This window comes from Reyranella sp. (assembly GCF_030651995.1).
In the GTDB taxonomy this organism is placed as follows: domain Bacteria; phylum Pseudomonadota; class Alphaproteobacteria; order Reyranellales; family Reyranellaceae; genus Reyranella.
The window spans coordinates 1-107653 of sequence record NZ_JAUSBN010000073.1 but is presented as its reverse complement, the minus strand read 5'-3'; the positions used below and the strand labels follow the sequence as shown (position 1 = coordinate 107653).

The window sequence follows — 107653 nt, the reverse complement described above, 5'->3', positions numbered from 1 at the left end:
GCCAACGTCACCAGCATGCGCCCGAACCCCGAGTTCTATTCGATGGGGCGCGGTTGAGAGCCAAGCCCGCCCTCACCTCGCCATGAGCCGCAGGCCGGCAACGGCCATGATGGCCGCCAAGACGAAGCGTACCATGCGCTCGGAGATGCGAAGGATCGCGGCGGTTCCGACGGCCGCGCCGAGGAGGGCGACACAGGCGAAGAGCGGAAGCTCCGGCGCGAATTGCTGGCCCGCGAGGAGAGTGCCTGCGAGGCCCGTCAACGAATTGCCGAGGATGAACGGCGCCGACAGACCGGCGGCTTCCCTGGGCCGGGCCCAGCCGAGCACGATCAGAGCGGGCGAGATGAAGACGCCGCCACCGATGCCGGAGAGCCCCGAGAGAAAGCCCGCCACCGCCCCGATGCCCCCCAGGCCCGCCCTCGAGGCCGCGACACCCGGCAGGAGGGCGGTTGCTGGCCGCGCGACCATGAGCACGGCCGCCGCCAGCAGCAGACCGCCGGTCATCGACGCGTACAGTCCCGACGGCAGCGCGATCAAGCCGCCGACAAACGCGGCGGGGAGCGCCGGAACGGCCAGCGACATCAACCTTCGCCAGTCGATCAGGCCGGCCGCATGGAGCCGCCAGCTCGTATAGGACGCGGCAACGACGTTCATGGCGAGCGCCGTCGGTCGAAGCTGGTCGACCGGTACACCGGCCACGGCCATGACCGCAAGGAAGCCGGTCCCGCCGGCCTGCCCGACGGTGGCGTAGACGACCGAAATGGCGAACAAGGCCAGCGCGACGAGCATGATGTTCGCCCTCAGTCGAATCCGACGTACCTCACGAACTCCTCGGCCGGCGTGCGCTCCGAGCGGACGGCGTTGGCTGGAAACGAGTCGTCGGGGTAGCCCAGAGCGACGCAGGTCATGATCGCCTCGTCGTCGGGGATGTTCGCGACCTCGCGGACGATGTCGGAGCGGGCGATACCCTGGCCGTTCACAACCGCGCCGATGCCGCGATCCCAGGCCGCCAGCACGATGCCGTAGCACAGGGCGCCGAGGTCGAAGTGGCAGGTGGCGCCGGGATCGAGCACGCGATCGTAGGTCAGCACCAGCGACACCGGCGCATCGAACTGGCGGAAGCCGCGCATCACCCAGTCCTGGCGCATCGCCTTGTCGTCGCGCGCGATGCCCATGGCGGCGAACAGCTGCTTGGCGATGTCGACCTGGCGCTGGCGGTGGGCGCCTTCGTAGGGGCCGTGGGTAAAGATGTCCCGCTTGGAGGGTTTGCCCGCCGTCATCTCCGCCATGTTGCGCCGGCGCACCTCGTCGAGCGGCGCGCCGGTCAGGACATGGACGTGCCAGGGCTGGCTGTTCATCGACGATGGCGCGCGCTTGGCGTCCTCGATGATTGCGGCGATCACCGACTTCGGTACGGGCCTCCTCGCAAAACCGCGGGTGCTGCGGCGGCTGTGCACCAGTTCCTGGAAATCCATTCCGTCTCCATGCTCCTTGTCGTGGGGAAGAGGATAGCAGGCGCGACGGGGCCGGGAACCGCAGGCACCCCGCCGGTTTCGCGCGGCGGCTGTTTCGGAGGGCCCTTGCCGTCAGGGAGCCACAAAGACCGCTGTCGTTGACGCATCATTGTACCCCTGGGTAGTTTGTATGGGGTTCCTGCAACCGACGGCCCTGTGGGGGGAGCGAATGAAGAGGCGATCGTTTCTGGCGCTCGGGAGCGCCTGTGCGCTGTGCGGCTGCGCCGGCGCCGTGCACCAGCTTCCGCAGATCAGCGACAGCCATCTCAGCCTCGCTCAAAGCGAAGTTCAGGGTGCCGGAGGCCCACCGCAGCGCCGAGTGCTGACGGATGAACAGGTGGACGAGATCATGCGCTCCGCCCTCGTCCGCATCCGGCCACCGGCCGACCGGATCTGCCGCGAGATGAATGTCGGCGTCTGCGACTGGCGCTTCGTGGGAACGGCGAACCGCTCGATGAATGCCGGCGCGGGCGCCAATGGCCTGATCTTCGTGAATCGCGGCGTGGTCGAATATGCCTCGAACGAGGAGGAGGTCTGCCTCGTATTCGCGCACGAGATCGGCCACCAGGCAGCGAATCACATCGCCACGAGCCAGCGCAACCAGATGACGGGCGCGCTAATCGGCGCAATCCTGCTGGGCGCGGCCGGCGCGGCGACGTCCTATCGCAGCCCCTATGGCAGCCAGCTGATGCGTTCGGCGATGGATACCGGCGCCAACCTCGGCGGCGCGGTCGGACGCATCTCCTTCTCCAAGGAGCAGGAGCGCGAAGCCGATTATCTCGCTGCGGTGATCCTCTATCGCTCGAACGTCGACCTCGACAAGGCGCGCGGCATGCTGGTCACCCTGGCCCGCTCGTCGGGCCGCCGGGACACCGGCATGCTCGACACCCATCCGGCCGGCCCCGACCGCCTCGCGAGCTGGGACCGCGCCGTTGCCGAGATACGTGCGTCGAACGGCGCCTTGCCGGCGCGGGCATAGCAGAACTCCCGTCTGGACCGTCCCGGCAGGAAACCGTCTGCCGAGACGCAAGCTGGCACCGGGATTGCAATCCCGATCCCGGCGTGGTTTACGCAACGCCTCAATCGCCTGGAGCCCGGTGAAAACCCGGGTGGCTACTCCGGCCGCCGATCCGCCGGGCAACTCTCATATGGAACGCGCTGAAAGAACGCGCCGCTCGCCGTCTTCGCCGGAACGCGAAGCCATGGGTTCCAAGTGTCCGTGCAATCGACAGGTCAATGTTCAACAGCGTCAAGTCCCAGTGGTTCGGCAGCGCGGCCGAAGTGCGTCGTGATTTTCTGGCCGGGCTGGTGGTCGCCCTCGCCCTCATCCCCGAAGCGATCGGCTTCTCGATCATCGCCGGCGTCGATCCACGGGTCGGCCTGTGGGCCTCGGTGGCGATCGCCATCGTGATTTCGCTGCTGGGCGGACGGCCGGGCATGATCTCGGCGGCAACCGCCGCGGTCGCGGTCCTCGTGACGCCGCTGGTGCGCGACCATGGCGTCGACTACCTGTTCGCTGCCACCATTCTGATGGGCCTGATCCAGATCGTGGCGGGATTCCTGCGCCTCGACCTGCTGATGCAGTTCGTCTCGCGCTCGGTGATCACCGGCTTCGTCAATGCGCTGGCGATCCTGATCTTCATGGCGCAGATCCCGCAGCTGGTTGGCGTGTCGTGGCACACCTATGCGATGATCGCGGCGGGCCTCGCCATCATCTATCTGCTGCCGCGCATTACCACTGCGGTCCCCTCGCCGCTCGTGGCTATCGTCGTGCTGGCCGCGGTCAGCATCGGCTTCGGCCTGCCGGTCCATACGGTGGGCGACATGGGCAAGCTGCCGGACGCGCTGCCGAGCCTCACCCTGCCGCAGGTGCCGCTCACCTGGGAGACGCTGAAGATCATCCTGCCCTACTCGGCGACCATGGCGGCCGTCGGTCTGCTCGAATCGATGCTGACGGCGCAGATCGTCGACGACATGACCGACACCGACAGCGATAAACGCCGGGAGTGCCTGGGCCAGGGTGGCGCCAACATCGCCGCCGCTCTCGTGGGCGGCATGGGCGGCTGCGCCATGATCGGCCAGTCGGTGATCAACGTGACCTCGGGCGGCCGCAAGCGCCTTTCGACCTTCGTAGCGGGCACGGCGCTGCTCTTCCTACTGGCCGTCCTGGGGCCGCTGGTCGGCCGCATTCCGATGCCGGCCCTGGTCGCGGTGATGATCATGGTGTCGATCGGCACCTTCAGCTGGAACTCGATCCCCAACCTGCGCCGCCATCCGCCGACCTCGAGCATCGTGATGGTGGTGACGGTGTGCGTCGTCGTGTTTACCCACGACCTGGCCCAGGGCGTGCTGGCCGGCGTACTGCTCTCGGGCATTTTCTTCGCCGGCAAGGTCCGCCGCATGTTCTCGGTGAAGCGTACGGAGAGCGACGGAGAGGTGACCTACACGATCAGCGGCGAGATCTTCTTTGCCTCGGTCGACCGCTTCACGCGCGCCTTCAGACCGGAGGAAGGGCGACCCGTGACCATCGACGTGTCACCGGCGCACTTCTGGGACATCTCTGGCGTCGGCGCTCTCGACAAGATCGTCGCCCGCCTGCGCCGCGACGGCTCGGAGGTGAAGGTCATTGGCTACAACAAGGCCAGCGCCGATCTGGTCGACCGTTTTGCCCTGCATGACAAGACCGGCTTCGAACTCGGCGCTGTGCCGCACTAGGACCGGCGCGCAGCGCCCTAGAAGCGTTCCTCCTCCTCGTCGCCTTCCACGTCCCTGATGGAAATCGCGTCGGCGAAGCGCTTGGCCACGGCGGGAAGGCCGGCTTCCTCGGCGGCACGCAGGCCCTCGCGGTTGGCGTCGAGGCGCGCGAAGTCCTCCGCCGGCGCAGCCGCCAAGGCCCGCTGGATCAGGTCGATGGCCTCAATGTACTTCTTCTGGCCCCGCAGGGCGGCCGACACCTTGATGGCATCCTCCAGGCTGCTCATGATCGTTTCCTCCGATGCGAGGGTCTCAACGGCGCCGGCAAAGGGAAGTTGCCGGACTCGCGTCGTCCACCGAACCAAGCATGGACGATTGCCCTACACAAACCTACGGTCCCTCACCGAAACGACGCAATCGCCCGCCATAGCGCACAACATTCGATATTTGCGGGAGAGGCTCTTGTCCTTGAAGCGACACATGCTGTGCGCCTTGCTGGTGATGGCCTCGTCCACTGCCGCTTTTGCCGCGAACGACGGCGTTCCGACCGCGTCCCCGGGCGCCACACCGGACGGCACACAAAGCGCACCCCCCGCTCCGCCGCAGGCCGGCGCGAAGGCCTCGGCCGACGCGCCCGGCACTCGCACGTGTCGCCAGGCCAAGGCCAAGTCCCGTCCCCAACTCACCCCTGAACAGAAGGCGCAACGCAAGGCCGCCCGTCAGGCCATGCGCGCCGAGCATGCCGCGGAGGGCATGCCCCAAGGGATCCCGCACGCCCACAAGCCGCGTCCGACGAAGTTGCCACTCTGCTGAGGCGCCTGAGGCCCGCCTAGAGCTGCGGGAACAGCCGCGGGCCCCGCGTGTAGGGAATCACCATCGCCCCCGGGCTGCCGTTGACCATCTGGTCGACCGTCTCCACCAGGGCGCGCGGCGACAAGGGCTTCGTGATCAGCGGGCGCAGCGCCAGCTCGTGCGGCAGGGTGCTCACGTCGTCGGCGATCACCGCGAATGGCACCTGCTCCGCAGCCAGCCAGTCGGCAACGGCCAAGGGCGCACTGCGGCGGGAGTCGGCGTCGATGACGGCCGCATCGAGGCGGCCGCTTCTCACGAGTCGCTCGACCTCGCTCTGGCTTCCGGCGGGACCGACGATGCGGTAGCCGGCGTCGCGCAGGTGCCTCTGCATTTCGAGCGCCAGCGGGAGCTGGTCCTCGACGATCAGGATGCGGCCGCGCGGGGGCCGGTCGATCGTTCCGGCATATCCATGAGGCGGGAAGAGTTCAGCGGCGCCGGCCTGGGCATCCGGATCTGAAGGCCATTCAGGCCGGTAGGCTGCCGACCTTGCGATCATGACGAACCTCCTAAATGTAACGGATGGGAGGGACGGGAAGCGCCCGCCGCGCGGGCGGCGAACGCTCCTCTCCCCCTGTCGGACTCCGTGCCTACTGCTTCGAAAGGCGCGGCGTGGAGCCCGCTTCGATGCGGATGGCGCGGGCCTTCTTCTCCTCCGGGATCTCGCGCCGCAGCTCGATCGTCAGAAGGCCGTTCGCCAGGCCCGCCCCGACCACCTTCACGTGGTCGGCGAGCTGGAAGCGGCGCTCGAACTCGCGCGCGGCGATGCCGCGATAGAGGTACTCCTTCTCATCGGCGCCGGGCTGGGACTTTCCGGTCACGAGGAGCTCCTCCTCCTTCTGGGTGATGCTGAGCTCGGCCTCGGAGAAGCCCGCCACCGCCATGACGATGTGGTAGGTATCGTCGCCGGCCTTCTCGATATTGTATGGCGGGTAGCCCTGCGAGCCCTGGCTGACCACGGAATCGAGCATGTGGAACACCCGGTCGAAGCCGACCGTGTCACGATAGAACGGCGAAAAATCGAAAGCGGTACGCATGTTCATCCTCCACTCCTGAGCGATGGGTTTGCGAAACGGTCCCCCGAAGGGCGACCGGCAGACGATCTAGGCGCGGCTCGGCATCCTTCAAGCTGCCGGCTCCGGATTTTTTTAGTGTCGGTCCTGAACGAGAAACCGGCGATCAGGGGGCCGAGACGATGATCAGCACCGAGATCGGGCGCACCTGGGCGCCGAACGGCCCGACCACTGCGCGCAGCGACGCCACCGGATCGCGCAGGTCGTAGAAGCCGGAGAGGCGCTGGCGCAGGAGAGTGCCGTCGGTCACGACGATCCAGCCGCCATGGTAGCGGCGCAGATGGGCGATCGCCTCGCCGACGGTCGCCCCATCGACGTGCAGGCTGTGACGTCGCCACGCCCCCGCCTCGGCAGCGGGAACAGGGCCCTGTTCGATCGTTCCGTCGGCCCGGGCCACGAGCTGCTCGCCGGCCTGCACCTGCCTCAGCACCGGTTCCATCTCTCCCGGCGCGGTTTCCACCGGTGGCATCCGGACCTCGACCGATCCCTTCTCGACTGCGACGGTGACCGTCTCGTCGGCGAGCCGGACGTTGAAGGCCGTTCCGGTGACGACGACCGACACGCCACCGGCCTTCACCGTGAAGGGTCGCGCGTCGCCGGACTTCACGTTGAAGAAGGCTTCTCCCGAGCGGAGCTTCACCAGCCGGTCGGAATCGCTGAATTGCACATCGAGGCCGCTGGCGGCGCCCAGTTCGACGAGCGACCCGTCCGGCAGATCGACGTTCCGGTGCTCGGCCGTCGTCGTCACGTGATCCACGCCCAGGCTCAGAACCCGCGAGGGCAGGTAGACGGAAAGCGCCAGCACCACCAGCAGCGAGACGGCCACCATCATCCAGCGCGGCCCGCCCGCCTGCCGCGACGGGTCGTGCGACGGACGTCTGCTCGCCCGTGCCCGCCGAAAATATTCCCTGTCCGGCTTGCCTGCCGTCATATTCCACTCACCCAAGCCGGCATCGACTTCGTGCCATGTCCCACCATGGACGATCCGCCGGCGAATTTTCTGGCCCCGTTCTATGCCAGGATCAGGCATCGGTCGACGCCGGCGCGAAGGCGGAGCGCGCGCACCGTCGGACCGGGCATTGTTGTGCTGACGCGGAATGCACTAGTCTGCAGACCACGCGCAGGCGATCGGGGAAAGCAATGCCGAACGATCACGACCACGACCACGACCATGATCATCACCATGACCACGAGCACGGGTCCGAGCTGTCGGAGATGCAGCTCCGGGTGCGGGCGCTCGAAACCATCCTGACGGAGAAGGGCTACGTCGATCCGGCGGCGCTCGACTCGATCATCGAGACCTACGAGACGAAGATCGGCCCGCATATCGGCGCGCAGGTGGTGGCGCGGGCCTGGGTCGACTCCGGGTTCCGCGAGGCGCTGCTCGCCGACGCCAGCAAGGCGATCGCGAAGCTTGGGCTTGAGCAGAAGGTCGGCGACCACCTGATTGCCGTCGAGAACACGCCTTCCACGCACAACATGATCGTCTGCACCCTGTGCTCCTGCTACCCGTGGGACCTGCTGGGCCTGCCGCCGGCCTGGTACAAGTCCGCCCCCTACCGCGCCCGCACCGTCAAGGAGCCGCGCAGGGTGCTGGCCGATTTCGGCGTGACATTGCCTGACGAGACGAAGGTGCGCGTGTGGGACTCCACGGCCGAGACGAGGTTCATCGTGCTGCCGATGCGGCCCGCCGCGACCGAAGGCTGGTCCGAGGAGAAGCTCGCGGCGCTCGTCACCCGCGATTCGATGATCGGCACCGGCTTTGCGAAGGCTGCGAACGAGGCGACGGCATGAACGGCGTGCACGACATGGGCGGCATGGACGGCTTCGGCAAGGTCGCGCCCGATCCACATGAGGTGCCCTTTCATGCCGAATGGCAGGCACGCTCCTTCGCGCTCAACCGGGTCATGGGCTCGGCCGGCGAATGGAACATCGACGTCGGCCGCCACTGGATCGAGACCCTGCCGCCCGCCGTCTATCTCTCCTCCTCCTATTACAAAAAGTGGTTCCTGCGTCTCGAACGCCTCTGCCTGCACCGCGGCCTCGTCTCAGAGGCCGAGCTGTCGAGCGGCCGTTCGAGCGGACCGGGCCGGCCGCTGAAGCGCAAGCCGCTGTCGGGCAGCCAGGCCGGCGCTGCCGTGAGTCGCCCGAACCACGACCGGCCGCCCCGTGCGCCGGCCGTTTTCACGGTCGGCCAGAAGGTGCGGGCCCGGAAGATCCATCCCCGCTCCCACACGCGACTGCCGCGCTTCGCCCGCGGCCATGTCGGCACGATCGAGCGCATCCAGGGCTGCCACACCTTTCCCGACGCGATGGTCGACAAGGGTATCGAGCAGGGCGAATGGCTGTACACGGTGGTGTTCGACGGGCGGGAATTGTGGGGCCCCGACGCCGAGGACGGGACCAGTGTTTCCATCGAGGCGTTCGAGCCCTATCTGGAGCCTGCGTAGTGGCGTCGGAGATCGAGGCGGTTCGCGCGGCCCTGGAAACGGTACCGGGCATCCCCTGCGCCGGCGAGGCGCCGATCTTCGCCGAGCCGTGGCAGGCGCAGGCTTTCGCCATGGCGCTGACGCTGCAGCAGCGCGGCGTGTTCTCGTGGAACGAATGGGCCGACGAACTCGGCGCCCAGATCAAGGCCGCCATCGCCCAGGGCGACCCCGACGACGGCACGACCTACTACCGCCACTGGCTCGCGACGCTCGAACGGCTGGTGGCACGGAAGGGCATCGCCTCGCCGGAGACGCTCGACCGCTACTATCAAGCCTGGGACCATGCCGCGGATCGCACGCCCCACGGCCGGACGATCGAGCTCACGCCGGACGACTTTGCCTGAACCTTACGCCGGGGACGGGCTCACGGCGTAGATGGCGACAGGCCGGGTCTTGCCCTTCACGACGACGACGTCGACCGGCCGGATGGCGCTGGCCTCGGGGTTGGAGAGCTCCCGGTAGGTGAATTCGGAAATCAGCATCGGCGCGGCATAGTCCTTGGTGAGACCCTCGATCCGCGCCGCCAGGTTCACGGCGTCGGATATGACGGTCCCGTCCATGCGATGCTTCTCGCCGATCGTGCCCAGCATGAGCGAGCCGGTATTGATGCCGATGCCGATCTCGATCGGCGGCAGGCCGGTGGCCCGCCGTTCGGCATTGAAGCCTTCGAGGGCGGCCAGCATCGCGAGCCCGGCCTGCAATGCATCGTCGGCATTGGCGAACAACGCCATGATGGCGTCACCGATATACTTGTCGATGAAACCGTGGTGGTCACGGATCACCGGACCCATGCGCTCGAGATAGGTGTTGATGAACGCGAAGGTCTCGTCCGGGCTCATCTGTTCCGACAGGGTGGTGAAACCACGAATGTCGGAGAACAGGATGCTCATGGTCCGGCGCTTGTTGTCCCCCAACTCGACATCTGCGACCGACGGCTTGCCGACGATCGACAGGAAGGCCTGCGGCACGAAGCGCTCGATCGACACATTCGTATGTTTGAGGTCGAGGATCGTCCGGCGCACTGCATCGCGCATGGAGGCGAAGCTCTTGGCGAGCTGGCCGATCTCGTCGATGCGGTTGGTGTTGGCGATGGCCTGATCTAGATCGCCCTCGGCAATGGCGCCCGCCTCGCCGCGCAGGCTGAACAGGGGATCGAGAAGCTGCCTCTGCAGGAGGCGCGAGGCGATCCAGAACACGATCGGCAGCATGACGGCCAGCACGATGATCGAACTCAGCAGCACATGCAGGACCGCCTCGCGTGCCAGGCCCGTGTCGTAGGTGATCTTGCGGATGACGAACTTCGAGGTGACCGGGTGACCGGCCTGCGTCCCCGCCCGGGTCTCCTCGCCGCTGTAGACCGTGAGATAGCGGCCGTCGCCGGCGGGGACTTCCTCGCGGCGTACCTTCATCAGGCGCTCGACCAGCGCGGGCTCGAGCTTCTTGCCGATGTGCAGCAGCGACCAGGCGCCGGCGGGCGTGACCAGGTAGAGGTCGACCTCCTTCAGGTAGGGATTGGAGCGCAGCGCATCGGCGAACAGGTCCTGGAAGAAGTAGGCGCCCATCCAGCCGAAGTTTCCCTCCGCCAGGCTGGCGCGCACCTCGGTCGAGGTCTCGATGATGTAGTCCTTCCCCTCGGGCCCGAAGTAACTGTAGGTGCGCAGCGTGCCGGTCAGGCTGGACAGGTCGATGCCGTCGCTCATCACTCTGTTCGAGCTATAGACCGTATCGAGGAAGCGCGTGAAGCTGCTCTCGGGGAAGGTCAGGTTCATGTCGCTGGCGAGATTGGTCTGAAAGACCCTGTGCGCGCGATCGACGAAATAGATGTGCTGCACGCCATACTTGCGGGTGAGCGCATCGAGGTCGGCCACGGTGAGGTCCCCGGGGGCGCGGCCGGTCCTGTCGAGCTCCGCCGCGATCTGCGGCAGGACCTTCTCCATGTGCGCGACGATTTCCACGTGCTGCGAGCGCAGCAGCGTCTCGAAGACGGCGAAACGATCGGACAGGCTGCTCTCCAGCCTGTGGATCTCGGCATCCTGCTTCTCCGAGACCAGCCGGTACATGGCCAACGAGGCCACGACCGTCGCGCCCAGGCTCACGGCCAGCATGACCGCGAACAGGAAGACGCTGACCTTGCGCTTCAATCCCATCGACTTCCCTCCCCTGGTCCCGAAGGGCGGGTACGCAGACTGCTACTTCGACACGCCGAAGAACAGGTTGGGAAAGTACAGCGCGATGTCGGGGAAGGCGATGAGGATCAGCACGCCGACGAAGGTCACCAGCACGTAGGGGATGACCGACCAGTAGATGTCGCTCATCGTCACGCTCGGCGGCACCACGGCCTTCAGGTAGAACAGGTTGAAGCCGAAGGGCGGCGTCATGTAGCCGATCTCCATCATGATGATGAAGATGACGCCGAACCAGATCGGATCCCACCCGTACGCTTCCACCGCGGGCAGGAAGACCGGCAGCGTGATCGGCATGATCCCCACCGGATCGTCATCCGCGGCATCAGGACAGTGACCCCGCGATCCGGCGACAAGGCGAGTTCCGGACCGTAGCCATCGCAGCGTGAAACACGCGGTCGAGACTAGCCGCGCGGGTCGAGCCGGCCGCGCCGCCCGGAATCAGAAGTTGGCAATGCTCAGTCCATCTGGCCTGCAACGTCGGCGCCTCCGCCGGGTTAACGGGTTCTCACCATCCCAACGAGGAGGAGCGAACCATGGACCACAGCAAGCATGTCCGCCTGACCGCCGCCGAACTCACCGCGGAGATCCTCGAGGACGCCACGATCTATGGTCCTGGCGATCAAACGATCGGCTCGGTGGCCCATCTCCATGGCTCGGGCCCTGCGGTACAGATCGTGATCGATGTCGGCGGCTTCCTCGGCATCGGGGCCAAGCCGGTGGGCGTCCCGGTGGGCGACCTCGACTTCATGCGCGACGAGGATGGCAACGTCCATGCCGTGACGGGCTGGACCAAGGACCAGCTCAAGGCGATGCCCGAGCACCGCTAGGCGCGCATCCGCAGCTCGCTAACGAGCCGTTCTGGTCCGCCCCCGAAATCGACCGCCGTCGGCCGCGCCGGTACTACCGATCGTCCGGGTCATGTCGGCCCAGGTGCCGAGGCGCACGAGTTGCGGTCGAAGGTAAGGCTTCCTCGCCTCGCCAATCTCGGCCTCAGCAAGTGCCGCTTCTTGTTCCGAGTCGGCAATTCGCTGGTCCATCCTGGCTTTTCCCCGTCAGCACGGACAATCTACAGTGTCTTCACGGAAAGTGCTACAAGTCAGCGTGGGCCCGCAGGCCTTTCGGAATCGTCCCAGGAGATGAGTACGGCGGTTACGGCCTCACCGAAGCCGACCTGTTGAGACGCCACCGCCAGGCGCACCCGCGGCGCGCTACCACGCCGTCCTGAATCCAAAGGGGAAACGCCCTCCGTCGGCCGAACCGCGATAGCCGACCTTGCGCGTCATGTCGGCCAGCGCGCCGAGGCGGACCAGCTGCGGCCGCAGGTATGGCTTCTTCATCTCGCCGATCCCGGTCGTGGCGATCAGCTCTGCCTCATCGGAGTCGGTCATTCGCTGGTCCATCTCGCTCCCCATCACCGCCAGGTGCACCCGCGGTACGCTAGAAAGTCCCCGTCCTGAATCGCTGCGGGAAGCGGCCACCGTCGGCCGAACCGCGATATCCGACCGTCCGGGTCATGTCGGCCAAGGTCCCGAGGCGCACGAGCTGCGGTTGCAGATAGGGCTTCCTCGCCTCGCCGATCCCGGTCGCGGCGATCGCCTCTTCATCGTCCGAGTCGGCCGTTCGCTGGTTCATCGTGCTTGTTCCCCGTCAGCGACCTCATTTTACGGTGTCTTGATGGGAAGCGCTACAAGCCGCCCCGCGAGCACGCGCGCCCCAACTGGACGCCGCTGGTGCAGAGGCCGGGCGCCTTTCGGGATCATGCCGTGAAGCGGGCGACAATGTCGCGCTTTTCCTCGCCGGCCGAAGCCCCTAGAACGGCCTGCCCGGGGAGCATCACCAGCAGAGGACAAGCCCTTGAACGGTCGAACGATGGCGAATGCCATCATGATGTCCGTCTCCATCCTGATCGGATTGATCTTCGCCGAAGGCGCCGCGCGCGTGCTGGCGGGATTGCCCCTCACCCAGCTCGAGCTGCCCGTCCGCCGGGTGAACATCGGCAACGACACGACGGCCGATCGCCTCGACGACGTGCCGCGCGCGGCCTCGGTGGAGCGCGCGTGGTTCTTCAGCGATCCGCCGCCGCTGCCCAACCGCAAGCCGGTGCCGCCCGAGGCAATGGAGCTCGACCGTGCGCTGCAGAAGGCGGGCACGCCGTTCCAATCCCCGGAAGCCTTCAAGATCTGGAACTCCGTGCTCGTGGGCGATCCCTGCAAGAGTCCGTTCTTCGCCAACGCGCCGGGATCACTCGAACTCTTTGATCCCGAGGACGGCAAGCCCAACCCGCCCTTCCGCTTCAGGCCGAACACCACCTCGCCGATCGGACTGGTGACCAACCAGCTGGGCTGGCGCGGGGCGCCGATCGATTTCGCGCGCGCGCCGAAGACGATCCGCATCGTCTTCGCCGGCGCCTCGACGACGGCGGACACGCACCAGATGCCCTACTCCTATCCGGAGTTCATCGCGCACTGGCTCAACCTGTGGGCCGCGAAGAACCGGCCCGACCTCAGGATCGAAGTCGCCAGCGCGGCGCGGGAATCCATCAACTCGGAGGGAATAGAGTCGATCGTCCGCACCGAGATCGTGCCGGCGCGACCCGACCTGGTGATCTATCACGAGGGCGGCAACCAGTTCAGGCTGGAGAGCCTGGTCGCGTCGATGCCCCAGGGCGAGAAGCCGCAGCCGCTCAAGCCTCGCGAACCGCCGGGGCCCGCCTGGCTCAACGTGCTCGCGCGCTACTCCGACATCGTGCGCCGCATCCAGACGCTGCGCGCCTCCGACGAGCTGCCGTCCACGGGGCTGGAGGCGCCGAAGCCCGACTACCGGCTCACCTGGCCAAAGGACCTCTCCGAGACCGATCCCGACATCGCCCGCAAGGACCTGCCGGTATCGCTCACCCAGATCCTGGGCGACCTCGACCGGATCCAGGCCGACCTGAAGCCCATCGACGCCGAGCTCGCGGTCACTTCGTTCCTGTGGATGGTGAAGGATGGGTTGAAGCTCGACCCCGTCCGCAACCGCATGACCTGGGACTATCTGAATCTCTACATGTACCCGTGGCGCTATCGCGACCTCGAGCGGCTGGCGAACTTCCAGAACCGGGTGCTGAAGAAGTACACGCAGGAACGCGGCATCGATTTCATCGATGTCGCCGGCACGATGCCCTTTGATCCCGACCTCTATGCCGACGGAGTCCACACGACCTACCCCGGCACGCGCATGAAGGGCTGGGTGATCCTGCAGCAGCTCGTGCCCCTGATCGAGGCGCGCCTGAAGTCGGGCGCCTGGCCGAAGCCGCAGCCCGCGATGGACAGCTCTCCGCCCTGGTTCAGGACGCCGCCCCGCCGCATCGAGGTCAACTGCCGGTAGCGAGGCGCGACCGAGGCGCGGCCCCGCAGGCGGCCGTGTGACCGTCATGATGCTGACACGGCCGGCCTGGAAGCTGGTGGATTCAATCAGGCCGTGAGACACCATTCGTATCGTCGAGCGGGCGCAGGTGCGCAGCGGTACGCTGCTTTGACTCCCTCCGCCGCGATGTTAGCGTCCGCCGCGTCAATGGTGACGATCTTGGGGTTACCGGTGGGGAGACTCTCTCCCCCCGGTGCATTCGGGGGAAGATGGATGACGAATAGGATGACGGACCTGAGCATCGCTCTGGTCATGTTCGACGGCGCCGAGGAACAGGATGTGGTGGGCCCGTATGAGATGTTCTGGTGGGGCACCACTTTCGACAATCATCCTGAAGCCCAGGACATGACCGAGGCGGATTTCAGCTACACCTTCAACACCAACGCCACTTCCCGGCGACTGCCGAACGTGTTCACGGTGGCCCCGACGACGGCGCCGATCACGATGTCGTCGGGCATGCGGTTCCTGGCCGATTACAGTTTCGACAACGTGCCGGCGGCCAATGTCGTCGTCGTGCCCGGCGGCGAAGGCGCCCGGGCCACCGAGGCGCTGCGGGCCAACGGAACGCTCGACTATATCCGCAAAGTGGCGACGCAAGCGGACTGCAAGTACGTCATGTCGGTGTGCACGGGCTCGTTCGTGCTGGGACATGCCGGCCTGCTCGACGGCGTGCACTGCACGACCTACATGAACCAGTACAACAGGTTCGAACACGAGCTTCCGGCCGCAAAGCTGGTGCGCAACACCAGCATCAATTTCGTGCAGGACGGCAAGCATCTCACCAGCAACGGCCCCTGCTCCGGCCTCGCCACGTCGCTGCGGCTGGTCGAGGATCACGTCGGCACGCGCAAGAAGGACAAGCTGAGGGAACTGCTCTCCTTCGTCTATCCGACGGCCGAGGGGCTGATCCTGAAGGACGGCACGCTGGTCGAGCACAACGTCTGAATCGGAGGCGACCAGGCCGCGACCTTCACGGGTCGCGGCCGGTTTCAGAAAGCCCTCGCCTCGGCACCGCCCGGCTTCGGGCTCAGCATCAGGACCAGGGCCCCGAGCGCCGCCGCGACGAGCGAGCCCAGCAGAATGCCGATCTTGACGCCGTCCTGCAGAGCCGGATTGTCGGGGAAGGCGAGCAGGCCGATGAACAGGCTCATCGTGAAGCCGATGCCGCAGAGCAGCGCCACGCCCAGCACGTGCAGCGGCGCCGCGCCGACCGGTGCGTCGGCCCAACCGAGCTTCACGGTCGCGAGCGCGGTGCCGTAGACGCCGATCACCTTGCCGACGACCAGCCCGCCCGCGACGCCGAGCGTCAGCGGATCGATCAAGGCACCCGCATCGAAACCAGCGAGGGACACGCCTGCATTGGCGAAGCCGAATATGGGAATGATGACGAACGGCACGACCTTGATCAGCGCATGCTCGAGCCGGTGCAGCGGCGAGCCGGCCGCCGGCTCGCGCCGGCCGGCCACCGGGCGTCCGATCGGGATGGTGAGCGCGAGGGCGACGCCCGCGACCGTCGCATGGACGCCCGACAGCAGCACCAGCACCCACAAGCCGACACCCAGCAGCAGGTAGGGCCACAGCACCCGCACCCTCAGCCGGTTGAGCGTCAGCAGCGCCACCAGCACGGCGGCCGCGCCCCCCAGGGCCGCGAGGTCGAGATTGCCGGTGTAGAAGACCGCGATGATCAGCACGGCGCCAAGATCGTCGATGATCGCCAGCGCCGTCAGGAACACCTTCATCGAGGCCGGCACCCGGTTGCCGAACAGCGAGAGCACGCCCAGCGCGAAGGCGATGTCGGTCGCGGTGGGAATCGCCCAGCCGCGAATCACCTCGCCGTTGTTCCAGTTGAGCGACGCGAAGATCAGCGCCGGGACGGCCATGCCGCCGGCGGCGCAGAGGCCGGGCAGGATGCGCCGCGACCAGGTCGAGAGCTGGCCATCGACGATCTCGCGCTTGATCTCCAGCCCGACCAGCAGGAAGAATACCGCCATGAGCGCATCGTTGATCCAGTGCGACACACTTAGCGGACCGGCATAGGTCTTGAGCACCGTGAAATAAACGGCCGCCAGCGGTGAATTGGCGACGATCAGCGCCAGCGCAGCGGCCACCATGAGCACGATACCGCCTGACGCTTCGCTGTCGATGAAGCGGCGCAACAGGCTGGGACGCACGTGGGGATTGCGGGTCATGGGTCTCGCACGGAACAGGGACCGCTGGCGGCCCGACCAGCGCTAGTCCCTGCCCGCGCCGAAGTGCGAACACCCGCGTTTCTTCTGGCCCATCATGCGCGGGAGGGCAATAGGGTCCGTCCCCCTGCGTGCGCGTGCAAAATCCTGCAATATAGTAGCGTTAGAAAATGAGGTTAGTTCCTCGCGGTCGAGGGATCGTGCTTGCGCTTGCGGGAGTTCGCGATGGTCGGGCGTAGATGGGGCCTTCTGGTCGCAGGATCGATGATGGCCGTGTTGGGACCAGGAGCGCCCGCGGTGGCGCAGACGAAGAAGATCGGCACCTTCGGCGGCTGGGAGATCAGCATCGTCCACGACAAGGGCAAGTTCGCACGCTGCGTGGCCGACACGACGGGGCCGAACAATGAAGGGCTGCGGATGAGCTTCGGCGACGACGGACGGCGCCACTTCATCCTGCCGGGCCCCGGCACGAGCGGCGCCACGGACGAGGCCGTGATCGTTTTCAGGCCCAGCGGCAAGCGCTTCACCTTCAGGATGGCCCAGCGATCGCCCGACCGGCTGTGGAGCCCGGTCCTGGAAAACAGTTTCACCGACATGTTCTTCGAATCGAAGCGGATGGAGGTGCAGCTCCCCGCACGCAACGTGAAGCGCAGCTTCGACCTCGGCGATCCCGAAACGATGAGCGCGCGGATCGACGGCTGCATGACGTCCCACCAGTAAACGACGACGGAACCGAACGACGATGCGCAAAGACCTGCTTTCCCTGGCGGCGATGCTCGCCCTGCTCGCTGCTCCCGCTGTGGCCCAGGCCGAACCGGGCGACGCCACCTTTTGCCAGCAATATGCGGCGACGGCGGCGACGGCAGCCAAGGACGCGATAGCGATCAATCCGGCCTGCCAGGATTTCAGCAAGGGCGTGCATGCCGTCACCAAGATGCATGTCGACTGGTGCCTGAAGACCGACCGCACGGACGTCGAGGGCGCCTCGGCGCACATCCGCCGGCTTGCCAGCCGCTGCACCAACGGCCAGCTGGCGGCCCCCAACGGCTATGGCGGCTACGACATCGTCGGCAACGACAGGTTCGAACGGCCGTACGGCGAGGCCGGCCCCTGGCTGATCCGCGCCGCGCGCAGCGGCCAGACCTTCATGTACTGCGTGGCCCTATCCAAGGCCGGCGGCCGCCGGGTTCGTATCGGCGTCGACCTCGTGCAGCCGGGCGACTCGCGGCAGTGGCAGGTGGCGGTGCCGATGAAGGGCCCGAAGGACTGGGACGGTTCCTTCCAGATCGACGGCAAGGGCTTCGGCAACGGCGGCGGCAACCAGTTGAGCGGAGTCGGGGTCGGCGGCTGGAGCATCGCCTGGTTGGGCGAGGCCGAACTCTCGGGGCTCCGCAAGGGTGGACGCGAAGGCCTGGTGGGCGTCGAGACGCAGGATTACGAGTTCCCGCTCGAGGGCGTCGCCGCGGCAATCCACCAGCTCGACGAATACCGCAAGAAGCGCGGCCTCGGCGGCTGATCCGCGCCGCCCCTTCGGAGAGAGAGGGGCTATGCCGCCTCAGGCGTGGCGCAAGGTGCCGCGCAACTGCTCGACGGTGGACTGTGCCGCCACGATGCGGCCCATCAGGTTGACCCTCCGGATCACCAGGCTGGTGTTGCGCGGATTGACGTTCAGCGCCTTCGACAGATCGTTGAGATCGTCGCGGAGTCGATTGAGGTTGGTCTCGAGCTCGGCAAGCTTCCTGTCGTCCCTGCGCACCGGTACCCTCGCAAAAACAGCTGTCTGCAGGATATCACGAGGCAGCGGGGCGCCGGCGTGGCGACGGGCCGCTCCTTTTGTATCAATGGTACGCGGTGCAGGATGCGAGCCAGTGCAGCCTGGCTTCGAAGCCCCCCCTCCGGAGCAGGGCAATCGCGCTCGGCCTCAAAGACCGTGGTAGTTGGCGATTCGAATGAGACGAAAGGTCCCGCATTCGTTCGGGACGACAATTTTATTGAGGTTTGCGCAGTGCGCCGATCAAACAGACGATGTCAGCGCCAGCGAAGTGAGGGACCTTTTCCTCATATGCGAGAGCCCTACTCTCGCGAGTGACGGGAGTTTGTTGTAATCCCTGACGCCGCCCCTCGCCCTATTCGACGGGGCGAACCTTCCGGGGCGGCATGGACTGCGCGATTTTGAACTCCTTCCGGAGTTCGGGGATCGTCAGCATTCCCGGGCGCAGCAGCAGGCGGGCGACGCCGGAGTTGCGGCGGTTTTCCTCGGGCCAGATCGCACGGCGCGCCAGCGCCCGGGAGTCATCGTACTTTCCCGCACGCAGCGCGATGATCGACGCGGCGAGGCAGCGCTGCTCCCATTCGCCGAACGCGCCGACGCCGAGCTCCAGCGCGTCGAGGATCTTGGAGATGGCGTCGATGGCCATCGCCTTCTTGTCTTCGGAAGCCAGCCCTTCGGACGAGAGGGCGAGCGATTTGCGGAGGGTTTCGATATCGGACATCGGCGTTTCCTAACCCATATGGCGCGGCTGCGCATGAGGTGTGATGTCTCGTCCGTCACCGGCCGTCTCGCGCCGGCCTGCAAAAAAGACGAGAGCCGCCGTTCACGATCTCGCCGTCCGGCCGAGTTCACGGGCCAGACCGACGAATTCCTTGAGGGCGGCGGAGGGATTGCGCCGGCCGGGATAATAGAGGCAGAGGTCGGCGATCGGCGGTGTCCAGTCGTCGAGCACGCGCACGAGGCGGCCGGCGGCGATGTCGTTGCGCACATCCTGCTCCAGAAAGAAGCCTATGCCCACCCCTTGCAGCACCGCCATGCGGGCAAGGCTGGCCTCGTCCAGGGTGATCGGCCCGTTTACGTCGACCAGAAGCGTTTCCCCTCGCTTCTCGAAATGCCACCGCAACAGCGCGCCGTCGGGCAGGCGGGTGCGGAGGCAGCGATGCCGGCCGAGATCCATCGGCGCGCGCGGCGTGCCGTGCTGGCTGAAATAGGCCGGGGACGCCACGACGGCATGTCGCTGCGGCCGGCCGAGCGGGACGGCGATCATGTCGGCGGGCACCAGATCCGCGCGGCGCACGCCGAGGTCGAAGCCGTCGGCCACGATGTCGACCAGCCGTCCCTCGGTCACGAGGTCGACATGCACCGCGGGGTGCCGGCGCAGGAATTCCAGGACCAGCGGCGCCATGATTTCGCGCGCGCCCGACGCGAAGGCGTTGATGCGCAGCGTTCCGGAGGGCGTCGCCTGCTGGGCGCGGACCGCCTCCATCGCGCCGTGCAGGTCGCGCAGGGCCGGCCCCGCCTGTTCGACGAAGGCGCGGCCGGCGTCGGTGAGCGAGACGCTACGCGTCGTCCGGTTGAACAGACGCACGCCCACCCTCGTTTCGAGCTTCGCCACGGCATTGCTCAGCGCCGTCGTCGACAGGCCGAGCGCCCGGGCGGCGCCGCGGAACGAGCCCTCACGCGCGACGGCGAGGGCGGCGTCGAACTCGCCCAGCCCAACCCCGTTCACTCCTGTTTGTCCCGACTTTCGTAACGCCTCATCCCTCTTTGTCCCACTTATCGGGATTGCCGTACAGGCCTACTTCGAGCGGGACAGCACACGCGGAAGGAAGCGATCATGAACCTGCCAGCCCCCGTCAAAGCCTTCTTCGACGCCGACAAGGGCCCGCCCGATACGGCTCCCCTCGATGCCTTCGCGTCAGACGCCGTCGTCGAGGACGAAGGCCGCACGCATGCTGGCCCCGAAGCCATCGGGGCGTGGTGGCGCGCGGCCAAGGCACAGTACCGCCACAGGGCCGAGCCGTGCGAGATCCGCGAAGCGCAGGATCGCACCCTCATCCGCGCCAGGGTCACCGGACAGTTTCCCGGCAGCCCGGCCCTGCTCACCTTCGCCTTCCGGCTCGTGGACGGGCGCATCGCAGCCCTGAGGATCGGCGCATGAGCGGCTTCCTCCAGCTCGAGGGCAAGCGGGTGCTGATCACCTCGGGCACGCGCGGCGCCGGCGCGGCGACCGTCGCGCTCTTCTCCGACCTCGGCGCGCGCGTGCTGACGACGGCGCGCTCGCGACCAGCCGAGATGCCGGAGTCGATGTTCGTCGCCGCCGATCTCACGACCGCGCAGGGCTGCGCCGACCTTGCCGCCGTCGCGCGCGAGCGCCTGGGCGAGATCGACATCCTCGTCCACATGCTGGGAGGCTCGCGCGCGCCGGCCGGCGGCTTCGCGGCGCTGGGCGATGCCGACTGGGTCCGGGAGATCGACCTCAACCTGATACCCGCCGTGCGGCTCGACCGCGCGCTGCTGCCCGCCATGGTCGAACGGAGACGCGGCGTGGTCATCCATGTCACCTCGATCCAGCGCGCCCTGCCGCTGCCCGACGCGACGACCGCCTACGCCGCCGCCAAGGCCGCGCTCTCCACCTACAGCAAGAGCCTCTCGAAGGAGGTCTCGCCCAAAGGCGTACGCGTTGTGCGCGTGTCGCCGGGCTGGATCGAGACCGAAGCCGCCGTGCGGCTGACCGACCGGATCGCCCGCGACGCCGGCGTGGACCGCGACGGCGGCAAGGCGATCGTCATGAAGGCGCTGGGCGGCATCCCCCTCGGCCGGCCCTCGACGCCGGCAGAGGTCGCGAACCTCATCGCCTTCCTCGCCTCCGACCGCGCCGCCAGCATCACCGGCACGGAATACGTCATCGACGGCGGCACGATCCCGACGGTTTGACTATCCGGCCAGCGGATCCTCGACCGGGTCGAGCGGCCAGATCGGGCGGCGCAGCTTGGCGTAGGTGAAGCGCGAGGCGTCGGTCGAGCAGAGGCCGCCGGCATCGACCAGCATCACCTCGCGCGCGACCGGCCCGAAGGCGGCGCGGAAATGCTGCGAGCTCTTCACCACCAGCACGTTGCGGGCGAGCGGATCGATGCCCTGGCTGAGGAAGACCTGCAGGTCGATCGTGTGCATGCGCGTCGAGGTCGTCACGACGTCGAGGCTGTCGCCGAGCCGCAGCACGGCGGTCGCGCCCAGCGCCACCTGGACGCCGGCGTTCATCGGCCCGTCGTTGCGGAAGTTGCCGTCGGAGAGATGCCGCACCTCGGCCGTCGTCCGCACCGGCGCGCCGAGCGACGGATCGGTATGGCCGCCCAGCGCCACCTCGATGCGCGCGCCGACGCCCGCCTTCAGCGCCTGCCGCACCGTGCCGGGATCGTAGATCGTGCCGACCGCCACGTTGGGGACGCCGGCCTCGAGCAGCGCACGCAGGAGATTGGGTGCATCGTTATAGCCGCCGCCGCCGGGATTGTCGGTGCCCTCGGCCAGCACCAGCGGTCGGTCGCCGCCGCGGCGCACGGCCGCCACCGCCTCTTCGATCGAGCGGTAGGACGAGGAGAACTCGTTGCGGCGCGCCCACATCTCGGCGATCAGCGCCTCGGCCGCCTGCTGGGCGGCAGCTTCCGCGCCCGGCTCATGGCTGACGGCGATCGACGGGCCGGCCCATGGGATGTCCGACCAGGTGAAACCCACCTGGATCGACACCACGTGCAGCCCCGGCTGCTTCTCGAAGGCTTCGGCGCGGGCCAGCAGGTCACGCATGATGCCGGGCTGCGTCGTGCGGCCGTGATCGGCGCCCTTCAGCATCGCCGGCTGCACCAGCAGGCAGCGCGGCCGCTTCCATCCCTGCAGCGCGTCCTCGACCAGTTGCGCGGCCTGGACCGCGCGCTCGTAGCCGTCGACATGCGGATAGGTGCGGTAGCTCACCAGCGCATTGGCATGCCGCGCCATCCGCCCGGTGGCGTTGGCGTGCAGGTCAAGGGTCGCGACCACCGGCACGTCGGGACCGACCACACCGCGCACCGACTCGAGCAGCGCGCCCTCTGCATCGTCCTCGGTCTCGCTCACCATGGCGCCGTGCAGCGACAGGCAGACCGCATCGACCGGGCCCTTGCCGTCACGGCCGCCGCGCGCCGCGTCGAGGATAAGGTCGCGGATATGCTCCCAGGCTTCGCGCGTGAGCGGCCCCGAGGGAATGGTGTTGGCGGCCACGCCCCACACCGGCTCCCAGCCGTGAGTCTGCGCGGCGTCGATGAAGCCACCCAGCTCGTTCCGCGTGCCGGTGAAGTTGGGCACGATCGCCGGGCCCTCGACCAGGCGCTGGCGGCGATAATCCTCCAGCGTGGTCGCCAACTTCGAGAAGGTGTTGGTCTCGTGCATGAACTGCGCGATCAGGACCCGGCTCGCCATGTCGGAACGCTCCCGCCCTACCGCTTCTCGACGTTCCAGAAGACCGTCACCGGCGAGATGACGTTGCCGGTCACGTTCTTGCGGCGCGCCATCGCGCTCGTGTACTGGCCGAGGAAGGCATGTGTCGGCACCTCGGCGGCGCGCAGCTGGATCTTCTCCACGATCTCCTTGCGCCTGGCCTCGTCGGGCTCGTCGGCGAAGGCGCTGCGCAGCCGCACCAGCTCCTCGTCGCACGGCCAGCCGAACGGGGCCTTGTCGCAGGTCGCCACGATGAAGCCCAGCGCCAGCGGATCGAGCGCATCCGGCGCCGAGGTCGAGGTGATCAGCACGTTCCAGCCGCCCTTGTCCGGCGGGTCCTTCTTGGCACGGCGGGCGACCAGCGTCTGCCAGTCCATCGACTGCATGTCGACCTTCATGCCGGCCTTCTCCATCAGCGATTTGGCGATCGGCGCCATGTTGGCGAGCGCATAGAGGTCGGTCGAATGCAGCAGCACGACCGGCGTGTTGTCGTAGCCGCCCTCGGCCAGCAGCTGCTTCGCCTTGGCGAAGTCGCTCTCGTACTTGTCCTCGAAGCCCACCGTCGTCTCGTAGGGGCCGCCGCAGATGAACATGGCCTTGCAGACCTGGTAGAACTGCGGGTCGCCAACCACGCCGTCGAGGAAGTCCTTCTGGTTCAGGGCGTAGAGCATCGCCTGCCGGTTCTTCGCGTTGTCGAACGGCTTGTGCAGTTGGTTGAAGCGATAGATGTACTGGCTGCCCCACTTGCTGGGATTGATCAGCTCGGCGTTGCGGTCCTTCTTCAGCAGCGGATAGAGGTCGTGCTGCGGCGCCTCGATGATGTCGATCTCGCCGGCCTGCAGCGCGCTCACCGCGGTCTGCTGGTCGGGCATGGCGATCCACTCGACCCGGTCGACCTTCGCCAGCTTGCCGCCGGCGAGGCCGGAGGCGGGCTCGGGCCGCGGCTTGTATTTGGGGTTCTTCACATAGACCGTCTTGTCGCCGGGCTTCCACTCGTCGGCCTTGAAGATGAACGGGCCCGAACCCACGAACTCCTTGATCTGGTCGTTGGGCGAGGTCTCGGCGACCCGCTTCGGCATGATGAAGGGATTGCCCGAGGGCTTGGACAGCGCCTGCAGCACCACGCCGGTCGGCGACTTGAGCACGAGCTGGAAGGTCTTCGCGTCGATCGCCCTGGCCTCGGAAAGCTTGCCCCAGAGGATCTGGCCCACCGAATCGCGCACCGCCCAGCGCTTGAGCGAGGCCAGCACGTCCTCGGTCGTGACCGGCTGGCCGTCGTGGAACTCGAGCCCGTCGCGCAGGGTGAAGGTCCATGTGAGATTGTCGGGCGTGACGCTCCAGGTCTCGACCATCTGCGGCTTGACCTTGAGGTCGCCGTCGAGCGCGAACAGCGTGTCGTAGACCATGTAGCCGTGGTTGCGCACGATGAAGGCCGAGGTCCAGATCGGATCGAGGATCTTGAGGTCGGAATGCATCACCACGCGCAGCGTCTTCGGCTGCTGCGCCTCCCGCCGCCGGCAGCATCAGCGCCACCGCGGCCGCCGCCAGCCATCCCATCGTCCGACGTTTCGCCATCCCCGCCTCCGTTGCGTTACAGGTGAAGGAGGCTAGGTCGCCGTCGCGGCGGCTGGAAATTCATTCGTCCTGAAGGTTCATTCCTTCACCTCATGGACGCGGACGACCGGGCGGCGATTGCCACGCGCCCGGCGGGCGAGGCATGTTGGCACCGCGCCGCGCAGCGCCGCGGTCGGCGGAGGGGGAGAGAGTCGATGCGGACCTTGGGCAACATTCTGTGGCACATCCCATTCCTCGGGTTCCTGACAGCGGCCTTCTACTGGCTGCTCGGCCTGCTGCTCACGCTGCTGGTCGTCACTGCGCCGCTCGGGCTCGGGCTGATGGAGTTTGGCAGGTTCCTGCTGGCGCCGTTCGGCAACGAGATGGTGAGCAAGTCGGACCTCGACATGCCGCAGAACCCGCTGTGGCGCGCCTACTCGACCCTGGTGATGATCCTCTACCTGCCGTTCGGCGTGGTGTTCGTGGTCCTCAACGCGATCCAGGTGTTCGCGCTGTGCCTGTCGATCGTCGGCATCCCCGTCGCCCTGGTAATCGCCAAGTCGTTGGGCACCGTGCTCAATCCGGTGAACAAGGTGTGCGTGCCCTCGGAAGTCGCCGAGGAGATGGCGCGCCGGCACGCCCGCGCCGAGATCGACCGGCGCGCCGGCTGAAGCGACGTCGCGATCAGCAGCGAGCGGCGTCCGGCACGGGCGCGTGAGCCCGCGCGCTCGTGAGCTCGTCGGCCCTCTCGCTGGAAATTTCGTCGGACAGCCGCTGCTCGGCAAAGGTGCGTTGCGCCTCGTCGAGCCGGCCTCCGGCCAGTTGCCTCGTCAGGTTCTCGATGTTCTTGCGGCGGATGAAGGCCTGCATGTCATGCGCCTCCCTAGGCTGCACTACCGTTTTCATAGGGCGCTCATATCCAGTTATGCGGCGGCGCGGTGGTCAGGCTGCGGGATCGAGCCAGACCGGCCGCTCAAGTCCCGAAAATTTGATGAATGCGACACCTGCTCCCGTGCGATGAAACGGCGCGCAGGAGTTCGGGTTGCCCGGAAATCGCAACGACGGGAGAGAAAATGCTCAAGACACTGGTTTCTGCCCTCGGGCTGCTGCTCTTTTTCGGCAGCGTCGCCCAAGCGGACTGCTGCGACGAGGCGATGCCCTGCTGCGAGGAGGCGGCGCCCTGCTGCGACGAGTGAATACCTGCCCTTGAATTGCCGCGCCGCACCGTTAGGTTTGCTCTGACATGCCTTTTCGCCGCCTCCTCGCGCCGCTGCTCTGCACCGTGATCCTTGCGTTCACGGCGATTTTTGGCGCGGGCGTGGCAAGCGCGCATCCGGGACATGCCCACGGGGTCGCCAAGGGTGCGGCGCCTGTCTTACAGATCTCGCCTGTCGTCGAGGAGGGCACCGTTCCGGCACCATCCGCGGCAATGAGCATCGAGGCGGTCCCTGAGGCTCTCGCGGCAACGCCCATGAGGTTCGACGTCGCGGTGAACGACAGGCCGGGGCGCGATCTGCCCGGCACCGGCTGCGTTGGCACGTGCTGCGACAATACTCACTGCGGCGGGTGCCTGAAGATTGCATTCGGCAAGGCCTCGCTCCCGGCGCCCCTGCTTGGCGCCTGGCTGCCGGCCTCCGCCCAGGCACGCAGGCTGACCGGCCGGCTCGCCGAAGGTCCGAAAAAGCCCCCCAGAACCTTCATCTGATCTGCCTGCGCGCGCTCCTGCGCGCCGGATCACGATGAAGGATTGCTTTCATGTTTGCCCGTTCTGCGGCCGCGCTCGCGGTGGCCCTGTCGTTCAGCATCTCACCTGCTGGCGCGCATGAGGGACACGACCATGGCGCCGCCCCGCCCGCCGCTTCCGTCGCCGCTGCCCCCGCGGGCGCGCGCGCCGAAGTCGTCGGCACGGCGTTCGAGCTCGTGGCTGTCGCCGAGGGCGCCAGCCTCACGCTCTATCTCGACGCGTTCGCCACCAACGAACCGCTGGGCGGCGCTGACATCACGGTGGAAACGCCCACCGGCCCGGTGAAGGCCACGGAAGACGGCGACCGCTACCGGCTGGATGCGCCTTTCCTGGCCGAGCCCGGCCGGTTCGACCTGATCGCCACGGTCGCCGTCGGTTCCGAACTCGAGATCCTGCCGCTGACGCTGGTGACGACGTCTGCCGCCGCGCCGGCGCGGGCGGCGGGCGCGACCGCTTCGGCCTGGCTCGCCTCGTGGTGGCCGTCCTTGCCGGGCTGGGCGCTCTGGAGCGTCATCCTGCTGGCCGGGGTGGGCGCAGGACTCCTGATCGGCATTGCCGCGGGTCGGCGCGGCGGGCGGGCTGCCGCACTCCTGCTGGCGCTGCCGCTGGCGGTCGCGTGGAGCGAGCGCGCCGAGGCGCACACCGGCCACGATCACGGCGACGGCAAGACCGCGGCGATACCGGTCGCGGGCGAACGGGCGCAGCGGCTGGCGGACGGCACGCTCCATGTGCCCAAGGCGGTTCAGCGGATCTTCGGCGTGCGCACCGTGCTCACCAGCCAGGCCACGTTCCACCGGACGATGGAACTGCCCGGCCGGGTGATCCCCGATCCCAACGCCAGCGGCGTCGTGCAGGCGTCGGTGGGAGGACGGCTGTCGGCGCCGCCGGGAGGCTTCCCGCGCCTCGGCGCTGCGGTGACGAAAGGCGACGTGCTGGCCTATGTCGCGCCGCCGATCCAGCAGATCGACGTCTCCGACATGCGCCAGCGCCAGGGCGAACTCGACCAGCAGATCAGCATCGTCGAGACGCGCCTGGCGCGGTATGCGCGGCTGGTGTCCAGCGGCGCGGTGGCGCGGCAGATGTACGAGGAGACGCAACTCGAGCTGCAGGGCCTCAAGGATCGCCGCACCGCCCTCGACTTCAGCCGCCGCCAGCCCGAGGCGCTGGTCGCACCGGTCGACGGCATCGTGGCCGATGCCAGCCCGGTCGCCGGCCAGATGGCGCAGCCCAACGCCGTCATCTTCCACATCGTCGACCCGACGCGACTGTGGGTGGAGGCGCTGAGCTTCGCCGCGATCACCCCCGTCAGTGCCAGCGCCACGACGGCTGCCGGGCTGAACATCAAACTGGCCTTCCGCGGCTCGGGGTTCGCCGACCGCAGCCAGTCGATCCCGTCCCACTTCGCCATCGAGGGCGACACGAACGGGCTGCGGGCCGGCCAGTTCGTGACGGTGCAGGTCGCGACCGACGAACGGCGCGACGGCGTCGCGGTACCGCGCAGCGCCGTCGCGCGCACCGCCAACGGGCAGGACTTCGTGTTCGAGCACACGGCGCCGGAGCGTTTCGTGCCGCGCCCGGTGCGCGTCGAGCCGCTCGACGGCGGACGCGTGCTGATCGTCTCAGGCGCCGGTGCGGGACAGCGGATCGTGACGCAGGGCGCCGACCTGCTGGACCACGTGCGCTAGGGGCCGGGCATGTTCACGTTCCTCGTCAGCCGCTCGGTCGGCAACCGGCTCCTGGTGCTGGCGCTCGCCGGCGCGCTGATGGTGCTCGGGCTCTACATGGTGCCGCGCCTGCCGGTCGACGTGTTCCCCGACCTCAACCGTCCCACGGTGACGATCATGACCGAGGCCGAGGGGCTCGCGCCGCCCGAGGTCGAGGTGCTGGTGAGCTTCCCGATCGAGACGCAGATGAACGGCGTGCCCGGCGTCACGCGTGTGCGGTCGGTTTCGGGTGTCGGCCTGTCGATCGTCTATGTCGAGTTCGACTGGAAGACCGACATCTTCCGCAACCGCCAGCTGGTGGCCGAGCGGCTGGCCTCGGTGCGCGACCAGCTGCCGGCCGGGACCGCACCGCAGATGGGACCGGTCAGCTCGATCATGGGGCAGATCGTCATGCTGGCGATGACCAGCGATACGCTGTCGCCGATGGAGTTGCGCGAGGTCGCGGACTTCACGGTGCGGCCGCGGCTGCTGTCCATTCCCGGCGTGGCGCAGGTGATCCCGATGGGCGGCGAGGTGCGGCAGTTCCGCGTCGCGCCGCAGCCCTCGGCGCTGCGCGCGCTCGGCGTGACCTACGAACAGGTCGAGAAGGCGGTGGCGCAGTTCGGCACCAACAGTGGCGGCGGCTTCACCGACCTGCATGCCCGCGAATACCTGATCCGCAACATCGGCCGCACCACCAGCCTCGACGACCTGCGCAACATCGCCGTCACCAACGTGAACGGCAGGCCGGTGCTGCTGCACCAGGTCGCCGCCGTGAGCTTCGCGCCGCGGGTCAAGCGCGGCGACGCCGGGCACATGGGCAAGCCGGCAGTCATCGTCTCGGTCGAGAAGCAGCCGAACGTCGACACGATCGCGCTGACCCGCGAGATCGAGGCGGCGCTGGCGGAGCTGGAGCGCGGGCTTCCCGCCGGAACGAAGATCGACCAGGTCGTGTTCCGGCAGGCCAACTTCATCCAGACCTCGGTCGACAACGTGCGGCGTGTGCTGATCGAGGCCGGCCTGGCGGTCGCGGTGGTGCTGTTCGCCTTCCTGCTGAACTGGCGCACGACGGCGATCTCGCTGACCGCGATCCCGCTGTCGATCCTGACCACGGCTATCGTGTTCGGCGTGCTGGGCCTGTCGATCAACACGATGACGCTGGGCGGTCTGGCCATCGCGATCGGCGAGCTGGTCGACGACGCCGTGGTCGACGTCGAGAACATTCACCGGCGGCTGCGCGAGAACCGGCTCGCCGACCATCCGCGGCCGATCTTCGACGTGGTCGTCTCGGCCTCGCAGGAGGTCCGCTCCGGCATCGTCTACGCCACCACGATCATCGTGCTGGTGTTCGTGCCACTGTTCGCGCTGGGCGGCATCGAGGGCCGCCTGTTCGCGCCGCTGGGCGAAGCCTACATCATCTCGATCCTGGCGAGCCTGCTGGTCTCGATCACCGTGACGCCGGTGCTGGCCTACTACCTGCTGCCCAACATGAAGCGGCTGACGGCGCCGGAAAGCCCGCTGGTGCGCTGGCTGAAGCAACGCTATGCGGCGGCGCTGACCGGGGCGCTCGACCGGCCGCTGCCGATCGCGGCGGGAACGGTGGTCGCCGTGGCGATCGCGCTGGCCGGCGCCTTCATGTTGCCGCGCGCCTTCCTGCCGCCGTTCAACGAAGGCTCGTTCACCCTGACGCTCCAGTTCAACCCCGGCGTCTCGCTGGCGGAATCCAACCGCGTCGGCCTGATCGCCGAGCGGCTGCTGCTGGGCGTGCCGGAGGTGCGGCAGGTGGCGCGCCGCACCGGGCGGGCCGAGCTCGACGAGCATGCCGAGGGCGTCCACTCCTCCGACATCGAGGTCGACCTGAAGCCGGGCGGGCGGCCGAAGACCGAGATCATCGCCGACATGCGGCAACGCCTGGCCGTGCTGCCTTTGTCGACCAATGTCGGCCAACCGATTTCCCACCGGCTGGACCACATGCTGTCGGGCGTGCGGGCCGAGATCGCGCTCAAGATCTTCGGCGACGACCTCGACACGCTGCGCGGCACGGCCGAGGCCCTGCGCGCGAAGCTCGCGGCGATCCCGGGCCTCGCCGACCTGCAGGTCGAGAAGCAGGTGCGCATCCCCCAGCTCGAGATTCGCGTCGACTACGCGCGTGCCGCGCTCTACGGCCTGCAGCCGGCCGCCGTCGTCGACCATCTCAGCCGGCTGTCGAGCGGCCGCGTGGTGAGCCGCATCGTCGACGGCTATCGCCGCTTCGACGTGGTCCTGCGGCTCGACGATTCGACGCGCACGCCCGAGCGGCTGGGCGACCTGCTGATCGAGACGCCGTCGGGCTGGATCCCCGCCCGTCAGATCGCCGACATTCGCGAGACCGACGGCCCGAACCAGATTCTGCGCGAGAACGGCAAGCGCCGCGCGGTGGTGCTGGCCAACGGCGACGGCAGCCGCGACATGGCGGCCATCGTCGCGGACATACGGAGCGTGCTGGCGGAGGCGCGGCTGCCCGAGGGCTATTTCACCAGCCTCGAAGGCACGTTCCAGGCGCAGGAGGAATCGGCGCGCACGATCGGCCTGCTTTCGCTGGCGTCGCTGTCGCTGATCTTCGCGATCCTCTACAGCCGCTACCGTTCGGCGGCGCTGGCGTCGATGATCATGGGCAGCATCCCGCTGGCCCTGATCGGCTCGGTGGCGGCGCTGGCCCTGGCCGGCCAGCCGCTGTCGGTCGCCAGCATGATCGGCTTCATCACGCTGACCGGCATCGCGGCGCGCAACGGCATCCTCAAGATCAGCCACTGGATCAACCTGTCGCTGGCGCCGGACGGGCCGCCCTTCGGGCGCGAGCTGGTCGTGCGCGGCAGCCTCGAGCGCATGACGCCGGTGCTGATGACGGCGCTGTCGGCCGGGGTCGCGCTGGTGCCGCTGCTGATCGACGCGGCCACGCCGGGCAAGGAGATCCTGCACCCGGTCGCGGTGACAATCTTCGGCGGCCTGGTCAGCGCGACGCTGCTCGATGCGTTCCTGACGCCGATCCTCTTCCTGAAGTTCGGGGCGAAGCCGCTGGAGCGACTGCGCGCCGCCCGCTCCTCGTTGCCGGCGGCTGCCGCCACGGCCGACGCCTTCTGATCAGCCAAGAGTGAAAGAGAGGGACACCCCATGACGAGACGACGGATCATCCTCGGCGCGGCCGCACTGGCCACAGTGGTCCCCTGGACCCTGGGGACCGCTGTGCCTCCCGCCCGCGCACACGATGCCAAGGGGCCCAACGGCGGCCAGCTCACCGACGCCGGCAAGTATCATGTCGAACTGGTCGGCAAGGGAACGCGCCTCGAAGTGTTCGTCTCCGACGCCAAAGACGCGCCGCTGCCGGCCACCGGCTTCAAGGCCCTCGCAATCCTGGTGATCGAGGGCAAGCCGCAGCGCATCCCGCTGCAGCCCGAGGGCACCGACCGGCTGACCGGCACCGCGCCGGCGCCGCTTCCGTCGCCGCCAAAGGGCGTCATCCAGCTCACGGCCCCGGACGGGACCGTCGCGCAGGCCCGGTTCAACTGAAGCAACACAGGAGAAAATCATGAAGACGATAGCGATCGCCACCACCGCCGCCGCGCTGCTGATCTCGCTGGCAGGCAACGCCTTCGCACAGGCGCACACTCACGGCAGCGGGCCCAATGCGCAGGGCATGTCGGGGATGCAGGACATGATGCCCCAGCCTTCCGATCCGCCGTCCGTCAGGGCGCAGAAGGAAGCGCACATGGCGATGATGAAGGACATGAACGTGCCGCTGACCGGCGATCCCGACGTCGATTTCGTGCGCGGGATGATCCCGCATCACCAGGGCGCCATCGACATGGCGAGGATCGAGCTGCAGTACGGCAAGGATCCCGAGGTCCGCAAGCTGGCCGAGAAGATCATCGCCGACCAGGAGAGGGAAATCGCCGAGATGAAGGCCTGGCTGGCCAAGCGCGGGAAATAGACCGGGTCTACGCCGGCTCCTTCCGCGACCTAGGCTTCCTGGGCTCCACCGCCGAGGTCCAGTTCACGCCTTCCATCGTCCTGAGCAGCGCCTTGGCGGTCGCGGCGTCGGCGCCGTCCTCGCCGAGCCAGCTCGCCCAGGCATCGTCATCGAGAATCGCCGGCATGCGCGGGTCGTCTTCCCGCGCCTTGACCGTGCGGCGGATCAGCTCGTTGGCCGGCACCGTCACCATGACGCAGAACAGCAGCGGCGCCGGCTGGCCTCCAATCGAGTAGCGCCGCCACACGAAGGCGAAGCCGCGCGGCCGGCCGTCCTGCGGATCGATCGTCCATTGCCGCGTCTCCGGCCGGCCCGACGGCTTGAAGACTTCCTCGCCCTCGTTGAAGGTGCGGAACACGACGATGCCGCGCTGGCCGTCGTGAAACGGCTTGCGGAACGGCTCCTTGATCTCGACGGTCTCGGCGCGCGCATGGATCGGCCGCGGCCGCCGCCAGTCCTTCGGATCGGGAAAGCCCCAGCGCATCGGCACGACGCGCCGCTTCCCGGCCTCGGCATCCCACACGATCACCGGCAGCGCGCCGCCGACGCGATAGGTGACGATCTCGTCGCCCCCGCCGCCTTCATCGCCGCCGCTTTCGGCGGCGATCGGCTGCGAGAAGGCGACGACCTCGCGCCACGAGGCCTGGGCCGTGAACTTTCCGCACATGGCGCAACGCTAGCATCGCCTGCCGTTTGCGACCATCGCCCCCCTCTCCGAAGGAGTATCAGGGCCTCAGGTCGCCCGCCCCCTCATCCCCGCCACGCCCACTGCGACCGTCGCCGCCACCATCACCCCCGTGATCGCGAGCAGCGCGACCGGCAGCGGCGCCGCCGTCAGCAGAGCGCTGGCGAGGATGACGCCGCAGGCGTTGGCGGTGCGCATCAGGGCGAAGACTTCCGGGCGGCGGTGCGGTGGCGCCAGCGTGTCGAGGATCAGCGAGTAGTGGGTCGCCAGCGGCGCCAGCACGAGGCCGATCAGCACCGCGCCGACGAGCGTCGCGGCCACCGAGAGGCCGGCCGCCGCCAGCGCCGAGCCGGCGCACATGACCAGAAGCTGCGCCATCACCGTGCGGCGCGACGGCCGCCGGTTGCGCACGCTGACCCAGATCCCGCCCGCCACCGAAGCGAGGCACAGCGGCACCGTGAACAGGATCGCCAGCGCCGGCTGGTAGCCGAAGGCCAGCGCCAGCGCGACGGCGCCGATCTCGATGGCGGCCACGGTTGCGCCGCCCGCCGCCGTGCAGGCGAGCCACAGCAGGATCGGCGGACTCAGGATCGACGTTCGTTCGCGCGGGATGTCTTCGGGACGCGCGGCCGGGCCGAGGTTCGGGATCAGCAGGGCCGGCAGCGCGCCCACGGCCGCCATCGCCACGATGCCGAACACCGGCGAGATCGAGCCGAGGCCCGAGGCCACCACCGGCGCGGCGACGAAGGTGAGTTCGTTGAGCGTGGCCGCGATCCCCAGCGCGCGTGACATGCCCGAGACCGGCGCGAACTGGTTGAGGACCGCGCGCAGGGTGCCGGCGGCGGCGCCGTTCACCAGGCCGGCGGCGGCGGCGAGCGCGATCAGCCACGGAAGCGACATCCCGAAGGCCGCGCCCAGCGCGATGGCCACCAGCGCGGCGGTGCGGGCCGCCAGCAGCAGCTTCAGAAAGGTGGCTATCGGCAGGCCGCGGCCAAGCCGCGTGAGCGGCAGCGCGCCCGCCACCTGCGCCAAGGTCATGGCCAGGATCATGGCGGCACCGCCGCTCGCCTCGCCGCCCAGGCCGACGGCCAGCAGCGCGAAGGCGACCGGGGCTGCAGCCTGCGGGAAGCCCAGCGTCGCCGACGAGGCCGCCCAGCGCACGAGCTTCCATCGTCCGGGGGCGTGGCCGGAGCCGGGATCGCCGATCGTCATGACGCGTGCTGTCTATACAGGTGCGGCGGTTCCGCCAACGGCTTTGCCAACGCCCCGCCCGAGGAGAAGCATGCAACGTCGCCAACGGTCGCCTGTTGGCGGGACCAGCCTGTCTTCAGCGGAGATTCCATGTCGATGAAAGTGCCGTTCGCGGCAATGTTCCTGATCCTGGCCGGCTGCAGCGGCAGCGACACCGGCACTGCCGGCACCCCCAGCGGCAATCCCGGCGCCACCGGCGCGGCGTCGGAGCGCTACATGGGCGTCCGCTCCAACGTCAACGCGACGTGGAACGGCACCACTAGTTCCTCGACCATGCTCATGCAGCGCATCAAGGAAGACTCGGCGCGCGGTGCCGACAGCGGCGGCGGCGACACGAAGTACTGAGCCCGGTCCGCGCGGCAAGATCGGCGGGACCGATGACACGGCACGCCAGACTGCGAACGAAGGAAGAGCTCGGGCTTCCCAAATGGATGCCGGCGGTCGAAGGCTCGCTCGACGATCCGCCGATCGTGCTGCGCCAGGACCGGCTGAAACTGTCGTTGATATGCTTGGGTCTGACGGTCGTGGGCGGTCTCATCCTGCTGATCCCCGTGCGCGTGTACTCCGCATGGCATCTCATCTTCCTGGGCTTTCTGGGACTTGGCATCGTGACGGGCGGTGCGATGGCGGTTCGCCCCGCGACGCTCATCCTCGATCCGCACGGACTGATCTGGCGCCCGACGTTCCGCACCTTCGAATATCCCTGGAGCGCCTTCGCCCGTTTCTACGTGTTGTCCAGGCCGCGGCGGTTCACCGTCGTCGTCGGAGAATTCACGCACGAGGGCCCGCCGAAGCCGGCCTGGCGGCGCCGCCTCACCGGAAGGCTCGAACTGGGCAGCCTCTGGGAACTCCCACCCCAGCGCGTCGCCGACGTGCTGAACGAGGCCCGCTCGCGATGGGCGTTACCGGCGCGGGAGGCCCAAGAGATCTCGATACCGTGAAAAGGCCTGTCCTTCTTCGCCTGTGGGCTGGCTCGCCTCTCTCTTCCTCACCGCATACAGTAGGATCAACAGGATCGATATAGGCCCGCGGCGCGGCTATAGCGGCCAGCACGCCGAGCCGCGCCGGGCGGCCTTTGGTTGCACAAGTATTTCGCGTTGGCGACGAATTTCCTTACCACCGGCTCTTTGATGGTTGTACGGCCCAGCGGATTCCCCGTAGATGAACACCGGGGAGAGAAACCAATGAAAATGCAGCTATTCGGTGTCCTTGGGGCAGCCTTGGTCGTGTCCGCATGTGCCGGACGTGCGCCGGCTCCCGTTGCGGTCGTTCAGGCTCAGGACCGTTACATGGATTGCGCGGCGATCAACGCCGAGGTTCAGGCCAACAACAAGAAGGTGATCGAACTCGGCAGCGAGGAAGGCGCCAAGGTGGCACAGAACGTGGCCGCCGGCGTTGCCGGTCTCATCATCTGGCCGCTCTGGTTCGCCATGGACTTCCAGGGTGCCGCGCCCAAGGAAGTCGCCGCGTTGCAGGCCCGTCAGCAATATCTGGCAACGCTTGCCGAGCAACGGTGCGGGGCCGTCATGCCACTGCCCATACAGAACGTCCCCCAACCGGTCACGACGACAACGACTCCATCGGTTGCGCCGGCGCCGGTCGTACCCGCTTCGTCGACCCCGCGAATCCCTGAGCCTGCGACACCGCCGGTTCGCGAGTTGAGCTGCATCAACCCGGACGGCTCCTTCCTGCGGACGACAGCAGAGAGCTGCCCTTCTCCCTCGCAGCCTCTTCAACTGTAGGCATCGAAGAGTCCTGCGGGCGCGTTTCGCTTCTCACCCGGTCGCCGATCGGCCGGGCTCCTCGCCCTACCCCGCCCCCAACAACCGCAGCAGCTTCGTCTGCCGCTTCAGCAAGTCCGCCAGCGTGTAGCGGTCGAGCACGGCCATGAAGGCCGCCAGCGCCTCGTCCAGAACGCGGGTCAGGTCGCAGGCCGGGGCGATGGCGCAGGCGTCGCAGTCGACCAGGTCGAAGCCGTCCTCCATCCGGCGCACCACGGCGCCGACGTTGATCTTCTCGGGCGGCTTGGCGAGGCGGATGCCACCGGTGCGGCCGCGCACGCCCTCGATGTAGCCCGCCTTCCCCAGGTCGTGCGCCACCTTCATCAGGTGGTTCTGCGAGACGCCGTAGCCGCGCGCGATCTCGGCGATCGAGCAGACACGGTCGGGCTGGGCGCCGAGATAGGTGAGCACGCGCAGGGCGTAGTCGGTGTAACGGGTCAGGCGCATCTGGTCGTTGGTCCCTGCGACACGGTGGCGAACGGGCGTTCATAATACATGTATTTTCTTTACATGTTTAGTCTCCCGCCATAGATGTGCCCTAGATACATGATTGGAGCGAGGCGATGAGCGGCCTGGCGTTTGATGAGATCGAAGGTGTCGACGAAGAGGGCCTGGCCCGGCTGGTGGACCGCTTCTACGCCGCCGTCCGCGCCGACGCGCTGATCGGCCCGGTCTTCAACGACGCGATCGACGACTGGCCCCACCACCTCGACAAGCTCGCCGCCTTCTGGTCGTCCCTGATGCTGACCAGCGGCCGCTACAAGGGCATGCCGATGGCGGCCCACCTGAAGCACCGCGCGCGGATCACGCCCGCGATGTTCGACCGCTGGCTCGTGCTCTGGCGCGAGGCAACGGAGGCGGAGATGCCGCCCGCCGCCGCCCGCTCGATGCAGGCCAAGGCCGCCCGCATCGCGGAGAGCTTCAAGCTGGCGCTCGGCAGCCGGGCGCTCCAGGGCATAGGTTGAGAAGGAGAAGTGTCATGACTGCGTCTGCCGCCGTCCCCGCCGTCGATCCCGGGCTGCACCACAAAGCGCACGGCGTCAGCGACCGCCTGGCCCTTGGCTTCACCAAGACCCTGCGCTTCTGCGCCGACACCTTCTTCGCCAAGCGCTACGGCCATCGCGCCATCGTGCTGGAGACGGTCGCGGCGGTGCCGGGCATGGTCGGCGCCACCCTCACCCACCTGCGCTGCCTCCGGAACATGTGCGACGACAAAGGCTGGATCCGCACGCTGATGGAGGAAGCCGAGAACGAGCGCATGCACCTCATGACCTTCATCGAGGTGGCCAAGCCCACGCTGTTCGAGCGCCTGGTGGTGCTGGGCGTGCAGTGGGTGTTCTACCTCGCCTTCTTCGCGCTCTACCTGGTGAGCGCGCGCACGGCGCATCGGGTCGTGGGCTATTTCGAGGAGGAGGCGGTGATCAGCTACACCCACTTCCTGGCCGAGCTGGACGAGGGCCGCACGCCCAACGTCCCCGCCCCCGCGATCGCGCGGCACTACTGGAAGCTGCCGGACGACGCCACGCTCCGCGACGTGGTGCTGGTGGTGCGGGCCGACGAAGCCCATCACCGCGACGTCAACCACGGCTTCGCCGACGAGCTGGCCGGCCGCCCGGTCGCGACGCCGGCCGCGCCGTACCCTGAGCACGCAGAAGAAATTCGGCTAGCCGCATGAGCACCCCCTACAAATCCACACCGGTCTTCGACGAGACGACGCTGCCTGCGGCGCTGCGGCGGGAGCACCGCACGAAGGACGGCGTGTGGGGCGTGATCCGCGTGCTCGAGGGCGAACTGCGGCTCGTCCTCGACGATGGCCCCGGTGCCGGCGCCGACGGCACGATCCTGACCCCGGACCGTCCCGGCCTGATCCGGCCGCAGCAGACACACCATGTCGAGCCGCTCGGGAAAATGCGGATGCAGGTCGATTTCCATGACCAGCCGCCGGAAGGTGCGGCCGGCGGCGACATCGCGTAAAGAGTGAGGTGCTTCCGGCGCGTGTCGCTGGAGGGAGGGAGGCACCCATGAGCGGCACGCGCAGCCATTGGGAAAAGGTCTATACGACGAAGGCCGAGACGGCGGTGAGCTGGTACCAGCCGCATTCGCTGCGGTCGCTCGAGCTGATCTCGGCGGCCGCGCCCGATCCGGCGGCGGCGATCGTCGACATCGGCGGCGGTGCGTCGAGGCTGGTCGACGACCTGCTCGCCCGGGGCTACACGGACCTCACCGTTCTCGACGTGTCCGAAGCGGCGCTGGCGAAATCGAGGCTTCGGCGGGGCAGCGACGCCGGCAAGGTCGCTTGGGTCGTGGCCGACATCACCGCATGGCATCCGCCGCACCCCTATGACGTCTGGCACGACCGGGCGGTCTTCCACTTTCTCACCGCGCCCGAGACCCAGACCGCCTATCTCGCCGCGTTGCGCACCGGCACCGCCGCCGGCTCGACGGTGATCATGGCGACCTTCGCCCTCGACGGTCCCGACTCGTGCAGCGGCCTTCCCGTGCAGCGTTACAGTCCGGAGACGCTGGCAGCGCGGCTCGGTCCGGCGTTCAGCCTGATTCAGCGAGCCGAAGAGACGCACGAGACCCCGTGGGGGTCGCAGCAGAAGTTCAGCTACGCCGCCTTCCGGCGCGAGGCCTGACCGTCGCGGCGCCGATGTCCAGGCAGCCGGCCCGCTTCAGCCCGGCATGCTGGCCAGGATGGCGGGCGTGTCGAGCCAGGCGCGGGCCTTCTCCGCCTCCTTGAACACGCGCATCGGGCGTTTGGGGACCGCGAGGATCCCCAGCACCCGCGCCGCCTGCCAGTAATTCTCGTCGCGCACGACGACGGCCAGCGGACCGAGCGCGGAGCCGGCTTCGGCGTGCAGCGACCGGAGGCGGACGCCCACCGAGAGCAGCTTCGTCTCGTCCATCTGCGACTCGCCCAGGCGACCGTCGAACAGCTTGCGAAAGCCCAGGATGTTCGACCCGACGACCACGTCCAGCAGGCGATCGAAGTCGCCGAGGTCGACGGCACCGTCGGCGACGACCGCCAGAAGCTTCGTCCGCGAGTCGATCGTCCAGTGAAGCGGCATGCCTACGGTGTTCCTGGAAGAAACCTCCGATGCCTTAGCAACGAGCGTGCCCAGGACGCAACGGAAACGGCGCGGAGCCCGGCCCTACAGGTTCGGCGCGGGCGCGGACCGGCGGTTGCGTCCTCATCCTGCTGGTCCCTGTCGTCGGCGCCGCGTGGCTCCTGATCGATGCCCGTTCGTCGAGACGGCCGATGGTGTGGAGCCATATTGCGGGCGAGGGACGACCGCGGCCGGCGACCGTCACCGAGGTCCGCGGCTACGCGCAAGCTGGATCGTATATGGGCACGGTCAGGGCTAGCCGCCAAAGCGTCAGCCCGCACGGGACCGCCGCCGCGCGCGAGGCTGTTCATCACCGGATCCGCGCATATGAGGATCTCGCCAGGAAAGAGGCGGTGGCCCTCAGGAACTGGGAAGCCACCTCCTTTCCCCCACTGGCTCGTCTCCTGGACGAGCGTGGCTGGCTGAAGGTACTGACCTGGGAAAGTTGCATCGACGCAATTGCCGACAACGACAAGCAAGCCGGTGCGGAGATTCGCAGCTTCTACGAACGCTGCCTTTCCTTCTCGTCGATTGAACGGATGGATCGCGCCGCAGAGTGAGTTCGCGACCTCGTCGCTATCCCTCACCCCTCCCGCATCCGCGCCCCGCCCTTCTCGCGGTTTCGGGCCACCCCCCTTCCGGCGACACTTGATTCGATTATTTCGAATATTGCGTTTATGGTGCTCGCTGCTCATATGCGAAAATGACCAAGAGGAGACCCTGATGCTGCGAGACGGATCGCTTTCCGAGCGCCTCCCGACGCCGGACGAAGCCGAGAAGGCCAGGAAGGCCAGCGCGTTGCTGGCGCGTCACATGGACAAGCGGGGTCGCCTGTCGCTTCACGTCGGGAAGGGAGCCAAGGGCGCCGACGTGGACCTTCCGCCGGCGATCGCACGTCTGATGCTCGATCTCCTGGAGTCCATCGGCAAGGGCGACGCGGTCGCACTCGTGCCGTTCGGCGCGGATCTTTCCACCCAGCAGGCGGCCGAAATGCTCAGTGTCTCCCGGCCCTTCGTCGTGAAGCTGATCGAGGACAAGCAGATCCCTCACCACATGGTCGGCGCCCATCGGCGCGTCCGGGCGGAAGACGTGCTCGCCTACCGGCAGCGTCGCGATCGAACGCGCAACGCCGCGCTGACCCGCCTCGCCCGGCTGAAGCAGGAGATCGATGGCTGAAGGAGGCGCGGCGCCGCTCGACGCGATCCTGGCGCTATTGCAATTCGATTCCGATTGACGCGATGATCTTTCGCCATTTCGGAATCTCCTCGACCATATATTTGGAGAGGTAGGCCGCCTCGGTCGACGATGCGCGGCTTATGCCTTGCGCGGCGAGAAAGGCGCGCAGGGCCGGCTCATCCAGACTCGAAGCAAGCACAGCGTTCAGCTTTGCAAGAATGTCGGAAGGCGTGCCTCTCGGCGCGACGACGCCGAACATCACGCTGGAGTCGAATCCCTTGAGTCCCTGCTCGTCGAGGGTCGGCACGTCAGGCATGACCGACGCGCGCTCCTTCGTCGTGACTCCGAGCGCGCGAATCTTTCCGGCTTTCACCTGGGGCGCCGCGACAAGAACATCCAGGACACTCAGTTGAACCTGACCTCCGATCACATCGTTCAACGCCAGGGATGCACCTCGATAGGGAATCTGGATGAGATCAGTCCCAGCCATCGAATTGAACATCTCCCCGGCAAGATGCGAAGATCCGCCAATACCGGCGTGAGAGAAGCTGAGCTCGCCCTTGTGCGCTTTGCTGTACGCCACCAGTTCCGCAACGTCCTTCGCGGGAAAGCTCGGATGGGCTACGATCACGTTGGGCAGCGTGCCGATCATGATGATCGGATCGAAGCTCTTCATCGGGTCGAAAGTGAGCTTCTTGAACAAGCTCACATTGACGACCAGGGGACCCGACGTGGCGAGCAGCAACGTGTAGCCGTCGGCCGGCGCTTGCGCCACCAACTGGGCTCCGATGTTTCCACCGGCTCCTCCGTGGTTTTCGACGATCACCGGCTGGCCGAGATGTGTACGCATGGCCGCCGCCAGGGCGCGGCCGAGAGCGTCGGTCGGGCCCCCTGCCGCGAAAGGCACGACCAGCTTAATCGGCTTGTTCGGATACTGCGCGCTGGCCGGAGCGGTGAACGATAGCAGAATGCTGGTGGCCGCCAGGCAGCACAGAAGCCACATTCTCGATCTGGTCGTCATTTCCACTCCCACGGGTTCGAACTTCGAGGCGAGTCCTTGTCCGGTGGTTATTGAAGCCCGCGTCGATCCAGTCCAATATCGACTTTGGCTCGATTAAGACATTCCCTATATCAATCGATTTGGCGATGGACGTACGCAGGCTTCGTTATTTCAGTGTGCTGGCTGAGGAGAAGCACTTCGGACGTGCCGCAAAGAAGCTGGCACTGTCGCAGCCGCCCCTGAGCTACGCCATCAAGCAGCTCGAGAGCGAACTCGGCGCTCAACTGTTCACGCGCAATACGCGCGCCGTCGAACTGACCCCGGCTGGCCTGGCGTTGCGGACGGAAGCCCGGGCGCTGCTCGGGCGAATGGAGGAGATCAAACAGCAGATCCGCTCTGTCGCCGACGGCAGCTCAGGCGTCCTGCGCATCGGGTTCGGGGCATCGATGCTTTATCGCGGTTTGCCCGCAATTCTCCGCGACTTCCGGAAAAGCTTTCCCCTCATGGAAATTCGGCTGAAGGAGATGGGATCGATCGACCAGACGGAAGCCATCTCTCGCGACGAGATCGATCTGGGCTTCGGGCACGGTCACGCAAGGCGAGATGGCATGGAAGGCTTCCTGTATCACAGCGAGCCTTTTGTCGCCTGCTTGCACGAGTCACATCCGCTGGCGAAAAGAAGGAAGATCGGCCTCACACAGTTGAGCCAGGAAGACTTCGTGCTGTTCGCACGTCATGGATCGCCCGCATATTATGAGCTGATCGTTAATGCATGCGTTGCTGCGGGTTTTGCTCCCAAGGTCCGACACGAGGTCGCCTACTGGTTGACGGTGTTGGCTCTCGTGGCCAACGGCACTGGTGTTGCGCTCGTTCCCCGTTCGTTGCGCGATTCGCGTCTGGCGGGGCTTTGCTTCGTCGGGCTTGAGAATGCGGGCATTGTCTCGGAGACGTACTGCGTCTGGAAGCGCGACCGCCACGCGGATCCACTCTTGCAGAATGCCATCGCGCTCATAAGAGAGCATCGGAAGTCGGCTTCGAGGGCTGCCGAGAAGCTCTGATGTCTTGCATTTTCCAGGGTCGTGGGCTCCCGGACTGGTCAGACGGGGTTCGCGCGTAGCGGAGCAGGGCTTCGCGACCTGCTACCCCTGCCGCAGCCGCCGCACCCGCTCCCGCCCCTTCTCGATCGCGTCGCCGATCGACGGCTTCGCGGCCGCGTCGGGCACTGCCTTCTCGCCGTAGCGCCTGGGCGCGATCTTCGCGGTGAGCCATTTGATCGTGTCGATCTGGAGCCGGCAGACGGTCACGGTGTCGACATCGGCGTTGCGGGCGATGTGGACCGCTTCCTCGGCCAGCGCATCGGCCTGGCGGTCGCGGGCGGCGGCGTACTGGCTGCGGAACTCCGCGTTCTCGCCCTGCCAGCGGCGCACCGTGTCGCGGCTGGGCATGCGGGTCGGGCGGCAGATGTCGCACAGCAGCTCGCCGTCGGCCAGGCGGCGGCAGATCTCGGCGGCCAGCGCCTCGCCGAAGTGGGTGGGGCGCTCGGCCATCATGGGCTCTCCGTGTCGTACTTGCCCGCGACCTTCTTACCGAGCCGCCGCCGGTTCACGCGCATCAGCATGATCGTGGCGGCGCGCGACTGGCCGGGCGCGAGGCCGGCCGCGCGCCGGCGCTTGCGGATCATGTCAGGATGCCGGTCCATCGCTTCGGCGATGCGCGCGTCGGTCTCGCCGGCTGCGACCAGACGGCGGAGCTGCGCCGCATCGTCGGCGCTCCAGGGACGGCCGCGACTCATGGCATCGCTCCTTCGCGGCGGGAAGGGGGAAGCCCAGGCTTGATCGTTCTGTTACGTGCCATCGGCCTTTACCTCGCCTCAAACGGAAGTCACGGTCGGCGCATGAAGAGACTCGCTCTCGCCGCCCTTTCACTCGCGCTGCTGGCGCCCGCCGCTCTCGCGCAGAACGCCAAGCCACCGGCCGCTGCGCCCGCGGCTCCGGCTCCAGCCGCGGCGCCCGCCAAGCCGCCGGGCTGCACCGCCACGCACGGCGCGCTGCCGCAGAACTGGTCCGGCCAGGCCTTCGCGCTCGACGGCGAGACGCTGGGCGGCAGCGGCCTCAAGACGCCGCTGCGCATCTGGGGCGTGCAGGCGCCGGCGCTGCGCGATGCCCAGCGGGTCGAGACCGTGCCCGGCATGCGCGCGCGGGCCACGCTCGAGGATTTGCTGGCGCGCGCCGACCACAAGGTGAAGTGCCGCATCGCGCGCTACGATTCGGAATGCCGCCTGGTCGCGCAATGCGCGCTCGACGAGGCCCAGCCGATCGATCTCGGCGGCGCGATGCTGGCCTCCGGCGTCGTCTACGGCCACGAGCTCGACGAGCCGCTGTCGTGGGAGCCGCGCGCCGCCCAGCGCTACGCCGACGCCGAGTTCGAGGCCCGCAAGGCGCGCAAGGGCAGCTGGCCGCACTGGCTGGGCGAGAAGTAGTTTTCCGTCGTCTCGACCGGAGCACCCCTCCGAACCCTCGGTGCAGGCTCCGCCACGACACAGGCGCGCCAACCCCAAACCTCCGTCGTCTCGACCGGAGCGCGCAGCGCGGAGCGGAGAGACCTTCTCTCCTCCAAAAGCCGCCAAATCGTCGAGGGAAGGTCTCTCCGCTCCACCTCGCTGCGCGAGGCTCCGGTCGAGACGACGAATCTTGCTCATTGCAGCGACGCGGCCGCCAGCGCCGCATCGACCACCCGCTCGATCTCGCGTTCGGGATAGCCCAGCGCGCGGGCTCGGTCGGCCAGCATGTCGCGGGTCGCCATCCGGGCGGCGCGGGCCGAGTAGCCGCCGGCCCGTTCGAAACCCAGGCAGTCGGCGGCGTCCTCGACCAGCCAGGGATGGGGAACGGGAGGGACAAGCTTGGGAGAGGCCATGACCGGAAGAGTATCCGGATTATTATCCGGCTTCAAGACGGATTCCGGAAAATTCCCCTCTCGGAAACCATTCCGGAAAATGCCAGACTGACGGCATGGCCTTCGATGCCAACCAGCGCCGCCAGGCCCTGCGCGCCTTCATGGCCGGGGCCGGCCTCAACGTTGCCCAGTGGGAATCGCTCTCAGGCCTGGGAGACGGAACGCTGCGCAAGTTCCTGGACGACCCGACCGGCGCCAAGACGCTGACCGACAAGACCTATTCGCGGCTCGCGGCTGGCGCGGCGAAGAAGACCGGCCGCGCCGTGGGCGTCGCCGAGCTGCAGGGCGAGTTGCCCGCGACGACGGCCGACGGCGCGGCCCCCTCTTTCGCGACCTCGTCCTTCGCGACCGATCTCGCGGGCAACGTCACGCCCGCCTTCGACGCGCCCGGCCGGCCGATGCTCGGCCACATGGCCAGCGACGTGCCGCTCTATGGCACGGCGATGGGCGGCGACGGCAACGGCGAGTTCGAGATGAACGGCACGGTGATCGACCATGTCGCCCGCCCGCCGGGCATCCATGGCCGCGGCGACGTGTTCGCGCTGAACGTGGTGGGCGATTCGATGTGGCCGTGGCGCAAGCCCAACAGCCTGATCTACGTCGAGCGCGACCGCGCCCCCAGCGTCAACGACCATGTCGTGGTCGAGTTCAGGCCGATCGCCGGCTCCAGCGTGCGCCAGACCGTGGTCAAGCTCCTAGTCGGCATCTCGGCCAAGACCCTGAAGCTCGCGCAGTACCGCCCGGCCAAGGAATTCGACGTCGACCGCAAGACGGTGTTCCGCGTCTATCGCGTGCTGGAGTGGGATGAGTTGATGAAGGGTGGGAGGTAGAGGCGTCTCCCAAAGCGCCGTGCGCCGATCACGAAATCGGTGTCATCCTGAGCGAAGCGCCGCAGGCGCGCAGTCGAAGGACCTTTCGCTTCGATCGATCACACGCCGCGTAAAGGTCCTTCGACTACGCCGTCCTTCGGACGGCTCCGCTCAGGATGACAAGTCGCGAGGGATTACTATCCTCCGATACTTGACATTTCCGGATTATTATCCGACACTCGCTTCATGCCCGACAGTCTCTCGTTTCAGCCGAAAGAGACCGTCGCCGACCTGATCCGCCGCCACCGCCGCCCCCTCCCCACACCCATCATCGACATCGAGAACTTCCGCGCCCGCGCCGTCGCGATCTGCAGCGCGGAGGTCGCCCACCGCAGCCGCGACTTCCAGCGGGTCGAACGCGCCCTCGGCCTCAGCTTCGACCGCTGGCTCGAGCCCGACTGCGAACAGCTCGGCCAGTTCCCCCACGAAGCCCACGCCGCCGCCGCCCTCGTCTGGCTCTCCCACCTGCAAACCCACGAAAGCGAAAAGCGCACACCGTGGAGCGGCGTCCCGTTCCGATCCTGGCGCGAGGATGAGCGCGCCGCCTGGCTCACCAGGCGCCGCGCGTTGTGGAGCGGCTTCCTCCGACAGATGCGCCGCTACCAAGAGGCCCTGCCCTGACAGAAGACTCAGGTGGCGTATCGCACGCCGATGTTGCTATAATGTTCCTGCATTCGAAACGGGCAGCCCATGACTGACGATGAGCCGGTGCATCTGGTTGAGGACGAGACCGGCGACCGGTTTCTCGTGTACGGGACGGACAAGGGCCTGCGGCTGGACATCCGCTACGAGGGTGAGACCCTGTGGATGACACAGGCGCAGATCGCCCAGTTGTTTGGGGTGGATCGCTCGGTCGTCACGAAGCACTTGGCCAATGTGTATGCCGAGGGGGAACTGGAGCCCGAGGCAACTAGTGCAAAAATTGCACAAGTTCGCCAGGAGGGTTCCCGCAAGGTCGAAAGACAGATTGATCACTACAATCTCGATGCGGTGATCTCGGTCGGCTACCGGGTGTCCTCCGCGCAGGCAACAGTCTTTCGCCGCTGGGCGACCGGCATCCTGGTACAGTTCGCCAGGACGGGCTTCGTGGTTGATGCCGCACGGCTCAAGCAGCCGGAAAGCGTCGACCGGGTCGCCGAACTCCGCGAGATCATTCGCGACATTCGCTCCGACGAAGCCAATGTCTATCGCGAGCTTCGCCGGATCTGCGCCCTGTGCCAGGACTATGACGGCACCACGGAAGCGGCCCGTGAATTCTATCAGCGGACACAGGCCAAGCTGGTCTACGCGGTCACCAGCCAGACTCCGTCGGAAATCATCGCCGAGAGAGCAAACCACCAGTCCGAGAACATGGGCTTGCGGACCTGGCAGAACGACAACATCCGCAAGACCGACGTTGCCGTCTCGAAGAACTATCTGGCCGAGGGCGAGATCAAGGAACTCAACCGCCTCACCACCATCCTGCTCGACATCTTCGAGGACCAGCTCGACATGGGCCGGCTCGTGGTGATGCGGGATGCGCAGGCCCTTCTGGACCGGCAGCTGGACCAGCTGGGCCGGACTGTGCTGCGTTCCGGAGGCTCGGTGAAGACGGCCGAGGCGAGGCGCATCGCCGAAGCGCAGTATGAGAAGTTCGACCGGCAGCGAAAGCTTGAGCGTCACCGCAAAGCCGACGAACGCATCGCGGCCCTGGCGAAGGAAGCGAAGGATCTTCCGAAACCGCCGCGGCGATAGTTGGCCCGCCCCAATACTTAGCCACTCGTGAAACTTTCCCTTGACCGCGCGATCACCCGGTCTCAATAGTTTCTAATATGGCTAACAATTCAACCAACCTCGACCGAACCTTCGCTGCGCTTTCCGATCCGATCCGGCGGGCGATCGTCACCCGTCTGTGCGAGGGGCCGAGATCGGTCAGCGAGTTGTCCGAGCCGTTCGAGATCGCCCTGCCCTCGCTCCTGAAGCATGTGCGGGTGCTTGAAGAGAGCGGGCTGATCAGCTCGGAGAAGACCGGGCGCGTGCGGACTTGCCGGATCGAGCGGCGTGCGCTGCAGGAGACCGAGGCCTGGATCCACCGGCATGTCGCCACCTGGGAGCGGCGCCTCGATCGCCTCGAAGCCCATGTCCAACGCATGAAGAGGAAGCATTAGGACCATGAGCGCCCCGTTCACACCGCCGCCGTCCGCGTGGCAGGACTGGCCCCTCGATCGCGAGATCGTGCTCACGCGCGTGATCGATGCGCCGCGCGCCCTCGTCTATGCCGCCTGGACCGACCCGGAGCAGATCCAGCTCTGGTTCGGGCCCGAGGGCTTCGAGGTCGAGACGCGCGAGATCGATCTCCGGCCCGGCGGGCTGTGGCGCTTCGACATGGTGGCGCCTGGCGGCACGCGCTACGACAACCGGATGCGCTTCCTGCGTCTCGAGGCGCCGTCGCTGATCGAGGTCGAGCACGGCTCGGACCGCGACGAGGATCCCGGCCGCTTCCGCATGCTCGTCACCTTCGACGAGCAGAGCGACGGCAAGACCGTCCTCACCCTGCGCCAGATGCACCCGTCCAAGGCGCAACGCGAGGGCGCGATCGGCTTCGGCGCCGTCGAATATGGCGGCCAGACGCTGGCGAAGCTGGCCCGCCACGTGGCGAAGCTCCGCGGCGCCTGAGCGCCGCCCGATCACACGAGATCGTTGCAGCTCGCCTTCGATAAAGCGAAAGGTCCCTCACTTCGTTCGGGATGACAGCGTTTTCTGCATCTACGCACAGCGCCAACCCGAGCAAAATTGTCATCCCGAACGAAGTGAGGGACCTTTCCGTGACGGATAGGCTGCAGTCACCGCGGCGCGGGCAGCGGCCGGATCTCCTCCTTGGCCAGCATGCCGAGCGCGAACGTGCGGCGGGCGACGACCAGGGCTTCGCCGGCGGTGCCGACGACGGCGGCGGCGAGACGGTCCTGGGCGGCCTGCATCGCGAACTCGACGACGGTGCTCATGACGGCGGTCGAGGAGGCCGAGAAGAGCACGTGCGAGATGATGCGCCAGACGGCGCGCGCGCTGTGGCGCAGGCCGTAGATCTGCATCAGGTCCTTGACCAGTGCGACGCTGATTCCCAGCACGACCAGCGCGTCGAGCGCGGGGTGCGGACAGGCGGCAACGCCGAGGCTGGCGCGCAGCGCGGCGCGCTGGATGCGTTCGTCGGCCCGCCGGTCCATCGGCACGAAGATCTCGCGGTTGAGAAGATCGATCACGTCGGCATCGGTGTGCTGCGGCTGCAGCGCGGCCGAGACGGCGCCCAGCTTGCCGCGCACCTCGGGATTGCCGGCGTAGAGCGCGTCGAGCACGCCGACCAGCCGGCCGCCGCTGCCGACGCCGCCCAGCCGCGCCAGATGCTCCGCCAGCTCGCGCGCCCGCTCGGCCGACTTGAGCCTTGCATAGGCGCGGGCCTGGCCGGCCAGCAGCCAGAGCGTCGAGCCGATGAGGGCCACGAGCACGGCGAACTGCGCGAGGTCGAGCAGGCTGCCCTGCTCGATCGCACTGCGCAGCAGCGAGACCGCGCCGTCCACGACGAAGAGCAGCAGCAGCAGACCGGCCGAGCCCAGCGCGAGCCTGGCCGGCCAGCGGATCGCGCGCGAGCGCGTCGTCACCTCGGGCAGTGCCTCCTCGAGCGAGGGCGCGTCGGCGGGCGGCAGGTCGCCCGGCCGGAACTCCATGTCGACCAGGCGGCGGGGCGTCTCAGCTTGTGGGGTCATGCTCATGAGGATGCTCACGCGAGGAGGAACTGGAGGACCTTGTCGAGATTGACGTGCGGCAGCGGCCGGTCGCGGAAGCCGGGCCCCAGCCGCGGCGGCTCGAAGCGGCGGATGTTGAAGCCCAGCTCGGCCCATTGGTCGGCAGCGGGAATGGTGCCGGGGATCACGCCGGGCTGGAGGTCGAGCACCTCGTCGCGGCCGGCCGGGATGCCGCGCAGGAACGGCGTGGCGAGGCCGTTCACCTTGAGCTTGAGGTCGGTCGTCGCCTTCACCGAGGCCACGGCCAGCAGGCCCGACTGCCGCGCCGTCGCCTGCAGGAACGGCTCGCCGATCAGGTCGCGCAGCAGGTTGACCAGGTTGGCATGCTGGTCGGCGGTGACATGGTCGGCCTTGGTCGCGGCCAGCGCCAGCCGGTCGACGCGGGCGATCGGCAGCAGGCGCAGCAGCGGATGCCGCAGCTCGTCGAAGGCGTCGCTGATGCTGCGAATGGCGAGGCCGAGATCGGCGAAGGCCTCGTGGCCCTGCTGCAGCGCCGAGAGGAGATCGACCAGCAGCACCTGCTTGCTCAGGCGGCCGAAGACCTCGCCGTAGAACTGCCGGACCCGCTTCAGATAGTCGGCATGGCGTCGCAGCAGCGCCGCGCCCATCGTGCCGCTGCGGGGCGCACGCACGCCCGAGCGCACCGACGAGAGCGGGAAGAACAGCGCGGCCGTATCGACCTCTTCGTCGGCCAGCGCGAAGCGTCCCGGCTGCACGAAGCAGAGGCTGCGCTCCTGCCGGCAGCGCAGGAGATAGTCGCGGTAGAGAGAGCCGATGCGCGCCAGCTCGGTCGGGTTCTCCGGCGCGGCGGGATCGAGCGCGCGCACCGCGTCCAGCCACGGCGTCGCGAGGTCGAGACGCCCGGCGCTGTTGGCCAGCTCCTCCATCTGCCGCGACCAGTCGCGGAACGACTGGGTCAGCATCGGCAGGTCCAAAAGCCATTCGCCGGGATAGTCGACCAGATCGAGATCGGTGGTGGCCTCCGAGGAGACGACCGAACGCAGCAAGCCGACATCGCCATGACGGATGCGCACGCGCAGGCCGCTGAGGCCGGTGGTCGGCGCCGGCCATGTCGGTTGCTCCGACAGGAGCTGGTCCAGCCGCTCCTCGAAGGGAAAGCGCGGCACGCCGGGAATCTCCAGCAGTTCCACGGCGTGCACATGCGCGCGCCAGGGAAAGAACGGAAAGGACGCCATCGGCGCCTGCGCCGCCGTGCGCAGCGCATGGGCGAAGGCGGTGATGAACACGGTCTTGCCCGAGCGCTGCAGCCCGGTCACGGCGATGCGATGCCGCTGCTGCGAGAGCGGCGAGGCATCGAACGCCGCGGCAATCCCCGCCAGGGTGGAGTCGGCCGCGTTCTTCAGTCGGGAGAAAGGTGTCACCGGGTCGTCGCCTCGAAGCATGTCTGTCGATGTGGGGTGTCACCACGTCCGAAAGATGGCAAGGCGGAAAGGAAAGGTCCCTCGCTGCGCTCGGGATGACAGGGGCTTCGTGCCGGCGCACGGCGCAACGACCAACAAAATTGTCATCCCGAACGAAGTGAGGGACCTTTGATTCACGTACGCCCCGGAGAAGACCATGTCCGAGAAGACCCGCGCCTTCGCCGTTCGACTGATGCAGGAGGTCTGGCAGACGTTCGATCCCCGCCGTGCCGCGCTTCCATCACGCCGACATGGTCAGGCATCATCGCGCGCAACTGCTGACGCATGACGACAGGATTTCCGCCTTCTGGCTGCTGAGCGACGCCGACTTCGACTACACGGCGCAGCCCTAGGTCCCAGCGCGGCTAGCGCTTGTCGGGGGCCGTGCCGCTATTGGGGCCGGGGCTTGTCTGCATCCTGCCGCCGCCCGTGCCTCCGATGCCGTTGGGGCTCGCCTGCAACCTGCCGCCGCCGGTGCCTCCGATGCCGTTGGTCGGGCCGCCCTTGTCCGTCTTGAACTGCGCATCCTGGTCGATGTGATCGCGGTTGCTCGAGTCGACGTTTACCCCGGCAGGGCCGGCGGGCGCAGGCGCGGAGCGGACCGGGTCGGCGGCGGTCGCTGAGCCTGCAAGGCCCATGACAGCCATGACAGCAAGCGACACGGTGACGAACTTGAAGGCCATCTGAGTTCTCCGCGACGACGGGCATGCGAGCGATACAGGTTCATCGTGCACATGCCTTCGCGGCCGATCCAAGTCCAATCGGCGGCGTCGCTTGGGCTCGTGCCCCAAAATGTAGAGGGCTGGCGGCGTCTCCACCCCCTGCATTAAGTGGCTTGTTGTTCCTGTTTTGTTCCCATACGAGTCCGTCCAGCAGAGGAGGTGCTGGATGTTCGGTTTAACGCTTCACGACGTCGCCACGGCCCCGCATCCCATCGGCATCGAATGCGAACGCTGCATCCGGCGCGTCGTGGTCACCGCGGCGGCGCTGAAGGCGCGGCCGGGCGACCGTCGCACGCTCCAGGAGGCGGGCCTGGTCTGCAGCCGCTGCGGCTCGCGCGTCTTCGGCGTCACCCGGTTCCTGTCGCAGGCCGAGCTGCGCGCCTTCGTGCGGGCGCGGTGAGGCCCGCCATGACCGACATCGCCGCCGCCACCGATGCGACCGCCGCCGCCGCCCCCTCTCCCCGCCCGCCCGGGCCGGCGCGCATCCCCTATCGCAGCCCGCCGCGCTTCGACACCTCGGCCGAGGTCGAGCAGGCCTTTCCCCATGCCACGCAGGTCATCCGGCGCGGCCTCTGGATGGTCTACGAGCAGGCCGAGGTGAATGCGACGCTGAACGGGCTCGGCGAGCATCGCAGCGGTTGCTTCAACGGCCTCTGCACCTTCCGCTTCACGCAGCCCGAGCACGCCGCCGCCTTCGCCGAATATGCCTTCGACAAGCGGCTGCATCGCCTCAAGGCCAACAGCACCCACGGCGCCACGCGCGAGGAGGTGGCGCTGGAATGGGAACGCCGGGCGGCGGAGCGCGAGGAGATCCTCGCCTGGGGCCGGCTGACCGGCATGACCCGCCAGGTGGTCGCGCATTACCGCGCCGAGCGGCATGTCGGCACCTGGTCCTGGCCGGCGCATCTCGCCGCCGCGCGGCTGATCGAGAAGGCCCATCCAACTGTCACGGATCCCTGTCATTACGCCGGGGTGATGATCGAATGGGCGGAGCGGGAACACCGGTCGTGGTTCTGGCGTTGCTGCCGCGGCCTGCACCATCTGTAAGGGAGTGCCCATGTCTGTCATGCTCGATTGCCTGACCAATGCGAGTGATTCTGGGGCGAGGGATCCGCTCGACCGGGAAGCCGGCCTGATCCGGCGCGCCTTCGAGCTCGCGGCGACACAGCCCTACGGCTTCACCTTCGAAGACCTGGAGCAGGTCGAGGCCTATCGCACGCAGCGTGCGGCCGACGTCACATCGCTCGGCTGCGTCGCGAGCCTCACCGACGGCCGCCGCTTCCACCTCGCCTATGTCGCGGGCCCGCAACTGTCGGACTTCGTCACGGTCACGCAGATGGTGACCACGCAGCCCTTTCCTTCCATCGGCGCCTCGGGCCGCGTCTCGCCCTGGATCGACGACGTGGCCGAACTAAACCACCGTCTCGGCCTGCCCCTCATCCCGCCCCCGCCCGTCCCGGTGATCCTGCCGCTGCCGGCGCGGCACTAGAAACGACCCGGGGAGCTTGCGGCGGCCTGCGGTCTCGCCCACAAGCTCCCCCGATGTCGAAGCAGCATTCCCCCAAGCGACCGCCCTCCTCCCGCGAACGGCCCGACGTGATCGCGGGGCGCAAGGTGCTGGCGGAGATGTGGCCGGGGCCGGCGCGCGAGAGCTCCGTCACCTTGCTGAAGGCGCTGCACGTGCTGACGCGCGACGGCGGGCTGAACCTCGACACGCGGCGCAAGCTGAAGCAGGTGCTGCATCTCGTGCAGCTGCTGCGCCCGTCGCTCGACGCGCTGCTGGCGGAGGGAAGCGATCCGGTGATCGCCGATCTCGGCACCGGCAAATCCTATCTCGGCTTCATCCTCTACGACCTGGTGGTCGGTCCCGCCGGACGCGGCTCGATCGTCGGCGTCGACGTGCGCGCCGAACTGGTCGAGCGCTCGCAGACGCTGGCCCGCGAGTGCGGCTTCGAGCGCGTGTCGTTCGTGGCCGGCGGCATTGCCGACACGGTGCTGCCCGGCGGCCGCGCCGACATGGTGACGGCGCTGCATGCCTGCGACACCGCCACCGACGACGCGATCCGCTTCGCGCTGCGCCACGAGGCGAAGGTCGTGGCGCTGATCCCGTGCTGCCAAGCCGAGGTCGCGGCCCTGCTCGAACATGCGAAGCCCTCGCCGATCGACCAGCTGTGGCGCCACCCGCTGCACCGTCGCGAGTTCGGCGCGCACGCCACCAACGTGCTGCGCGGCCTGGTGCTCGAAGCCCGGGGCTACAAGGTGCGCGTGACCGAGTTCACCGGCCTCGAACACACGCTGAAGAACGAGCTGATCCTCGCGACCCGCCACCAGCAGAGCAATCCGCTCGCCCGCCGCAAGCTCGACCAGTTCGTCGAACAGCTGGGCGTGCGCCCGGCGCTGCTCGACGTGATGGACTGACGAGCTCCCTTTCGCCCGGCGTGTCGCCGCCCGTCACGGCTTCTGGCGAAGGCTCAGGATATAGGTGACCAGGGCATTCCGCTCCTGGGTGCTCAGCGAGAAATCGGGCATGAGCGTGTGGCCCACGGAGAGGTAGCCGTCGAGCATCGCCGCCGTCGTGTCCGGCCGGGCGGCGATGGCGCGGAAGCTCGGCGCGCTGTCGGTGGCCAGGCGCTGGCCGGCTTCCACGACGTGACAGGCCGTGCACCACCGCGCGGCCAGCGCACCGCCGGTCTGCTGAGGCTGGGCGGCGGCCGGAAGCGGCATCAGCAGCAACGCCAGCACAAGGGCTCTTCTCATGGCTTCCTCCGGGGGTGTGCAACGATTGCAGGCTTCGCGCGTTACTGCGGCAAGACTTCATAAGTCAGCCACCGGCCTTGTCCTTGATCTGCCTCAAGGCGGCTTCACGGACCGGGCCAACGAGGATTGCTCCCATGTCGACGATACTGATCATCATCCTGCTGATCGTGCTGCTGGGCGGCGGCGGCGGCTACTATGGCTACAATCGCTATGGCGGGCGCGGGCTCGGCGGCGTCCTGGGCCTCATCCTCGTGATCCTGCTCGTTCTCTGGCTCGTCGGCGCCCTGGGCGGGGCCGGCATGGGACGGCTCTGACACGGGCAGTCCCGTGAGCCGTTCCCCGCTGATCGTCCTCGGCGCCGTACTGATCGTGCTCGGCCTGGTCGGCTTCGCCATGCCGATGTTCACGACCCAGGAGACCACCGAGCTGGCGCGGATCGGCGAGCTGAAGCTCGAAACGACGCAAACCACCACGCATGTCATTCCACCGCTTCTGATCGGCGGCGTGCTGGTGGTCGGCGTCATACTTCTCGGCGCAGGCCTCTATCGCAAAAGATAGCGCCTCGGTCAGAGGCAGGAAGCTCTTTGCCCGCGAGATCGATATGAGGGAGAGCCTCAATCGCCGTCGTGTGACCAGGGAATGCAATCGCTTTGGCGCAGCCCAATCCGACCGTCCCCGGTACCGGAGTGAAGCCGAACAGTCAGACCTGGTGGATCATCTTCAGCTTGTCGGTTGATTCCTGCAGCTCGGCTGCCAGCGCAGCACGTTCGGCTTTCATTTCATTGAGCCGACGGCTCAGGTGCCTTCTGCGCCGTCGTATCTGGCCGGCCTCCGCTTCCCCGGCACCGTCCAGTTTGGACTTCAGCTCGAGGTCTTCGGCTTGAATGCGGGCCAGATCTTCCTTCACCTCGACGAGCCGGTCGGTGCAGAAGTGGCGCGAATGCAGGAGCCGACGCGCTTCTTCATCAGACACTTGTTTCTCTCCCGATAGAACAGTGACGATAATCTCTGGAGAGCCGTCGGGCCCCAATGCCGATCATCCGCCCCACTCAGTACCCAGGGCGGCTGTCGTTCACCACAGCCATGAAGGGGAACCGGAAAGGCTTTCTGAAAAGGCCGGTGGCCGCGCTTTCGGAGGAAAGCCACTCCCGCGCGTCCGTCTCCTCGGTGAAGAGGCGCAATCGGCGGCTGTCTCCCATCCGGTGCTTCAGGAGAACCGCCATGTCCACCAACAGAGGCGGCGGTGTCCTGCCGACCACGATCGCGATGGGCCCCTCGGTCGTGGCGCTATATGACCGGGTCCTGGCGACCATGGCCTGGAGATCGTCGCTGCTGAGCTGAATGTCGGCCCGGTGCAAATCGAACAGCTTGCAATAGCCGACCGTTCCCTTTGCCCGCATGGTCGCTTCGAACGACGAGATGAATGACAGATCGAACAGGCCCACGCCGCGAACAATAACGAGGCCTTCCGCCCCGTAGATTGTCCAGCCCATCGTACCCATGACGCTTACTCCCCTACCGGATTGGTTCCTGTCGTCATCGTCCCTCTTCCCCGGGGAAACATTCTGCAGTCAGCGCAGCGTCAGAGTCATCATATTTCGCCCAAGGCCACGTCATTGAGAATTACTGCCAATTTCGACTTGGCTTTTGATATTATTTGCTCAACCGACGCAATTTGCAGTCATTGGGCGATGTGCCGAAATAGACAGGTTCCGCACGCTGCAGGTCGCTCTCAGCGCAACATTGCGCGGTCCGCGGCGTTGGTTCGCTGCCGGGCACAGAACGATCACATCGACGGGCGTCGCTCACGCCTATGTTCTGCCGCTCGCACCCGAAGGACCATATCGATGAACAAGCTCACCCTGATCGCGGCGTTGATGGTTGCCGCCTCTCTCGCGTCGCCGGCGATGGCTCAGAAGGACAAGGACAACCCGGGCCAGGGCCGCGGCGCCGACAAGGCGGACAAGGCTGATCGTGGCAATGGGAAGAACGGAGGCGGCGATCCGCCCGGCGCGGCTCGGGGTCAGGCCAACCCGGGCCAGGGCGTCGGCCAGGGCGCACCCTCGACGGTCAACGTCGTCGTGACCGAGCGTGATCGGGGCGCCATCCACGGATACTACCGCCCGCTCTATGCGGCAGGGAACTGCCCGCCGGGTCTCGCGAAGAAGAACAATGGGTGCCTGCCGCCCGGTCAGGCGAAGAAGCTTTGGGCCATCGGCCAACCGCTCCCCGCCGGCGTGACCTTCTATCCACTCCCGGGCGCGTTGCTCGGGCAGCTCACGCCTGCCCCCGCTGGCTACCAGTATGTCCGGGTCGCGAGCGATATCCTGATGATGGCGGTCGGCACCCAGTTGATCGTCAGCGCCATCGCGGATCTCGGCACGATGTAAACGGAGCCGGGCAGGTGGACGCCGATGCCACCGGCCGCGCGCGGTAAAGGCGATATGGACTCCGGCGAGGACACGGCACCCCAGGCCACCGCCATCGCGACAGCATTCGCGCTTCCCGCAGGGCTTCCGCTAGAGTGTGCGCCCTCGAACGTTGGAAGACTCGATGACTCACATACTCGGTATCCTGTGCGCGCCAACGGCCGAGAAAAGCGTCGCCCATGGATTGCTCAGGAAGGCGCTGCAGGCCGCGGAGAAGAAGGGCACGACCAGCGAACTGGAGATCCTGCGGCCGGACTTTTCGCTGAAGGCCGTGCGGAAGAAGCTGCTCGACGCCGACGGGCTCATCATTGCCACGCCGGTTCACTGGTTCAACGTCTCGGTGCTCGCGAAGCGGCTGATCGACGAGGTCTTCTGGGATTTCAGCGACGAGCCCTACGACCTCGACGGCATGCCGCTCGGCATCATCGCCACCTGCAACGAGGATGGCGCGAACCAGGCGATCGCCAGCATCGCCCTGCCCCTCAACCACTGCGGCCTCTACGTCCCGCCCTTCGGCACGCTGATCCACAACATCGCCATGCCCGGCCATGGCGAGCGCGGCTGGCAGAACCGGCCGGAGGAGATCGGCGCGCAAGTCGCGGCGTACGCCCTGGAGTAATGCAATCGCGCACGGCATCGTCTGGACTGTCGGCCTTTTCACATTTTTTCGATAGGATGAACCGTCCGTACCGGCTCCCCACGGAACAGGCCTTCAGTACAGGCAACTGAACCTTATCGATAATACTCATAGTAGTATTATACCTTCCGCATTGCCCTCTTACGGTTGCCTTTGCTATTCCAGTGCAAGCACTGGGGAGTGCTGCTTGGGATTGGGTAGTGGGTAATGGGCAATGAATTGGGGAAGTGGGATTTTCCGCCTGTGGTTCGCGGGGGCGGTGCTTTGGATTGCATACTGGTCAAAGCGCTACGTATGCATCATCGGCGATTGCGACGGGCCATCGGACTTGATCGTCGTCGCGCTGGGAGGGGCTGCCCTTGTGTGGACTGTGCGGGGCTTCCTTAAACCCCGGCCTGCCAGTGAAGAACCGCCTCCCACCACGCGCCGCTCCAGGCGCCAGGGGTCGACGTAGCGCGCTCAGCCGATAGCGGGCGCCATCTGTTCTTGCGAGAAAGCTCTTCACTTCCAGCTTCCACCACTGACTGGATGTGAAGGGGCCGGATCCCGTTTCCCCGGTCCGGCCGGCCGTCGATCATCCCACTGGTCGACGGCTGCAATTTGCGTGAAGTCGCAGGCTCCACGGCGCACGAACCATTCGGCCTTGCCGAGGCCGCGCGCGGCAAAAGCGGCACGGGTCTCGGCGCAACGAGGACGCCGGACGCGACGTTGAGCGGCCTGAACCCGCACCGCAGCCGCCAGCAGGAGCCCCCCATGGCCACTCCCCGCGAAAATGATGTGAAAAGACGCACCCTGATGGCGGCCACTGTCGCCACGGCAACCGTCGGCACCATAGCGTCCCGGGCCGGGGCGCAGGCGTCACCGGCCTCTCCGCCGGCACCTGGGAGCGGCGCCGCGCCGACGCTGAAAGTTTCCTTCACCGTGAACGGCAAGCCGCGCGACCTCGAGCTCGATCCACGCACCACTCTGCTCGACGCGCTGCGCGAGGGGCTGCATCTCGGCGGCACCAAGAAGGGTTGCGATCACGGCCAGTGCGGCGCCTGCACGGTGATCCTCGACGGCAGGCGCATCAATTCCTGCCTCACGCTGGCGGTCATGCATCAGGGCGGCAGGATCACCACCATCGAGGGGCTGGGCACGCCCGACAAGCTGCACCCGATGCAGGCCGCCTTCGTGAAGCATGACGGCTATCAGTGCGGCTACTGCACGCCGGGCCAGATCTGTTCGGCGGTCGCGGTGCTGGAGGAGATCGAGGCCGGCATCCCGAGTCACGTCACCGCCGACCTCAACGCCAAGCCAGCGCTCGACGACGCCGAACTGCGCGAGCGCATGAGCGGCAACATCTGCCGCTGCGGCGCCTATTCCAACATCGTCGAGGCCATCGGCGAAGTCGCCGGGAGGAAGGCATGAAGCCGTTCACCTACGAGCGCGCCGCCTCGCCGGCCGGGGCCGCCAGCGCCGCCGCGCGCCGGCCGGACGCAAGGTTCATCGCCGGCGGCACCAACCTGCTCGACCTGATGAAACTGCAGATCGAGACGCCGGCGCATCTGATCGACGTCAATGACCTCGGCCTCGACAAGATCGAGCCGACGCCGGAGGGCGGCCTGCGCATCGGCGCCCTGGTGCGCAACACCGATCTCGCGGCTGATGCGCGCGTGCGGCGCGACTATGCGGTGCTGTCGCGGGCGCTGCTGTCGGGCGCCTCGGGCCAGTTGCGCAACCGCGCGACGACCGCGGGCAATCTCCTGTAGCGCACGCGTTGCCCCTATTTCTACGACACCAACATGGCCTGCAACAAACGCCGCCCCGGCAGCGGTTGCTCGGCGCTGGGCGGCTACAGCCGCCAGCTCGCCGTGGTGGGTGGCAGCGACGCCTGCATCGCCACGCATCCGTCCGACATGGCGGTGGCGATGCGCGTCCTCGACGCCACGGTGGAAGCCGTGAAGCCGCAGGGCGCCACCCGCACGATCCCGATCGCTGACTTCCATCGCCTGCCCGGCGACACGCCCGAAATCGAGACGGTGCTGGAGCCCGGCGAGCTGATCGCGTCGGTGACGCTGCCGAAACCTGCCGGCGGCATGCAGCACTATCGCAAGGTGCGCGACCGCGCCTCCTACGCCTTCGCCCTCGTCTCGGTCGCCGCCATCATCCAGCCGGACGGCAGCGGCCGCGTCGCGCTGGGCGGCGTCGCGCCCAAGCCGTGGCGCCGCGAGGACGCCGAAGCGGAGTTTTCGCGCGGCGCCAAGGCTGTGATGGCGAAGTTGCTCGCCGGCGCCAAACCCACCGAAGAGAACAAGTTCAAAGTGCCACTGGCCGAGCGTGCGCTCGCCGCCGTGCTGGCCGAGCCGAGGGGCTGAGCCATGAAATTCGACACGCCCGCCACCACCAATCCGATCGACCAGCTGAAGATCGTTGGCCAGCCGCTCGACCGCATCGACGGACCGCTGAAGACCACGGGCACCGCGCCCTATGCCTATGAACGCCACGACGTCGCGCCCAACGCGGCCTATGGCCATGTGATGGGATCGGCTATCGCCAAGGGCCGCATCGCCTCCATGGATATCGCCACCGCGAAGGCCGCGCCCGGCGTGCTGACCGTCGTCACGGCCGAGAATGCGGGCAAGCTCGGCAAGGGCGAGTACAACACCGCCATGCTGCTGGGCGGGCCCGGGATCGAGCATTATCACCAGGCCGTCGCGCTGGTGGTCGCCGAGACCTTGGAGCAGGCACGCGATGCGGCCGAAATGATCAAGGTCGCGTATGCGCCGGCCAAGGGCGCCTACGACCTCGCCGCGTCCCGCGACTCCGCCAAGCCCTCGGGCAAGGACGACGAACCGGCCGACAGCCGGGTCGGCGATTTCGACGCCGCCTTCGCCGCCGCGCCGGTCAAGCTCGACGCCACCTACACCACGCCCGACCAGTCGCACGCGATGATGGAACCGCACGCCACCATCGCCGCCTGGGAAGGCGACAAACTCTCGCTCTGGACCTCGAACCAGATGATCGCCTGGAGCGTCGGCGACATGGCCAAGACGCTGGGCATGCCCGAGGACAAGATCCACCTGATGTCGCCCTATATCGGCGGCGGCTTCGGCGGCAAGCTGTGGATTCGCGCCGACGTGGTGCTGGCGGCGCTGGGCGCGCGCGCGGCGAAGCGCCCGGTCAAGGTGGCGCTGCAGCGGCCGCTGATGTTCAACAACACGACGCACCGTCCGGCGACCATCCAGCGCCTGCGCATCGGCACCACGAAGGACGGCACGATCACGGCGATCGGCCATGACAGCTGGTCGGGCGACCTGCCGGACGGCAAGCCCGAGACCGCGATCCTGCAAACGCGGCTGCTCTACGCCGGCGCCAACCGGCTGACGCGGCAGCGGCTGGCCGTGCTCGACCTGCCGGAAGGCAACTCCATGCGCGCGCCCGGCGAGGCGTCCGGCATGATGGCGCTCGAGATCGCCATGGACGAAATGGCCGAGAAGCTCGGCCTCGACCCCGTCGCGTTCCGCATCCGCAACGACACCCAGGTCGATCCCGAGAAGCCGGAGCGCAGCTTCTCGCAGCGCCAGCTCACCGAATGCCTGCGCACCGGCGCCGAGCGCTTCGGCTGGTCCGCCCGCAAGGCCGAGCCCAAACAGATGCGCGACGGGCGCTGGCTGGTGGGACTGGGCATGGCCGCCGCCTATCGCGGCTCGCCCGTGATCAAGTCGGGCGCGCGGGTGCGGCTCGACGCCAAGGGCACAGTCACGGTCGAGACCGACATGACCGACATCGGCACCGGCAGCTACACGATCATCGCGCAGACCGCCGCCGAGATGATGGGCGTGCCGCTGGACAAGGTGGTGGTGAAGCTGGGCGATTCGGCCTTCCCGGTGTCAGCCGGGTCGGGCGGCCAGTTCGGTGCCAACTCCGCGACCGCCGGCGTCTATGCGGCCTGCGTGAAGCTCCGCGAGGCGGTGACGGCCAAGCTCGGCCTCAATGCCGCCGACGCGCAGTTCGCCGACGGCCAGGTCCGCTCGGGCCAGCGCAGCATCGCGCTGGCCGAGGCGGCCAAGGGCACCGAGCTGGTGGCCGAGGATGCGATCGAGTTCGGCGAGCTCGACAAGAAGCATCAGCTCTCGACCTTCGGCGCGCATTTCATCGAGGTCGGTGTCGACGCCGCCACGGCCGAGGTGCGGATCCGGCGCATGCTGGCGGTCTGTGCCTCGGGCCGCATCCTCAACCCGAAGTCGGCGCGCAGCCAGGTGATCGGCGCCATGACGATGGGCGCGGGCGCGGCGCTGATGGAGGAGCTGGCGGTCGACACACGCCACGGCTTCTTCGTCAACCACGACCTCGCGGGCTACGAAGTCCCGGTCCATGCCGACATCCCGCACCAGGAGGTGATCTTCCTCGACGAGACCGATCCCCTCTCCTCGCCCATGAAGGCCAAGGGCGTCGGCGAACTCGGCATCTGTGGCGTCGCCGCCGCCGTCGCCAACGCGATCTACAACGCCACCGGCGTCCGCGTCCGCGACTACCCGATCACGCTCGACAAGCTGCTGGAGAAGATGCCTGACGTGGGGTGAGCCCTCGTCGTCCCGACCGGAGCGAAGCGGAGTGGAGGGACCTTCTCTCCTCCATTTGACGGCATTGGGTGGAAAAAAGGTCTCTCCACTCCGCGCTTCGCGCTACGGTCGAGACGACGGATAAGATAGGCGCCTCACCCCACCACGCACTTCGCCGGCGGTGGCATGCCGTCGAGCACGTAGAAGATGTTCTCGACCGCCTGCACGGCGACCCGCTCCAGCGACTGCCGCGTCGAGCCGCCGATATGCGGCGTGAAGACTACGTTCTTCTGCTTCCACAGCGGATGGTTAGGATCGGGCGGCTCGACGACGAAGGTGTCGAGCGCGGCGCCGGCGAGATGGCCGCCCTCCAGCGCGGCGACGAGGGCCACGTCATCGACCAGCGGGCCGCGGCCGGCATTCACCAGGAACGTGCCCTTGCGCATGCGGGCCAGCGCCGCCGCGTCGATCATGCGGTCGGTCTCCTCGGTCAGCGGGCAATGCAGCGTGACGATGTCCGCCCACGCCAGCAGCTCGTCGAGGACATCGACGCGGCCGACGCCCTCCGGGATCGCCTCGCGCGCGAGATAGGGATCGTAGATCCGGATATCGAGATCGAACGGCCGGCAGAGCGCGACCAGCGAGGAGCCGACGGCGCCGCAGCCGACGATGCCCAGCTTCGAGCCCGACAGCTCGCGGCCCATGAAGGCCGATTGCGGCCAGGTGCCCTGGCGCAGCGCCGTGTCGAACGGCACCATGTAGCGCAGCACCGAGAGCATCATGCCCAGCGCCAGCTCGGCGACCGAGCGGGCATTGGCGCCGTGCGTACGCAGCACCGCGATGCCCCGCGCGCTCGCGGCCGCGACATCGATATTGTCATAGCCGACGCCGTGCTTGGACACGACGCGCAGGTCGGGCGCGGCGTCATAGACGGCGGGCGTGATCTTCGTGGTGCGCACAAGGATCGCATGGGTCGGCGCCTCCGACACCGCCGCGATCATCTCGGCCTCGGTGGCCCGCGTCGGCAACATCCGCACCTCCGCCCCCCGTGCCTCAAGCAACGCGATCGCCGCGGGGGCGAGGACGTCAGAGTTGATGATGATACGCGGAGTGTTTTTCATTGAGGCACCCTTTCCCGACGCAATGACGAGGCGTCGTATTTAGCGGGATTGAGTGAACAGGGCGAGATTCCGGACAGAACTGCTTCCGGCAACCAGCTTCTCTATCAGACGGTCTCGCTTGATTGAAGACTGACCGATTTACGAACGTCAAACTGCCAATAAGCGAGTGTGGCCGCGACAACAGGCAAGAGAAGGGATCCAAATTCTGCGTAGAATCTTTCCCAACGAGGAAGCAAGTTGTCGAAAGAGACGCCCCGAGAGAACGACAAAGAAACTTCTAGGGCTGTCAAGGCGGCCATAAGGCACCCCGCCAAGACGTAATACACAACCGTCTTGATCCCGAGCCGGTTGGCTATCACCGCCATGACCGCGAAAGGAATGATGCTAGAAATGGTGGCAAGAACGATTGTCGCCATGGCGGTGAGAATCAGGAAGGTGATCACACTCCCCAGCCCAGGCGAACCAATGCCGCTCAACGGCATCACCACAAGTGTCGCTTGCACCACATACAAGGCGCTCGCAATCGCAACATAGCGCACGAAGGCATACATCTCGTCGCCAAGTGATCGTCTGTCGTTCACGACTCACCTTTCCAGAGCAAAATCGCTCCTAGGGGCACGACGCTACCAGCGTGCCCCAGAACAGTGGAAGTACTACGAGAGGCCCCCATACGAGCGGCGCGATGCGGAGCGCGATCAGCACGACGCCAGCGATCTGAGCGGCGACCAGCCAGGGGAACAGGCTTCGGAACACCGCCATGGTCAAGAATGTGGCCCAAGACATCGAGGCAATACACACCTTTGTCGATGTAGTCGGACGGCACGCGATCGAGAGTGGAAACCTGCGAGAGAAAGATCGCCCACGCGGCAATGAAGGCGATGGCCAGCCGGAAGAGCACCGACGGGCGATCCACCCACTCAATCAGGCGGTGTACGAATCGATCAACGAAGCGTCTCGCAAGCTGCCTAAGCGCGAGGCCAATATAGCACAAGCGACGCGAGCAGGATGGCAAAGCCAAGATGCATTAGCTCCATTAATGGCTCTTAAGATAGCTTAATGCTTTATTAATAGCGCGTATCTATTGACGCCGTCGCATTCTGATCTATAAATAGCTCATTAGATCTTTCTTTGCTCTTTTAATGGATCAAAATGCCCAAGCCGCCCGACCGACCCTATTCCCGCTACAGCCGGGATGCGCTGACGCTGCTGGGACAGATGATCCGGCGGGCGCGGATAGAGCGCGGGCTCACAGTCGCGGAGCTGGCAACGCGGGCCGGAGTGTCGCGCGGGCTCATCCAGCGCATCGAGCGCGGCGATCCGGGCTGCACGATCGGGGCGGTGTTCGAGACGGCCGCCATCGTCGGCGTCCACCTGTTCGATGCCGGTCCCGGCGCCCTGGGTCAGGCACTCGGCACCAACGCCGCCATGCTCGAACTGCTCCCCAAGTCCATCCGTCCCTCGCGAAAGGAGGCGGAGGATGACTTCTAGCGAGGCCCCCGGGAAGAACGATCGGGAGGCCTATGTCTGGATCTGGCTTCCGGGCGCGACCGAGCCGGTCGTCGCCGGCCGCCTCTCGGCCGAGGGCAACAGGCTCCACTTCCTGTATGGCCGCAGCTATCTCGCGCGCGACGACGCCATCGCGATCTACGATCCTGAGCTACCGCTGCGACGAGGAAGCCTGCCGCTGCTCGACAATCTGTCGATGCCGAGCTGTCTGCGCGATGCGGCACCCGACGCCTGGGGTCGCCGTGTCATCGTCAACCGCAAGCTGGGCGCCCGCGGGCAGGATATCGACACGACCCGGCTCGACGAGCTGACCTATCTGCTGGAGTCGGGCTCCGATCGGATCGGCGCCCTCGACTTCCAGCGCTCGGCCACGGAGTACGTCGCACGCGAAGCCCCGGGCGCCACGATGAAGGCGCTGTTGACGGCGGCGGACAAGGTCGAGCGCGGCGTGCCGCTCAATCCCGATCTCGACCAGGCGCTGTTCCACGGCAGCTCGATCGGCGGCGCCCGGCCGAAGGCGCTGATCGTCGACGGCGACCGCAAGTACATCGCGAAATTTTCCGCGCAGGGCGACGTCTACAGCGTGGTCAAGGCCGAGTATGTGGCGATGCGCCTGGCGGCCGAGGCCGGCCTCGACGTTGCGCCGGTTGCCCTCAAGCGCGCCGCCGGCAAGGACGTGCTGCTGATCGAACGTTTCGATCGCCAGCGGCAGGCGTCCGGCTGGACCCGGCGCGCCATGGTGTCGGCGCTCACGCTGTTCGCCCTGGACGAGATGATGGCGCGCTACGCCAGTTACGAGGACCTGGCCACGATCGGGCGTCACCGTTTCGCGGCGCCCCGGGAAACGCTCCGCGAATTGTTCTCCCGCCTGGTGTTCAACATCCTGTGCGGCAACAGCGACGATCACGCGCGCAATCACGCGGCCTTCTGGGACGGCAGCGAACTCGCCCTGACGCCCGCCTACGACATCTGCCCGCAGCCGCGCTCCGGGACGGAGGCGAGCCAGGCGATGCTGATCCTGGGCAACGAGCGCCAGAGCCAGCTTTCCCTGTGCCTGCGGGCCGCTCCCACGTTCCTGCTCAAGCCCGCCATGGCGCGCCGCATCGTGAAGCACCAGATCGACGTCATCACGAAGCGATGGGACGCGGTGTGCACCGAGGCGTGCCTGTCGGCCACCGACCGCCGCTATTTCTGGCGGCGGCAGTTCCTCAATCCGTTCGCCTTCGAGGGATTGCCCGCGTCGCTGCAGGCATAGCCGCCCGACTCCGCCTTCAGCAGCCCGTCCTTGATCATCTGCGCCGCGGCTGCGTCTTCCTTCTTCAGGAGGGCGTCGCACGGGTGGGAAAATGCGATCGGATCAACGACGCGCCTCGCAGGTTTGCCAGGGGAGAGGCGCCTGCCGGCCGCCGACGGCCGCGTCACTCCTCAAACCGTCCGCTTTCGCGCCACTCCCGCCCGCGAGAGCATCGACAGGCCGAGCGCGAGGAGGCCGCGTTTGCGGGTGGGTGCCTGTCGGGGACTCTTCGTCGACAGCAGGTCCCGGAGCAGAATCGACGCCGCGGAATCGATGGGGCTGGAGAACCGAGGGTCGTCCAGGCGATCGAGGATGGTTGCGCACACATCGCGCGGCACTGCGTCGAAGTCCGGCAGGAACTCCCGCTCCGGAGGCTCGGGAAGTGCCACGGGAAACATCATTCCCACGCGCTGGCCGAGAGCCTCCATGTCGCGGCGGTAGAGCTCGGCCGCGTCGAGCCATTGGGCGCGGGTGAGATACGGCGTGCGCCGGGGCGTGGCGGGGTCCATGCAGGCCTCACACAGGCGCACGATCCCCTTGAGCGACCGCGGGCCGACGCTCCCGATCGCCGATGTCGTCGCCGCGATCGCGAGGGCGCGCACGATTTCCAGGGTCATCCAATGCGGCGATTCGTTTTCCCGGGCGACCTCCGGCGGCGGCTCGGCCACACCGAGGGCGTGCAGCAGATCGGCGATGAGAGTGCCGCCGACCAGGATACTGGCGTCGAGTGGCCGGATGCGCATCGCCTCCCAGCCGAACGCCTCCGCCCACCTGTCCAGCCTCGCGACGACCGACAGGTTCCTGCGGCCGCCCCGGACGAAGGAATCGATATCCTGGAGATTGCGCCCGTGCTTGGTCGGTTGCGCATACATCGACGGAATCCAGGAAGGATAGTCGCGCACATAGAACAGGATCTGCACGTCCCGGTCGCGCGTGAACCGTCTCAGGCGGGCGATGCCGTCGCGCTTCAGGCTGTGGAGGGCTTCCGCCGAGACGAACACGTTCCGGGAAGCAGCCTGTGCGAGATCCTTGCGGAACTTCCTGATCGTCGCCCTGTCGCTGTCGATGGCGTTCAAGGCGGCGGCGAGACGACCGTGGTTGGGCAGGCCCTTCACCGAGAGCGGGCACGAGAAGCCAGCCCTTTCCATGTAATCGACATGGGTCGTGGCCAGGCTCTGGATGGTCGAAGAGCCGGACTTTCCGCGGCCGATGTGGAGGTAGAGGGTCACCGGAGGGGCCTGCTCAGCGACGGCCGGGCGCGCGGAGGACGTGCCCGCTCAAATGACCTGGCGCACGAAGGCGACGAAGGAGGCCGGGTCGAGCACGATGTCGGCGTTGTTCGGATTGGTTTCCGACCAGACGGTGGCGACGCTGTCGCCGACGGCGAAGTAATAGTCGAGGTCGCGCTGGCTGGCGATCCGCATGAACATCGACCCGTGCACGCCGCCGCGGGGAAAGATCTCGATCAGCGTCGCGCCGGGACGGCAGAACAGGATGTTGGTCAGCCCCGCGCCATGCGGGGCCAGGACGATCCGGGCCTTTCGAAACTTCTCGATCTGTGCCGCCAGCGGCATCTCGCCCGGCCGGATGATCTCGAAGCCGAGGTCGCGCAGTGCCGGCAGGATCGCGTCCTCGTTGACGAGCCTGCGCATCCTGGATTCATTGCGGGAGACGTAGAGGAGCCCGGACGACGACGGGTCGGGCGGCGTTTCCTCCGGAACGATCGTGCGGAGATGGTCGGAGAAGTCGCGGACGATCCTGCCGACATGCTGGCCGCCAAATACAATGCCCGTCGCATTCAGGCTGCGCCCGCGCACGAGGCGCGCCTTCTTCTGGATCCGGATCGGCGCGTGCGCCTGCAGCAGGTCGGCGGCCTCGCGCTGGAAGGGGAGCTTGAGCTTCGGCGCAACGATATGCGTGGCGCCGGCGCCCACCAGGTCGCGCAGCCCCGACGATCGTTCGCAGACGTACATCTTGGCGATGCTGTCGGTCCAAAACCGGCAGTAGTTCTTCATCTTCGCCGACGCGAGCGGCAGCACGACCCGCTGCGGATCCGACACGACGGCCTGGTCGAACTCCTCGGCGGAGGGAAACACGTAGGACCGGAAGACCGGCTCCCGCACGACCCGGTTGTCCACGATCGTATTGCCGGAACGGACATCGACGTAGCTGTCCTGGCAATGAAAAGCGTAGATCGGGCCGGTCTCGAACCCCTTCTCGAACGCCGGCTCGCCGTCAGGAAATGCCCCGCGTATGTGGGAATGCTCCTTCCACGAATGCTCTTCGATCACCTCCAGGACGATGCCTTTGGAGACCTCGTGACAGCCGGCCTTGGCCTTCTTGATGGCGGGAAAGAGCCGTCGGACGTCCGCCTCGGAAACCTGATCGGTCATGGAAGCACACCGTACGGTGCCGAGGGCCCGCTCGACAAGCGTGCGCCCAGGCAATCGCGGGGGCCGCCTCGAATCAGCAGCGGGGCGCGGTGCGGGTGCGGTAGCCGTCGTAATACTGGCTGCCGCAGACGACCTGCTGCTGCACGACGTCGTCGCGATAGCCGTTCTGGCCGCGATTGGTGACGGTCACGGTCGTGTAGCGGCGCCCGTCGGCCTGATTGTAGCGGCCCTGACCCTGCTGGTAGGGGCTATAGGCCGGCTGGTTCTGATAGTAGTTCGGCGCCGGCTGGCCGTAGGCGTAACGTGGCGGCGGCGCGTAATAGCCGTTGTTGTAGGCTGGCGCGGGCTGGTAGGCGCCGGTCGGCGGCCCGTAAGCGTCGTTCTGGCAGGCAGCGGCCACCAGGCCAATCCCGGCGACCAGCGCAAGCCTCGCAGACATACCCAGCATCATCCTATCCTCCCGGCGTTCGGTTCCTTGCGCTTCAACGCTTTTCGCCCCTGCGGAGTTGCCTGTTGCCGCCACGCCGCCTGAGACAAGTCCATTCTGGCACTGAAAGCGCGCGAAAAAGCGGCGACGTCGGAATAGCAGATGGTGGCGGCGATGTCGGCGATGGTGACGTCCGTGTCGCGCAGCAGCTTCTGGGCGACCTGGAGGCGGACCCCGGCGATCAGCTCGCGGATCGAGGTGCCACGCTCGGCGAGGCGCCGGTTCAGCGTGCGTTTGCTCGAGCCCACGGCGTCCGCGATGGCATCGCCGCCGACGGCGCCCTGCGCCAACCCGCGCATGACGGCGCGGCGCGTGCGGATCGCGATGTCGAGCTCCTCGCCCGACGCCGCCGTCGGAGACGGGTGCGGAGACGGCGTTCCTCGCCTCCTCCGACTCGAGCTTCTTGACCGTCGGCGAAGTCTTCGTCGACGGCGGCTTGGCGCAGGTGTGAGATGAGCAAGGGCCCAAGCTGCGCTTGGCCCCATCCGCTCTATTTCCCGAGGCTGAGAAAGTACTCGGCCACTCGTTCGTAGGCAGCCGCCGTAGGGTGATATTCGAACGGCGGGGCGATCAGATACGCATCGGAATAGTCGGGAATGATCTGGCGGATCGTGTGCACGCGCACACCATTGTCTTTCAGGCGCTGGATCACGCCGGCGGTAACACCGTCCCACGTGAAGACATGAAAGCGAATGCCGGGATACAGACGCTCCAGCTCGCGCGAGGCTTCGGTGATGATCGCCGCCGCCAGCTCCTCCTCTTCGCTTTCGGTCAGACGATTGAACCCGACCAGCTCGCGCCAACTCTTCCCGACGGTATTGAAGTTCCCATCACGCACCGCCCGCCCTTTGTCGTCCACGACGAAACGCGGACCGAACCTGTCCCATTTCCCGCGTCCTGCCGCTCGGGCCGTATGGGCCGGGATGAACAGATAGACGGCATCGGTCGGCTTGCAGGTTATCGCGCGCTGAAAGCGGCCGGACTGGAGGCCGGACAGGAACTGGTGCGGTCCCCAGCCGCCGATCCCCAGGCTCTTGACCTCGACCTGCCCCTTGCTCTTGGCCACGATCTGGGCCGCGGAGGTTTGATCGTCATTCACGCCTTCGCCGAACGTGAAGGAGTCGCCGAACAGCAGAACGCATCGCTGGGCGTTCTCGACTTTGGGAACGATCCGGAAACTATCGGGCCCTGTCGTGTAGGACGCATCGTAGATTACGCGGTCGTCCAGCTTTCTCACAGCCGTAACGTGCTTGTTGGGCAGCGCAATGAAGCCGACATCCTTGATGCCTTTGTTGTTACCCTGGTCGTAGAAGCCGTTGACGAACGTCCCTTCCATGGTCAACCGGTCGCTCTGGCCATCGACGAAGTCGCTGTTCTTCCAAGCCCCGAAAGCAAGGGCGGCCGCAACCGCGGCCACGAGACTGATTGCTCCCGCCAACAGCCATTCCCTCATTCCGTGTTCCCTCGCATTACATGTCGGGTACCGCCTCAGCGCGTCCGCTGCAGCGGGGTCGGCGTGAGCGGGCTCGGGGTCAAGGGCTGTGCCGCGCCGACGGGGGCGGCCGAACTCGGGGGACGGCCGCGCATCGGATCGTTGATCGCCGGATCGTTGGTCGCCGGATCGTTGACCTGGGTCGGCTTCACCATCGTGTCGGTCTCGGTCGCCGCAGCCGGCGTGACCGCGGGGCCCAAGGGCACGGGGGCGCCCGGCGCGGCCTGCACGTCGGGTGTCGTCGGCATGCCCGGCGTGGCCGGCACGGGGCGACCCTCCTGCTGGGCGACCGCCTTGGCGGCGGAGCTGGTGTAGAGCCACTCGTCGGCGCCGCGGGTCGTGCCTTCCTTGAAGACGGCGATGGCGCGCCGCTTGTCGCCAGCCTTCCAGAAGGCCTCGGACACGTCGCGATAGACCATGCCGGTGGCGCTGGGCTTGTTGTCCGTCGGGACCCGCTGCAGCGTGCCCTTGGCGCGGTCGAAGCTGCGCTCGCCGGCCGCCACGTTGCCGCTCCGGATCTGGTACTCGGCCAGGCTGCTATAGGCGAGCGCCAGGGTGCCGCAATTGTAGTTCGTGGTGGAGGAGCACTGGTCGGTGGCCGAGTATTTCTCGACCTCCTTCTCCGCCAGGCTGGTCGCGGCCTTGAGGTCGCCGCCCTCGGACGCCCGCAGCGCCTGCTCCTGGTAGGAGGTGCTGTCGCTGCTGGCACAGGCCGTCAGCAATGCGCCGGCCGCCCCCGCGACGACGAGCCTCAGGACCTGTGTCCCTCGATCCCCCAAAAGGCCAGCCATCTCAGTTCCCTGTCGAACACGAAGGCCGTCGATCGGCCCTCCCCCGCTCGTCTTATGGCGGGCGCCTAGGCGGAACGGAAGGGGGGATTTCGGGACCGGGCGGAGCCCTGCCCTCTTGGTCGCTGCCCCTCCCTGCAGCTAGATTGCTTTCGCATGCGCCAATACTGGTGGGTCAATCACAAGCAGACGTTCAATCAGGAGATTGAGCATCAGTACCTGTGGTCGCCCAAGACCTCCAGCAACGGCGCCCGCAACCGCTTCTACGACAATATGCGCGTGGCGAATCCGGGAGACCTCGTCCTCTCCTATGCCAACCAGTTCATCCGCTATGTCGGGCGGCTCGCGGACTTCGCCTTTACCGCGCCCAAGCCGTCGGAGTTCGGCGCCACCGGTGCTTACTGGAATAACGAAGGGTGGCTGCTGCCGGTGTTCTGGACGCGGCTCGATCCGCCAATCCGCCCCAGGGACCTGCTGTCGCTGATCGGGCCGCTGCTGCCCGAGAAATATTCGCCGCTGCAGCCGGAGACCGGCAAGGGTAATCAGGGCGTCTATCTGGCCGCGATTCCACGGGAAATCCACGACATCGTCACGGCGCACGCGCATGTCGACGTGGTCGGGCTTGAAACCGGCGGCGCGAACCGGCTGGCCTTCCGCACCGTCACGGACGAACTCGACGACCGCGTCGAGGCCCGCATTCGCAGCGACCTGAACCTGGACGACACGATTCGGAACGCCACGATCCAGGCGCGCCGCGGTCAGGGCACGTTCCGGTCGAATGTGCAGAAGGTCGAGAAAGCGTGCCGGCTCACCGGCATCACCAATCCCGCCCTGCTGATCGCCAGCCACATCAGGCCGTGGCGATCGTGCGAGACCGCCGACCAAAGGCTCGACGGCGCCAACGGACTCCTGCTGACGCCCGATGCCGATCTGCTCTTCGATCGGGGATTCATCTCGTTCGAGGACAGCGGCGAGGTGCGTGTCTCTCCCCGCTTCGACCAGGGCGACCTTCGCCGCCTCGGGCTCGGCGAACATGCGTGGAAACAGCTGGGCTTTTCCGAAGCGCCGATGCCGTGGCTGGCGCAAGGCTTCTCCGACAGCCAGCGGGCCTATCTCAACTATCATCGTGGACAGGTCTACATCACCTGACGCCGATACCGTGGGCGCACGCAATGCCGCCGCTCGACCGTCCCTTTAGCCGAACCTCAAGACAGCGCGCACCAGACGCCGAGTTCAATTCGCATGCAATCGGCCGCGCGATCTGCGTAGCATGCCGCGCCTTCACAGGAGCAGCCGGATGACGACGCCCGAAGACGACTCGTCCCTCCCGTCACGCCGCACCGCCATGGCCTCCGGCGCGGCGCTGCTGGGCACGACCCTCCTGGCCGGCGGGGCCTCGCTGGCGCAGCCTCCGGTCCCTTCACCCGCCACTCCCGCCCGTGACGCGATGCCGTCCGGCTACAACATCCTCTTCGTACTGGTCGACCAGGAACATTTCTTCCCGCAGTGGCCGTTCCCGGTGCCGGCGCGCGAGGCGATCAAGAAGAAAGGCATTACCTTCCTCAATCACCAGGCGGCCTCCTGTGTCTGCTCCTCGGCGCGCTCGGTCGTCTATACCGGCCAGCACATCCAGCACACCGGCATCGCCGACAACCTCAACTCCATCTGGCAGCGCGACCTCTCGACCAGGATCAAGACGATCGGTCATCGGCTCGCCGAGCTGGGCTATCACGCCGCCTATCAGGGCAAGTGGCATCTCTCGGCGAACCTCGATCTCAACGACAAGCCGGTCGACGCGCCGCTGCTCGACTATCGCAAGACCCTGCAGTCCTACGGGTTCCAGGATTTCTTCGGCATCGGAGACATGATCGACGGAACCCTGGGTGGCTATTCGTATGACGACGGCACGCTCGCGTCGGCGATCACGTGGCTGCGCACGGAAGCGCAGGCGCTGCGTACCAGGGGACAGCCCTGGTATCTCGCCGTCAACTTCGTGAATCCGCACGACACGATGTTCTTCGATTCAGACGTCGGCAGCGAAAACATCCAGGGCAAGCGGCATGCGATGGGCATCGCCCGGGCGCCGGACGACGAGCTCTATCGCGCGACCTGGGACGGCGTGCCCCTGCCGTCCAACAGACACCAGCCGTTCGATGCACCGGGCCGGCCGAAAGCGCACCTCTACTACCAGCAGTCCATCGACCTGCTGGTCGGACAATGGCCCGACGAGGATCGGCGCTGGCGCGACCTGCGCAACTACTACTTCAACGCCATCCGCGACTGCGACACCAAGGTGGAGCGCCTGATGGCGGCGCTCGAGCACAACGGCATGGCGAAGAACACCATCGTCGTCTTCACCGCCGACCATGGCGAACTGGGCGGCAGCCACCAGATGCGCGGCAAGGGCACCAACGCCTACCGGCAGCAGAACCACCTGCCGCTGATGATCGTCCATCCCGGCCTCTCGGGCGGCAAGGAATGCCGGGCGATCACCTCGCAGCTCGATCTCACGCCCACGATCCTCGCGCTCACCGGCAAGGACGCCGCGGCGGTCGCGCGAGCCGGTGACGGACTGCGTGGCCGGGATTTTTCCGCACTGCTCCGCAACCCGGAAGCCGCCGCGCCGAAGACGGCGCGCCCGGCGTCGCTGTTCAACTTCGACATGCTGTCCTACTCGGATCCGAAGTGGGCCACGATGACGATCGACACGCGCGCCTTCCGAACCAAGCCGCCGGAACAGCAGCAAGCGATGCTGGCGCGCAATCCACCCGACTTCGAACACCGCACATCGATCCGCAGCATCTTCGACGGCCGCTACCGTTTCTCGCGTTACTTCTCGCCCGTCGCCTTCAATACGCCGAAGACGATGGAGGAACTTCTCGCGATGAACGATCTGGAGGTCTACGACCTGCAGGCCGATCCGGACGAGATGGCCAACCTGGCGCTTGATCCGAAGAAGAACGGCGATCTCATCCTGGCTCTCAACCAGGTGACGAACGAACGCATCGCCGACGAAGTGGGCGTCGATGACGGCTCGTTCCTGCCGATCCGCAACGGAAAGTGGGCGTTTCCGCCGTTGGATGAAAGATAGTGGTGGAGGGAGCCGTACGTCGCTCCCGGACATTGCCGAAGGCAATGTCCTGACGCTCTCCCAAGGCCGCGCTTGGCGCCGCCTATTTTCTCTCGAAAGTACCCGTCAGCGCGGCCTTGGCCAGCGTGTTGAAATGCAGCTGGAAGCCGACGATCGCCGCCGACGTGTCGGCACTCACCGGCAGGGTCTCTTCCTTCACCGCGAACACCGTGAACACGTAGCGGTGCGGGCCGTGGCCAGGCGGCGGGCACGGGCCGCCATAGCCCGGCGCGCCGAAGTCCGTGCGCGTCTGCAGCGCGCCCTTCGGGAGAAGGCCGGCCTTCGGGTTGCCGGCGTCGAGCGCCAGCTCGGTCGTGCCGGCGGGAATGTTGACCACCACCCAGTGCCAGAAGCCCGAACCGGTCGGCGCATCGGGATCGAAGCAGTGGACGGCGAAGCTCTTCGTGCCCTCGGGAGCGCCCGACCAGCGCAGGTGCGGCGACTTGTTGCCGCCGCCGCAACCGAAGCCGTACTCGGCTGACAGGATGTGCTCCATGCCGAGGGTGGCGCCTTCCTTGAAGCTGTCGCTGGTCAGAGTGAATGCCATGGTCCTGCGTTCCTTCGTTGTTGCTGCATCTCGTAGCGCTCCCCGACATTGCCAGAGCTGTCGCAAACGACTCAAGACACCTTCACGAGCGATCGAGTCGCGGCTGACTCTCAAGAACCTCCAGCCGGGCGGCAATCAGGGTCGCGCTCATGAGTTGGAACGCCGACCACGCGGCCATGATTCCCGGGATCAAGGCCCACACCCAGCCCGCGAAGTATCCGACCGCGGCTGTGACGATCAGAAGGAGGCACATCGCTTTGGCTTTACGCCGGGCGCCGGCCCTGAACTCCGCGGAGGTCTTGCCCATCTCCGCGGACTTCGCCGCCAAGGCGTCGTGCCATCCCATTCGTCGGGCTTTCGGTTTGAGGTGTGCTGCAGCCTCCGGCCGCGCTTGCGCGCGGCCGTCTACTCTGCAGCCTTGATTCCGATTTCCTTCATCACCTTCATCATGATCTCGGTGTCGCGCTTGAAGACCTTGTTGGTCTCCTCGAAGCTGAGCGGGCCCACGATCAGATAGTTGGCCATCAGCGCCTTCACCTTCTCGTCGGTACCGGCTTCGATCAGCGTGTCGGAAAGCTTTTTGGCGATGTCCTTCGGTGTCGCGGCCGGGACGGCGAAGGCGGCGAACGCCCGCGTCTCGTAGAAGCCGCCGACCGCGCCCTGCTCCGTCATCGTCGCCACGCCGGGAAAGGCCGGCAGACGGTCGCCCATCATGGCGATGGCCCGGCCCTTGCCGGAGGCGATCACCGGCGACGCCCCCGCGGGACTGCCCGCGCCGCCGTCGAGCTGCTGCGACGTCACGTCGGCCCACATCGCCGCCTCGCCGCGATACTGCACGATCTCGACCTTGAAGCCGTACTGCTTGGCCATCGTCTCGATCAGCATCTGCGGCGTCGAACCCGGCCCGTAGGCGCCGAAGTTCAACTTGTCGACCTTCTTGGCGTACTCGACGAATTGCTTGAGGTTGGTCGCGCCGGTCTTCTCGGCCGCCACGACGGGACCGCCCAGGCTGGTCGTCATGGTGAGATACGTGAAGTCCTTCTCCGGATCGTAGGGCAGGTCCTTCACCGTGACCCTGTTCTGGATCAGCGACGACGAGATGGTGCAGAGGATGGTGTAGCCGTCCGGCGCCGCGCGCTTGACCTCGGCCACGCCGATCGTACCGCCGGCGCCGCCCTTGTTCTCGACGACGACAGACTGACCGAGCTTGCGGCCGAGATACTCGCCATAGACGCGCGCAATGCCGTCGGTCTGGCCGCCCGCGGGATAGGGCACGACTATGCGCATCGGCTTGTTCGGGAACGCCGCCTGCGCCCGCGACGAGGTGGTGAAAAGCGCCGGCGCCGCGAGAGCGCCCGCACCCGCAACGATGAGTCCACGACGAGTCGGTGTACGCATACTTGATCCTCCCTGAACTCCGGGGCCTTGCTGCCCCTTGAGCTTGCGGGCGAAACACTAATGCAGGAAGAGTGAAGGCAGCAAGCAGAGGACGCGCAGGGGCGACGTTCTGCACTACACTCGGAACGGATTCGAAGGAGCCTTCCGCTGCACGACGCGACGTCGCCGCTTGTCATTTCGCTGTTCGGGATCGCCGGCATCGTAGCCGCCTATCTCCTGGGCTCGATTCCTACCGGCTATCTCGCGGGCCGGCTGCTCCGGGGCATCGACATTCGCGAACAGGGTTCGGGGTCGACCGGCGCGACAAACGTATTGCGCACGCTCGGCAAAGGGCCGGCGCTGGCGGTGCTTCTGGTCGACGTGCTGAAGGGCGTCGCGGCCATTCTTCTCGCACGCTGGCTCTATCCCTGGCTGGAGATGCCGGAGGGCCGGGTGCCGTGGACCGTCTGCCTGTGCGGCCTCGCCGTGCTGCTGGGGCACAGCCGCTCGGTCTGGCTGGGCTTCACCGGCGGCAAGTCGGCGGCGACGGGACTGGGCGTGCTGCTCGCGCTGTCATGGCCGGTCGGCGTGGGTGCGGCGGCGGTGTTCGCCCTCGTATTGGCCCTCGCCCGGATCGTGTCGCTCGGCTCGATGCTGGCGGCCTTGACCGCGATCGCCCTCGTCCACGTCCTGCCGGAGCCGCTGCCCTACCGCCTGCTGGTCGTCGCTGGCGGCCTCTACGTCATCGCGCTCCACCGCGCCAACATAGGCCGGCTGGTAGCAGGCACGGAACCGAAGGTAGGGCGGAGCGCCCCTGGTCCTCAGTCATCCTGAGCGCAGCGAAGGATCTCACGCAAGCAACGGAGTCCTTTGGTCGTTCCGTGAGGTCCTTCGCCGCGCTCAGGACGACTTGAGTCTTCCCCGCATCACCGCGGCGATGGCCTGATCGAGATGAGCCTGCAGGAAGGGCTTGTTGAGGCGCGGGATGTCGGTGCTCCGGCCGTCGGGCACCTCGGCATAGCCGGTCGCCAGAAGGACCGGCAGGCTGGGGCGCTCGCGCCGGATCGCGGCGGTCAGGAGATTGTTGAAGTCGTGCGCGACGCCGCCGGTGAGCTGGCCGATCGCCTCCATCTTCTGCGACTGGAACAGCGCCTCGCGCGCCCGCTAGCCGAACCGCAGCGAGTCGAAGAATTGCGAGACCAGCGGGCTGCCGAGCCGGGAGGTGGATCCCTGAGCGATCTGCGAGTAGACCGCCTGCGGCGTGAGATAGAGCCGCGCGCGAACGAAGCGGTCGCCCGCCACCGCAAGGACGAATTCGCGGCCGGTGAGCGGCCCGGTCTCGATCTGGCGCTGTTCCCGCAGCGTACTGCCCGGCCAGCTTTTCATCATGCCGGCCTGCGCCTGCTCGAGCGCGGTCGCGAGGGCGGTGCCGGACGGCACCGGGTGCGGGGTCGCCGGGACGACGTCCAGCAGCTCCAGGGTCAGCTTGTCCGGCAGCATGTAGACGTAGGAATTGAGCGTTCCGTTGTGGGTCGGCACCTGCAGGTACCGGTAGCCCAGCGGCATCTTGAGGCGATAGCGGTTGCCGGGGCCGGAGACGGCGACCCATACGGCCTCTGCGCGTGCCGGCGTGGAAGCACCGAGTAGCCCGACCGCCCCACCTGCGGCACCCGTCATCATGAAACGTCGACGATGCATGTCGTCACCTCCGGTTGAGGTCCCTATCCTGCCTCAGGCCGGGCCGCTTGCAACCGGGACACCGGTCGGGGACGGCGGGACCAGCCGGTACTGCCGCTGGAAGAAGGCCGAGTGCAGGCCGCCCTCGGGCGGGCGGGCGGAGATGTGCTGGGTGACCTGGGCGTTCGCCGAGCCATTGCCGGCGACCATCAGCATGACGTGGTTGACCGGGATGGTCTTCAGCGTGCCGCGCCTCAGCAGCTCCTCGAAGATCTCTTCCGGCTCGCCCTCGGGGACGGGGGTCCAGTAGCGCAGCGCCTTCAGCATGCTCTGCGTCTCTGGATCCTGCGCCCGGTAATCGCCGTCGACATAATGCGTGCCCAGCGTCTCGATCCGGGCGATGCAGATCGGCTCGCCGGCAGCCGCCGGATCCTCGAGACTGTGGTCGGTATGCAGCCCGTGCGGCTCGGGAAACACGAACCGGCCGTAGGCATAGTGCTCCTTGCGATAGGACGCGGCCGGAACGAGCACGCCCATCATCGCGTCGACCTCCTCGTTGTAGAGCCGCACGTAGGGCGCCATGGGATCGACATTGCCCCCGGCAAGAGTCTCTTCCCAGCGCTCGTCGACATTCACCGTCACGACCTCGTCGAACGTCCGGGCGCGCTCGAAGATCTCCGTCGCCACCTCGCCGCGGAAGCGGGCGATCGCCATCGGCAACCGCGTATGCGCCTCCCGATCGTTGAAGCAGGCATGAAGGCGTTCGAGCACGGACCATTCGCCGGCGGTGAATGGAAGAGGCTCCAGCAGCTGCAGCCTGGACGGCAAGGATGCCCATGCCTCGCGAAGGGGTGTCGTCATCCCGGCAGCGTAGCACCTGGTGCCGCCCTCTGCGTACTGCCGCTTGAGGTGGCGGAGCTCCTCGCGCCTTGGAACGAGTGGCCGGTGACCACTACACGATGAGGAAGTCGGTGTGATCGAGGCCGCCCTGCAGCGTGTCGATCGTCGCGAACCTGACTGCGTCGACGCCGCCCAGCCCGTCCGCGTCGTAGGAGAGCGACTTCGACGCCGCATCGAACAGGATGCGGTCGTCGGCCTGGGTGGCCACGGGGCCCAGGTTGAACGCCCCGACCGCCAGCGCCCCCGCTCCAAGCGCGGCAAAGACCGCGTGGTCGAGCTGGATCGTGTCGGCGTTATGGTTGAACGCAAGGATGCGATCGATGTTGTCGAGGCCCAGCGCGGTGCTGAAGCGGAACGTATCGCCGCCGCCGCCCCCGGCCAGCACGTCGGCACCGAGGCCGCCGTCCAGCACGTTGCGGCCGGCGTTGCCCGTCAGGATGTTGGCAAGCTCGTTGCCCGTCGCGGCGATGTTCGCCTTGCCGGTGAGCGTCAGGTTCTCGACGTGGGCCGCGAGCGTGTGGCTGACCCCGGAGCGCACCAGGTCCGTCCCGCCGTTCGCCAGTTCGGTGACCACGTCGCCCGCATTGTCGACCACGTAGGTGTCGTCGCCCTCGCCGCCTTCCATCGCGTCGGCGCCCAGGCCGCCGTCCAGCACATTGTTCGCGCCGTTGCCGATCAGCACATTGGCCGCGCCATTGCCCCCGCCGTCCACGGCCGCGCTGCCGCTCAGCACCAGCTTCTCGACCTCCGCCGACAGCGTATGGCTGACCGACGAGAGGACCGTGTCGTAGCCGTTGCCCGCCCGCTCGATCACGCGGTCGCCGGGCGCGTCGACGACGTAGGTATCGTCGCCGGCGCCGCCGTACATCGTGTCGGCGCCCGAACCGCCGTCCAGCCGGTTGGCGCCCCCATTCCCGTTCAGCGTATTGGCCAGCCCGTTGCCCGTCCCGTCGAGATCGCCGGTGCCCAGAAGCGTCAGCGTCTCGACGTTGGCCGTCAGCGTGTAGCTGACCCACGACCGCACCTCGTCGATGCCGCCGCCCGACTCGTTCACGAGGTCGCCGGCATCGTCGACCACGTAGGTGTCGTTGCCCGCGCCGCCCTCCATCCTGTCCGCCCCGGCCCCGCCGTCGAGGACGTTGCGGCCGCCATTGCCCAGGATCACGTTGTCGGCGCCATTGCCGGTGCCGTTGAGGGCGGCATTGCCCATCAGCACCAGCGTCTCGAGATTGTCCTGCAGCCTGTAGGTCGCCCACGCCCGAACCGTGTCGGTGCCCTGGCCCGCCGCCTCGCTGATCCTGTCGCTCGCGGCGTTGACGACATAGATGTCGTCGCCCAGGCCGCCCGCCATCGTGTCGGCCCCGGCCCCGCCGTCCAGCAGGTTGTTGCCGTCGTTGCCCGTCAGCACGTTGGCCAGCTCGTTGCCGCTGCCGTCGATGTCGGCGCTGCCGGTGAGGACCAGGTTCTCGAAGTTGTCCTTCAGCCGCCACGTGACCGACGACTGCACCGTGTCGGTGCCCGCTCCCTCGCCCTCGCCCAGCACGTCGCCGGCATTGTCGACGATGTAGCTGTCGTTGCCCCGACCGCCCGCCATCGTGTCGGCCCCGGCCTGGCCGTCCAGCACGTTGTTGCCGTCGTTGCCCGTCAGCGTGTTGGCCAGCGCGTTGCCGGTCCCGCGCAGGTGGCCGCTCCCCAGCAGGACCAGCTTCTCGACATGGTCCGACAAGGTATGGCTCACGCTCGCGCGCACCGTGTCGATGCCGCCGCCCGCCAGTTCGGTCACCACGTCGCCGGCATTGTCCACGACATAGAAGTCGTTGCCCAGCCCGCCCGCCATCGTGTCGGCGCCGGCGCCGCCGTCGAGCAGATTGGCGCCGCCATTGCCCGTCAGGATGTTCCTCAGCGCGTTGCCGGTGCCGCCGATGTCGCCCGACCGGGTCAGGGTCAGGTTCTCGACGCCGAGGCCCAGCATCCAGGTCACCGACGACAGCACCGTATCGATGCCGCCGTTCGCCGTCTCGACCACGACGTCGCCGACATTGTCCACGACGTAGGTATCGTCACCCGACCCGCCCGTCATCGTGTCCGCGCCGGCCCCGCCGTTCAGGACGTTCTTCCCGGCATTGCCCGTCAGCACGTTGTTCAGGCTGTTGCCGGTGCCGTCGATATCGGCCGTGCCCAGCAGCTTCAGTTGCTCGAGGTTGGCGCCCAGCGTCCAGCCCAACCACGCCTCGACCGTGTCGGTGCCCTCGCCCGCGTTCTCGATCACGACGTCGCCGACCGCGTCGACGACATAGGTGTCGTCGCCCAGCCCGCCCGCCATCGTGTCGGCGCCGGCACCGCCATCAAGCACATTCTTCCCGGCATTGCCGGTCAGGACGTTGGCCAGCGCGTTGCCGGTTCCGTTGAGGTCAGCCGTTCCGCTGAGCGTCAGCCTCTCGACGTTAGCGGCCAGCGTCCAGGTGATCGACGAGAGCACGGTATCGATGCCGCCTCCCGCTTCTTCCGTCACCACGTCGCCGGCATTGTCGACCACATAGGTATCGTCGCCGGTTCCGCCCGCCATCGTGTCGGCGCCAGCGCCGCCATCGAGTATGTTGTTGCCGACGTTGCCGGTCAGGACGTTGGCCAGTTCGTTGCCGGTGCCATTGATCGCGCCGGTGCCGGTCAGAACGAGGTTCTCGACATTGGCACCCAGCTGGTAGGACCCGGCCGACGACTGGACCAGATCCGTTCCGCCGCCGGCAGCCTCGACGACGACATCGCCAGACTGATCGACAACGTAGGTATCGTCGCCCTGCCCGCCCGCCATGGTGTCGGCCCCGGCGCCACCGTTCAGGACGTTCTTCCCGGCATTGCCGAACAGCGCATTGTTCAGCCCGTTGCCGGTACCGTTGAGGTCGGCCGTGCCCATCAGCCGGAGCTGCTCGAGGTTGGCACCCAGCGTCCAGCCGAGCCAAGCATTGACCGTGTCCGTGCCCTGGTCCGCGATCTCCGTGACGACGTCGCCGGCAACGTCGACGACATAGGTATCGTCGCCCAGTCCGCCGGCCATCGTGTCGGCTGCTGCGCCACCATCCAGCAGGTTGTTGCCGGCGTTGCCGGTCATCACGTTCGCAAGCTCGTTGCCGGTGCCCGCGAGATTGTCGACGCCGGTGAGCGTCAGCCTTTCCAGCGCGGCCCCCAGCGTCCAGTTGATCGACGCCAGCACCGTGTCGGTGCCCGCGCCCGCCAGCTCGGTGACCAGATCGCCGGCATTGTCGACGACATAGGTGTCGTCGCCGAGACCGCCGGCCATCGTGTCGGCGCCCGCGCCGCCGTCGAGCGTGTTGTTCCCATCGTTGCCGGTCAGCACGTTTCCGAGGATGTTGCCCGTGCCGTCGATGTTGGCCACTCCGGTCAGAACCAGATTTTCGACGTTGGCGGCCAGGGCATGGCTGACCGATGAGCGGACCGTGTCCGTGCCTTCGCCGGCCTTCTCGAAGACGACATCGACGAGCGAGTCGATGACATAGGTATCGTTGCCGCCCGCGCCGGCCAGCGTGTTGATGCCCGCGTTGCCGGTCAGCCAGTTATCCAGTCCATTTCCAGTGCCGTTGATCGCGCTCGCACCCGTCAGGGTCAGGATTTCGACGTTTTGGTGGAGCGTGTAGGTGACGGACGACAGGACCGTATCGGTGCCGCCATCCACTTCCTCGGAGACAACGTCGCTGACATTGTCGACGACATAGGTATCGTTGCCGGCACCGCCTGACATGCCGTCGGCGCCTTCCTTGCCATCCAGCTTGTTGTCGCCCGCGTTGCCGAAGAGCGAGTTGCTCAGCTCGTTACCCGTGCCGTCGATGTTGCCAGCCCCAGTGAGCACCAGGGTTTCGACATTGGATGAGAGCGTGAAGCTGACCGAGGCACGGACCGTGTCATTGCCGTCGCCGGGGCTCTCGAAGACAATGTCTCCGATATCGTCGACGATGTACGTGTCGTTGCCGCCTACGCCGTATAGACTGTCCGCCCCGGCGCCACCATCAAGCGTGTCGTTTCCATCATAGCCGATCAGCTGGTTGCTGCCGGCATTGCCGGTGATGGTGTTGTTCTGGGCGTCGCCGTAGGCATTGTAGTTGACCGCCCCGATCAGGATCACGTGCTCGACATTGGCGATCCAGTTCATGAGGGAAGCTTCGATATGGACGGTGTCATACCCCTCGTTGGCCAGCTCGGTCACCGCGTCGATGGCGCCATTGAGAGGTCTCCCGATGTAATAAGTGTCGTTGCCCCGACCGCCGATCAGCCTGTCGAAGCCACCGGCGCCATCGAGAAGATTGTTGCCGGAATTGCCGGTAATGGTGTTGTTCAGGTCATTGCCGGTCCCGTTGACCGACGCGGTGCCCGTGAGCACCAGTTTCTCGACGTTGGCGCCCAGCGTGTAGCTGGACGCGACGTGGACCGTATCCGTACCCTCGCCCACCGCTTCGACAACAACGTCGGCCGCATCGTCGACATAGTAGGTGTCGTCGCCCTCACCGCCGATCATCGTGTCGACGCCCGTCCCGCCGTCCAGCGTGTCGTTGCCGCCGTTGGCGACCAGCGTATCGTCCCCGGCAAAACCCTTGAGATCGTTCGCGGCCGCGTTGCCCGTAACGACATTGGCGGCGTCGTTGCCGTAGCCGAGTACCGCCGCTGTTCCGACCAGTTCCAGGTTTTCGAGATTGGCGCCCAGCCGCACGGAGCTGATCGTACGGACCGTATCGATGCCCTCGCCCGCCTTCTCCACGATGGTGGCATCGTCGTAGTAGCGGAGGATATAGGTATCGTCACCGGTGCCGCCGATCAGCGTGTCGAGTCCGCCGTTGGTGATCAGCGTATCGTTGCCGGCGCCGCCTTCGAGCCTGTTGTTTCCATCATTGCCAGTCAGCACGTTGTCGTGGTCGTTGCCGGTTCCGTTACCGCCGCCCGTAAGAACGAGATTCTCGAAGTTGGCGCCCAGCACATGGTTGCCGCCGAAGAAAGTCCTGACCGTGTCGATGCCTTCGCTCGCGTTCTCGACGATGACATCGCTGGCGCCGTCGATCTCGTAGGTGTCGTCGCCAAGCCCGCCGATCAGCGTGTCGATCCCCCCGATACCGATCAGCGTGTCGTTGCCCAGGCCGCCTTCAAGTCTGTTGTTGCCCGAGTTGCCCCTCAGTACGTTGTCGAACGCATCTCCGGTGCCGTTGATGTTGGCGGAGCCCGTGAGCGTGAGGTTCTCGACATTGATGCCGTCCAGCACATAGCTGAACGACACCCGGATCGTGTCGGTACCTGCCGCGGCGTTTTCGACGACGATATCGGTGACGTCATCGATCTCGTAGGTATCGTCGCCGAGGCCGCCGATCAGCGTGTCAGTTCCACCGCCACCGATCAGGACGTTGCTGTAGGCGGTGCCGGTCAGAATGTTGTTCAGCTCATTGCCGGTGGCGTTGGTCGCGCCACCGAGCAGGACCATGTTCTCGACATTGGCACTCAGCGTGTACGAGACATACGAGTAGACGGTGTCAATGCCGGCGCCGGCGGCTTCGATCACCTTGTCGCCTGTCTCGTAGACATAGTAGGCGTCATCGCCGTCGCCGCCGCTCATCGTGTCGACACCGGCCTTGCCGTCGATGATGTCGCCCAGGGCGGTCGCCTTTGGCTGGCCCGCCACGGTTTCGGTCGTCGAGATGATGTCGTTGCCGGCCGTCCCGTTGATGGTGACGCCCGACCCCGGCGGCGCCGAGGCCTGCTTGACATGGACTTCGGCATTGCCCAGCACCCAGCGGTCGAACGCCCCGGCGGCATTGCTGAACGATCCGGTTTTTGCCCAGGCCGCTTCGGAGAACTGTACGATGTCGCCGTAATTTCTTTCGACGGTGAGGATATGCTTGCCATCCATCGTCGCGCCGATGCCGCCGAGGATGCTCAGCTGGTTGACGATGAGCGTATTGTTGCCGGTCCCGCTGAGGTCGATGCGCCCGATGCCTTCCAGCTTGCCCGCGACCAGCAGCTTGGTGAGATCGAGCGAGAGGCCCGTCCCGCCGAGGGCCAGCGTGTCGACACCCGTGCCGCCATCGGCCAAACGGAAGGTCAGGTCCTTGACGATCAGCCGGTCGTCGCCCGCGCCGGCATGGAACACGTCGCCCCCGCCACCGCCGGTCAGCACGTCCTTGCCGCGCCCGCCCATCAGGATTTCTGCCGCCGTGGTGCCGGTGGTCGTGACCGGTGCGCCCGATGCGCCGTAGGGGCCGCCGAACACCACGTAGGTCGTGCCGCCGGCACCGGCCTCGGAGCCGATGATCATGTCGTCATAGCCGTCGCCGTTGACATCCCCGGCCGATGCCACCGAGGTGCCGCTGGATCCATAGGTTTCGGTTCCGACGACCCGGAAGCCGGAGAGGCCGTCGAGCGTGGCAAGATTGGTGCTCGCGGCAAAGCCTGACACCTTTCCGAACAACACGTAGCTGATGCCAACCGGGGTACCGTTAACGTCGGCCCACGCGGCGCCTACGAGCAGGTCGGCAAAGCCGTCCCCGTTGATGTCGCCCGCCGAAGCAACGGAAATTCCGCTGTTGTCGAACTCCGACGCGCCCTGCAACACAAAGCCGTTGGTGCCGTTCAGAGCCGATAGGTTGATATTGGCCGCAAATCCGGAGGCCTTTCCGAAAACGACATAGCTCGCGCCGGAAGCGGCGCCATTCGGATCGGCACCGTTGGCGCCGATGATCAGGTCGCCGAATCCGTCGCCATTCAAGTCCCCTGCCGAGGCAACCGACTGACCGCTATAGTCCGACGTGGACACGCCGTTCAGCCTGAAGCCATTGCTGCCGTTCAGGGCGGAAAGGTCGAGACTGGACGGGATGCCGGATGCCTTGCCGAACACCACATAGCTCGCGCCAGCCTGATCGCCGGTCGTAAAGGCATTCCGCGCGCCAATGATGACATCGTCATAACCGTCGCCATTGACATCGCCTGCGGATGCGACCGACGCACCGGCCTGGTCGTACTCGGATGCTCCCGTTAGCTTGAAGCCGGTGCTGGCGGTCAGAGCGGAAAGGTTGACGCTGGCTGCAAAACCCGACGCCTTTCCAAAGACGATATAGGCTGTTCCGGAATCGGCACCCTGCGGATCGGCTCCCCACGCACCCACGATCAGGTCATCGAAGCCGTCGTTGTTGAAATCGCCCGCCGAAGCGACCGAATGGCCGCTGTAATCCCCCGCCGCCACGCCATTCAGCCGGAAGCCATTGCTGCCGTTCAGCGTCCCGAGGTTGATGTCCGCGGCAAACCCCGTCGCCTTGCCGAAGACAACATAGGTCGCACCGGAATTGTTGCCCCCCGGATCGGCCTGCGTCGCACCAATGATGAGGTCGGCGAATCCGTCCCCGTTCAGGTCGCCGGCCGAGGCGACCGAGTAGCCGCTCCGGTCGTTCGCCGCGACGCCGCTCAGCCTGAAGCCGTTGCTGCCGTTCAGCGTGGAAAGGGGAATATCGGCTGCGAAGCCCGATGCCTTGCCGAACACCACGTAGGCCGCACCGGTATCGTAGGCCCCGATATCGGCGCGTCGATCACCGATGAGTATGTCGTCGAAGCCGTCGCCATTGACATCGCCGGCCGAGGCGACCGAGCTACCGCTATAGTGATTCGCCAGCCCACCGCTCAACTTGAAACCGTTGCTGCCGTTCAGGCTAGACAGGAGGACGGTGCTCGACGCGAGTACCTGTTGTGCAGAGACGTCCTGCTCGACATGAAGTTCGGTATCGCCGAGCACCCAGCGATCGAATGTTCCGGCGGTATCGGTAAAGGATCCGACCTGTGTCCAACCCGGCTCGGCAAGCCAAACCTTGTCGCCGGCATTGCCCTCCACGACCAGGACACGCGATCCATCTTCATATGTCCCGACGCCTCCCAGACCGCTGGCCTGACTGACGACGAGCGCGTTGTCGCCGGTACCGGTGAGGTCGATGCGTTCGATGCCAACGAGCTTGGCCTTGACCACGGGATCGGAGAGGTTGAGGGTCGCGCTTCCGCCCGCGAGAACCAGCGTGTCGATGCCTGAGCCGCCATTGGCCAGCTCGAACATAAGGTCCCTGATGACCAGCCTGTCGTTGCCTGCGCCGCCCGAAAGGCTGTCGGCGCCGCCTCCGCCGTCGAGCATATTGTCGCTCGAGTTGCCGATCAGCCTATCATTGCCGCTGCCACCGATTGCATTCTCGACGACGACGCCATTCGCAATCGTGTAACCCCCGGCAACGACGAATCCCGAACTGGTGTAACCGTAGGAAACACGTGGATCCCACTGTGATATCTCGGACGGCGAGATCACGCGCAGATCGATCGTCGAATTCCCGCTCGACCCTGCGTTCGAGATCGTGTCGATGCCACCCGTGTCCCAGATCGTCGACCAGGCGGTATTGAAGCCGTTCGTCGTCGGCAGTTGGTAAACGTTGTTTCCGGATGCGTAGCTCGAGTTGGCGCCGTAGATCGCCTGGATTGCCGCGATGTCGAGGGCCATCGGACCGTATTGCAGCCCATAGGATTCGGACGTGTGCCCGGGCAAAAGGTCGGGCCAGCCGAAAGTGTAGCTCATCGTCGTGTAGATGCCTTGATTCAGGCTTCCAGTACCCTCCGCGTGTTCGTCCCCCTGATTGACGCCGGGGAAGGTTGTCCGATCCCACCCCGGTCCACCGTCATGCGGATGGGCAAGGCCGAGCAGGTGGCCGATCTCGTGGACCATCGTGACGAGGCCCAGGCTTCCTTTGCCCAGCACGCCGGACATGGCCAAGTTCGGCGCATTGAAGAGGATATCGAGTACCTCGGAACTGCTGTAGCCTGGCAGATCGCTCCAGCCGAGGACGTTGGGTCCGCCCGCCTGCGCCTGGGTGCCCCACCAGAACCTCACGTCCGCGTCGGTGGCGCTCGTGACCTCGACGAAGTCGATGTTTGCGACGCTCTCCCACAGCGACATTGCCTCTCGCAGCCCGTTGAGAGCCAGCGCCGTCCAGCTATAGGAGTTCTGGCCGTCCATTGTGCCTTGGAAGGCCGTCCACTGGATGGTCACGGGACCGCCATTGCCGTCGGTCCAAGCCCCGCCAGCGACCAGGCTGTCGATCCACGGATCGGATCCGTCGGTGGGCGTTCCGTCGATGAAGATGGTCGTGGCTGTGCCGGGCATGAGTATGTCCTACGCGACAAAAGCGGAGAGGGCGGGAGTGGGGTCGAGGGAGGGAGCGGTGGGAAGGGCGCAGGCGGCGGCCACTGCACGGCGGATCGCCCGTTCGCCCAGCCCGCCGCCGAAAGTCGCCTGCCCGATGCACGCCCGAAACACCACGCTGCCCCCAAGGCCGAACAGGCTCTGCCCGAGCCTGCGTTTCCGGCATTGCGTCGGCAGCGAACTGCTCCCCAACAGCGTGCCGACGTTCGACACATATCGCGGTGTGGATTTCCCTGCAATCTGAGAGTGCATCGCCGATTACGTTTCGCACATGGCGAAAGCATGGATGTGATGTGCAGGGATGCACATTGACAGGAATCGGCGCACGATCACGCTCGCACGATGCGTGCGGGGAGAGGCTCATGACGACCACCGTCTATTTCGCCACCAACAGGATCGCCCACCATCCGGCGGACCGGCCGGAGAACTACACGTTCAGCATGGTCGCGCCCGACAATCCGCTGCAGGTCACCTACGGCACGGCCTTCGTCGACAGCGCCGGGCTGACGGCCGACACGGTGGGCGCCATCCGCTCGATCCATGATCTGCAGAAGGGCGGCTTCAGCCAGACGGCGTTCGACGACCTGGCCGAAGGCGGGCGCAACATCCTCGTCTTCGTCCACGGCTTCGCCAACAGCTTCGAGAATGCGCTGACGCGCGCGGCCTTCAATCGCGAATGGCTCGCCGACTCCGGCGTGAGCGAGGCGGACACCACCGTCGTCACCTTCAGCTGGCCCTCGCGCGGCCAGTTGCTGACCATCCCCTTCCCGACCCTGCCCTACCGCTCGGACCAGCGGATGTCCGGCGGCTCGGGCCTGCCGCTGATGCGCTTCTTCGCCAACCTGCTGCCCATCCTCGAGAAGGCGCGCGCGAACGGACGGCGGACCTTCCTGCTGACCCACAGCATGGGCAACCTCGCGCTGCAGGGGGCGGTGCAGGCCTGGTTCGACAACGGCAACGGCGATGCCGAGATGTTCGACCAGATCTTCATGGCCGCGCCCGACATCGTCGACGACGCCTTCGACCAGGCGGTGACCAACAGCCTGGCGCCGCTCTCCCGGCTCGGCCGGCGCATCACCATCCTGCACAACCGGCGCGACCACGTCCTCGACAAGCTCAGCGAGACCCTGAACTTCTGCCGGCGCCTCGGCCAGGACGGGCCGCGCGGCGGCGGCGATGCAACCCTGTTCCCGCCCGCCACCTACCGCATGGTCGATTGCAGCGGCTTCACCGACTACGACACGGGCTTCTCCGGCTCGCACCAGTATTACCGCCGCTCCGACGGCGTCCGCGCCCAGATCGCGGCGTTGATGGGGGCGTAGGACTTCAACGCCCTCATGTCCCTCTCCCCCGATAGGGGGAGAGGTTAGGTGAGGGGGTTACAGGGTGCGCCGCCCCCTCACCCAGCCTCTCCCCCTATCGGGGGAGAGGAGAAAGACGGGTGAGCACCTTTTCGACACACTTACCGTCATCTTTGTCGTCATCATGCGGACGAGGCCCCCCGCTCGCGACAGGAGATACGCCATGACCGCGCCGCGCCCGTACCGCACCCATATCGGCAACCACAAGCTCCAGCCCGAGACGCTGATGCTGAGCTACGGCTACGACCCGGCGCTGTCGGAAGGCGCGGTGAAGCCGCCGGTGTTCCTGACCTCGACCTTCGTGTTCGGCTCGGCCGAGGAAGGCCGCGACTTCTTCGACTATGCCTCGGGCCGCAAGACGCCGCCGGCCGGCAGCGCCGCTGGCTTGGTCTATTCGCGCTTCAACCATCCCAACAGCGAGATCGTCGAGGACCGGCTCGCGGTCTACGAGGGCGCCGAGACCTGCGCGCTGTTCTCCTCCGGCATGTCGGCGATCTCTACGACCTTGCTCGCCTTCGCGCGGCCGGGCGACGTGGTGCTCCACTCCCAGCCGCTCTATGGCGGCACGGAAACCCTGCTGGCCAAGACCCTGTCGGGCTTCGGCATCGGCGCGGTGGGTTTCATCGACGGGGTGAGCGAGGCCGCGGTCCGCGCCGCCATGGCCGAGGCCCGCAAGCTGGCGGAGCGTCAAGGCGGCCGCGTTGCCGTCATCATGATCGAGACGCCGGCCAACCCGACCAACACGCTGGTCGACATCGCCCTGCTGCGCCGCCTCGCCGACGAGATCGGCGCCACCCAGCCCGGCGGCCCGCCCGTGCTGGCCTGCGACAACACCTTGCTGGGGCCGGTCTTCCAGCGCCCGCTCGACCACGGCGCCGACGTCTCGGTCTATTCGCTCACCAAGTATGTCGGCGGCCATTCCGACCTGATCGCCGGCGCGGCGATGGGCCGGAAGGAGATCATGGCCCCGATCCGCGCCCTGCGCGGCAGCTTCGGCACCCAGCTCGACCCGCATTCCTGCTGGATGCTGGGCCGCTCGCTGGAGACGCTGGGCCTCAGGATGGAGCGCGCCAACTCCAACGCCCGCCTGGTCGCCGACTGGCTGGCCGCGCATCCCAAAGTGGCGAAGCTCCACTATCTCGGCCTGTTGCCGGCGGGCTCGCCCGAGAAGGCGCTCTACGACCGTCAATGCACCGGCGCCGGCTCGACCTTCTCCTTCGACATCAAGGGCGGCGAGAAGGAAGCCTTCGCCTTCCTGAACGCGCTCAAGATCTTCAAGCTCGCGGTGAGCCTCGGCGGCACGGAATCACTGGCCAGCCATCCCGCCGCCATGACGCATTCGGGAGTCCCGCTCGAAGTCCGCGACCGGATCGGCGTTCTGGACACGACGATCCGTCTGTCGGTGGGGATCGAGCATCCAGATGATCTGATCGCTGATCTGACGCAGGCGTTGGCAGTGACGGGCAGATGACAAATCAGGTACCAGCATAAATAGTAAACGACCTGATTGCCTTTGGCTGCGCCCGAGCAAGGCGAGACGCTACCCGCAAGTTCGCAGTCTTGGGCATCACTTTGAATATCTAACCTAGTTGAAAATAGAGGAACCCGCCGAAACCGACGACCGTCAGCCCCACGCCAAGACATTTGAAGAAGCCGATACCAAGCGACCGCTGATGATGGGAGGCCCCATCCGGTTCTAGTTCGACCTGCATGCAGATGAACAGCAGGAGCAGACCATAGAACCCGACGCCGAAGTAGCCGAACAGCGTGATGAATGCATAGGCAAACACGCCGGCAATCAGCCAGCCGATGACGGCTATGACATGGACAACGAACATTCCGGACATTATCGACTGCTCTGGCTGACGCCGACGTTCTTGCAGGGCCGGCGTGGCTTCGAGGCGGCCTTGTCGATGAGCGCGACGATATCGGACGTGCTCCACAGCCGTTGGGTGAGGTTGGCGGCCATCGCTGGTGACCCCTTCACTGCCCCGTTGATAAGGACGAAATTGTAGCAAACAGTATAGAGCGCGACCATGTGACAGCGGTTCTCGAGCTTCTTGCTGCGGGCGCAGGGCTTGCGGCTGATCCAGATTTGGGTGCCGGACGTGCGTGCGGCGTCGTTCCGGAAGGAGGCGCATCGCCAGTCCCTGGCCGTCTCGCGGAGCGCCCGGGCGCGCGAGGATCAGGCGTTCATCGACGCGGTTTCAGACTGGCAGGACGAGTGAAGCGCGGCGAAGTCTGGACCTTCTCGGGCGGCAAGGATTATGCGGGCAAGCCTCGCCCGGTGGTCATCGTGCAGGACGACACTTTCGACGCCACCGATTCCATCACGATCTGCGCCTTCACGACCGACTCCACCGAGGCGCCTTTGTTCCGGTTGGTCGTGGAGCCGAACGAGCGCAACGGCCTGCGCTCCCCGTCGCGGCTGATGGTGGACGAGATCACCACGGTTCCCAGGTCGAAGGTCGGCGAGCGGATCGGGCGGCTCGACGACGAGGATGTGGTTCGGCTCAACCAGGCGGCGATGGTGTTTCTCGGGCTCGCCGTGTCGCCGCGGCACAGCCGGACGCGGGAATAGCGCGCCCCCTCACCTGTGCGCCGCCCCCTCCCGCGTCTTCCACAGCGACCAGGCGATGCCGGCGGCGATCAGGCCGAAGGTGACGGCGAGGCTGGCGACGGGCGGGAACTTGCCCTCGTCCAGGAGGAAGTCCGAGACGAAGATCTTGGAGCCGATGAAGATCAGCACCGCGGCCAGCGCGTGCTTCAGGTAGTGGAAGCGGTCGATCATGGCGGAGAGCGCGAAGTAGAGCGCGCGCAGGCCCAGCACCGCCATGATGTTCGAGGTGTAGACCACGAACGTGTCGGTGGTGATGGCGAAGATCGCCGGCACCGAGTCCACCGCGAACACCAGGTCCGCCACGTTGATCACCACCAGGGCGAGGAACAGCGGCGTCGCGGCCAGGGCCATGCGCCCGGTCCGCTCGTCGAGCTGCGAGACGAAGAAGCGGTCGCCGTGCAGCTCCTTGGTCACGCGCATGCGGCGGGAGATCCAGCGGATGGCGGCGTTGTTGGCGAGGTCCGGCTCCTGGTCGTTCGTGAAGAACATCTTGATGCCGGTGACGATCAGGAAGGCGGCAAAGATGTAGAGCACCCAGTAGGCTTCGCTGACCAGCGCGGCGCCGGCCGCAATCATGAGGCCGCGCAGCACGATGACGCCGATGATGCCCCAAAGCAGCGCGCGGTACTGGTATTTGGCCGGGATGGCGAAGAAGGTGAAGATCAGGCTGATGACGAAGATGTTGTCGATCGACAGCGCCTTCTCGATGAAGAAGCCGGTGAAGTACTTCATGCCGAGGTCGGGGCCCTTCTCGACCCAGACCCAGACGCCGAAGGCCAGGGCGATCGAGATGTAGAAGGCTGAGAGCTTCAGCGATTCGCCGATGCCCATCACCCGGTCCTCCTTGTGCAGGAGGCCGAGGTCGAAGGCGGTCAGCGCCACCACCAGCGAGATGAAAGCGAGCCAGAACCAGACCGGCGTGCCGAGAAAGGAATGGACCAGAAACTCGGTCATACCAGGGTCCGGGGAGTGGGGCGGCTCATGTTCGTTCGTCCTCTGCGGTAAGGCGGGCAAGATGCGTGACGGGAGGCGATTGTAGAAATAGATTTGACGTGCCGGCATTGATAGTCACAGACTATCACCCAGCATGACCACGCTGCGCCAACTCTCCTATCTGGTGGCCCTGGCCGACAGCCGGAACTTCCGGCGGGCCGCGGACGCCGTGCACGTCGCCCAGCCCACGCTCAGCCAGCAGGTGCGGGCGCTGGAGGCGCGGCTGGGCGTGACCCTGGTCGAGCGCAACGAGAGCCCGGTCCAGCTCACGCCGATCGGCCGGGACCTGGTGACGCGCGCCCGGCGAATCCTGCTCGACGTGAAGGATGCGGAGGAGATGGTGCGGCGTTCGCGGGCCGGCATCGCCGGCACCATCCGCTTCGGCGTCACGCCCACCCTCGGCCCCTACCTGATGCCGCGCATCGTGGCCTCGCTGCACCGGCGCTTCCCCGACCTGCGGCTCTACATCCGCGAGGGCATTCCCGACGAGCAGACGCGCGAGCTGGCGCGCGGCGAGCTCGACATGGTGCTGTCGCCCCTGCCCGTCGCCGGCAGCGACCTGCACATCGAGCCGCTGTTCCGCGAGCCGCTGCACATCGTCTGCCCGCCCGAGCACCCGCTCGGCCGCTCGGCCAAGGTGCGCCGCGGCGACCTGGCGGGAATCGGGTTCCTCAGCCTCGACCGCCGCCACCATGCCCACCGCCAGGCGCGCGAGATCTGCGAGGACCTCAAGGCCACGCTGCTCGAGGACTATGAGGGAACCAGCCTCGACAGCCTGCGCCAGATGTGCGGCTCGGGGCTGGGCTTCGCCATCCTGCCGGAACTCTATCTGCGCTCGGAGGTGGGCGGCGCCGACATGGTCACCCGCCTCCCGATGGCCGGCTGGAGCGCCACCCGCTCCGTCGCCGCGGTGTGGCGCGACGGCTCGGCCTATGCCGACAGCTACGCCACCATCGCCGAAACGATCGCCACGGAAGCGCGGAGCATCCTCGCGGGACCGGCGCTGTAGCGTACCCGTATCGTGTGCTCCACCACTGCACCCCCTCATCCTGAGGAGGTCGCGCAGCGACCGTCTCGAAGGATGGGCAACAAACGTGGTGCTCGTGCCCATGCTTCGAGACGCGCTCCTGCGGAACGCTCCTCAGCATGAGGTTGGAGGGGGCAATTCCAGTCTGCCTGGAAGGACTCCAGAGCTGCTCCTAAAGCCCCTCGTTCGGGATCGCCAGGACGATGCCGCAATGCTTGCAGTGGACGGCGTCGAGGTCGTGCACCAGCAGGGCGCAGGACGGACATTCGAAGCGGACCTTGTTGGGCCGGAAGATGGCCTGCAGCAGGCGCAGGAAGAGGCTGACGCCCACGATCATGATGATCACGGCGAGCAGCCGGCCGCCGGGGCCGGTCAGGGTGATATCACCGAAGCCCGTGGTCGTGAGCGTCGTGATGGTGAAGTAGAGCGCGTCGATGTAGTTGGCGATGTTGGGGTTGATATTGTGCTGGGTGACGTAGACCACCGACGTCACGATGAAGATGAAGACGCCGAGATTGACCGTGCGCTGGATGACGTCCTCATACAGGCGGAACCACTTCGAGTCCTGCCGCAGGTCGCGCAGCAGGTGGTAGGAGCGCAGCAGGCGCAGCGCCCGGGCGATGCGCAGGAACGCCAGGTTCTCGAGGAACACCGGCAGCAGCAGGCACAGGATCACAATCAGGTCCGCCGCCGAGGAAAGGGTGAACAGGTGGCGCAGCGGCCGGCGCTCCACCCAGAGGCGCGCCGCGAACTCGACCGACAGAAGGAGGCCGATGGCGAGATCGAGGGCGATCATCCACGGCTGATGCCCACCGAAGGGCGAGATGAGGAACACCGCGATGGTGGCGATGTCGAAGCCGACCAGCCCGTAGCGGAACCGCCGGGCCTGCGGGTCGTCGCCGAAGTAGAGCCCCTGGATTCGTTCGCGCAATGCTTCTCGTGCCATGCCTTCAAAATAGCATGGCCGCGGCTTCGGGGCACAGCCGCGCGAAAACTACTCCGCGGCCGGGGCGAGCGGCATCGCCAGCGTCGGCCGGGCGGTGCTGAAGCGGCGCAGCACCTGGCCGGGCGGCTTCACCTTTACATAGTCCTGGCCGTCGAACACCTGGACGCCATTGACCCAGACGCCCTTGAGGCCGGGGGCGCTGCGGATCAGGCGGTTGGCGCCGGCCGGGAGGTCGGCGACGCGCCGGGTCTTGCTGACATGGATGGTTGCGGGATCGAACAGCATGAGGTCCGCCCAGGCGCCGACCTCGAGGCGGCCGCGGTCGACGATGCCGTAGATGTGGGCGGGATCGCCGGTCAGCTTGCGGATGGCGTGCGGCAGGCTGAAGCGGTCGAGCTCGCGCACCCAGCGGCCCAGCAGGTGCATGGCATAGCCGGCATCGCAGAACAGGGTGAGATGGGCGCCGGCGTCGGACAGGCTGATCAGGTTGCCGTCGTCGGCGATCAGGTCGCCGACGCGCTTTTCGTCGACGTTCAGCAGGCGCACGATGAAGGTCGTCTCGAGGTCGTCGGCCAGGCCGATGTCGAGCAGCGCGTCCACCGGATCGACGCCGCGCTCGCGCGCGATCTCTTCGATGTTGCGGCCTTCCAGGGTTGGCTGGGTCGGCGACACGGCCACTTCCATCAGGTGCCAGGTGCCGTTGAAGATGCGGCCGCCCTCCACTGGCGTCGCCAGGGACTTCTTGAAGGCGGCGCGAAAGCCGGGATCGGTGAACAACGCGCGATGGTGCGCCGCGTCGCCGGCCTTGGGCCACGGCGCGATCGTCTGCAGCATGTAGGCGTTGAGCAGGCCGAAATTCATGTTGAGCGGCTGGCACGAGGCCTGGGCATAGACCGCGTGGCCGCGGCCGCGGGCCTCGGCGCAGGCGCTGGAGATTCCCGGCGCGTGCTCGGGCTTCGTCGGATAGTCGAGCAGCGGGCAATAGATCACCGGCCGGCCGGACAGCTCCGCCAGTTCCTCCAGGAAGGGGATGGTCGAGCGCTGGCCGCAGGTCGCCATGGTGACGCCGTGGCCGTGCCGCGCCATCACCCGCGCCAGCGCGCGGAACTCGTCGTCGCTGGCCAGGCGCGACGGCACCGGGATGCCGCCATAGCCGTTGTGGTTCTCGAAGGTCGAGGAGCCCAGGCCGATCGCCCCCGCCGCCAGCGCCCCGTCGAACAGCGCCGACATCTTCGCCAGCTCGTCCGCCGTCGCCTCACGCTCGGAGCCCGCATCGCCCATCACCACGGTGCGCAGCGCCGAATGGGAGCAGAAGGACGCGACGTTGGGCGTGACGCCGCGGCGGGCGATGAAATCGAGGTAGGAGGAGAAATCGTCGAACTGCCAGTCGACGCCCTCGCGCAGTGCCTCCAGCGACATCGCCTCGACCTCGGAGAGGTTCTTGAGCAGCGTGTCGCGCGTGGCGGGCGTCGCGGGCGCAATGCCGAAGCCGCAATTGCCGATCACCACCGTCGTGACGCCCAGCGCCGGCGACGGCGAGGCCGTCGAGTCCCAGGTAAGCTGGGCGTCGTAATGGGTGTGGACGTCGATCACGCCGGGCGCCAGCACCAGGCCGGTCGCATCGACCGTCTCGCGCGCCGGCCCGAGATCGTGGCCGATGGCGGCGATGCGGCCGTCCTTCACCGCGAGGTCGGCCTTGCGCAGGGGGTTGCCCAGTCCATCGGCGACGTCGGCATTCCTGACGATCAGATCGTACATGTTCGCTCCCGGATTGTTCGGCACTTTGGTGCGCTTGTGCCCGCATTCTCCGCGAGAAAGCGGAGCGATTATATCGTTCTGCCTGGGTGAATTTCGCGGCGTGGACGAAATGCGGGGAACCCATCCGCTCCTATGCGTTAGACGCCTTGCCGGACGGCGCGTCACCAAACCGACCGCTAGACGGGGCGACAAGGGACCAATGGGAGCCATGGACAGATTGGAACCGACGGAACTGTTCTGGCGCCGGGAGAAAGCGACGCGGGCCGCGCTGATCGTCGATGCGAAGGCCTATTTCGAGGTCGGCCGCAAGGCGATGCTGAAGGCGCAGAAGCGCATCGTGCTGATCGGCTGGGACTTCGACGCCCGCATCGAGCTCGGCGACGAGCGGCTGCCGGGCGAGCCGCGCACCCTGGGCGAATTCGTCTTGTGGCTGGTGAAGCGCAATCCCGAGCTCGAGGTCTTCCTGCTGCGCTGGAACATGGGCGCGGTGCGCACCCTGTTCCGCGGTACCACGATCTTCACCCTGATGCGCTGGATGGCCCATCCGCGCATCCACACGCGGCTCGACGGCGCCGCGACGCTGGGCGCCTCGCACCATCACAAGATCGTCGTGATCGACGACTGCGTGGCCTTCTGCGGCGGTATCGACATGACCAGCAACCGCTGGGACACGCCGGAACATCGCGACCATGACCCGCGCCGCGTCGGCCCGGACGGCAGTCCCTACGCGCCGTGGCACGATGCGACCACCATCCTGGAAGGCCCCGTGGCGGCGGCCCTGGGCGACCTGTCCCGGCATCGCTGGCGGACGGCCGGCGGCGCGGCGCTGGCGCCGGTCGAGGGCTGCGGCGATTGCTGGCCCGACGGGCTCGGCGTGCAGTTCCGCGACATCGCGGTGGCGATCTGCCGGTCGCGGCCGGCGGGCGATGGCGAAGAAGCAGTGCGCGAGATCGAGGCGACGTACCTCGCCCTGATCGCCCGCGCCCGCCGCTACATCTACGCCGAGAGCCAGTATTTCGCGTCGCGCCGCATCGCCGAGGCGATCGCCCACCGGCTGGAGGAGCCGGACGGGCCGGAATTCATCCTGGTTAATCCCTTCAAGTCGCAGGGCTGGCTGGAGCCGGTCGCCATGGACACGGCGCGGGCTCGCCTCTACGGGGCGCTGCACCGGCTCGACCGCCATCGGCGCCTGCGGATCTATCACCCCTTTACCGCCCAGGGCGAGCCGATCTACGTGCACGCCAAGATGACGATCGTAGACGACGAGGTGCTGCATGTCGGTTCTTCGAACATGAACAACCGCTCGATGCGTCTCGACACCGAATGCGACGTCACCATCGATGCGGCCCATCCCGGCAACGAGAGCGCCGCGAACGAGATCCGCGCCCTGCGCGACAGCCTGCTCGCCGAGCATCTGGGTGTCCCCGCCGACAAGATCGCCGCCGAGATCGGAACGAAGGGCTCGCTGATCGAAGCCCTCGAGGCGCTGCGCGGCGAGGGCCGCTCGCTGCGGCCTTACGAAATCCCCGACCTCCAGGAGGTCGAGAAATGGCTGGCCGACAACCAGGTGCTCGATCCCGAAGGGGCCGAGGACGTGTTCGAGGCGATGTCGAACGGCGGCCTGCTGCGCGGCCTGCGCGGTCGCCTCCGCCACCGCGCCCTCTCCCTCTTCACCCGCTAGCTCTTCGGCCACGCGAAAGTCCGGCGCGGACCGCTCAGGCGGAAGATCAGAAACCCTACGATCAGAAGATTCGCGACATTGAAGGCCACGCCCGAGGCAAAGGCCGGCGCGTAATAGCCGAAATGGTCGTAGAGGAGCCCTGCCCACCAGCTTCCCACCGCCATGCCGCTCATGGCGGTGAACAAGGTGAGCGGGATGCGCCAGGAAGCTTCCGACGACGCGTAGAGGTCGCGGATGGTCACGGCATAGGACGGGATGATGCCGGCGAAGCCGAGGCCAAAGGCAGCAGAGACCGCGAACAGGCCGGCCTCGCCCTGCGTGAACGAGAAGGCCGCGATGGTGACGGCCTGGAAGGCCGAGCCGGCCATGATGGTGCGCAGGCCGCCGATCCGGTCGGCCAGCGCACCCCAGGCCTGGCGCGCGAGAAAGGCGGCGGCCAGCATGATCGAAAGCATGGTGGCGCTGCGCGTCGGCGTGATGCCCATGTCGCTGCAGAAGGCGACGAGATGCGCCTGCGGGATCGCCATCGGCATGCAGCAGCAGAAGCCGGCGATGCAGATCAGCAACTGCGCCAGGTTGGGATGCAGCCCGGCGACGAGGCGCCTGCCCTGCGGCGTCGTGGCAGCGGTACGTGCGGTCGAGGCGGCCGGGGCTTCGATCGGCGGCAACGGCGCGGGCTTCAGCAGGAAGGTCGCCGGCAGGATCAGCGCCAGCACCACGCCGGCATAGGCCAGCATCACCGCCTGCCAGCCCCATGAGCTGATGCCGGCCTCGAAGATGGTCGGCCACAGGACGCCGGCCACGTATTGGCCGGATGAAATGAGCGCGATCGCGGTGCCGCGGCGGCGGTCGAACCAGCGGCTGACATAGATCAGCAACGGCGGGTACACCCCGCCATTGCCCAGCAGGCCGAGCATCAGCCCGTGGCCGACATAGAGCGCCCATAGCGAGCCGTGTGAAGAGAGTACCAGCCCGCCCGCGATCATGCAGGCCCCGATGGCGACCGTGGCGCGCACGCCGATCCGGTCGGCCAGCCAGCCCATCAGGATGCCGCCCGCGCCCGTTCCGACCCAGGCGAGCGAGCCGGCCAGCACCAGCACCGACCGCTCGGTGCCCAAAGCCTCCTGCATCGGTTTCAGGCCAACGACGATCAGCAGCGGCGAACCGAAGGAGACGGAGAGGATCGCCAGAGTCAGCCAAGCCGCCCTCCACGAGCGCGGCCCCTCGATGCTGCCGGTCCCGGGCACGCCACCATGAGGGGCCGCCCTGTCGGGCGCATTGCTCTGGGGCGAGCGTTCCCCTCCATTCATGTCGTTTCCCCAACCTTCTCATTGGCACCTCCGGAAGCGGTGGCGCGGCAGGCAGTGTCGGCGGGACGATATGAATTGGCTACGGCGGCGGCTGCATGGCGGCTAGGCCGCCGATGCCCGTTGCGCCGCAACGGGCCGAGGCTTCAGCGCTGGCCCTTCTCCGGGGGCTCAAGACGGCGAAAGGGCCTGCGCAGCAGTTCGGGCACGGCCCGCCGCATCTTCTCGAAGGCGACGTAGAGGCCCGGGATGACGAAGATGCCGAGGCAGGCGGAGGCCAGCATGCCGCCGAACACGGCGGTGCCGACCGCGCGCTGGGTCGCGGCACCCGCTCCCGAGGCGATCACCAGCGGCACGAGGCCCAGGATGAAGGCGAAGGAGGTCATCATCACGGCGCGGAAGCGCTGGCCGGCGGCCGCGGTGGCGGCCGTCACCGGGTCGCTGCCGCCCGCCCGCTCGTGCATGGCGACCTCGATCACCAGGATGGCGTTCTTGGCCGCCAGCGCGATCAGCACGACGATGCCGATCTGGGCGTAGATGTTGTTGGCGAGGCCGGTCAGCCACAGCGCGGCCAGCGCGCCGAACAGGCCGACGATCACCGACAGCAATGCCGCCACCGGCAGCGCCAGGCTCTCGTAGAGGCCGACCAGGAACAGGTAGGCGAACAGCACCGCGAGCGCGAGCACGAAGCCGGTCTGGCTGCCCGCCTCCTTCTCCTGCTGCGCGGTGCCGGCCCACTGGAAGCCGTAGCCCGGCGGCAGGCTGGCGCGCGCCACCCGCTCCATCGCCGCGATCGCCTCGCCCGAGGAATAGCCCGCGGCCGGCGCGCCGTTCAGCGTCACCGAGCGCAAATTGTTGTAGCGGTTGATGGTGGCCGGCGCCGTCGTGAGTTCCAGCGTCGCCATCGCCTGCAGCGGCACCAGCGTGCCGCTCGACGAGCGCACGCGCACGCGGTTCACGTCCTCGACGGTGCGGCGGTCGGCGGCATCGGCCTGCACGCGCACCGTCCAGGTGCGGCCGAACATGTTGAAGTTGTTGACGTTGCGGCTGCCCATCGCCGTCTGCAGCGCCGCGAAGATGTCGGGGATGGCGACGCCCAGCGTCTCGGCGCGGTCGCGGTCGAGCTCGAGCCGGATCTGCGGCGTCGAGGCGCTGTAGGTGGTGAAGACGCCGGCAAGCTCGGGCGCAGACTGCGCCGCGTTGATGACGCCGCGCGCCACCGCCACGATCTCCTCCGGCGGCGCACCGGTCAGGCTCTGGACCTCGAACTCGAAGCCCGCGGAGTTGCCCAGCCCCGCGATCGGCGGCGGGTTGAAGGCATAGACGTTGGCCGCGGCCACGCGCTGGAATGCCTTGTTGAGCCGCTCCAGCACCGCGAAGGCCGACATCTCGTGACCGGGCCGCTCGGCATAGGGCTTCAGCGAGACGATCATCATGGCGCGGTTGGGCAGGTTCAGCCCGTCGAGCAGGCTGGTGCCGCTCACGGTGAAGAAGTTCTGCAGCCACGGCTGGCCGGTCAGCATGGCCTCGACCTCGGTCACCGCCTCCAGGGTGCGGCTGGTCGAGGCGGCGTCGGGCAGCTGGATCTCGGCCATGAAGGAGGACTGGTCCTCCTCCGGCAGGAAGCCGGTGGGCACGATCCGCAGCAGCCCGCCGGTGGCGAGCGCGAACAGCGCCACGAGGCCGACCGCCAGCACGCTCCGCCGGATCAGCGGTCCCGCGAGCTTCAGGTAGCCGTTGCGCGTGGCATCGATGCCGCGCTGAAGGCGGGCCATCAGGCCGCGCGGCGCGCCGCGACGGGTGAGCAGCAGCGCGCATAGCGCCGGGGAAAGCGACAGCGCGTTGATCGCCGAGATCACCATGGCGACCGAGATGGTGAGCGCGAACTGCTGGTAGAGCTTGCCGGCGATGCCCGGCATGAAGGCCGTCGGGATGAACACCGACAGCAGCACCAGGGTGATGGCGATGATCGGCCCCGTGACCTCGGCCATCGCCTTCTCGGTGGCCTCGGCCGGCGTGAGATGGGGCTCCTTCTCCAGTGTGTGCTCGACCGCCTCGACCACGACGATGGCGTCGTCGACCACGATGCCGATGGCCAGCACCAGCGCCAGCAGCGATACGGTGTTGAGCGAGAAGCCCATCATCTGCATCACCGCGAAGGTGCCGATCAGCGCCACCGGCACGGCGATGATGGGGATCAGCGTCGCCCGCAGGCTGCCCAGGAACAGGAAGACCACGATGGCGACCAGGACGAAGGCCTCGATCAGGGTCTTCACCACGCTGTGGATCGTCGCCTCGACGAACACCGTCGTGTCGTACATCACCTCGAAGGCGACATCCTCGGGCAGCCGGTCCTCGAGGTCCTTCAGCACCTGGCGCACGCCCTCGGCGGTGGCCAGCGCATTGGCGCCCGCAAGCTGGTAGATGTTGATGCCGGCCGCCGGCTTGCCGTTGTAGCGCGTGGTGACGTCGGCATTGGCCGAGCCCAGCTCGACCCGGCCGATGTCGCGGATGCGCAGCAATGCGCCGTCCGGGTTCGCGCGCACGGTGATGTTGCCGAACTCCTCGGGCGAGGTGAGCCGGCCCTTGGCCGTGATGTTGAGCTGGAAGTCGACTCCGTCGAGCAGCGGCGCGGCGCCGACCCGGCCGACGGCGGCCTGCATGTTCTTGGCCTCGATCGCCTTCACCACGTCCTGCGAGGTGACGCCGAGGCTCGACATGCGGTCGAGGTCGAGCCACACGCGCATGGCATAGTCGAGCCCGCCGAACAGGCCGGCCGAGCCGACGCCCGGCACGCGCTGCATGGCGTCGAGCACGTTGATGGTGGCGAAGTTCGACAGGAACAGCGCGTCGCGCGTGCCCTTGGGCGAATAGACGGCGACCACCTGCAGCAGGGCCGACGACTGCTTCTTCACCAGCACGCCGTTGCGCTGCACCTCGTCGGGAAGCTGCGGCATGGCGCGGTTGATGCGGTTGTTGACGTTGACCGTGTGGTCCTGCGGGTTCGAACCCACCTTGAAGTAGACGCTGAGGGCGTAGCTGCCGTCGCTGCCCGAGGTCGACTTCATCGAGATCATGTTCTCGACGCCGTTGACGTTGCGCTCGATGATCTGCGCCACGCTCTCCTCGACCACCTGGGCCGAGGCGCCGGGATAGCTGGTCGTGACGGTAACTTCCGGCGGCACGATGTTGGGGAACTGCGCGATCGGCAGGCTGCCCAGCGCCAGCAGGCCCGCGATGACCATGATCGCGGAGACGACGAAGGCGAGCCGCGGGCGGCGGATGAAGACGGCGGCGATGCCCATGGGATCAGCGCTTCGGCTGGCCGGCGGCGGCCGGCGCCGGCTGCGCCTCGACCGCCATTCCCGCGCGCACCCGCTGCTGGCCCTGCACGATGACCCGGTCGCCCTCCTTGAGGCCGCTCGCCACCGCGATCATGCCGTCGCGCACGAAGTCGACGGTGATGCGGCGCTGCTCGACGACGCCCTTGCCGTCGACGACGTAGACGTAGCGGCCGGTCTGGTCGATCGCCATCGCGGCCAGCGGCACCACCATCACCTTGGCCGGTTCGTTGCCCTCGACGATCACCCGCACCGTCTGGCCGTCGGTCAGCAGCTCGTCGGCATTGTCGAACACCGCGCGCGCCATCTGCCCGTCGGTCGTGGGATCGACCGCGACGTCGATGAAGTCGACCTTGCCCTTCTCGGGGTACAGCTTGCCGTCGGCGAGGCGCAGCCGCACGGCAAGCGGCTCGCCGGCGCGCAGGTCGCGGCGCACGTTCAGCAGGTCTACCTGGGGGACCGAGAACAGGGCGCGGATCTGCCGCTCGTTCACGATGGTGGCGAGAACGCCCGATTCCGGCCCGACGAGGTTGCCCGGCGACACGGAGGAGCGGCCGATCAGGCCGGCAATCGGCGCCGCGATCTTCGTGTAGGAGAGCTGCAGTTCGGCATCCTCGAGCTGCGCTTCGGCGTCGTCGAGCGTGGCCTTGGCCTGCAGCTGCTCGGCCAGCCGCTGGTCATAGGAGACCTGCGAGACGTTGTTGGTACGCAGCAGCTCGGCCGCCCGCTTGAGCTGCGCCTCGGCATTGATCAGCGCCGCCTGCGCCCCGTCACGCAGCGCCCGCTTCTGGTTCACCGCGATGCGGTAGGACGTGGGGTCGATGGTGAACAGGAGCTGGCCTTCCGTCACCTTGGTGCCGTCGGCGAATTCCCGCTTGCCGAGCACGCCCTTGACTCGGGCGCGCAGCTCGACCTTTTCGAACACGGCGAGCCGGCCGACATATTCCGACTGCGGCGCCAGCGTCCGCACCTCGACCGGCCGCACCAGCACGACCGGCGGCGCGTTGTCGGCGGATTTCGTCTGGGCGCCGACCGGCAGGACGAAGGAGAGGCCGAGAAGAAGACCGGGAAGCAGTCCGACAAGCCGTCGACCGAGAGCAAGGGAAAGCTGCCCAAAACCGCGCGCCCCGTATCTCATCTCGCAACTCCAAGTCCTTGTCGAAACCGACGCCGAACGGGCCTCTGAGCGTCACACACCATACGTCCAAGCCAGACAGGCTGCATGACTTATTCAATATCCTTTTGCAACGAAGTAGATGGCGATTGCTCGACGAAGCGCCGGGGGCGGTGACGAGGACCTCCAACGCGACGGAACGCGACCGACGGCGCGGCGTTACAGGCGCGACGGTGGAGAGAATGACATGAACTACAGGGTCTTGACGGTTTGCGCCGCGTCCCTCTCGCTGTCGGCGGTCACGCCGGTCCTTGCCCAGGGCTCCTTTGGCCCGCTCTCCATCGAAAGCTGCCCCGATTACGTGGCAAGGGCGACGAGCCAGGTTCAGATGGCGACCGGCTGCAGCTTTACGGGTGGGCGCTGGAGCATCGACGCGGCCGACCATATGGCGTGGTGCAAAGTCGCGTCGCCACGCGAGCGTGGACGTGAGGACGACGAGCGTCGCAAGGCCCTGGTGACATGCCGGGGCGACTCCGGGGCGGTTCCGATCAAGAACTGCAGGGAGTACGCGGCCAGGTCACGATCGCAGGTCGAGCTTGCCCAGTCGCTGGAGTCGGATTGCGTCTTCGAAGGGATGCGGTGGAGTTCGAACCTGGTTCAGCATTTGAACTGGTGTAATCGGACGCCAGCAAACCGGCACGAATTGGAAGACGCCGCCCGCCGCCGGGAACTGGCGGCGTGCAAGCCGAAGCCGAGGTAGCGGCCACGGCGGCACGGTTTCATCGTCCGCTTTGCATCGGACGGCACGAACCCTTACGTGTTCGTGAGCCACATGACAGAGATTGCCGCCCCGACGTTCGACGACCTGCCCGTTCCCCTGCCGCTGGGCTCGACCTTCTTCAACCCGGCGATCGAGCAGGTGCGGAAGTTCGCCTATGCCGTCGAGGACGAAAGCGGCTGGCTGGTGGGCGATCCCGCGGACGCGCTCGTACATCCGCTGTTCCTGTCGACGTACATGTGGTTTCCGTCCGGCTTCTACCTGCGCGCGCCGGGGGAGATCGGACATTTCGGCCTGTTTCGTCAACGCCACGGACATCTGGTCGGCACGCCATTCCTGCACGGCAAATCGTCGGCGCGCTTCCTGCGGCCGTTCCGCCTCGGCCGCCCGATCCGCGCCGACGTCGCGGTGACGGAGAAATATCGCCGGCGCGGGCGCCACTTCATCGTCATGCGCGCGTCGTTCTTCGATGCCGACGGCGAACCGCTGGCCGTCTATGACCATGGCTGCGCGATCCGCAGCGAGAGCGTGCCGCACACGGCAGCGCCTTCCCCAACGCCTGTTGCGACATCCCCGAGCGAGCTTCCGCCCCGCCGCATCGAACTGTCGCTGGAGAAGTCGCGCCTGTTCAGCCTGCCGGCCGAGAACTATCACACGCACGATCACCTGGCGCAGGCGCTGGGCGCGCGGGTGGCGATCCCGGCAGCGATGATGTCCTTCGCCTACCTGTCCCGCTTCGCACAGGACATTTTCGGCAACGACGCCTGGATCTCACGCGGACAGCTCGACGCGGTGTTCACGCGCATGCTCCAGCGCGACGATGTGCTGAGCATCGAAGGCCATCGCAAGGACGGCGCTGAACTCTCCTTGAGCATCTACAACGCCCGACGCGATCCCGTCGCCGTCGCCAGGGCGCGCCTTCTCGACCTGCCTTGAGCAGCCGACGGCTGACTTACGATGCCGAGGCCTTTGGCCGGGACACCAGCGACGCCCCGATCGCCACGAGGGCGAAGGCCGCCAGCACGAACAGGCTGCCGGCCACCGCCTCGACGAAGGCCGGCCCCATCCGGTCGGCACTGCCCGAGAGACCGAGGCGCCACGACAGGGTCGAGGAGGCCGCCGAGACGCCGATGCAGCTTCCCAGCACCCGGCCGAGATTGACCAGACCGCCAGCCGACGAGGCGTGGCCCCTGGGTGCGGCATCGATTGTGGCGTGGCTGTTGGGCGCCAGGAACAGGCCGAGGCCCGCGCCGAACAAAGCAAGCGCGACCAGGCGCACCACCAGCCGGTCGGGCCCGAAGGCGATGGCGACGAGCGCGAGGATCGCCGCCAGGCACAGCGCCATGCCGGCCGCGCCCACCCGCCGCGCGGTGAAACGCGAGGCGAGCCGTGCGGCGAGCGGCGCGACCAGCCCCAGCAGGATCGGGATGGTGGCAAGCTTCAGCCCCGCGACATGCGCGCTGTTGGCGAGCCCCTTCACGAAGGCGAAGGACATCAGGAACAGCATGCCATAGAGCAGCGCATAGCCCATCACCACGCCGACGAAGCCCGCCGAGAAGTCGCGCGAGCGGAACAGCTCGATGTCGACGACCGGCCAGCGCGTCTTCCTCTCGCGCCGCAGGAACAGCACGAGGAACAGGACCGACGCGGCCGCGCACGCCAGCATCGACGGCGACGCGAGCGGCCAGACGGAAACCTGCGTCAGCGCGAGCACGCCCAGCCCGACCGCCGGCACCAGCAACACGGCGCCCGCGAGATCGAAGGTCTCGTCCCGCTTCACGTCCTCGTCCCGCGAGCGCGGCAGGACCAGCCAGCCCAGCACGAAGGCCAGCAGACCGAACGGCACCGCCGCCCAGAAGATCCAGCGCCAGCCGAGCAGTTCGAGCAGAAAGCCGCCGACGATCGGACCGGTGCTGACGCCCACCGCTTGCGCCGTGGTGAACCAGCCGATGGCGTGCGGACGCTTGTCCTGGGGCACCGCGGTCACCAGGATCGTCATGCTGTTGGCGCCCAGCAGCCCGCCGCCCACGCCCTGCAGCGCCCGCAGCGCCACCAGCTGGTCCAGCGTCTCCGCCCAGCCGCAGAGCAGTGAGGCCAGGGTGAACAGCGCGAACCCCAGGAGATAGGGCAGCTTGCGACCCATCATTTCCGAGACCCGGCCCGACACGGCGAGGCTGGCGGCAAAGGCCAGCAGGTAGGCGATCGCGACCCAGCGCACCGCGTCGACCCGGACGTCGAACCCCTCCGCCAGCCGCGGAAGAGCCAGTTGCACGATGCTGGCATCGAGCTGCCCGATGAACGCACCGGCACAGGTGACGCCGACGATCAGCCATGGATGGATGGCCAGTCGTTCGAGGGAGCGCAGCGGCGGCGGTTCGAGGGAGACCATGGTCACTGCGTGTGTAGCCGCCCCACATGCCCCGACGGAAGAAGCCGCGTCGCCGCAACCGCATCCGGCGGGCGGAATGATGATGCGCGCCGCGATTGCAGCGCCCCTCCTCTGTCGATAGCACTGGCAGTCAAGACCAACGCACCACCGGCCCGGCCGGGTAAGAAAGCGGGAATGGAAAGAGGAAACGCTTCGTGATGTCGCCCGGCATCCGGCGGCAGGCCGTCATCATCGTGGCGACCCTGGCGACCGCCTATGTCGCGAGCCATTTCTTCCGCGCGGCCAACGTCACGATCGGGCTCGATCTGATGCGCGACCTCGGCATCGGGCCGGAGGCGCTGGGCGCGCTGACCGGCGCCTTCTTCTTCGGCTTCTCGGCCATGCAGATCCCCTGCGGCTTCCTGTTCGACCGCTACGGGCCGCGACGCACCGTGACCGGCATGCTCGTGGTCGCGGTGATCGGCGCGGCGCTGTTCACCCTGGCGCCGGCCTGGCCGCAGCTGCTCGCGGGCCGGGCCCTGATGGGCGCCGGTTTCGGCGTCATGCTGATCGGCAGCATGGTGGTGATTTCGCGCTGGTTCCCACCCGACCGGTTCGCGACCCTGGCCGGAATCGTGCTGTCGGTCGGGTTGCTGGGCAACCTGCTCGCCACCACGCCGCTCGCCTGGGGCACGGAGATGATCGGCTGGCGCGGCGTGTTCGGGCTGATGGTCGTCTTTACCGCGCTGGCGGCGCTCGGCGTGTGGGTGATCGTGCGCGACGCGCCGCCTGGCCATCCCTTCCTCGCGCGCACGCCGGAGACCGCGGCCGAGATGATCCAGGGCCTGGGCGAGGTGCTGAAGAACCCTCAGCTCAAGTTCATCCTCACGCTCAATTTCTGCAACTATGCCTGCACTTTCACCGTGCAGGGCCTGTGGGGCGGCCCGTTCCTGCGCGAAGTCCATGGGCTGACGCGCGTCGAGTCCGGCAACGTGCTGCTGGTCGCGGTGATCGCCTATCAGATCGGCATGCTGACCATCAGCCCGCTCGACCGCGTATTCGACACGCGCAAGCGCATCGCCATCGCCGGCACTTTGCTGATCGCCGCGATCCTGGCGACGCTCACCTTCTGGGCGAAGGCGCCGCTCTGGGTCGCCGTGGGCGCCATCGTCGGCATCGGCTTCCTGAGCGCCTCCAGCACCATGGTGATGACGCATGGCCGCGGCATCTTCCCCGACCGGCTGATCGGCCGCGGCATCGCCACCATGAACACCAGCGTCATGCTGGGCGTCGCCTGCATGCAGACCCTGTCCGGCATCATCGTCGGCGCCTTCGCACCCCTGCCCGACGGCGCCCGCTCCGAGGAGGCCTACCGCACCCTGTTCGGCTTCATGGTCGTGGTGCTGCTGGTCGCCCTCACCGTCTACAGCCGCTCGCGCGACATCCGCCCCAGCGACGAGCTGCGCGCCCGGCAGGCGGCGCTGAAGAGCTAGAGCTCTTCAGCGTCCGATAGAATCACCACCACCGACCTCATGCTGAGGAGCGTCCCATCGGGACGCGTCTCGAAGCATGGGCACGAGCACCGAGCCTGTTGCCGATCCTTCGAGACGCGGCCTGCGGCCGCTCCTCAGGATGAGGGCGTGCGGGTCGACTTGAAGCGGAAAGCCGCTACGCCA

Annotated in this window: 118 protein-coding genes, 2 pseudogenes and 1 other annotated feature (1 of these 121 cut by a window edge); of the genes and pseudogenes, 65 read left to right on the top strand and 55 right to left on the bottom strand. The window is 67.1% G+C overall.

Annotation, left to right across the window (positions count from 1 at the left end; translation table 11 throughout):
* Positions 1–57 carry the 3' end of a peroxidase-related enzyme gene (locus tag Q7V45_RS23340; protein WP_304856671.1) on the top strand. It extends 522 nt beyond the left edge of the window, so the window shows 57 of its 579 coding nt (coding positions 523–579); its start codon lies off the left edge, out of view; it ends in the stop codon at positions 55–57.
* A gap of 15 nt (positions 58–72) precedes the next feature.
* Here the strand turns inward: Q7V45_RS23340 and Q7V45_RS23335 are convergent, their stop codons facing one another.
* Positions 73–789 carry a sulfite exporter TauE/SafE family protein gene (locus tag Q7V45_RS23335; RefSeq protein WP_304856667.1) on the bottom strand — a complete coding sequence of 239 codons (717 nt, stop codon included), beginning with the start codon at positions 787–789 and terminating at the stop codon, positions 73–75.
* An 11-nt stretch (positions 790–800) separates the two neighbouring features.
* Complete coding sequence (locus Q7V45_RS23330) at positions 801–1475, bottom strand: nitroreductase (RefSeq protein WP_304856665.1); 675 nt, start codon at positions 1473–1475, stop codon at positions 801–803.
* Between the two features lie 208 nt (positions 1476–1683).
* Here Q7V45_RS23330 and Q7V45_RS23325 point away from each other — a divergent pair, with 208 nt between their 5' ends.
* Entirely contained in the window at positions 1684–2493 is an 810-nt protein-coding gene (locus tag Q7V45_RS23325) for a M48 family metallopeptidase (RefSeq protein WP_304856663.1), read from the top strand.
* 108 nt (positions 2494–2601) lie between these two features.
* Positions 2602–2657: a sequence feature (sul1 is cis-regulatory element that is thought to sense ions involved in sulfur or methionine metabolism; They are found in Alphaproteobacteria), on the top strand.
* A gap of 93 nt (positions 2658–2750) precedes the next feature.
* Positions 2751–4229, top strand: coding sequence for a SulP family inorganic anion transporter (locus Q7V45_RS23320; protein ID WP_304856661.1), 1479 nt, complete (start codon positions 2751–2753; stop codon positions 4227–4229).
* A 17-nt stretch (positions 4230–4246) separates the two neighbouring features.
* Here Q7V45_RS23320 and Q7V45_RS23315 read toward each other — a convergent pair whose 3' ends face one another.
* The gene (locus Q7V45_RS23315) at positions 4247–4495 is read right to left on the bottom strand and encodes a hypothetical protein (protein ID WP_304856659.1); all 249 of its coding nucleotides are present in this window, start codon (positions 4493–4495) and stop codon (positions 4247–4249) included.
* A gap of 175 nt (positions 4496–4670) precedes the next feature.
* On the opposite strand from Q7V45_RS23315, the gene Q7V45_RS23310 reads away from it, so the two are divergent.
* Complete coding sequence (locus Q7V45_RS23310; protein ID WP_304856657.1) at positions 4671–5021, top strand: hypothetical protein; 351 nt, start codon at positions 4671–4673, stop codon at positions 5019–5021.
* A gap of 16 nt (positions 5022–5037) precedes the next feature.
* On the opposite strand, the gene Q7V45_RS23305 is transcribed toward Q7V45_RS23310, so the two are convergent.
* The 3 genes from Q7V45_RS23305 to Q7V45_RS23295 form a co-directional block, all read right to left on the bottom strand.
* The gene (locus Q7V45_RS23305; protein WP_304856655.1) at positions 5038–5556 is read right to left on the bottom strand and encodes a hypothetical protein; all 519 of its coding nucleotides are present in this window, start codon (positions 5554–5556) and stop codon (positions 5038–5040) included.
* 91 nt (positions 5557–5647) lie between these two features.
* Positions 5648–6094 carry an Hsp20 family protein gene (locus Q7V45_RS23300; RefSeq protein ID WP_304856653.1) on the bottom strand — a complete coding sequence of 149 codons (447 nt, stop codon included), beginning with the start codon at positions 6092–6094 and terminating at the stop codon, positions 5648–5650.
* Between the two features lie 142 nt (positions 6095–6236).
* Positions 6237–7061: a FecR family protein gene (locus Q7V45_RS23295; protein WP_304856651.1), complete on the bottom strand. Its 825-nt coding sequence runs from the start codon at positions 7059–7061 to the stop codon at positions 6237–6239.
* A 209-nt stretch (positions 7062–7270) separates the two neighbouring features.
* On the opposite strand from Q7V45_RS23295, the gene nthA reads away from it, so the two are divergent.
* From nthA to Q7V45_RS23280, 3 genes are read left to right on the top strand one after another with little or no spacing between them, the layout of a single operon-like run.
* Positions 7271–7924 (top strand): nitrile hydratase subunit alpha, encoded by a 654-nt coding sequence (nthA, locus tag Q7V45_RS23290; protein ID WP_304856649.1) that lies wholly within the window; start codon positions 7271–7273, stop codon positions 7922–7924.
* Positions 7921–8580: a nitrile hydratase subunit beta gene (gene nthB / locus Q7V45_RS23285; protein ID WP_304856646.1), complete on the top strand. Its 660-nt coding sequence runs from the start codon at positions 7921–7923 to the stop codon at positions 8578–8580. Before nthA ends, nthB begins: the two co-directional genes overlap by 4 nt.
* Positions 8580–8963 (top strand): nitrile hydratase accessory protein, encoded by a 384-nt coding sequence (locus Q7V45_RS23280; protein WP_304856644.1) that lies wholly within the window; start codon positions 8580–8582, stop codon positions 8961–8963. Before nthB ends, Q7V45_RS23280 begins: the two co-directional genes overlap by 1 nt.
* Before the next feature lie 3 nt (positions 8964–8966).
* On the opposite strand, the gene Q7V45_RS23275 is transcribed toward Q7V45_RS23280, so the two are convergent.
* Both Q7V45_RS23275 and Q7V45_RS23270 read right to left on the bottom strand, forming a co-directional pair.
* On the bottom strand, positions 8967–10766 hold the full coding sequence (locus tag Q7V45_RS23275; RefSeq protein WP_304856642.1) for an adenylate/guanylate cyclase domain-containing protein: 1800 nt from the start codon (positions 10764–10766) through the stop codon (positions 8967–8969).
* Positions 10767–10808: 42 nt separating this feature from the next.
* A complete protein-coding gene (locus Q7V45_RS23270; protein WP_304856640.1) occupies positions 10809–11099 on the bottom strand; it encodes a TRAP transporter large permease subunit in 291 nt (96 codons plus the stop codon).
* A 239-nt stretch (positions 11100–11338) separates the two neighbouring features.
* Between Q7V45_RS23270 and Q7V45_RS23265 the strand changes: the two genes are divergently transcribed.
* The gene (locus tag Q7V45_RS23265) at positions 11339–11632 is read left to right on the top strand and encodes a PRC-barrel domain containing protein (protein WP_304856638.1); all 294 of its coding nucleotides are present in this window, start codon (positions 11339–11341) and stop codon (positions 11630–11632) included.
* A 381-nt stretch (positions 11633–12013) separates the two neighbouring features.
* Here the strand turns inward: Q7V45_RS23265 and Q7V45_RS23260 are convergent, their stop codons facing one another.
* Positions 12014–12193 (bottom strand): hypothetical protein, encoded by a 180-nt coding sequence (locus Q7V45_RS23260; RefSeq protein ID WP_304856636.1) that lies wholly within the window; start codon positions 12191–12193, stop codon positions 12014–12016.
* Positions 12194–12242: 49 nt separating this feature from the next.
* Positions 12243–12437 (bottom strand): hypothetical protein, encoded by a 195-nt coding sequence (locus Q7V45_RS23255; protein WP_304856634.1) that lies wholly within the window; start codon positions 12435–12437, stop codon positions 12243–12245.
* Positions 12438–12659: 222 nt separating this feature from the next.
* Here Q7V45_RS23255 and Q7V45_RS23250 point away from each other — a divergent pair, with 222 nt between their 5' ends.
* Together Q7V45_RS23250 and Q7V45_RS23245 are read left to right on the top strand one after the other, a co-directional pair.
* Positions 12660–14171: a hypothetical protein gene (locus Q7V45_RS23250; protein ID WP_304856632.1), complete on the top strand. Its 1512-nt coding sequence runs from the start codon at positions 12660–12662 to the stop codon at positions 14169–14171.
* 264 nt (positions 14172–14435) lie between these two features.
* Positions 14436–15155 carry a DJ-1/PfpI family protein gene (locus tag Q7V45_RS23245; RefSeq protein WP_304856631.1) on the top strand — a complete coding sequence of 240 codons (720 nt, stop codon included), beginning with the start codon at positions 14436–14438 and terminating at the stop codon, positions 15153–15155.
* A 44-nt stretch (positions 15156–15199) separates the two neighbouring features.
* Here the strand turns inward: Q7V45_RS23245 and nhaA are convergent, their stop codons facing one another.
* Positions 15200–16399, bottom strand: coding sequence for a Na+/H+ antiporter NhaA (nhaA, locus tag Q7V45_RS23240; RefSeq protein WP_304856629.1), 1200 nt, complete (start codon positions 16397–16399; stop codon positions 15200–15202).
* A gap of 222 nt (positions 16400–16621) precedes the next feature.
* Here nhaA and Q7V45_RS23235 point away from each other — a divergent pair, with 222 nt between their 5' ends.
* Positions 16622–17116 carry a hypothetical protein gene (locus Q7V45_RS23235; RefSeq protein ID WP_304856627.1) on the top strand — a complete coding sequence of 165 codons (495 nt, stop codon included), beginning with the start codon at positions 16622–16624 and terminating at the stop codon, positions 17114–17116.
* A 22-nt stretch (positions 17117–17138) separates the two neighbouring features.
* Positions 17139–17912, top strand: a complete 774-nt coding sequence (locus tag Q7V45_RS23230) for a hypothetical protein (protein WP_304856625.1) — start codon at positions 17139–17141, stop codon at positions 17910–17912.
* 39 nt (positions 17913–17951) lie between these two features.
* Here Q7V45_RS23230 and Q7V45_RS23225 read toward each other — a convergent pair whose 3' ends face one another.
* The 3 genes from Q7V45_RS23225 to Q7V45_RS23215 form a co-directional block, all read right to left on the bottom strand.
* Positions 17952–18152, bottom strand: a complete 201-nt coding sequence (locus tag Q7V45_RS23225) for a hypothetical protein (protein WP_295140483.1) — start codon at positions 18150–18152, stop codon at positions 17952–17954.
* Between the two features lie 370 nt (positions 18153–18522).
* Positions 18523–18888, bottom strand: a complete 366-nt coding sequence (locus Q7V45_RS23220) for a hypothetical protein (RefSeq protein ID WP_304856621.1) — start codon at positions 18886–18888, stop codon at positions 18523–18525.
* 102 nt (positions 18889–18990) lie between these two features.
* A complete protein-coding gene (locus Q7V45_RS23215; RefSeq protein ID WP_304856619.1) occupies positions 18991–19896 on the bottom strand; it encodes a LysR family transcriptional regulator in 906 nt (301 codons plus the stop codon).
* A gap of 108 nt (positions 19897–20004) precedes the next feature.
* Between Q7V45_RS23215 and Q7V45_RS23210 the strand changes: the two genes are divergently transcribed.
* Positions 20005–20328 carry a nuclear transport factor 2 family protein gene (locus Q7V45_RS23210; protein WP_304856618.1) on the top strand — a complete coding sequence of 108 codons (324 nt, stop codon included), beginning with the start codon at positions 20005–20007 and terminating at the stop codon, positions 20326–20328.
* Positions 20325–21104, top strand: a complete 780-nt coding sequence (locus Q7V45_RS23205) for an SDR family oxidoreductase (RefSeq protein WP_304856616.1) — start codon at positions 20325–20327, stop codon at positions 21102–21104. Before Q7V45_RS23210 ends, Q7V45_RS23205 begins: the two co-directional genes overlap by 4 nt.
* On the opposite strand, the gene Q7V45_RS23200 is transcribed toward Q7V45_RS23205, so the two are convergent.
* Both Q7V45_RS23200 and Q7V45_RS23195 read right to left on the bottom strand, forming a co-directional pair.
* A complete protein-coding gene (locus Q7V45_RS23200; protein WP_304856614.1) occupies positions 21105–22616 on the bottom strand; it encodes a M81 family metallopeptidase in 1512 nt (503 codons plus the stop codon).
* A gap of 17 nt (positions 22617–22633) precedes the next feature.
* Positions 22634–24109: an ABC transporter substrate-binding protein gene (locus tag Q7V45_RS23195; RefSeq protein ID WP_304856731.1), complete on the bottom strand. Its 1476-nt coding sequence runs from the start codon at positions 24107–24109 to the stop codon at positions 22634–22636.
* A gap of 294 nt (positions 24110–24403) precedes the next feature.
* Here Q7V45_RS23195 and Q7V45_RS23190 point away from each other — a divergent pair, with 294 nt between their 5' ends.
* Positions 24404–24859: a YccF domain-containing protein gene (locus Q7V45_RS23190; protein ID WP_304856612.1), complete on the top strand. Its 456-nt coding sequence runs from the start codon at positions 24404–24406 to the stop codon at positions 24857–24859.
* Between the two features lie 13 nt (positions 24860–24872).
* On the opposite strand, the gene Q7V45_RS23185 is transcribed toward Q7V45_RS23190, so the two are convergent.
* Positions 24873–25058, bottom strand: coding sequence for a hypothetical protein (locus tag Q7V45_RS23185; protein ID WP_304856610.1), 186 nt, complete (start codon positions 25056–25058; stop codon positions 24873–24875).
* Between the two features lie 203 nt (positions 25059–25261).
* On the opposite strand from Q7V45_RS23185, the gene Q7V45_RS23180 reads away from it, so the two are divergent.
* From Q7V45_RS23180 to Q7V45_RS23155, 6 genes are read left to right on the top strand one after another with little or no spacing between them, the layout of a single operon-like run.
* Positions 25262–25384: a hypothetical protein gene (locus Q7V45_RS23180; protein WP_304856608.1), complete on the top strand. Its 123-nt coding sequence runs from the start codon at positions 25262–25264 to the stop codon at positions 25382–25384.
* Between the two features lie 47 nt (positions 25385–25431).
* Positions 25432–25893 (top strand): hypothetical protein, encoded by a 462-nt coding sequence (locus Q7V45_RS23175; RefSeq protein ID WP_304856607.1) that lies wholly within the window; start codon positions 25432–25434, stop codon positions 25891–25893.
* A 50-nt stretch (positions 25894–25943) separates the two neighbouring features.
* Positions 25944–27617 carry an efflux RND transporter periplasmic adaptor subunit gene (locus tag Q7V45_RS23170; protein ID WP_304856605.1) on the top strand — a complete coding sequence of 558 codons (1674 nt, stop codon included), beginning with the start codon at positions 25944–25946 and terminating at the stop codon, positions 27615–27617.
* Between the two features lie 9 nt (positions 27618–27626).
* A complete protein-coding gene (locus Q7V45_RS23165; protein WP_304856603.1) occupies positions 27627–30755 on the top strand; it encodes an efflux RND transporter permease subunit in 3129 nt (1042 codons plus the stop codon).
* Positions 30756–30785: 30 nt separating this feature from the next.
* Positions 30786–31181: a hypothetical protein gene (locus tag Q7V45_RS23160; protein ID WP_304856601.1), complete on the top strand. Its 396-nt coding sequence runs from the start codon at positions 30786–30788 to the stop codon at positions 31179–31181.
* Between the two features lie 19 nt (positions 31182–31200).
* Positions 31201–31602, top strand: coding sequence for a DUF305 domain-containing protein (locus Q7V45_RS23155; protein WP_304856599.1), 402 nt, complete (start codon positions 31201–31203; stop codon positions 31600–31602).
* 7 nt (positions 31603–31609) lie between these two features.
* On the opposite strand, the gene Q7V45_RS23150 is transcribed toward Q7V45_RS23155, so the two are convergent.
* Together Q7V45_RS23150 and Q7V45_RS23145 are read right to left on the bottom strand one after the other, a co-directional pair.
* Positions 31610–32308 (bottom strand): SOS response-associated peptidase family protein, encoded by a 699-nt coding sequence (locus Q7V45_RS23150; RefSeq protein ID WP_304856597.1) that lies wholly within the window; start codon positions 32306–32308, stop codon positions 31610–31612.
* 66 nt (positions 32309–32374) lie between these two features.
* Positions 32375–33538, bottom strand: coding sequence for an MFS transporter (locus Q7V45_RS23145; protein ID WP_304856595.1), 1164 nt, complete (start codon positions 33536–33538; stop codon positions 32375–32377).
* Positions 33539–33667: 129 nt separating this feature from the next.
* Here Q7V45_RS23145 and Q7V45_RS23140 point away from each other — a divergent pair, with 129 nt between their 5' ends.
* From Q7V45_RS23140 to Q7V45_RS23130, 3 genes are all read left to right on the top strand, one after another.
* Positions 33668–33922 (top strand): hypothetical protein, encoded by a 255-nt coding sequence (locus Q7V45_RS23140; RefSeq protein WP_304856593.1) that lies wholly within the window; start codon positions 33668–33670, stop codon positions 33920–33922.
* Positions 33923–33954: 32 nt separating this feature from the next.
* The gene (locus tag Q7V45_RS23135) at positions 33955–34518 is read left to right on the top strand and encodes a hypothetical protein (protein WP_304856591.1); all 564 of its coding nucleotides are present in this window, start codon (positions 33955–33957) and stop codon (positions 34516–34518) included.
* 138 nt (positions 34519–34656) lie between these two features.
* Positions 34657–35319 carry a hypothetical protein gene (locus Q7V45_RS23130; RefSeq protein ID WP_304856589.1) on the top strand — a complete coding sequence of 221 codons (663 nt, stop codon included), beginning with the start codon at positions 34657–34659 and terminating at the stop codon, positions 35317–35319.
* Positions 35320–35385: 66 nt separating this feature from the next.
* Here the strand turns inward: Q7V45_RS23130 and Q7V45_RS23125 are convergent, their stop codons facing one another.
* Positions 35386–35805 (bottom strand): Rrf2 family transcriptional regulator, encoded by a 420-nt coding sequence (locus Q7V45_RS23125; RefSeq protein WP_304856587.1) that lies wholly within the window; start codon positions 35803–35805, stop codon positions 35386–35388.
* Between the two features lie 116 nt (positions 35806–35921).
* On the opposite strand from Q7V45_RS23125, the gene Q7V45_RS23120 reads away from it, so the two are divergent.
* From Q7V45_RS23120 to Q7V45_RS23105, 4 genes are read left to right on the top strand one after another with little or no spacing between them, the layout of a single operon-like run.
* The gene (locus tag Q7V45_RS23120; protein WP_304856585.1) at positions 35922–36323 is read left to right on the top strand and encodes a group III truncated hemoglobin; all 402 of its coding nucleotides are present in this window, start codon (positions 35922–35924) and stop codon (positions 36321–36323) included.
* Between the two features lie 14 nt (positions 36324–36337).
* Positions 36338–37033: an alternative oxidase gene (locus tag Q7V45_RS23115; RefSeq protein ID WP_304856583.1), complete on the top strand. Its 696-nt coding sequence runs from the start codon at positions 36338–36340 to the stop codon at positions 37031–37033.
* Positions 37030–37332, top strand: a complete 303-nt coding sequence (locus Q7V45_RS23110) for a DUF1971 domain-containing protein (protein WP_304856581.1) — start codon at positions 37030–37032, stop codon at positions 37330–37332. Before Q7V45_RS23115 ends, Q7V45_RS23110 begins: the two co-directional genes overlap by 4 nt.
* Positions 37333–37379: 47 nt before the next feature.
* Complete coding sequence (locus tag Q7V45_RS23105; protein ID WP_304856579.1) at positions 37380–37997, top strand: trans-aconitate 2-methyltransferase; 618 nt, start codon at positions 37380–37382, stop codon at positions 37995–37997.
* Between the two features lie 36 nt (positions 37998–38033).
* Here the strand turns inward: Q7V45_RS23105 and Q7V45_RS23100 are convergent, their stop codons facing one another.
* Complete coding sequence (locus tag Q7V45_RS23100) at positions 38034–38429, bottom strand: hypothetical protein (RefSeq protein ID WP_304856577.1); 396 nt, start codon at positions 38427–38429, stop codon at positions 38034–38036.
* A 278-nt stretch (positions 38430–38707) separates the two neighbouring features.
* Here Q7V45_RS23100 and Q7V45_RS23095 point away from each other — a divergent pair, with 278 nt between their 5' ends.
* Together Q7V45_RS23095 and Q7V45_RS23090 are read left to right on the top strand one after the other, a co-directional pair.
* On the top strand, positions 38708–39028 hold the full coding sequence (locus tag Q7V45_RS23095) for a hypothetical protein (RefSeq protein ID WP_304856576.1): 321 nt from the start codon (positions 38708–38710) through the stop codon (positions 39026–39028).
* Positions 39029–39191: 163 nt separating this feature from the next.
* Positions 39192–39644, top strand: a complete 453-nt coding sequence (locus tag Q7V45_RS23090; RefSeq protein ID WP_304856574.1) for a helix-turn-helix domain-containing protein — start codon at positions 39192–39194, stop codon at positions 39642–39644.
* A gap of 34 nt (positions 39645–39678) precedes the next feature.
* Here Q7V45_RS23090 and Q7V45_RS23085 read toward each other — a convergent pair whose 3' ends face one another.
* On the bottom strand, positions 39679–40665 hold the full coding sequence (locus Q7V45_RS23085) for a tripartite tricarboxylate transporter substrate binding protein (RefSeq protein WP_304856572.1): 987 nt from the start codon (positions 40663–40665) through the stop codon (positions 39679–39681).
* Positions 40666–40715: 50 nt separating this feature from the next.
* On the opposite strand from Q7V45_RS23085, the gene Q7V45_RS23080 reads away from it, so the two are divergent.
* On the top strand, positions 40716–41702 hold the full coding sequence (locus tag Q7V45_RS23080) for a LysR family transcriptional regulator (RefSeq protein ID WP_304856570.1): 987 nt from the start codon (positions 40716–40718) through the stop codon (positions 41700–41702).
* A gap of 81 nt (positions 41703–41783) precedes the next feature.
* On the opposite strand, the gene Q7V45_RS23075 is transcribed toward Q7V45_RS23080, so the two are convergent.
* The gene (locus Q7V45_RS23075) at positions 41784–42194 is read right to left on the bottom strand and encodes a hypothetical protein (RefSeq protein WP_304856567.1); all 411 of its coding nucleotides are present in this window, start codon (positions 42192–42194) and stop codon (positions 41784–41786) included.
* The gene (locus Q7V45_RS23070) at positions 42191–42436 is read right to left on the bottom strand and encodes a hypothetical protein (RefSeq protein WP_304856563.1); all 246 of its coding nucleotides are present in this window, start codon (positions 42434–42436) and stop codon (positions 42191–42193) included. The genes Q7V45_RS23075 and Q7V45_RS23070 overlap by 4 nt, the downstream gene beginning before the upstream one ends.
* A 102-nt stretch (positions 42437–42538) precedes the next feature.
* On the opposite strand from Q7V45_RS23070, the gene Q7V45_RS23065 reads away from it, so the two are divergent.
* Positions 42539–43123: a thermonuclease family protein gene (locus Q7V45_RS23065; RefSeq protein ID WP_304856558.1), complete on the top strand. Its 585-nt coding sequence runs from the start codon at positions 42539–42541 to the stop codon at positions 43121–43123.
* A 215-nt stretch (positions 43124–43338) separates the two neighbouring features.
* On the opposite strand, the gene Q7V45_RS23060 is transcribed toward Q7V45_RS23065, so the two are convergent.
* The gene (locus tag Q7V45_RS23060; protein ID WP_304856554.1) at positions 43339–43557 is read right to left on the bottom strand and encodes a hypothetical protein; all 219 of its coding nucleotides are present in this window, start codon (positions 43555–43557) and stop codon (positions 43339–43341) included.
* Between the two features lie 95 nt (positions 43558–43652).
* Here Q7V45_RS23060 and Q7V45_RS23055 point away from each other — a divergent pair, with 95 nt between their 5' ends.
* The 5 genes from Q7V45_RS23055 to Q7V45_RS23035 all read left to right on the top strand — a co-directional run bounded on the left by Q7V45_RS23055 (position 43653) and on the right by Q7V45_RS23035 (position 47120).
* Entirely contained in the window at positions 43653–44426 is a 774-nt protein-coding gene (locus Q7V45_RS23055) for a hypothetical protein (protein ID WP_304856549.1), read from the top strand.
* 225 nt (positions 44427–44651) lie between these two features.
* Complete coding sequence (locus Q7V45_RS23050; protein WP_304856546.1) at positions 44652–45086, top strand: hypothetical protein; 435 nt, start codon at positions 44652–44654, stop codon at positions 45084–45086.
* Positions 45087–45155: 69 nt separating this feature from the next.
* The gene (rhuM, locus tag Q7V45_RS23045; protein WP_304856541.1) at positions 45156–46199 is read left to right on the top strand and encodes a RhuM family protein; all 1044 of its coding nucleotides are present in this window, start codon (positions 45156–45158) and stop codon (positions 46197–46199) included.
* Positions 46200–46276: 77 nt separating this feature from the next.
* Positions 46277–46612: a helix-turn-helix transcriptional regulator gene (locus Q7V45_RS23040; RefSeq protein ID WP_304856536.1), complete on the top strand. Its 336-nt coding sequence runs from the start codon at positions 46277–46279 to the stop codon at positions 46610–46612.
* Between the two features lie 4 nt (positions 46613–46616).
* Positions 46617–47120, top strand: a complete 504-nt coding sequence (locus tag Q7V45_RS23035; RefSeq protein ID WP_304856534.1) for an SRPBCC family protein — start codon at positions 46617–46619, stop codon at positions 47118–47120.
* A 167-nt stretch (positions 47121–47287) separates the two neighbouring features.
* Here Q7V45_RS23035 and Q7V45_RS23030 read toward each other — a convergent pair whose 3' ends face one another.
* Together Q7V45_RS23030 and Q7V45_RS23025 are read right to left on the bottom strand one after the other, a co-directional pair.
* Positions 47288–48202, bottom strand: a complete 915-nt coding sequence (locus Q7V45_RS23030) for a DUF697 domain-containing protein (protein ID WP_304856532.1) — start codon at positions 48200–48202, stop codon at positions 47288–47290.
* A gap of 14 nt (positions 48203–48216) precedes the next feature.
* Entirely contained in the window at positions 48217–49623 is a 1407-nt protein-coding gene (locus tag Q7V45_RS23025; protein ID WP_304856529.1) for a YcjX family protein, read from the bottom strand.
* 266 nt (positions 49624–49889) lie between these two features.
* Between Q7V45_RS23025 and Q7V45_RS23020 the strand changes: the two genes are divergently transcribed.
* The gene (locus Q7V45_RS23020; protein WP_304856527.1) at positions 49890–50015 is read left to right on the top strand and encodes a hypothetical protein; all 126 of its coding nucleotides are present in this window, start codon (positions 49890–49892) and stop codon (positions 50013–50015) included.
* Positions 50016–50027: 12 nt separating this feature from the next.
* Here the strand turns inward: Q7V45_RS23020 and Q7V45_RS23015 are convergent, their stop codons facing one another.
* Positions 50028–50345, bottom strand: coding sequence for a hypothetical protein (locus Q7V45_RS23015; RefSeq protein WP_304856524.1), 318 nt, complete (start codon positions 50343–50345; stop codon positions 50028–50030).
* 205 nt (positions 50346–50550) lie between these two features.
* Between Q7V45_RS23015 and Q7V45_RS23010 the strand changes: the two genes are divergently transcribed.
* From Q7V45_RS23010 to Q7V45_RS22995, 4 genes are read left to right on the top strand one after another with little or no spacing between them, the layout of a single operon-like run.
* On the top strand, positions 50551–50784 hold the full coding sequence (locus tag Q7V45_RS23010; protein WP_304856521.1) for a hypothetical protein: 234 nt from the start codon (positions 50551–50553) through the stop codon (positions 50782–50784).
* A gap of 8 nt (positions 50785–50792) precedes the next feature.
* Positions 50793–51431: a hypothetical protein gene (locus tag Q7V45_RS23005; RefSeq protein ID WP_304856518.1), complete on the top strand. Its 639-nt coding sequence runs from the start codon at positions 50793–50795 to the stop codon at positions 51429–51431.
* Between the two features lie 10 nt (positions 51432–51441).
* A complete protein-coding gene (locus Q7V45_RS23000) occupies positions 51442–51873 on the top strand; it encodes a hypothetical protein (RefSeq protein ID WP_304856515.1) in 432 nt (143 codons plus the stop codon).
* Between the two features lie 53 nt (positions 51874–51926).
* A complete protein-coding gene (locus Q7V45_RS22995) occupies positions 51927–52802 on the top strand; it encodes an SAM-dependent methyltransferase (protein WP_304856513.1) in 876 nt (291 codons plus the stop codon).
* Positions 52803–52835: 33 nt separating this feature from the next.
* On the opposite strand, the gene Q7V45_RS22990 is transcribed toward Q7V45_RS22995, so the two are convergent.
* Positions 52836–53141, bottom strand: coding sequence for a c-type cytochrome (locus Q7V45_RS22990; protein WP_304856511.1), 306 nt, complete (start codon positions 53139–53141; stop codon positions 52836–52838).
* A gap of 134 nt (positions 53142–53275) precedes the next feature.
* On the opposite strand from Q7V45_RS22990, the gene Q7V45_RS22985 reads away from it, so the two are divergent.
* Together Q7V45_RS22985 and Q7V45_RS22980 are read left to right on the top strand one after the other, a co-directional pair.
* Positions 53276–53455, top strand: a complete 180-nt coding sequence (locus Q7V45_RS22985) for a DUF3309 family protein (protein ID WP_304856509.1) — start codon at positions 53276–53278, stop codon at positions 53453–53455.
* A gap of 13 nt (positions 53456–53468) precedes the next feature.
* Positions 53469–53699 carry a hypothetical protein gene (locus Q7V45_RS22980; protein WP_304856508.1) on the top strand — a complete coding sequence of 77 codons (231 nt, stop codon included), beginning with the start codon at positions 53469–53471 and terminating at the stop codon, positions 53697–53699.
* A gap of 142 nt (positions 53700–53841) precedes the next feature.
* Here Q7V45_RS22980 and Q7V45_RS22975 read toward each other — a convergent pair whose 3' ends face one another.
* Together Q7V45_RS22975 and Q7V45_RS22970 are read right to left on the bottom strand one after the other, a co-directional pair.
* Positions 53842–54114, bottom strand: a complete 273-nt coding sequence (locus tag Q7V45_RS22975; RefSeq protein WP_304856505.1) for a hypothetical protein — start codon at positions 54112–54114, stop codon at positions 53842–53844.
* A gap of 76 nt (positions 54115–54190) precedes the next feature.
* Positions 54191–54643, bottom strand: coding sequence for a hypothetical protein (locus tag Q7V45_RS22970; RefSeq protein ID WP_304856502.1), 453 nt, complete (start codon positions 54641–54643; stop codon positions 54191–54193).
* 345 nt (positions 54644–54988) lie between these two features.
* On the opposite strand from Q7V45_RS22970, the gene Q7V45_RS22965 reads away from it, so the two are divergent.
* The 5 genes and pseudogenes from Q7V45_RS22965 (at position 54989) to paoC (ending at position 60772) form a co-directional block, all read left to right on the top strand.
* The gene (locus tag Q7V45_RS22965) at positions 54989–55531 is read left to right on the top strand and encodes a hypothetical protein (protein WP_304856500.1); all 543 of its coding nucleotides are present in this window, start codon (positions 54989–54991) and stop codon (positions 55529–55531) included.
* A gap of 163 nt (positions 55532–55694) precedes the next feature.
* On the top strand, positions 55695–56189 hold the full coding sequence (locus Q7V45_RS22960) for a flavodoxin family protein (RefSeq protein ID WP_304856498.1): 495 nt from the start codon (positions 55695–55697) through the stop codon (positions 56187–56189).
* A 771-nt stretch (positions 56190–56960) separates the two neighbouring features.
* Entirely contained in the window at positions 56961–57617 is a 657-nt protein-coding gene (gene paoA / locus Q7V45_RS22955; RefSeq protein ID WP_370692651.1) for an aldehyde dehydrogenase iron-sulfur subunit PaoA, read from the top strand.
* Positions 57614–58564 (top strand): annotated as a pseudogene (locus tag Q7V45_RS22950) (xanthine dehydrogenase family protein subunit M). Before paoA ends, Q7V45_RS22950 begins: the two are co-directional and overlap by 4 nt.
* A 3-nt stretch (positions 58565–58567) precedes the next feature.
* Positions 58568–60772, top strand: coding sequence for an aldehyde oxidoreductase molybdenum-binding subunit PaoC (paoC, locus tag Q7V45_RS22945; RefSeq protein WP_304856496.1), 2205 nt, complete (start codon positions 58568–58570; stop codon positions 60770–60772).
* A 134-nt stretch (positions 60773–60906) separates the two neighbouring features.
* Here the strand turns inward: paoC and Q7V45_RS22940 are convergent, their stop codons facing one another.
* Together Q7V45_RS22940 and Q7V45_RS22935 are read right to left on the bottom strand one after the other, a co-directional pair.
* Positions 60907–61872, bottom strand: coding sequence for a hydroxyacid dehydrogenase (locus tag Q7V45_RS22940; RefSeq protein ID WP_304856493.1), 966 nt, complete (start codon positions 61870–61872; stop codon positions 60907–60909).
* Positions 61873–61976: 104 nt separating this feature from the next.
* Positions 61977–62453 (bottom strand): hypothetical protein, encoded by a 477-nt coding sequence (locus Q7V45_RS22935; protein ID WP_304856491.1) that lies wholly within the window; start codon positions 62451–62453, stop codon positions 61977–61979.
* Positions 62454–62629: 176 nt separating this feature from the next.
* Between Q7V45_RS22935 and Q7V45_RS22930 the strand changes: the two genes are divergently transcribed.
* From Q7V45_RS22930 to Q7V45_RS22920, 3 genes are all read left to right on the top strand, one after another.
* On the top strand, positions 62630–62929 hold the full coding sequence (locus tag Q7V45_RS22930) for a hypothetical protein (protein WP_304856489.1): 300 nt from the start codon (positions 62630–62632) through the stop codon (positions 62927–62929).
* 92 nt (positions 62930–63021) lie between these two features.
* Positions 63022–63360, top strand: coding sequence for a helix-turn-helix transcriptional regulator (locus Q7V45_RS22925; RefSeq protein WP_304856487.1), 339 nt, complete (start codon positions 63022–63024; stop codon positions 63358–63360).
* Entirely contained in the window at positions 63350–64633 is a 1284-nt protein-coding gene (locus Q7V45_RS22920) for a type II toxin-antitoxin system HipA family toxin (protein WP_304856485.1), read from the top strand. The genes Q7V45_RS22925 and Q7V45_RS22920 overlap by 11 nt, the downstream gene beginning before the upstream one ends.
* A 170-nt stretch (positions 64634–64803) precedes the next feature.
* Here Q7V45_RS22920 and Q7V45_RS22915 read toward each other — a convergent pair whose 3' ends face one another.
* The 4 genes from Q7V45_RS22915 to Q7V45_RS22900 form a co-directional block, all read right to left on the bottom strand.
* Entirely contained in the window at positions 64804–65787 is a 984-nt protein-coding gene (locus tag Q7V45_RS22915; protein WP_304856482.1) for a hypothetical protein, read from the bottom strand.
* Between the two features lie 162 nt (positions 65788–65949).
* Positions 65950–67065 carry a DUF563 domain-containing protein gene (locus Q7V45_RS22910; protein ID WP_304856479.1) on the bottom strand — a complete coding sequence of 372 codons (1116 nt, stop codon included), beginning with the start codon at positions 67063–67065 and terminating at the stop codon, positions 65950–65952.
* Between the two features lie 73 nt (positions 67066–67138).
* On the bottom strand, positions 67139–67504 hold the full coding sequence (locus tag Q7V45_RS22905; protein ID WP_304856476.1) for a hypothetical protein: 366 nt from the start codon (positions 67502–67504) through the stop codon (positions 67139–67141).
* An 8-nt stretch (positions 67505–67512) separates the two neighbouring features.
* Positions 67513–67851, bottom strand: a complete 339-nt coding sequence (locus Q7V45_RS22900; RefSeq protein WP_304856474.1) for an AraC family transcriptional regulator — start codon at positions 67849–67851, stop codon at positions 67513–67515.
* A 38-nt stretch (positions 67852–67889) separates the two neighbouring features.
* On the opposite strand from Q7V45_RS22900, the pseudogene Q7V45_RS22895 reads away from it, so the two are divergent.
* Positions 67890–68003, top strand: a pseudogene (locus tag Q7V45_RS22895) (oxidoreductase); the annotation flags it as partial.
* Between the two features lie 39 nt (positions 68004–68042).
* On the opposite strand, the gene Q7V45_RS22890 reads toward Q7V45_RS22895, so the two are convergent.
* Together Q7V45_RS22890 and Q7V45_RS22885 are read right to left on the bottom strand one after the other, a co-directional pair.
* A complete protein-coding gene (locus tag Q7V45_RS22890) occupies positions 68043–69005 on the bottom strand; it encodes a hypothetical protein (protein ID WP_304856472.1) in 963 nt (320 codons plus the stop codon).
* A gap of 35 nt (positions 69006–69040) precedes the next feature.
* On the bottom strand, positions 69041–69835 hold the full coding sequence (locus Q7V45_RS22885) for a tetratricopeptide repeat protein (protein ID WP_304856470.1): 795 nt from the start codon (positions 69833–69835) through the stop codon (positions 69041–69043).
* 153 nt (positions 69836–69988) lie between these two features.
* Between Q7V45_RS22885 and Q7V45_RS22880 the strand changes: the two genes are divergently transcribed.
* Positions 69989–70981: an HNH endonuclease gene (locus Q7V45_RS22880; RefSeq protein WP_304856468.1), complete on the top strand. Its 993-nt coding sequence runs from the start codon at positions 69989–69991 to the stop codon at positions 70979–70981.
* Positions 70982–71129: 148 nt separating this feature from the next.
* The gene (locus tag Q7V45_RS22875) at positions 71130–72923 is read left to right on the top strand and encodes a sulfatase-like hydrolase/transferase (RefSeq protein WP_304856467.1); all 1794 of its coding nucleotides are present in this window, start codon (positions 71130–71132) and stop codon (positions 72921–72923) included.
* 82 nt (positions 72924–73005) lie between these two features.
* Here Q7V45_RS22875 and Q7V45_RS22870 read toward each other — a convergent pair whose 3' ends face one another.
* The 3 genes from Q7V45_RS22870 to Q7V45_RS22860 all read right to left on the bottom strand — a co-directional run bounded on the left by Q7V45_RS22870 (position 73006) and on the right by Q7V45_RS22860 (position 74907).
* Positions 73006–73509 carry a YbhB/YbcL family Raf kinase inhibitor-like protein gene (locus tag Q7V45_RS22870; RefSeq protein ID WP_304856464.1) on the bottom strand — a complete coding sequence of 168 codons (504 nt, stop codon included), beginning with the start codon at positions 73507–73509 and terminating at the stop codon, positions 73006–73008.
* Positions 73510–73591: 82 nt separating this feature from the next.
* Positions 73592–73816 (bottom strand): hypothetical protein, encoded by a 225-nt coding sequence (locus tag Q7V45_RS22865; protein ID WP_304856462.1) that lies wholly within the window; start codon positions 73814–73816, stop codon positions 73592–73594.
* A gap of 98 nt (positions 73817–73914) precedes the next feature.
* Positions 73915–74907, bottom strand: coding sequence for a tripartite tricarboxylate transporter substrate binding protein (locus tag Q7V45_RS22860; protein WP_304856459.1), 993 nt, complete (start codon positions 74905–74907; stop codon positions 73915–73917).
* A gap of 147 nt (positions 74908–75054) precedes the next feature.
* On the opposite strand from Q7V45_RS22860, the gene plsY reads away from it, so the two are divergent.
* Positions 75055–75720 (top strand): glycerol-3-phosphate 1-O-acyltransferase PlsY, encoded by a 666-nt coding sequence (plsY, locus tag Q7V45_RS22855; RefSeq protein WP_370692653.1) that lies wholly within the window; start codon positions 75055–75057, stop codon positions 75718–75720.
* 66 nt (positions 75721–75786) lie between these two features.
* Here the strand turns inward: plsY and Q7V45_RS22850 are convergent, their stop codons facing one another.
* From Q7V45_RS22850 to Q7V45_RS22835, 4 genes are all read right to left on the bottom strand, one after another.
* A complete protein-coding gene (locus Q7V45_RS22850) occupies positions 75787–76017 on the bottom strand; it encodes a hypothetical protein (RefSeq protein WP_304856456.1) in 231 nt (76 codons plus the stop codon).
* 33 nt (positions 76018–76050) lie between these two features.
* Positions 76051–76584 (bottom strand): hypothetical protein, encoded by a 534-nt coding sequence (locus Q7V45_RS22845; protein ID WP_304856455.1) that lies wholly within the window; start codon positions 76582–76584, stop codon positions 76051–76053.
* 33 nt (positions 76585–76617) lie between these two features.
* The gene (locus Q7V45_RS22840; RefSeq protein ID WP_304856452.1) at positions 76618–77391 is read right to left on the bottom strand and encodes a hypothetical protein; all 774 of its coding nucleotides are present in this window, start codon (positions 77389–77391) and stop codon (positions 76618–76620) included.
* A 124-nt stretch (positions 77392–77515) separates the two neighbouring features.
* On the bottom strand, positions 77516–86644 hold the full coding sequence (locus Q7V45_RS22835) for a M10 family metallopeptidase C-terminal domain-containing protein (protein ID WP_304856450.1): 9129 nt from the start codon (positions 86642–86644) through the stop codon (positions 77516–77518).
* Positions 86645–87045: 401 nt separating this feature from the next.
* Here Q7V45_RS22835 and Q7V45_RS22830 point away from each other — a divergent pair, with 401 nt between their 5' ends.
* Positions 87046–88005, top strand: a complete 960-nt coding sequence (locus Q7V45_RS22830; protein WP_304856448.1) for an alpha/beta hydrolase — start codon at positions 87046–87048, stop codon at positions 88003–88005.
* A gap of 202 nt (positions 88006–88207) precedes the next feature.
* Positions 88208–89515, top strand: a complete 1308-nt coding sequence (locus tag Q7V45_RS22825) for a cystathionine gamma-synthase family protein (RefSeq protein WP_304856447.1) — start codon at positions 88208–88210, stop codon at positions 89513–89515.
* A 109-nt stretch (positions 89516–89624) separates the two neighbouring features.
* Here Q7V45_RS22825 and Q7V45_RS22820 read toward each other — a convergent pair whose 3' ends face one another.
* Both Q7V45_RS22820 and Q7V45_RS22815 read right to left on the bottom strand, forming a co-directional pair.
* Positions 89625–89891, bottom strand: a complete 267-nt coding sequence (locus tag Q7V45_RS22820; protein ID WP_304856446.1) for a hypothetical protein — start codon at positions 89889–89891, stop codon at positions 89625–89627.
* On the bottom strand, positions 89891–90013 hold the full coding sequence (locus Q7V45_RS22815; protein WP_304856443.1) for a hypothetical protein: 123 nt from the start codon (positions 90011–90013) through the stop codon (positions 89891–89893). The genes Q7V45_RS22820 and Q7V45_RS22815 overlap by 1 nt, the downstream gene beginning before the upstream one ends.
* 91 nt (positions 90014–90104) lie before the next feature.
* On the opposite strand from Q7V45_RS22815, the gene Q7V45_RS22810 reads away from it, so the two are divergent.
* Together Q7V45_RS22810 and Q7V45_RS22805 are read left to right on the top strand one after the other, a co-directional pair.
* Complete coding sequence (locus tag Q7V45_RS22810; protein WP_304856441.1) at positions 90105–90272, top strand: antitoxin MazE family protein; 168 nt, start codon at positions 90105–90107, stop codon at positions 90270–90272.
* A complete protein-coding gene (locus Q7V45_RS22805) occupies positions 90269–90625 on the top strand; it encodes a type II toxin-antitoxin system PemK/MazF family toxin (protein ID WP_304856440.1) in 357 nt (118 codons plus the stop codon). The genes Q7V45_RS22810 and Q7V45_RS22805 overlap by 4 nt, the downstream gene beginning before the upstream one ends.
* Before the next feature lie 9 nt (positions 90626–90634).
* Here the strand turns inward: Q7V45_RS22805 and Q7V45_RS22800 are convergent, their stop codons facing one another.
* Positions 90635–91618: a TerC family protein gene (locus Q7V45_RS22800; protein WP_304856438.1), complete on the bottom strand. Its 984-nt coding sequence runs from the start codon at positions 91616–91618 to the stop codon at positions 90635–90637.
* A gap of 133 nt (positions 91619–91751) precedes the next feature.
* Between Q7V45_RS22800 and Q7V45_RS22795 the strand changes: the two genes are divergently transcribed.
* Positions 91752–92666 (top strand): hydrogen peroxide-inducible genes activator, encoded by a 915-nt coding sequence (locus tag Q7V45_RS22795; RefSeq protein WP_304856436.1) that lies wholly within the window; start codon positions 91752–91754, stop codon positions 92664–92666.
* Between the two features lie 190 nt (positions 92667–92856).
* Here the strand turns inward: Q7V45_RS22795 and Q7V45_RS22790 are convergent, their stop codons facing one another.
* Positions 92857–93630, bottom strand: coding sequence for a potassium channel family protein (locus Q7V45_RS22790; RefSeq protein WP_304856434.1), 774 nt, complete (start codon positions 93628–93630; stop codon positions 92857–92859).
* Positions 93631–93678: 48 nt separating this feature from the next.
* The gene (locus Q7V45_RS22785) at positions 93679–95388 is read right to left on the bottom strand and encodes an amidohydrolase family protein (RefSeq protein ID WP_304856431.1); all 1710 of its coding nucleotides are present in this window, start codon (positions 95386–95388) and stop codon (positions 93679–93681) included.
* A gap of 208 nt (positions 95389–95596) precedes the next feature.
* Between Q7V45_RS22785 and Q7V45_RS22780 the strand changes: the two genes are divergently transcribed.
* A complete protein-coding gene (locus Q7V45_RS22780; RefSeq protein ID WP_304856427.1) occupies positions 95597–97069 on the top strand; it encodes a phospholipase D-like domain-containing protein in 1473 nt (490 codons plus the stop codon).
* Here the strand turns inward: Q7V45_RS22780 and Q7V45_RS22775 are convergent.
* From Q7V45_RS22775 to Q7V45_RS22765, 3 genes are all read right to left on the bottom strand, one after another.
* Positions 97066–98379 (bottom strand): MFS transporter, encoded by a 1314-nt coding sequence (locus tag Q7V45_RS22775; RefSeq protein WP_304856425.1) that lies wholly within the window; start codon positions 98377–98379, stop codon positions 97066–97068. The two genes, Q7V45_RS22780 and Q7V45_RS22775, sit on opposite strands and share 4 nt — an antisense overlap.
* 143 nt (positions 98380–98522) lie before the next feature.
* Positions 98523–101681, bottom strand: coding sequence for an efflux RND transporter permease subunit (locus tag Q7V45_RS22770; protein WP_304856423.1), 3159 nt, complete (start codon positions 101679–101681; stop codon positions 98523–98525).
* A 4-nt stretch (positions 101682–101685) separates the two neighbouring features.
* The gene (locus Q7V45_RS22765) at positions 101686–102855 is read right to left on the bottom strand and encodes an efflux RND transporter periplasmic adaptor subunit (protein WP_304856421.1); all 1170 of its coding nucleotides are present in this window, start codon (positions 102853–102855) and stop codon (positions 101686–101688) included.
* A gap of 223 nt (positions 102856–103078) precedes the next feature.
* On the opposite strand from Q7V45_RS22765, the gene Q7V45_RS22760 reads away from it, so the two are divergent.
* Positions 103079–103591: a hypothetical protein gene (locus Q7V45_RS22760; RefSeq protein WP_304856418.1), complete on the top strand. Its 513-nt coding sequence runs from the start codon at positions 103079–103081 to the stop codon at positions 103589–103591.
* 72 nt (positions 103592–103663) lie between these two features.
* Positions 103664–104545 (top strand): hotdog fold domain-containing protein, encoded by an 882-nt coding sequence (locus tag Q7V45_RS22755; RefSeq protein ID WP_304856415.1) that lies wholly within the window; start codon positions 103664–103666, stop codon positions 104543–104545.
* Between the two features lie 16 nt (positions 104546–104561).
* Here the strand turns inward: Q7V45_RS22755 and Q7V45_RS22750 are convergent, their stop codons facing one another.
* The gene (locus Q7V45_RS22750; protein ID WP_304856412.1) at positions 104562–105998 is read right to left on the bottom strand and encodes an MFS transporter; all 1437 of its coding nucleotides are present in this window, start codon (positions 105996–105998) and stop codon (positions 104562–104564) included.
* A 197-nt stretch (positions 105999–106195) separates the two neighbouring features.
* Here Q7V45_RS22750 and Q7V45_RS22745 point away from each other — a divergent pair, with 197 nt between their 5' ends.
* The gene (locus Q7V45_RS22745) at positions 106196–107470 is read left to right on the top strand and encodes an MFS transporter (protein ID WP_304856728.1); all 1275 of its coding nucleotides are present in this window, start codon (positions 106196–106198) and stop codon (positions 107468–107470) included.
* The last annotated feature ends 183 nt before the right edge of the window (positions 107471–107653 follow it).

Coding starts and splice junctions, on each gene's coding strand:
- Q7V45_RS23335 (WP_304856667.1), bottom strand. CDS start 789: ATGCTCGTCGCGCTGGCCTTGTTCGCCATTTCGGTCGTCTACGCCACC.
- Q7V45_RS23330 (WP_304856665.1), bottom strand. CDS start 1,475: ATGGATTTCCAGGAACTGGTGCACAGCCGCCGCAGCACCCGCGGTTTT.
- Q7V45_RS23325 (WP_304856663.1), top strand. CDS start 1,684: ATGAAGAGGCGATCGTTTCTGGCGCTCGGGAGCGCCTGTGCGCTGTGC.
- Q7V45_RS23320 (WP_304856661.1), top strand. CDS start 2,751: ATGTTCAACAGCGTCAAGTCCCAGTGGTTCGGCAGCGCGGCCGAAGTG.
- Q7V45_RS23315 (WP_304856659.1), bottom strand. CDS start 4,495: ATGAGCAGCCTGGAGGATGCCATCAAGGTGTCGGCCGCCCTGCGGGGC.
- Q7V45_RS23305 (WP_304856655.1), bottom strand. CDS start 5,556: ATGATCGCAAGGTCGGCAGCCTACCGGCCTGAATGGCCTTCAGATCCG.
- Q7V45_RS23300 (WP_304856653.1), bottom strand. CDS start 6,094: ATGCGTACCGCTTTCGATTTTTCGCCGTTCTATCGTGACACGGTCGGC.
- Q7V45_RS23295 (WP_304856651.1), bottom strand. CDS start 7,061: ATGACGGCAGGCAAGCCGGACAGGGAATATTTTCGGCGGGCACGGGCG.
- nthA (WP_304856649.1), top strand. CDS start 7,271: ATGCCGAACGATCACGACCACGACCACGACCATGATCATCACCATGAC.
- nthB (WP_304856646.1), top strand. CDS start 7,921: ATGAACGGCGTGCACGACATGGGCGGCATGGACGGCTTCGGCAAGGTC.
- Q7V45_RS23275 (WP_304856642.1), bottom strand. CDS start 10,766: ATGGGATTGAAGCGCAAGGTCAGCGTCTTCCTGTTCGCGGTCATGCTG.
- Q7V45_RS23270 (WP_304856640.1), bottom strand. CDS start 11,099: ATGCCGATCACGCTGCCGGTCTTCCTGCCCGCGGTGGAAGCGTACGGG.
- Q7V45_RS23265 (WP_304856638.1), top strand. CDS start 11,339: ATGGACCACAGCAAGCATGTCCGCCTGACCGCCGCCGAACTCACCGCG.
- Q7V45_RS23260 (WP_304856636.1), bottom strand. CDS start 12,193: ATGACCGACTCCGATGAGGCAGAGCTGATCGCCACGACCGGGATCGGC.
- Q7V45_RS23255 (WP_304856634.1), bottom strand. CDS start 12,437: ATGAACCAGCGAACGGCCGACTCGGACGATGAAGAGGCGATCGCCGCG.
- Q7V45_RS23245 (WP_304856631.1), top strand. CDS start 14,436: ATGACGGACCTGAGCATCGCTCTGGTCATGTTCGACGGCGCCGAGGAA.
- nhaA (WP_304856629.1), bottom strand. CDS start 16,399: ATGACCCGCAATCCCCACGTGCGTCCCAGCCTGTTGCGCCGCTTCATC.
- Q7V45_RS23235 (WP_304856627.1), top strand. CDS start 16,622: ATGGTCGGGCGTAGATGGGGCCTTCTGGTCGCAGGATCGATGATGGCC.
- Q7V45_RS23230 (WP_304856625.1), top strand. CDS start 17,139: ATGCGCAAAGACCTGCTTTCCCTGGCGGCGATGCTCGCCCTGCTCGCT.
- Q7V45_RS23220 (WP_304856621.1), bottom strand. CDS start 18,888: ATGTCCGATATCGAAACCCTCCGCAAATCGCTCGCCCTCTCGTCCGAA.
- Q7V45_RS23210 (WP_304856618.1), top strand. CDS start 20,005: ATGAACCTGCCAGCCCCCGTCAAAGCCTTCTTCGACGCCGACAAGGGC.
- Q7V45_RS23205 (WP_304856616.1), top strand. CDS start 20,325: ATGAGCGGCTTCCTCCAGCTCGAGGGCAAGCGGGTGCTGATCACCTCG.
- Q7V45_RS23200 (WP_304856614.1), bottom strand. CDS start 22,616: ATGGCGAGCCGGGTCCTGATCGCGCAGTTCATGCACGAGACCAACACC.
- Q7V45_RS23195 (WP_304856731.1), bottom strand. CDS start 24,109: ATGCATTCCGACCTCAAGATCCTCGATCCGATCTGGACCTCGGCCTTC.
- Q7V45_RS23190 (WP_304856612.1), top strand. CDS start 24,404: ATGCGGACCTTGGGCAACATTCTGTGGCACATCCCATTCCTCGGGTTC.
- Q7V45_RS23185 (WP_304856610.1), bottom strand. CDS start 25,058: ATGCAGGCCTTCATCCGCCGCAAGAACATCGAGAACCTGACGAGGCAA.
- Q7V45_RS23180 (WP_304856608.1), top strand. CDS start 25,262: ATGCTCAAGACACTGGTTTCTGCCCTCGGGCTGCTGCTCTTTTTCGGC.
- Q7V45_RS23175 (WP_304856607.1), top strand. CDS start 25,432: ATGCCTTTTCGCCGCCTCCTCGCGCCGCTGCTCTGCACCGTGATCCTT.
- Q7V45_RS23170 (WP_304856605.1), top strand. CDS start 25,944: ATGTTTGCCCGTTCTGCGGCCGCGCTCGCGGTGGCCCTGTCGTTCAGC.
- Q7V45_RS23165 (WP_304856603.1), top strand. CDS start 27,627: ATGTTCACGTTCCTCGTCAGCCGCTCGGTCGGCAACCGGCTCCTGGTG.
- Q7V45_RS23160 (WP_304856601.1), top strand. CDS start 30,786: ATGACGAGACGACGGATCATCCTCGGCGCGGCCGCACTGGCCACAGTG.
- Q7V45_RS23155 (WP_304856599.1), top strand. CDS start 31,201: ATGAAGACGATAGCGATCGCCACCACCGCCGCCGCGCTGCTGATCTCG.
- Q7V45_RS23150 (WP_304856597.1), bottom strand. CDS start 32,308: ATGTGCGGAAAGTTCACGGCCCAGGCCTCGTGGCGCGAGGTCGTCGCC.
- Q7V45_RS23145 (WP_304856595.1), bottom strand. CDS start 33,538: ATGACGATCGGCGATCCCGGCTCCGGCCACGCCCCCGGACGATGGAAG.
- Q7V45_RS23140 (WP_304856593.1), top strand. CDS start 33,668: ATGTCGATGAAAGTGCCGTTCGCGGCAATGTTCCTGATCCTGGCCGGC.
- Q7V45_RS23135 (WP_304856591.1), top strand. CDS start 33,955: ATGACACGGCACGCCAGACTGCGAACGAAGGAAGAGCTCGGGCTTCCC.
- Q7V45_RS23125 (WP_304856587.1), bottom strand. CDS start 35,805: ATGCGCCTGACCCGTTACACCGACTACGCCCTGCGCGTGCTCACCTAT.
- Q7V45_RS23120 (WP_304856585.1), top strand. CDS start 35,922: ATGAGCGGCCTGGCGTTTGATGAGATCGAAGGTGTCGACGAAGAGGGC.
- Q7V45_RS23115 (WP_304856583.1), top strand. CDS start 36,338: ATGACTGCGTCTGCCGCCGTCCCCGCCGTCGATCCCGGGCTGCACCAC.
- Q7V45_RS23110 (WP_304856581.1), top strand. CDS start 37,030: ATGAGCACCCCCTACAAATCCACACCGGTCTTCGACGAGACGACGCTG.
- Q7V45_RS23105 (WP_304856579.1), top strand. CDS start 37,380: ATGAGCGGCACGCGCAGCCATTGGGAAAAGGTCTATACGACGAAGGCC.
- Q7V45_RS23100 (WP_304856577.1), bottom strand. CDS start 38,429: ATGCCGCTTCACTGGACGATCGACTCGCGGACGAAGCTTCTGGCGGTC.
- Q7V45_RS23095 (WP_304856576.1), top strand. CDS start 38,708: ATGGGCACGGTCAGGGCTAGCCGCCAAAGCGTCAGCCCGCACGGGACC.
- Q7V45_RS23090 (WP_304856574.1), top strand. CDS start 39,192: ATGCTGCGAGACGGATCGCTTTCCGAGCGCCTCCCGACGCCGGACGAA.
- Q7V45_RS23085 (WP_304856572.1), bottom strand. CDS start 40,665: ATGACGACCAGATCGAGAATGTGGCTTCTGTGCTGCCTGGCGGCCACC.
- Q7V45_RS23075 (WP_304856567.1), bottom strand. CDS start 42,194: ATGATGGCCGAGCGCCCCACCCACTTCGGCGAGGCGCTGGCCGCCGAG.
- Q7V45_RS23070 (WP_304856563.1), bottom strand. CDS start 42,436: ATGAGTCGCGGCCGTCCCTGGAGCGCCGACGATGCGGCGCAGCTCCGC.
- Q7V45_RS23065 (WP_304856558.1), top strand. CDS start 42,539: ATGAAGAGACTCGCTCTCGCCGCCCTTTCACTCGCGCTGCTGGCGCCC.
- Q7V45_RS23060 (WP_304856554.1), bottom strand. CDS start 43,557: ATGGCCTCTCCCAAGCTTGTCCCTCCCGTTCCCCATCCCTGGCTGGTC.
- Q7V45_RS23055 (WP_304856549.1), top strand. CDS start 43,653: ATGGCCTTCGATGCCAACCAGCGCCGCCAGGCCCTGCGCGCCTTCATG.
- Q7V45_RS23050 (WP_304856546.1), top strand. CDS start 44,652: ATGCCCGACAGTCTCTCGTTTCAGCCGAAAGAGACCGTCGCCGACCTG.
- rhuM (WP_304856541.1), top strand. CDS start 45,156: ATGACTGACGATGAGCCGGTGCATCTGGTTGAGGACGAGACCGGCGAC.
- Q7V45_RS23040 (WP_304856536.1), top strand. CDS start 46,277: ATGGCTAACAATTCAACCAACCTCGACCGAACCTTCGCTGCGCTTTCC.
- Q7V45_RS23035 (WP_304856534.1), top strand. CDS start 46,617: ATGAGCGCCCCGTTCACACCGCCGCCGTCCGCGTGGCAGGACTGGCCC.
- Q7V45_RS23030 (WP_304856532.1), bottom strand. CDS start 48,202: ATGACCCCACAAGCTGAGACGCCCCGCCGCCTGGTCGACATGGAGTTC.
- Q7V45_RS23015 (WP_304856524.1), bottom strand. CDS start 50,345: ATGGCCTTCAAGTTCGTCACCGTGTCGCTTGCTGTCATGGCTGTCATG.
- Q7V45_RS23010 (WP_304856521.1), top strand. CDS start 50,551: ATGTTCGGTTTAACGCTTCACGACGTCGCCACGGCCCCGCATCCCATC.
- Q7V45_RS23005 (WP_304856518.1), top strand. CDS start 50,793: ATGACCGACATCGCCGCCGCCACCGATGCGACCGCCGCCGCCGCCCCC.
- Q7V45_RS23000 (WP_304856515.1), top strand. CDS start 51,442: ATGTCTGTCATGCTCGATTGCCTGACCAATGCGAGTGATTCTGGGGCG.
- Q7V45_RS22995 (WP_304856513.1), top strand. CDS start 51,927: ATGTCGAAGCAGCATTCCCCCAAGCGACCGCCCTCCTCCCGCGAACGG.
- Q7V45_RS22990 (WP_304856511.1), bottom strand. CDS start 53,141: ATGAGAAGAGCCCTTGTGCTGGCGTTGCTGCTGATGCCGCTTCCGGCC.
- Q7V45_RS22985 (WP_304856509.1), top strand. CDS start 53,276: ATGTCGACGATACTGATCATCATCCTGCTGATCGTGCTGCTGGGCGGC.
- Q7V45_RS22970 (WP_304856502.1), bottom strand. CDS start 54,643: ATGGGTACGATGGGCTGGACAATCTACGGGGCGGAAGGCCTCGTTATT.
- Q7V45_RS22965 (WP_304856500.1), top strand. CDS start 54,989: ATGAACAAGCTCACCCTGATCGCGGCGTTGATGGTTGCCGCCTCTCTC.
- Q7V45_RS22960 (WP_304856498.1), top strand. CDS start 55,695: ATGACTCACATACTCGGTATCCTGTGCGCGCCAACGGCCGAGAAAAGC.
- paoA (WP_370692651.1), top strand. CDS start 56,961: ATGGCCACTCCCCGCGAAAATGATGTGAAAAGACGCACCCTGATGGCG.
- paoC (WP_304856496.1), top strand. CDS start 58,568: ATGAAATTCGACACGCCCGCCACCACCAATCCGATCGACCAGCTGAAG.
- Q7V45_RS22940 (WP_304856493.1), bottom strand. CDS start 61,872: ATGAAAAACACTCCGCGTATCATCATCAACTCTGACGTCCTCGCCCCC.
- Q7V45_RS22930 (WP_304856489.1), top strand. CDS start 62,630: ATGGTCAAGAATGTGGCCCAAGACATCGAGGCAATACACACCTTTGTC.
- Q7V45_RS22925 (WP_304856487.1), top strand. CDS start 63,022: ATGCCCAAGCCGCCCGACCGACCCTATTCCCGCTACAGCCGGGATGCG.
- Q7V45_RS22920 (WP_304856485.1), top strand. CDS start 63,350: ATGACTTCTAGCGAGGCCCCCGGGAAGAACGATCGGGAGGCCTATGTC.
- Q7V45_RS22910 (WP_304856479.1), bottom strand. CDS start 67,065: ATGACCGATCAGGTTTCCGAGGCGGACGTCCGACGGCTCTTTCCCGCC.
- Q7V45_RS22905 (WP_304856476.1), bottom strand. CDS start 67,504: ATGTCTGCGAGGCTTGCGCTGGTCGCCGGGATTGGCCTGGTGGCCGCT.
- Q7V45_RS22900 (WP_304856474.1), bottom strand. CDS start 67,851: ATGCGCGGGTTGGCGCAGGGCGCCGTCGGCGGCGATGCCATCGCGGAC.
- Q7V45_RS22890 (WP_304856472.1), bottom strand. CDS start 69,005: ATGAGGGAATGGCTGTTGGCGGGAGCAATCAGTCTCGTGGCCGCGGTT.
- Q7V45_RS22885 (WP_304856470.1), bottom strand. CDS start 69,835: ATGGCTGGCCTTTTGGGGGATCGAGGGACACAGGTCCTGAGGCTCGTC.
- Q7V45_RS22880 (WP_304856468.1), top strand. CDS start 69,989: ATGCGCCAATACTGGTGGGTCAATCACAAGCAGACGTTCAATCAGGAG.
- Q7V45_RS22875 (WP_304856467.1), top strand. CDS start 71,130: ATGACGACGCCCGAAGACGACTCGTCCCTCCCGTCACGCCGCACCGCC.
- Q7V45_RS22870 (WP_304856464.1), bottom strand. CDS start 73,509: ATGGCATTCACTCTGACCAGCGACAGCTTCAAGGAAGGCGCCACCCTC.
- Q7V45_RS22865 (WP_304856462.1), bottom strand. CDS start 73,816: ATGGGCAAGACCTCCGCGGAGTTCAGGGCCGGCGCCCGGCGTAAAGCC.
- Q7V45_RS22860 (WP_304856459.1), bottom strand. CDS start 74,907: ATGCGTACACCGACTCGTCGTGGACTCATCGTTGCGGGTGCGGGCGCT.
- Q7V45_RS22850 (WP_304856456.1), bottom strand. CDS start 76,017: ATGGAGGCGATCGGCCAGCTCACCGGCGGCGTCGCGCACGACTTCAAC.
- Q7V45_RS22845 (WP_304856455.1), bottom strand. CDS start 76,584: ATGCATCGTCGACGTTTCATGATGACGGGTGCCGCAGGTGGGGCGGTC.
- Q7V45_RS22835 (WP_304856450.1), bottom strand. CDS start 86,644: ATGCCCGGCACAGCCACGACCATCTTCATCGACGGAACGCCCACCGAC.
- Q7V45_RS22830 (WP_304856448.1), top strand. CDS start 87,046: ATGACGACCACCGTCTATTTCGCCACCAACAGGATCGCCCACCATCCG.
- Q7V45_RS22825 (WP_304856447.1), top strand. CDS start 88,208: ATGACCGCGCCGCGCCCGTACCGCACCCATATCGGCAACCACAAGCTC.
- Q7V45_RS22820 (WP_304856446.1), bottom strand. CDS start 89,891: ATGTCCGGAATGTTCGTTGTCCATGTCATAGCCGTCATCGGCTGGCTG.
- Q7V45_RS22815 (WP_304856443.1), bottom strand. CDS start 90,013: ATGGCCGCCAACCTCACCCAACGGCTGTGGAGCACGTCCGATATCGTC.
- Q7V45_RS22800 (WP_304856438.1), bottom strand. CDS start 91,618: ATGACCGAGTTTCTGGTCCATTCCTTTCTCGGCACGCCGGTCTGGTTC.
- Q7V45_RS22795 (WP_304856436.1), top strand. CDS start 91,752: ATGACCACGCTGCGCCAACTCTCCTATCTGGTGGCCCTGGCCGACAGC.
- Q7V45_RS22790 (WP_304856434.1), bottom strand. CDS start 93,630: ATGGCACGAGAAGCATTGCGCGAACGAATCCAGGGGCTCTACTTCGGC.
- Q7V45_RS22785 (WP_304856431.1), bottom strand. CDS start 95,388: ATGTACGATCTGATCGTCAGGAATGCCGACGTCGCCGATGGACTGGGC.
- Q7V45_RS22780 (WP_304856427.1), top strand. CDS start 95,597: ATGGACAGATTGGAACCGACGGAACTGTTCTGGCGCCGGGAGAAAGCG.
- Q7V45_RS22775 (WP_304856425.1), bottom strand. CDS start 98,379: ATGAATGGAGGGGAACGCTCGCCCCAGAGCAATGCGCCCGACAGGGCG.
- Q7V45_RS22770 (WP_304856423.1), bottom strand. CDS start 101,681: ATGGGCATCGCCGCCGTCTTCATCCGCCGCCCGCGGCTCGCCTTCGTC.
- Q7V45_RS22765 (WP_304856421.1), bottom strand. CDS start 102,855: ATGAGATACGGGGCGCGCGGTTTTGGGCAGCTTTCCCTTGCTCTCGGT.
- Q7V45_RS22760 (WP_304856418.1), top strand. CDS start 103,079: ATGAACTACAGGGTCTTGACGGTTTGCGCCGCGTCCCTCTCGCTGTCG.
- Q7V45_RS22755 (WP_304856415.1), top strand. CDS start 103,664: ATGACAGAGATTGCCGCCCCGACGTTCGACGACCTGCCCGTTCCCCTG.
- Q7V45_RS22750 (WP_304856412.1), bottom strand. CDS start 105,998: ATGGTCTCCCTCGAACCGCCGCCGCTGCGCTCCCTCGAACGACTGGCC.
- Q7V45_RS22745 (WP_304856728.1), top strand. CDS start 106,196: ATGTCGCCCGGCATCCGGCGGCAGGCCGTCATCATCGTGGCGACCCTG.